This is a genomic window from Shewanella corallii (assembly GCF_023349125.1).
Lineage (GTDB): Bacteria > Pseudomonadota > Gammaproteobacteria > Enterobacterales > Shewanellaceae > Shewanella > Shewanella corallii.
Genome location: NZ_JAKIKT010000003.1, coordinates 57672 through 173014 on the forward strand (window position 1 = coordinate 57672; position 115343 = coordinate 173014).

A 115343-nucleotide genomic window follows, 5' to 3' on the forward strand; every position below is an offset into this window, starting at 1 on the left:
TAGCGCTGGGCAATTTTATCCCAGTAATAGATACCTGAACCGCCGAGTGGATCGACACCAATTTTGATACCGGCATCAGCGATAGCTTTCAAATCGATGACATTTTCCAGGGCGTCGATATAGGGACCATACAGGTCAACATGTTTAACATAGCCTGTGGTTAACGCCACCTCTATGTTGGCACGTTTTACGCCTTCAAGTTGAGCTTCGAGGTATTCATTGGCACGCTGCTCAACCCAGGATGTAATCTCACCTTCAGCCGGTCCACCGTGAGGTGGGTTGTACTTAATACCGCCGTCCCGTGGAGGGTTATGGGAGGGGGTAATAATCACCCCATCCAGCAGGCCTTTGTCAGAGCTGTGCTTACCCCGGTTGGCGGCCACCAGATACTGGCTGACCACAGGGGTAGGCACATAAGCATCGTCCAACTGCGCAATCACAGTCACCTGATTGGCAACCAATACTTCGATAGCCGTAATATAAGCCGCCTGCGACAGAGCGTGGGTATCCATGCCCAATACCAAACCACCGTCTATTCCCTTCGATTTGCGGTAATCCACCACAGCCTGAGTAATGGCCATAATGTGCGACTCATTGAAGCTTGAGTCTGCTGCACAGCCCCTGTGACCGGATGTACCAAAGCTGACCCTTTGGTCCGCCTTGGTCATGTCCGGAACCAGACGGAAATATTGACTTATCAGCTTGGGAATATTGGTTAAATCGGATTGCAGCGCAGGCTTACCCGCCCTCTTATGACTGGCCAAACTTTGACTCCACTATTAACTAAACACGTTCTGCCAGCTTGCTGGCCTGGATTTCAGATGCACCAAACTGCTCCAGTACTTCACTGAGAATATTGCGTTTTTTGGCAGTATTGTTGTTGGTGGTCACCCAGTAGCCACTGTTGCCGATCTCTTTTGGATTGGCTGATTTGCTGGCATTAAGCAGCGCGTCTTTGGACGTTGCAAAATAGAGACGATCACGCCCCTGAACCTGCAACACTTTATCGAAACCGTTACCGGATGACAGGTAAAGAGTTTCCAGAATAAACAGAAAACGGCCTACAGCACCCTTTTGAGCTTCCAATTGAGCTTCATTAACCAACTCATCAAAGGCGATAACGGTATTGGTGTTTACCTGGGCGGTTTCTGCGACTTCGTGGTTCGCTTTCAGTTCCTGGACTTCTTCAACTTCCTTGCCTGGATGACTGATATCTTCAGGCACTTCCAATGGCGCCTGTTCAACAGTCAATCCCAATAAACGACGCAGAATATCCGAGGCACTCTCGCCAATACGTTCAGTTTTGCTGGCAATGTAGCGATACAGCTCCTCATCAACCTCGATATATTTCATGAGCAGTTTTCCTATTGATAACTCTTGTCACCTGTTCCACAACGGTTGGCGGAACAATTAAAGGCGATCAGTGTATGTCAGATTTAACAGATTGATAAGCGCCATGATAATGAAAAATCGTTGGATTCTGCTCTACCGGCCAGTTTTCCCCCGTTGCAGCACAGTGTGTAATCAACAAAGCCTGCTCAGGGAGGCCAGGGATGGTGCCGCTTTTGACAGAATCTTTTTCCAACGCCTTAATTAAACTGCTCTAAAACTGTTATTCAATTCAAAAAAAAGGCAAAATCCTGACCAATTTCAAAAGCTGGAGATCGATACGTGGGACAACCGCAGATACATTATGAAGTCAGTGGTGAAGGCAGTGACATCATCCTTATTCATGGACTGTTTGGGAATCTCGATAACCTTAAAGGCCTGGGGCGTCAGCTGGAACAAAAGTATCGTGTTTGGCGTATCGATCTGCCCAACCACGGGCTAAGTGAGCACACCCATGATATGCACTATGGTGCCATGGCTGAGGCCTTGACCGGGTTTATGGATAGGAAGGGGCTGACCTGCTCCCATCTGGTTGGCCATTCAATGGGGGGAAAAGTAGCCATGGCCGTCGCTTTGACCCAAGCGGCGCGGGTCGAGAGTTTGGTGGCAGCTGATATCGCACCGGTTCCCTATCACGCCAGACACACTAAAGTATTTGAAGGCATGACCAGCCTGCCCCTCGATAGCATTAAAGATAGACGAGATGCGCTGACCCACCTGCTTGATTCAGGTATAGATGAAGGTACAGCCCAGTTCCTGCTCAAGAACTTACAACGCGGCGACGAGGGTTTTGGCTGGAAACTGAACCTCAGTGGATTGCAGGAATGCTATTCTCATCTGATCGATTGGCCGTATACAGGACTAAAATATGAGGGGCCAACCTTGTTTGTTCGTGGCGATCAATCAGACTATGTACTGAGTGACCACAGGCAGGCGATTCTGGCACAGTTTCCCAGTGTCCAGGCAAAAACCATTGTAGGGACAGGACATTGGCTCCATGCACAGAAGCCGGCTCAGTTTAACCGTATAGTTGAACACTTTATCGACAAAGCCGACAATCAGGGGCCGGAAGCCTGATGTGGAATATAGCTCTGCCACACTTGATATGATATATTCCCGCCTCTTTTGACCCCGGGCAGCACAGAAGGATGAAAATGCATGCTGAATCAGTACATGGAACAGATTGAAACCCTTGGCCTGAATCTGTTTTTTGCAGCGATATTTTTCTTTATCGGGATGGCCATCCGGGATGTACTGAAACAGGGAAATGTCCCCAAGTTCGGTCAATATATTGTTTGGTTAGTGCTCTTTCTCGGCTGTGCCGGGTTTGTGGCAAAAGGTATTATCCAGTTTACCTGGGAATCCTCGGGTATTGGTTAAACGACAACAACATGGCTAAAGAAGCAACAGACAGAACAACGATTGACCTGTTTGCCAATGAAAAGCGACGCGGACGCCCCAGGACCAATCCTCTGCCCCGCGAACAGCAACTCAAGGTCAATAAACGCAATCAAATCCAGCGGGATAAAGCGAAGGGCTTGAAGCGGATAGAGTTAAAAGTGTCACAAGAATTATATGACGCCTTGAACCGCGAAGCGCTGGCCAGTAACATCAGCCGCAGCCAGTTAATCGAATTACTCCTGCTCAAGCAAATCGACTGCTGACAGTTTTTGTACCACGATAGACGTGACAACGCGCATTAAACACATTAAGGAAAGACAATGGCAACTGTAGGTCTTTTTTTCGGTAGTGATACAGGTAACACCGAAGCTGTAGCCAAAATGATCCAGAAAAAACTGGGTAAGCAAATGGTTGATGTAAAAGACATCGCCAAGAGCACCAAAGAAGAGATCGCTGAGTTCGATCTGCTGATTTTCGGTATCCCGACCTGGTACTATGGTGAAGCACAGTGCGATTGGGATGACTTCTTCCCTGAGCTGGAGCAGATCGACTTTAACGACAAGTTGGTCGCTATTTTCGGTTGTGGCGATCAGGAAGACTATGCTGAGTACTTCCTGGATGCCATGGGCATGGTGGGTGACATCGTTCAGGCCCGTGGCGGTATCATCATCGGCCACTGGTCTACTGAAGGTTACGAGTTCGAAGCCTCCAAAGCACAGGTTGATGACAACCACTTCATCGGTCTGGGTATTGACGAAGATCGTCAGCCAGAACTGACCGAAGAGCGTGTTGACGCCTGGGTTAAACAAATTTACGAAGAGATGTGTCTGGCTGAGCTGGAAGACTAATCCAGGCTCCGGCAGCAACTCTGACAAAGGCGGCAATGCAGCCGCCTTTTCTGTATCCCGTCCTGACAAATCTATGACTACAACTTCTTCGAATCATTGGGACATCTTCTGCGCCGTCGTCGACAATTACGGTGATATCGGCGTGACCTGGCGTCTGGCCAAGCAGCTTGCCAATGAATTCAGTATCAAGGTCAACCTTTGGGTCGATGACCTTGGCAGCTTTGCTCATATACTGCCGACTCTTGACCCGGCCTCTCACAGCCAGACCATTCAGGGCGTCACCATTAAACAATGGAACCAGCCACTGGATCTCCCCTATTCACCGGGCGCAGTCCTGATTGAGGCTTTTGCCTGCGAACTGCCCGATGAAGTGAAGACCCGACTGGCCCCCGTCAAGTCGACAAACCCAGTTAAACCACCCGTATGGCTGAATCTGGAATACCTGAGCGCCGAAGATTGGGTAGAAGGCTGTCATGGGTTACCCTCGTTCCAGCCCAACGGTGTTGATAAGTTCTTTTATATGCCGGGCTTTACCGAGAAAACCGGTGGCCTTATCTGTGAGTCCGATCTGTTTGCCCAGCGGGATGCCTGGCAGGCTGACAGTGCAAACAGGCTATCACTGTTTAAAAAGCTCGGGCTGAGCGGAATAGAGCAGCACCATAAGGTGATCAGCATCTTCAGCTATGAGACTGAAGCGCTGTCAGCACTTTGCCAATATTGGGCCAAAGGAAGTGAACCTGTCCATGCCCTGATACCAAAAGGTCGCAGCTTTAACAGCCTGCAATCCCTGTTGCCCTGTGATATTGACCAACTGGTACCGGGACAACAGCTTAGCCAGGGAAATCTCACTATCCACGTGCTGCCGATGACAGACCAACAAGGGTATGACCGCCTGCTGTGGAGCTGTGACTTCAATATCGTGCGGGGGGAAGACTCTTTCCTTAGGGCCCAATGGGCCGCCAGACCTTTCATTTGGCATATATATCAACAGGAAGATGATTATCATCTGGTAAAATTAGAAGCTTTTATGCGACTTTACTGCGATAATCTGGCCTTTGAGTCTGCTGAAGGCTGGCGACAACTGAATCTGGCTTTCAACCAGCAGCGCACAGATGCTGTGGTTGAACAGTGGCAAAACATTAATTCTGTTGGTGTGGACCTGTTGGCCCATGCCAAACAATGGCCAATCGATGCTTTAAAGACGGTAGATTTAGCCTCACGGCTAGTGCAATTCGTCCAAAAATAGTTAAGATACCGCCTTATAGTAAAACGTCCAATATATAGGAAATTTAGCAATGAAAACTGCTCATGAAATCCGTCCAGGTAACGTGATCATGTTTAACGACAGCCCATGGGTTGTACAGAAGACTGAAACTACCCGTTCCGGCCGTAACGCTGCTATCGTGAAAATGAAACTGAAGCACGTTCTGATCGACTCCTCCACTGAAACCACCTTCAAAGGTGAAGACAAGATGGACGTAATCGTTCTGGAGCGTCTGGACTGCACTTACTCTTACTACGCAGATCCTATGTACGTATTCATGGATTCTGAGTACAACCAGTACGACGTTGAAGCTGACAACATGGGCGACGCTGCCAAGTACATCGTTGACGGCATGACTGAAGAGTGTCAGGTAACCTTCTACGAAGGTAAGGCTATCTCTGTTGAACTGCCTACCACCATCGTTCGTGAAGTTGGCTACACTGAGCCAGCTGCTCGTGGTGATACCTCTGGCAAGGTAATGAAGCCTGCCAAGATCGTTGGAAGCGATCTGGAAGTGATGGTTGCTGAATTCGTTAAAGAAGGCGACAAGATCGAAATCGACACCCGTACCGGTGAATTCAAGAAGCGCGTTTAATTCCGCCCTCTGAATATTGAAAACCAGCGCCAACGCGCTGGTTTTTTTGTATCCGCAGAGCCGAAACTCGCAAGTGTCTTTACCCCCCTCTCATGATTAATCGATAGACCCGCTCAATCAAAACCTTCATAGCTGCTAACAAACATTGATAATGCAATGACTGCGCCGAGCAATAAGGTGGCCAGACAAATGGCCAGCGAGATTCAGGATGGAGGGATAAATCAGGGATTGAACATGCCCATCTGAAGATGGCTGAAAGGATATATTTGAACAGGTCGCCATCCCTGGCCACCTTGGCTAATGCATTAACTCTTTGCTGAAGTCAAAACCTCAGGACCACCGACCTCAGAGGCAGATTCCACCAGTGTAGCTTTGGTTTCCAAAGCACGCTTTCTGAATGCCGCCTGAGTCATCATCAGACATACCATGAGTGCCAGCGACATAATGCCTACAGAAGCAAAATAGGCCAGCTCATAGGTACCGGTTGAGTCCACAGCGAACGCAGCAATAATAGGGCCGATAAACCCGCTGACACCCCAGGAGGTGTAAACCACGCCATAGTTGGTGCCATAGTTTTTCAGGCCATAGAAGTTGGCGGTCAAAGACGGGAAAACTGCTGGCAAAGTACCGTAACTGACACCAGCGAGCGCCGCGCCAAGCATCATCCCCATTTCACCCGCGTAATATGGGAACATCAACATATTGGCAATCTGCAGCACAAATGAGATGCCCAGGGTCGACAGCCCACCAATTTTATCGTTAAGCCACCCGGCACCGACACGGCCAAAGGTATTGAACAGGGCCAGGATAACGACCAGATGCGCGGCACCTGCCATATCTGTCTGAACAGCGGCGATGGATGTGATATTGCCGATAATCATCAGACCAGTTGATGACGCACACAGGTACATAAACCACAGGCCATAGAATTGGGGTGTACGCATCATGCCGCGCCAATTGATCTCTTCGCGGATAGGCTGTTGCTTCTGGACTGCATCGCCATTATCCGCAGCCACATAACCTTGAGGGGGATTGGTGATGGTACAGGCCAGCGGCACAGCGATTAGCAGCAGCGCAGCACCCAAGAAGATAAATGCCTTTTCAATTCCCCAACCACCAATGAGGGTGGTGATCAGAGGTGCCAGATACACACCGGCCAATCCAAAGCCTGCGGCAATCAGACCATTAACCAAACCCCGACGGGAAGGCGCAAACCACTTCATGGCTGCGGGCGCTAAACAGGCATAGGCAAAGCCAATACCACCCCCGGCGATCAGACCAAAGCTGACAATCAGCATATCCGGTGTGGTGCCAAAGCCGGATGCAATCAAACCAATACCGGAAAGCAAGGTACCGGCAATCAATACGCGACGTGGCCCAAATCTGTCCTGAATTATCCCGGCCAACAACAGTGAAATGGAGAAAGTGACAATGGCAATGGTGTATGGCATGGACGCTTCGGCGTTGCTCCAGCCAAGATCCATCACCAGTGCTTTTTTAAATACACTCCAGGTAAAAAGAATACCAATACACAAATTAATGCAGAAACCCGCAATCAGGATCTGCCTGGCTCGACTCAGCGTTTTCATATCGCCTCTTTTATATTTTCACCTCAACCCTGGCAGCACGTTAGATACAGCCAAAACAACCTGGTTACATAGTTTTTGATTAAGGCATTACTTATGAAGGCGGGGGATTCTAGCAGCAAGTGCAGAAAGGAAAGAAGCGTGATTGATACATCTTTGAACATTTAAACCCAAGTTATTTTCATCACATTGTATTACTTGGTTTTTTTATCAAAACTCAGATGATAACAGCGATAGGCACATAGAAACCAATTGCAACAGCTGTTACGCTGCAGGCGATTTTATGATCGCCAAATGATAACAACATAAAAAGCGGCGGCATCCGGCGCTGATACATTTGCGGTTTATAGCACAGAGTTGAAACATAAACTGCGAATGTCAAAGTCTCAAAACAGGAGATGACAGGTAAGATATCGAGCCTGTGATTTCCCCTTCCCTCAAATGATCTGTTTTTGGCTGAATTGATAACTGCGCTCAAGGCTAAGCACTTCCACCTGATAGTCCAGATACCACTGCGCCCTGCCCAATTGCTGTGCTTTAAGGTGCTGTGGATCACTCTTCCAATTCAGTATGTCCAGCTCTGTGCGCCAATAGGAAATCGCGACCTCCATCTCACCACTGCTGGCGGCGATAAAGTCGATACAATGGTAGCGCTCAAATGCCAGTTCTCTCAGTTGCTGCACCATGGCAGCGTATTCATCACCCTGCTCTCCCGGTCTGGCTTTGAATATCACAACGAACATCTGTTCCTCCTTACTCCGTAAGTCCCAGGCGGACATGAAAAAGCCGCCCTGGGGCGGCTTTATAAACTTATGCCAACATGATAAATCCGGCGAAGGCGACCACCGCCGCGATTAAGGCGTAGGGCAACTGCGTCACCCCATGACTCACCAGATTACAACCCGATCCCTGAGCCGCCAAAACGGTTGAGTCGGAATAGAAGCAGGCCTGAGAGCCAAATGATGATGCGGATAGCAAGGCCCCTATCACCAGCGGAATATCAGCGCCGACCGAATGGGCCAAAGGCATCACAATCGGAATAGATACCGCAAAGATGCCCCAGCTGGAGCCGGTCGCGAAAGCCAGTCCCGCCATAGCCACAAATACCACAGCCGGCAACATCTGCGCGGTCATATAGGGACTGAGGCTATTGATAACATATTGGGGAAGCTGCAGCATGTCACACACATCTTTAAAGATAAACGCGGCGGTAACGGTACCGATTGCCGGCAGCATGCTCTTAAAGCCGTCAATCATCTGATCCATCATCTCTGACAGTGGCATCAGACGCTGAACCGCATAGTAAGGCAGTGTGATAGCCAAGGTTGCCAGCAAACCCAGCCAAACATCGATATCAAAATAGATGGTAAAGGCCACCAGCAGTAAAATCGGCACAAAGAAGTTATGCAACTTGCCATGGGTATCGGCATTGGCAAACTCCTCTTCAATCGCCTTTAGGGCATACTCGTCAGATGTCTGCACCTGCTCAAGATCCACCTGTTTAAGTGCAGGAGCTCCTTGAGCGGCCATTAACTGAGCTTTTTTCATCGGGCCCATTGCCGGCACCACACCAAGGATCACCAGCACCACCATGCCCACCGCCAGCCAGGCGTAAAGCATATAAGGAATGGCCTGCATATAGACAGCAATGCCCTGTCCTTCCGCCGCAACACCATTGTCCACCAGCAAACCACCAAAGAACACCGCCCAGGTCGACAACGGAACCAACACACAAATGGGTGCCGCAGTTGAATCTACAACATAAGCAAGCATTTCCCGGGAGACTTTAAATTTATCTGTCACCCGTTTCATGGTGGAGCCCACAGTCAGGGCATTAAGGTAATCGTCGATAAAGATAATGACCCCGAGAATAAAGGTCATAAAAAGTGATGATCTCGGTCCTTTGGCAAACTTCAGCGCGAATCGACCAAAGGCCATGGCGCCGCCGGTTCGCACCAGAAGCGCAATCAACGCACCAAAACTACCACAAACCAGGATCAGCCAGCCTATGGTTTCATCACCCATGACTTTGAGAGAGATTTCGGAGAAGTTATTCAATATCGCTTTGGGATCGACCAACAACAGGCCAACCAAAGCACCGATAACCAGAGAAAGGATGGGACGACGCAGCCAAATGGCCAGGGTTAATACCACAGCAGGTGGAATAAGACTTAACGCAGTCGGCTCAGACATGCACTTAGGTCCTCTGTTTATTATTGCCTTCACAGGCTTGTTATAAGAAAAGTGCCACCGGTATAAACAGGTAACGCCGGGACACCTGTGCTGCTTTATGTTGGGGCATGCCTCCAGACGGTAAATTGCCGCTTTTGTTTTGCCTTGGTCAAAACATCGCGCAGAAAATAAATCGCATTGAATAATGAGTCAACTTTAATTTGTTAAAATGCAGGTCAAAAGATGATAAGACATGGCTAATAAAGTGGTAACCTCAAGCATGTGAAAGGATTTTCTCAGCCCATCATCCATGGAGTTGTGACTGAATAGATAACAAAGATAAACCGCAGGATATAAGGGGAAAGCGCATTTACCCTGACGCCAATGACAGCAAAACGCCATTAAGCAGTGGATTACCCTACTCAAAGGGCGTCAAACGCAAAAGATCAGCATTTTACTCTACGTGAAGTGCCTTATATTTTCGATTATTTTATTCAAGTACCCTTTCAGAACCTCCGGTTTTCCTATATCTTGCACTGAGTTAACTCTGTATTTGCGTATTTTTGAGGTAATAGTGCGCCCGGTCATCAAATCAAACAAACTGGATACTGTCTGCTATGACATTCGAGGTCCGGTTCATAAAGAAGCCCGCCGTCTGGAAGACGAAGGTCACCGGATCCTGAAACTGAATATTGGTAACCCTGCCCCCTTTGGCTTTGAAGCGCCGGAAGAGATTGTCCGCGACGTTATTTTGAATCTGCCAAGTGCACAGGGTTACTGTGAATCCAAAGGTCTGTTTTCTGCCCGTAAAGCGATTGTCCAGCATTACCAATCCCAGGGGATTCGTAGCGTCGATATCGATGACATCTATATTGGTAACGGCGTATCTGAACTGATCCTCATGGCATTGCAGGGCCTGCTCAATACAGGTGATGAAGTGCTGATCCCGGCACCTGACTATCCACTGTGGACAGCATCAGCGCACCTGGCCGGCGGTAAGGCGATTCACTATCGTTGTGACGAAGAGTCTGACTGGTTCCCGGATCTGGACGATATACGCAGCAAAATCACGCCTCGCACCCGTGCGCTGGTGATGATTAACCCGAATAACCCAACGGGTGCGGTATACAGCCGTGAGTTGATTCTGGAAATTATCGAAATCTGTCGTCAACATGATCTGATCCTGTTCGCCGATGAGATCTACGACAAGATTCTGTATGACGGTGCTCAGCACATTCCTGCTGCCAGCTTGTCTGAAGATATTCTGACCGTGACCTTTAATGGCCTGTCAAAAGCCTATCGCGCCGCCGGTTTCCGTGTCGGCTGGATGATGCTTACGGGTAACCTCAAGGATGCTCGCAGCTATATCGAAGGTCTGGATATGCTGGCGTCCATGCGTCTTTGCGCCAACGTGCCTAACCAGCATGCTATCCAAACCGCACTGGGTGGTTATCAGAGTATCAACGAACTGGTACTGCCATTGGGACGCCTCGCCCAGCAACGTGATACCTGTTACGAACTGCTGAACAGCATTCCCGGTGTCAGCTGCAAAAAGCCAAAAGGCGCTCTGTATGCCTTCCCTAAGCTGGATACCAAGAAGTTTAATATCCGGGACGATGAGAAGCTGGTATTGGATCTGCTGAATGAGAAGAAAATTCTGCTGGTTCAGGGCACCGCATTTAACTGGCCAGAGCCGGACCACCTGCGGGTAGTGTTCCTGCCCTGGAAAGAAGATCTGCAGAAAGCCATGACTGAGTTTGGTAGCTTCCTCGAAACATACCAACAGTAAATTCAGCAGCTTATTTTATAAAAGCCACCTTAGGGTGGCTTTTTTGTTGGTGATATACAGGTTAACCTTAAATCAGTACCCGCAGTTTATGGAACACCTCTATGAAAAGCAGTTTTCTTGCCTGGATCCATCGCATGCCTCTGATTAAACGCTGGGCACTCATGCATTGCGTTAAAAAAGAGAATATCGCCGAGCACTCCCATCAGGTCGCCGTCATTGCCCATATGCTGGCGGTTATCCGTAACACCTATTTCGATGGTGAACTCATCCCTGAACGTGCCGCTACTCTGGCGCTCTATCATGAGTGTTCAGAGACCAAGTTGCAGGACATCAACCATGTCACCAAATATCACAACCCTGAGTTGACCAAAGAGTTTAAAAAGCTTGAAGAGATGGCTGAGCAGGATTGCGTCAACACCCTGCCCCCTGAGCTCAGAGAGATATTCAGACCTTTGATTGTGCAAAATGAAGTAGACCCTGAATATAAGAAGCTGGTGAAAGCCGCCGACCTTATTTCGGCCTATATCAAAGCAATGGATGAGATGCGTTTCGGTAACGACGAATTTGCACATGTCAAAATTCGGCTTGGGGAGATGCTATTGTATTATCGAGAGCAGTTGCCTGAAGTGGAATACTTTCTGGAAACCTTCAGCGACAGCTGTTTTGTCTCGGTAGACAGGTTATCTGCTGAAGACCATCAGGCTTAAGGAGAGGCAGTGAACATTAATCCCCAATGGCAGGCACGCCGACTGGCTGAAGATAAATTACGAAGAAACGATGAGCGCAGCCCGTTTCAAAGAGACAGAGCGCGTATCCTGCACAGTGCAGCTTTCCGGCGGCTGCAGGCCAAAACCCAGGTGTTGGGCGTGGGGATGAATGATTTTTATCGCACCAGACTGACCCATTCACTGGAAGTGGCACAAATTGGTACCGGGATTTGTGCGCAGCTTAAACGCAAACATCCTGATTATGCCTGGCTGATGGACTCCACCAGCTTGATTGAGGCTCTGTGCCTGGCTCACGACATTGGCCACCCCCCATTTGGTCACGGCGGTGAAGTCGCGCTTAACTATATGATGCGTGATCACGGTGGATTTGAAGGCAATGGCCAGACCTTCAGAATTCTCACCCGCCTGGAGCCCTATACCCAGCATTATGGGATGAACCTGAGCAGAAGGACCTTGCTGGGCATACTCAAGTATCCTGTCACTGCCGCTCATCTTGCCCCACAAATCCCTCAGGGTGCAGTAAAGCCCAATCATCAGGTGAGGCCTCAGGACTGGCCGCCGGTCAAAGCGGTTTACAATGACGACGGCGAAATTCTGGATTGGGTGCTGGGACCCGTGACAGATGCCGATAAGCAGGCTTTTTCCCGATATCAGGCCGCCAACGGTCACCTTCCGGGCAAATCCCTTTGTAAGTCACTGGATGCCACCATCATGGAGCTGGCAGATGATATCGCCTACGCAGTGCATGACCTGGAAGATGCCATTGTGATGGGCATAGTTACCCGGGAACAATGGCAACAGGATATTACTCCATCCCTCAGAGCCAGTGAAGATGAATGGATCCGTCAGGAGCTGGCAGATATTGATGTCAGAATGTTCAACCCGGAGCACTACATCAGAAAAGACGCCATAGGCACTTTGGTTAATGGCTTCGTCACTGCAATCAACATTATCAAACAAAACACCTTTGAAGACCCGTTACTGGAGTTTCAGGCCAGGCTTGAGCCCGCCTTCCATATCGTGCTGGAAGTCCTTAAACAGTTTGTTTTAAAACGCGTTGTAAGAAAGCCCGAAGTGCAGATGCTTGAGTATAAAGGACAGCAAATGCTGATGACGCTGTTTGAAGCACTTGCGTCAGATCCCATGCGCCTGTTACCGCTCAATACCCAACAAAGGTATCTGGAGTCACAGCAAAGTGAGGGCAACAGCATGCGGGTAATCGCAGACTATCTGTCAGGCATGACAGATGACTTTGCCGCCCGCCTCTACCGCCAGTTGTTTACCCCCAGCGTCGCTGACATTAATGGCCCTCTGATCTGACGAGCTTTATACCGACATAAAAAACGCGCCATCAGGCGCGTTTGTTTCTTATGCAAGGCTTAGCCTATCAGGCTTGGAAACATGCCTTTAAAGCCAGCAGCTATCACTTCAATACCGATAGACAGCATAATCAAACCCATCAGACGGGTAATGACGTTAATCCCGGTTTTACCCAGAATCTTGTAGATCACTGACGCCATACGGAACAGCAGGAAACTCAGCAGACCAAACACCACTACGGCGGCGGACATACCGGCCAGATTAACCCAGGTATTGTTCTCTGCGGCAAATACAATCACAGATGAAATAGCACCCGGACCTGCCATCAGTGGCAGCGCCAAAGGCACAACCGCTACAGATTCCATTGCAGAGGATTCGCCCACTTCCTCTTTATTACGCTTAACTTCACCCAGCTTACCTTGCAACATCGACATGGCAATAATGGCAATCAGAGTGCCGCCGGCAATACGGAACGCCGACAAACTGATACTGAACATATTCAGAATATGCTGACCGGCAAAGATGGTAACCAGCAGAATAACCACCACAGCGATATTGGCTACTTTCGCAGTTTGGTTGCGCTCTGGCTCAGTTTGATGACTGGTCAAACTGACAAAAACAGGCAGCAGGCCTACAGGGTTGATGATGGCAACCAGACCCAGGAAAAATTTGATGTAAAGGGTAAAGTCCAAGACAGAATTCCTTGAAAATGCCGAGCGAGAAATCGGACGCTACTCTAACCTATATCCCGCCTATTTCAGTAGCGTGATTCTTTTAAGCTGGTCACAATTTCAATGAATAGCTCGGTATTTATCCACTTTTACCGAAGGTAACACGTCATTTATCAATTAAAACCTACTTCTCACCTGAATCATTCTTTAAAAAAACTAGGGCAATGCTGCAATATTCCCCGTTCAGGCTCCCTATATAAGCTTTACCCGACTTACGTGCTTTGGCTCACAGAAAGCTGTAGCCCGCCTGTGTAGTGTCAAAGACAGGGAAAGAGGATTGAGCCAATCCGGCATTTGCTGAATCTTTTTTTCAGGAGAGTGTTATGAGAATCACTTCGCCCCGGGAGCTTGACCTGTTAATGGATAAGGTCGCCAAAGCTCAGGCCGAGTTTGCCACTTTTACACAGGAGCAAACCGACACTATCTTTCGGGCCGCAGCCTTTGCCGCTGCTGGCGCCAGAATTGAGCTGGCCAAGATGGCGGCTCAGGAAACCGGCATGGGCCTGGTGGAGGACAAGGTGATCAAAAACCACTTTGCCTCTGAGTACATCTACAACAAATACAAAGACGAACTCACCTGCGGCATCATAGATGAGGACTCCACCTTCGGCACTCTCACCATTGCAGAGCCAGTGGGTATTATTTGCGGTATCGTGCCGACTACCAACCCCACATCAACAGCAATATTCAAAGCCCTTATCAGCCTGAAAACCCGTAACGGTATCGTCTTCTCTCCCCACCCCAGAGCCAAAAACGCCACAGCCTACGCAGCCAAACTGGTTCATGATGCCGCGGTCAGTGCCGGCGCACCTGAGCATATTATTGGGTGGATCGATGAGCCTTCCGTTGAGCTGTCGAACCATCTGATGACCCATGACAAGATAAACCTGATCCTGGCCACAGGTGGCCCGGGTATGGTGAAGTCAGCCTACTCATCAGGAAAGCCCGCTATTGGTGTCGGCGCGGGTAATACGCCCATCATCATTGACGAAACCGCCGACATAAAACGTGCAGTGGCTTCTATCCTGATGTCCAAGACATTTGATAATGGTGTGGTGTGTGCGTCAGAGCAGGCAGTAGTAGTCGTCGATGACATTTATGATGCAGTAAAAGAGCGATTCGCCAAACATGGCGGCTACCTGTTATCACCGGAGCAAACTGACGCGGTTCGCAGCGTTATCCTGAAAAACGGCCACCTTAACGCTGATATTGTCGGCCAGTCTGCGGTGAAAATTGCTGATATGGCCGGCATTACCGTGCCGGATATCACCAAGGTGTTGATAGGTGAAGTCAGCGCCATTGCCAATGATGAATCCTTTGCACTTGAGAAGCTGTCCCCCCTGCTGGGCATGTATCGGGCTGGCGACTTCGAACAAGCACTGGATATTGCCGAAGCCCTGGTAGCCCTTGGCGGCATAGGCCACACTTCAGGCCTGTATACAGATCAGGACTCCCAGAATGAGCGCATCAGACGTTTTGGACAGCGGATGAAAACCGCCCGTATTCTGATTAATACTCCCGCATCTCAGGGGGGAATTGGCGATCTTTATAACTTCAAGTTAGCACCATCATTGACATTGGGCTGTGGTTCCTGGGGTGGCAACTCGATCTCTGAAAACGTTGGTCCCAGCCACCTCATCAATAAGAAAACCGTCGCCAAGAGGGCCGAGAATATGCTGTGGCACAAGCTTCCCAGGTCGATTTACTTCCGTCGTGGCAGCTTGCCCGTCGCCCTTGAAGAGCTGAAAGGCAAGCAGCGGGCGCTGATCATCACCGATACCTATCTCTACAATGCCGGTTACTGCAACGAGACTCTGGCCATACTCAAATCCCTTGGCATAGATACAGATGTTTTCTACGGTGTTAAAGCGGATCCTACCCTGGACATAGTAATGGAAGGGGTTGAGATGGCGGACAGATTTCAGCCTGATGTCATCATAGCCCTGGGCGGTGGCAGCCCTATGGATGCCGCCAAAATTATCTGGCTCATGTATGAGCACAAGGATGTCGACTTTGCGGATATGTCCCTGAGGTTTATGGATATCCGCAAACGTATCTATACCTTCCCCAAGCTGGGTGTAAAAGCAAGTCTGGTAGCGATACCGACCACATCAGGCACAGGCTCTGAAGTCACGCCTTTCGCCGTAGTGACAGATCAAAACACAGGCCAGAAGTATCCGATTGCCGATTATGAGCTGACCCCCACCATGGCGATTATCGACCCCAATCTGGTCATGGACTTACCGCCGTCGCTCACCGCATTCGGAGGTATTGACGCTATCACTCACGCATTGGAAGCCTTTGTCAGCGTAATGGCCAATGAGTACAGTGATGGTCAGGCCCTGCAAGCGCTGAAGCTGCTGTTTAATCATCTGCCACAGGCTTACGAGTTGGGAGCCAAAGCACCTGAGGCGAGAGAAAAGGTCCACAACGGCGCAACCGTCGCAGGCATAGCGTTTGCCAACGCCTTCCTCGGTGTATGTCACTCCATGGCCCACAAGCTGGGCGCGGAATTCCACTTGCCCCATGGCCTGGCCAATGCCCTGCTGATCAGCAATGTAATCCGCTTTAACGCCACCGACAGCCCGACCAAACAGGCGGCCTTCAGCCAATACGACAGACCCAAGGCAAAATGTCGTTACGCAGAAATTGCCGATTACCTGCGTCTGCCGGGCAGTAACGATGATGAGAAAGTAGAAGCCCTGATTGAAGCGATAGAGGCCATCAAGACCAGACTCAATATTCCAGCATCTATCCAGGCGGCAGGAGTTGATGAAGCCAGGTTCCTTGAGCAGCTGGATGACTTGGCGGAAGGTGCATTCGACGACCAGTGTACAGGTGCCAACCCAAGGTACCCACTGATCGCCGAGCTGAAAGCCCTGCTGCTGGCCAGTTTCTATGGTGAAGCTTACCGGGACTAATGCTTACTGATAGTTAGCGTGATAAGAAAAGGGCCAACAGGCCCTTTTCATCTGTCTTGATTTGAGCGCCCCAGAACATTACTCCTGTATCTGCACCAGTAGCTGCTTTCGTAACTCATCGTGAAACCTGAATGCTCTGGGAATATCACGCCAGTGCCAGGAAGTACTCTCAAGCACCACCATACTGATATCCTCATCGGGGAAGTAGCTAAGGGTGCTGATAAACCCCGGCACATAACCTGAGTGACTGTATTCAAGTGGTATAACCCTGGAAATCTGAATACCGGCACCATAACCCAGATCGCCCCATCTGTGATTACGGGACTGCGTCGCTGAGATCATGTAACTGAAGGACTCCTCACTCAATAATTCAGAGCCATACAGGCAAGTGTTCCAGCGAGCCAGATCCTGAGCGCGGGATACCAGACCACCACTGGCTAATGGCGGACGCTCAGCGGTCCCGGGCAATGTCGTGAATTGACCTTCAGCATCTTCAACCCGCCCCTGGACCAAAGCCAACTCACCGCCAGTTTGATTTAAGCCGCATTGTTTACTGATACCGTCCAACACCTCAGACAAGGGCTGCTTATGAGCTGACTCAAGTACTTTGCCCAGCAGCTCATAGCCATAGTTGCTGTATCTGAATCCTGTCCCTGGCACAAATGCCAGGGGCTTATCCGGCGCAATCAGGCCTGAACTATGGTCAAGCAGATGACGAATAAGCACGGCTCCGGGAATGCCGGCATCTGGTAAGAGCTTTATGATCTGGCTATCCAGAGACACTTTGTCCTCATCCACCAAACGTAATATGCCAGCCGCCACAAACTGCTTGCTGATGGAACCGGCGAGATAGCCGCCGTTTTCATAACCGGCCAGATATGAGTTCGGTTTCGACTCAAACTGATAGACAGGTTTACCTCCCTGTGTAATAAGGACCTCGCCAACAAAGTCCTTATCGCTCAACAGAGAATCAAAGATGTCAGTAGGCAGTTCGCTTGCTGCAAGGTGGAATGGAATGAGCGGCAGTAAAGCCAGGCTGAAGGTTTTGGTGAAATTTGGCTTATTGGCCTCTGTGGGCATAGCAATGTCCATTATTGGCAAAGGAAGTAAACTAACGAACTACCCTATTTATTTCGATTAGTTATTATGTGACCATTGCATAAAGGTGAAAGCGATCAACACTCAGCCCTGCTTATCAAACCACTCACTGGCAAGCATGGCGTATTGATACTCGCTGCCCCACTCGCCTTTAAAGAAAATGTTGTCAACATAGTGAGCTTCCCGGCGAAATGCCAGTCGCTCCAACAGATGAACGGCTGCGGAGTTGCGGGTATCGGTAATAGAGATCACCCTGTGTTTCTTCATTCCATCGAACAGGTACTCCAGCATCAATTGCAGCGCCTCACGGGCGATCCCCTGCCCCTGCCAGTCTGACGACAGGGTAAAGCCAATTTCAGTCTGACGCCCATCGATAAAGTGCAGCGCCAGATCTCCGGTCAACTGGCCACTTTCATTGTCGATAATGGCGATTTGAAACCAATGCCCTGGCGCACCAAAAGCTCTCAGTCCCATATTACGATACAGGGATTTGGCATCTTCCAGGGTATATTCACTCCAGCTTTGATACCGTGCGATATCTGCCTGGGAGCGATAATGGGCAAAAGCAGCAAGATCCTGCTCCTGCAATAATCGTAAACTGACTCGTTCACCAATCAGTTGCATGTTTCCTCCCTGGAAAATTATTACCTTAAGGCTAAAGTCTGTTGGTTAACTCAACCTTACCGGTCACTATATTGTATGTCAGCATCAAGGCCGATGATTCAAGATCCTGTTCAAACCCCAAATGGGTATAAGCGTATACGCAGGCATTAAGACCAGTGCTGTGGGATGTGCTGACCCGCCTGGAAATAAAGTCTACCTGATCTTTGTGCGCGAGTTTATGACTGACCGTCAGTTCAGTGTCCAGTAATGCGTTCCATAGTTCACCGCACGCCTGCTCTCCCCGGCCTATATTCAGCGGTGCTGCCATTGGATTGTTTTTGTTTACTCCTAAGGGATAACCCTGAGCACTCATATCCAATTGAGGGTTACCCTCGGCATCATGAGCAAATCCTTCGAGATCATTCATTCCCCCCGGATGACCATTGAGCAACCATCGCTGATGAGCGAAATCAACAGACTGCTGCATATTGGCTTTGACCTCCTGAAGCTTGGCCACATGGGACTCTTCAGTAAGAGAAATAAACTTGGGAAGCGCAATGACCCCAACTATGGCCAGGATAATCAGAGTGATCACCAGCTCGATCAGGGTAAAACCCTTAGCTTTGATTTGTTTCATTTGTCGACTACTTAACTGACAGAAAAAACCGGCGTTAAACGCCGGTTTCGTAAGAGCTGAATATTACTGTTTTTCAGTCCAGGTATCCAACCAACCCAGCACATTGGCGTACCATTGTTCCAGATTGTCACCGGTCAAAATCCAGTGGTTCTCGGTTGGGTACATCAACAGCTTGCTGGGGATATTGTTACGCTGCATATAGGTAAAGGCAGCGAGCCCCTGACCATAAGGCACGCGGAAATCTTCCTCACCATGGATCACCAGCATAGGGGTTTGCCAGTTCTCGACATAGTTCACCGGGTTGAACTTCTCATACAGCGCCTTGTTGTCTTTATACTGGCCGCCGAACTCAAACTCAGGGAACCACAGCTCTTCAGTGACATAGTACATGGAGCGCATATCAAACAGACCGGCATGGTTCACCAGGCACTTGAAACCGTCATTCCAATTACCCTGGATCCAGTTCATCATGTAGCCACCGTAAGACCCACCCAATGCACAGGCATTATCTACATCCAGCCATTTCTGCTGCTCACCTACTGCCGCCAAACCTTTTTGAAGGTCTTCCAAAGGCTTACCACCCCAATCCTGGGTGATGGAGTCAGTAAACTCCTGGCCATAGCCTGTTGAGCCATGGAAATCCACCATGACCACGCCATAACCGGCACCAGCCCATAACTGAGGATTCCAGCGGTGGCTAAAGCTGTTACCGAATGATCCCTGAGGACCACCGTGTACCAAAAATGCCACTGGATACTTTTTGCCCGGTTCAAAGTCAGCAGGCTTCAACCAGTAGCCATAAACCGTTTCATTATTCCAACCTTTAAAGTTGAACTGCTCAAAGTCACCAAACTTGATCTTGTCCAGCTTCTCTTTGTTGGTATTGGTCAGACGCTTGAGATTGTTTCCATCTTTATCGACCGAATAAACATCACCCGGCTCAACCAAAGACTTATGGCTGAACAGTATCTTGTTATCTGTAATGGCAACCACAGAGTTGCTGCCATCGTTATAGATGGTCTTCACATCACCGAATTGGGTGTTTACCTCAAAAATGCTGACCTGACCAAGATCCTGCGCAGTCACATACAGGGTTTGACCATCTGCACCAAACTGCAGCGAATGTGGGCTTCTGTCCCATAGTGGCGCAACTTCTTTCTCCTGTCCGGTAACAGTATCGCGCAGCATAATGCCGAAACGATCAGCCTCAAAACCCGGGCGCTTCATCGCCAGATAAGCCATATAACGGCCATCAGGAGAGAAAGTCGCGTGGGCATCCCACGCCTTATTATCTTCAGTCAGGTTCCTGGCTTTGCCGCCGGTTACCGGGACTTGCCACAGATCATAATTGGTGATCCAGGCCTGATCTTTTGATGGTGCCTTGGCGGTGTAAACCAGATGCTTGCCATCAGGGGTAAAAGTCACCTCTTCCATGCCGGAGAATGGCTTGGGTGGGGTTTCGGTATCCAGACCAGAGGTCACATCAACCAGACTGCCCAGCTTATTACCTTCAATCGGCGCAACGAAGATATGGTTACGGGCATGGTCATGCCAGGTATCCCAGTGACGAACCATCAACTGGTCATATTCACGGCCACGGTTTGGATTGTCGGCCTGGTCTTCAAACTTATCGGCACTGCACTCCAGCGTGTCACACTCCGGAAACACTCTCAGCTGCAAAGCCACCTGTTGTTTGCCATCGGCAGACAGCTTGTAGCCATCAACACCAACCGGCAGATCCGACACTTGAATCGCTTCTCCGCCCTGCATCGGCATGCGATACAGCTGGCTTGAACCATTTCGGGCAGAGACAAAGTAGATAGCTGAGTCATCGGGAGCAAAAGTCACAGAGTGCTCTGTCCCCTGTACACCGGTAATCTGTACCGGCATGGCATCAGATTTAGTCAAATCCAGCTTATACAGCTCAGACTCTGAATTACCCTCTTTATCTTTAACTGACAGGCCATAAACCAGAGTCTGGCCATCATTTGATACGGCCACAGAGTGCTGTTTGTTGAGTTTTACCAGATCCTGAACGGTAAAAGGTGCTTTGTCCTGTGCCATTACAGCACCAGTGACACCGGCCAATCCCATGGCCAAAAGTAAGGCTGACTTCTTCATTATTATTTTCACTTTGGTTGATGTACCTGTAACCGGTACTTAATCGAACAAAAACTTTGCGGGGCGACCCTGGCCGCCCCGAACTGAGTTAGCGTTAACCTGTGAGCTTATTTGGCGGCGTTCTCAATGTTGATCTTCCAGATCGCCGGCCCGGTTTCGTGGGCATTGATACCGTCACTGTCTACCGCGACTGTCACCGGCATATCCTTAACATCGAATTCGTAAATCGCTTCCATACCCAGATCTTCAAAGGCCACCACACGGGCTTTCTTAATCGCCTTGGACACCAGGTAAGCGGCGCCGCCCACGGCCATCAGATAACAGGCTTTATGTTGCTTGATAGACTCAACGGTAGCTGGACCACGTTCAGCTTTACCAATCATGCCAAGCAGACCGGTCTTATCCAACATGAGATCGGTAAACTTGTCCATACGGGTTGCAGTTGTCGGACCAGCTGGACCAACCACCTCATCACCTACAGGATCAACCGGGCCCACGTAGTAGATAAACTTACCGGTAAAGTCGACGCCATCAGGCAGACCTTCCCCACTTTCAATCAGGCTCTGAATACGCTTATGGGCAGCATCACGGCCGGTCAGCATCTTGCCGGACAGCAGCAGAGTGTCGCCACTCTTCCAGCTTTCCACATCAGTCTGAGTGACGGTATCCAGATTCACTCGCTTAACATTGTCACCCAGCTCCCAGGTCACTTCCGGCCAATCATCCAGAGATGGCGGGCTAAGATCGGCGGGACCAGTGCCATCAAGGTAGAAATGTACGTGACGGGTTGCAGCACAGTTGGGGATCATCACCACAGGCTTGGAGGCGGCATGTGTTGGAGCCGACTTGATTTTAATATCCAGCACAGTCGTCAGGCCGCCAAGGCCCTGAGCACCGATACCAGTGTTGTTACAACGATCGAAAATATCCAGACGCAGCTTCTCTTCTGCTGTTTCAGCACCCTTCTCCATCAGCTCATGAATGTCGACAGGGTCCATCAATGACTCTTTGGCAAGTACCGCGGCTTTTTCAGCGGTACCACCAATGCCTATGCCCAGCATGCCAGGAGGACACCAGCCTGCGCCCATGGTAGGCAGGGTCTTTTCGACCCAGGCGGCGATATCGTCAGATGGGTTCAGCATCACCATCTTACTCTTGTTCTCAGAGCCGCCACCTTTGGCTGCGATAGCCACTTCAATTTCTGCACCTGGCACCAGATCGATATGCACTACAGCCGGCGCATTGTCCTTGGTATTCTTACGGGCACCGGCAGGATCGGCAACAATAGAGGCTCGCAGCGGGTTATCAGGATTGGTGTAAGCGCGGCGTACACCTTCATCCACCATCTGCTGCACTGTCATATCTGTTTTGTCCCACTTAACCGCCATACCCACCTTAACAAAGCAGGTCACGATACCGGTATCCTGACACAGAGGACGACGGCCTTCAGCGGACATACGGGAATTAATCAGGATCTGTGCGATGGCGTCTTTGGCCGCAGGATTTTGTTCCTTTTCATAGGCCTCAGTCATGGCATCGACAAAGTCTTTGGGGTGGTAGTAGGAGATATACTGCAGGGCATCAGCAATGCTTTCGATAAAGTCAGCCTGCTTGATTACGGGATCAGACATTGTAGGGCGCTCCATTTGCCGTGTTGGCATTATCGTTATTCATCCATTTCGCAACTCAAGCCGACAAAGATATTGCCTGCTCAAGGTTGATTGATTAACAGTCTGATTATTGCACCAAGCTGCGGAAGCTGCTGGCTAAATTCTTGTCAGACTGTTGATAAATCCTGTAAACCCTGAAGCCTGAGTGCACCAGTTATGATACTCTTTCGCACGTTTTAGAACCAGATCACTAAATACGATAGGCTTAATCAATGGATCCAGCTGCATCAGCAACGCCGGCGTTTTGCCAGCTTGATTGGACAATCGACACCGAATCCCTGTTTTCCCGGCTTGCTGCCAGGCCCTGGTCCGTGTTGCTGGACAGTGCCGGTGCGACCCATATGGACGCGCGGTATGACATTATCTGCGCGGATCCGGTTGCCACACTGACTCACAGCAATGGCATTAATAAACTGGAATTTGTCAAAGGGCAAGTTTTTGAAAGCAATAATGAAGATCCATTCCAACTGATTAATGCCACACTTAAGCAGCTGTTTGGTGAGCCTGGGGCCTGTGAGTTGCCTTTTTCCGGCGGTGCCATGGGCGCTTTCGGCTATGACCTGGGGCGCAGTATTGAAAAATTGCCTGCTACTGCGCACAGGGATATCGACTTGCCTGATCTTAATTTGGGTTTCTACGACTGGGCGCTTATCCGTGACTACCAAAAACAGGCCTGGTTTCTGGTCCATGCCAGGGGACAACAGGCACTGGAAGCCCAGCAAAGACAACTTGAGACCTTGCTCTCGCAAAGCGCACCAGCAGAAGCACCCTTTGCACTTGAGGGTGACTGGCATAGCCAGATAAGCAAACAGGCCTATCTGGACAAATTCGATGCTGTGCAGGAGTACCTGCACAGCGGGGATTGCTATCAAATCAATCTGACTCAAAGGTTCGAATGCAATTATACCGGTGATGAGTGGCAGGCTTACCTGAAACTCAGACATTCCAACAGCGCCCCCTTCTCAGCTTTTATGCGACTGCCGCAGCAAGCTGTACTGTCTATTTCGCCTGAACGCTTTATCAAGCTTGAGAGTGGCAAGATAGAAACCAAGCCCATCAAAGGAACCTTGCCGAGATATGCAGACCCGACCGAGGATCAAGCTGCCGCAAAGCAGCTGGCCAACTCTCCCAAAGACAGAGCAGAAAATCTGATGATTGTGGACCTGCTGCGAAACGATATCGGTAAGGTTGCGGCACCCGGCAGCGTGTCCGTTCCGAAATTGTTTGATGTAGAGAGCTTCCCTGCGGTGCACCATCTGGTCAGTACTGTTACCGCCACCCTGAATCAGGGTAATGAAGCCACCCACCTGTTAAGGGCAGCCTTTCCCGGCGGCTCCATTACCGGTGCACCAAAGATTCGCGCCATGGAAATCATCGAAGAGCTGGAGCCGTCCCGCCGTAATCTTTACTGTGGGTCCATGGGTTATATCAGCCAGGATGGCAAAATGGACACCAGCATTACCATACGTACTCTGGTGGCAGAAAAGGGGAAGCTCTATTGCTGGGCCGGAGGCGGTATCGTAGCGGACTCCAATGGAGACTGTGAGTATCAGGAAACCTTTGACAAAGTGAGCCGGATCCTGCCCATACTAAAGAGCCAGTAACTGAAACCGCTAACGGATTCAGTTAGTTCAATAATCCGGCTCAGATATTCAGCGAGTATATCCGGAAAGGTAATCGGGACAGGGTTACCACAAATTAAGGGAGTAAGCTGTGACCGCAGAGGAGTTCAAAACCCGCTTTTTGATCCAGCAGCCAGACAGCCTTGCCGGGGTTCCTGCAAGAGGTAATGAACGTCAGGCAGCAGTGTTGATCCCTTTATGGCAACGGCCTGACAAAGCCGATGGCGAACTTGAACTTATCCTCACCCAAAGAGCCGGTCACCTTAATGCTCATCCGGGCCAAATCAGCTTTCCCGGTGGTAAACAGGATGAGACCGATGCCTCGATGACAGCGACAGCGCTCAGAGAAGCCAGCGAAGAGATTGCACTGCCCTCTTCACAGGTCAACATTCTTGGGCAGCTGCCAGTGCATAACACCATTACCGGCTTTGCCATCACGCCAGTGGTTGGACTGGTCACAGGCCCATTTACCCCGACACTGGATCCCGGTGAAGTGGCGGATTGTTTCAGCGTGCCCTGGTCCTTTTTACTGGATCCGGTCAATCGACACCTTAAAACCTTTAAACGCCGGGGCAAATCCATGGAGATCTGTTTTATTCCCTGGCGAGACAAGTTCATTTGGGGGGCAACAGCTGCCATGATAGATCAACTTTGTAATCAACTTGGTGCTGCTCATCCCGCTCTGAAGTAATGACAAGGTCATAAATGAGAAACGACAGCACTGTGTAGGCGGCAATCACTGACGGGAAACCGGGATGACAAATACGCAAGCAAGATGGGCAGGAGTTGCAGGCATTATTGCAGCAGTTGTTTTATTTACCGGTGACATGCTGTTTTACTATGTTCCCGGACACGCCAGCCTGTTGGAAAATATGGCAAAGGTGTCTACCGATAGAATATTGCTCAGCACAGCCACGGCGATGTTGGCAGCATGGGGGTATTTTTTGGCCGCCTTTCAAGTGCGTTTTGCCTTCGCACCAGCGAACCCAATCGTGAAAAACCTGATTTTTCTCTGCTTTGCCTTTATTGGTATCGCCTATGGCGTGGTTCACGCCAATTACTCTGCAATCGCTATCAGTGCCAATCTCGCCGAGCAGCATCAATTGGAACTGCTGGATTCTGTCTCACTGGCCTATGAGGCCAATCATCTGCTGAGAGCCATGGTCTATCCGATTTTCGCCCTGCTTTCAGTACTGTTTATCTATCAGGTATGGCAGCGTAAAACGCTTTATCCGAGGTGGATTATCCTCGCCTTTCCGCTTTTAAGCTTTTTGCTTCAATATCTGCTCAAGCCATTATTGAGCGGTACAGCCTATGTAGTACTCATGGGGGGATGGCTTAACCTGATACTCGTGCTGTTTTATACCAGTTCGACCCTGGCGCTTTGGAACAAAAATGTCCCGGGAGAAGCCCTTTAGCCGAATCAATAAGCCACTTCACTGCTTTCCATTCAGAAGCCTGATGGAATCCTGCCCCCCTCCTGTCCCTGCAAGCGTTGAAAAGTTTGAGTAAATCCCAATTTTTTCTGTAATTTTTGCGAAATTTTGTATTTTCACTAATTATGTCGCCATTTAGGCTTGAACAAGGGCTATTTCAGCTTGAGAATAGCCGCCAGCGAGGTAATATAAACCTCCAAATTTTTTTGCTAAGACATTTCGTTGGAGAACTGAGCAACAATGAGCATTGCATCTGTCGCTTCTGTATTCAAAGGTGATTTCGCGGTTGGTTCGCAAGTCACTGTGCGCGGCTGGGTACGTACCCGCCGTGATTCCAAGGCGGGTATTTCCTTCCTGGCCGTTTATGACGGTTCCTGTTTTGATGCCATTCAAGGTGTTGTACCCAATAATCTGGAAAATTATCAGAACGAAGTGCTCAAGCTGACTGCCGGTTGCTCTGTTGAGATGACGGGTGATGTTGTTGAGTCCCCAGGCGCAGGTCAGGCATTTGAACTGCAGGTAACCGGCGTTAAGGTTACCGGTTGGGTTGACGATCCGGACACTTACCCAATGGCGGCCAAGCGTCACTCTATTGAGCACCTGCGTGAACTGGCTCACCTGCGTCCGCGTACCAACATCATTGGCGCCGTGGCCCGTGTACGTAACTGTCTGTCTCAGGCGATTCACCGTTTCTACCACGAGCAGGGCTTTATCTGGGTTTCTACCCCGCTGATCACTGCCTCTGACTGTGAAGGCGCCGGTGAAATGTTCCGTGTATCGACCCTGGACATGGAAAACCTGCCACGTACCGACAAAGGTACTGTGGACTATGACAAGGACTTCTTCGGCAAAGAAGCTTTCCTGACTGTATCCGGTCAGTTGAACGCTGAAACCTATGCCTGTGCCCTGTCCAAGGTTTATACCTTTGGCCCGACTTTCCGTGCCGAAAACTCCAACACCAGCCGTCACCTGGCTGAGTTTTGGATGGTTGAACCTGAAGTAGCTTTTGCTGAGCTGGACGATGTGGCCAAGCTGGCTGAAGAGATGCTGAAGTTTGCATTCAGAGCCGTTCTGGAAGAGCGTCGTGATGACCTGGAATTCTTCGCCCAGCGCGTAGACAAGACAGTGATCGAGCGTCTGGAGAACTTCGTCAACAGCGATTTCGCTCAGGTGGACTACACCGATGCCGTTGAAATCCTGAAGACCTGTGGCAAAACCTTCGAGTTCCCTGTTGAGTGGGGTATCGATCTGCAGTCTGAGCACGAGCGCTACCTGGCAGAAGAGCACTTCAAAGCCCCTGTGGTTGTGAAGAACTATCCAAAAGATATCAAAGCCTTCTACATGCGCCTCAACGAAGACGGTAAGACTGTAGCAGCAATGGACGTTCTGGCACCGGGCATTGGTGAAATCATCGGTGGCTCCCAGCGTGAAGAGCGTCTGGACGTTCTGGATGCCCGTCTGGAAGAGATGGACCTGTCTAAAGAAGACTACTGGTGGTACCGCGACCTGCGTCGTTACGGTACTGTGCCTCACTCAGGTTTCGGTCTGGGCTTCGAGCGTCTGGTATCTTACGTGACTGGCGTGAGCAACATCCGTGATGTTATCGCCTTCCCACGTGCACCACGCTCTGCCAACTTCTAATTGAAGTTAATTGAGCAAATAAAAAACGCGCCCATGAGGCGCGTTTTTTTGTTCATTAATCACTCTTTGTTCAGATCCGCTTTCTGCTTAAGCCAGAGTAATTTTGCCTGATAACTGCCCTGCTCTTTATTACTCGCTCTATGAATGGCCTCAGCCATAGAGCGCTTGGCCTGTGCAGTCTGACCAACTGCATGTTGAGCCTGAGCCAACTCAGCCCATGCCGGGTAATAGTAGGCAGATGTATTCAAAAACCGGGTCAGATAATCCAAAGCCTGATGATACTCTTGCTTTCGCAAAGCATCTCTGCCCATCAGGTAAAGGTCATAGGGTTCTTTATCGGGTAAAGACGCAATCATATCAGCCAGTTTATCGGCTTTACTCCTGTCCTGAAGATTACTCGCCAATAGCTGATAGTTGGCCAACAAGGTCAGGTCGGCCTTTCCCAGTTCAATGCCATAGTCATACCACTGAGTCGCCAGCTCAGGTTCATTGACACGCCTGTGCAGTACAGCCATAAGATTAATCAAGCTGTCAGAGTCTGCATCCAGTGAAAACCCTTCCTGGACAAGGTAAAAGGCTTTGTTGTACTCATCGAGCGCCAAAGCATCTGCAGCAAGGTTTCGATAGAACTTAGCCAAAAACTCCTGGTTATCGATCAGGCCACCATTTCGATTGAATGGATCTGGAAAGTAGTCGACTGCAACCCTATCGTAGGCCGTCATAAAACCACCAACCCCTTCGGTACCAACTGGAGCGTCATACAAAAACACTCTGACGTGATCGGAAATAAACGCCAGACCATTCCGGACATCGGTTAACACTGGCTCGGTGTAAACCATCTGAAATCGACTGTGAACATCTAATTCCTGGGCCACTGCGTAAGTCATCAGAGCAAGAGTCATACAATTACCCTGTCGCTGTGCAAGTGCTTCCGTCGCTGGCAGGTTAACCCCTTTATAGCCAAAGCCATCAACATGCTGAAGCACATAAGCTTCAACCTGACGAAAAGGTCTTAACGCTGCAATATCAGGTCTGCTGACAAAAGCGTGGATCTCTTGCCTTTGCTGCTCGGACAGGCTAACCAGTTGCGTAATGGTGGGAGGAGTGACTGACTCAGTGTGAAATTGGCTGGAAACAGCTGGAGCAGGTATCTGAACGGACTTGTGGTCCAGATTGGAGCTGCACGCTGTCAGTCCGAATAAGTACAAACTGCATAGCATCGCGGTTTTGCTCAGCTTCCTGCTGATCACTTTTGTCCTGTGTATCATGCGGCACCTCAGATTAGTGAGGCTATCAGGTATATCACTGGCTTCTGAGCAACTTCAACTTATTGTTGGAAATTCACCCACAAGTATCAAACTGCTTAAGGTTATGGGCCTTGAGATCTCCCAGAAGTTGAGTCGCATTTTCCGCGTCTCCCGCCAGCTCATACAAAACCGCGGCACACTCCAGCGTACAAAGCCCACCTTGCTTTTGATTACGGCGTCTGACGTAGAGTGTTTGTGGCGCTTGCTCCAGATGATATGTGGGCAAATTCTGTAGATAGGGACTTTGGCGATACATTTTAGCCGCCTCTTGCCAGGTAGCATCCAGCAAAATCATATACTCAGGTAGCTCATGACTTAGCGCAGTGCCACTGGTCACCTTTAAGCCCGCGCTCTCCGTTGAGGGATACACTAACCCAACCTTTCCCGACTCAATTAACTCCAGCATGGCTTGATTGGGCTCCTTTCGTTGCCACAAAACACGCTGACACAAGTGCGGAAAACGTCTTTGTACCAGAGCCCCCGTATTGGTGATCCGGTCAAATTCACGTTCATGGGTAAGCAGAATTAACTTCATAATAAGGTTGAAATCTCTGGAGAGAGAAAGGTCATCATCAATCAGGTGCGCCACTTTACCCTAAACCTGAAATTCCCCCAAGCACAGCAGTGCTCGCTTCAGATTTGCTTAGGCTTGATGCCTGTCAGTTCAGTAAAGCTGGAGCCAATGTTGTATTCAGCGCCTGGCTTGTTAAAGCGCTCCATTGCAATCCGTATCCGGGCTCATCAAACCACTACAGCGTGATATCCGGCTTATATCAATCAACGTATTCCCAATACTCTCAGTGTCTCTGCTGCAGTTAACACTGGCTGCAGGTACGTCTCTAATTCGGAAAACCAGTAGGCTTTTGCATACTTCCCACCTTGTCCCCTTTCCAATGGCGGGATCCAGTCCTTATGCCGCGCAAAAACGTCTGGAACTCTTCGGCTAAAGTCGGATAGCTGCTGTTGATCAAAGCCTTCGATAATTAATAGCTCTGTCTCAGACAAGAGTTGCTCATAATTGCAAACCAGGCCAGACAATTGTTGGTGCCGCTGAAGGTAAACAATAAGGGCTTGCAATGACCCTTTCAGCTCCTTCAGTTGCCCCAGCCTTTCCTCTATTGTGTATAAATGCCCCATTGACCTATCCAATACTTAATATGACAACTGGCCAAAAAGACCACCTGTAGCTTGCCCTCCAGTACATTTCGGGCTGCACATAAAATGTGCGAGCTATCCCAAGCCATCAATATTCCTGAGCGTGTTTTTGTAACTGAGCCAGTAACGCTTCAAGGCTACTGAACGGCTCCGACACTGGATATGGAGGGCATTCTGGCTTTCCTGACCAGGTTAGGTGAACAATAAAATACTTACTATCGCTGCTCACCAGTATGTGGTCGCAGTCTTCCCTCCTGGCCAGCAACTCAACAGGTTTATTAAACAAAGGGTGCCCTAACGCCAATTCGAGCGCCAGCTCCCGGAATAGAGCACTGATATGTGCCTCCGGATACTCGCCTATATCTGACCATGGTTCGGTGAACATACTTTTCCTTAAGAGGCATAACGTCCCAAAAAGAGGCTGATAATGCTTGGCTAAAATTAGCGATGAATAAGCGCCAGCCAAACATTTGGCGTCATGTTGATGCGTTTGTTAAGTTTCGTTGCACACTTTATTTTCTATAAATTGAAATAAAGAACTTATAGACTTTGAAGAGTTAACTCCTTCGACAATTGCATCATGTTCTATAAACTGCCACATCACATCTCCAGAATCATTTTCAGACCGCTCTATCAGCCATGTCTTTAGGGGATTCAAGTCAAAAAGTCTTAATTTGCTAAAGCCATAGTTCACTTTGATTTCCACATGGCTCCAGCAAATACCATTAACCTTTGAAATAGATTGATTTGAGGCTTTATGTTTAATGTCAAACTCCATTCTTGACCTGCCGAATAAATTATAGCCCCCCTTCAAACAGCAGTGGTCCGAAGAACATTAAATCTGTAGTGTTTAGCTCTTCAATTCTATTGAAGTACATGACACCACATTTAGACCCCAGCTAAATCACAGGAAATCTCGGCATACTCTTCATTAGAGGCTTAACGCCTTTGTAACAGGAAATTTTTGTGTATTGGAGTGTTGCGGTAAAGTGGCTAAGATACTGAAAAACGAAGCACAGCTAAAACCGTCCTGTTGACAAACTTATTATGCATTTCGACTTAGACAGTTATGAACTATGTACCAATTAAACTCATATATGTCTTTTGAGTCCCGTAAGATTTCCTTAATGCAGCTATCACTAATAGACTCTTTGTCATTTTCCGAAAGTTTAGCCAACAAGTAGAATGCGATCTCTTTTAGTTCTTGGTTAATTTCTAAACCGTTATTTAAATACATCTTCAGGATAGCGATGCTTGCCATGAACTTTGTGGCAAAGCATGGACCACGATCATCGACGTGCATTGAATCTAACCAGTATTCATCGCATGCTCGACCAAGCCCACCTTGAATCTTGCTACCCATGTTGACTGTTTCTTCTACAATAGATTTCACGTCTTCTTTAATTTCTAAATATGATTCCATTAACAAGTACTCAAGCGCGCATAACGCCTTACTGATAGGCGCATAAATGCTTGGCTAAAGTTTACGACGAAGGAGCACAAGCCAAGCGTTTTGCTTCCTTTGAGCAACTTGCTAGTTGCCGGTAAACTCGGTTATCTGCCAAAGTTCACCTGATGGCCCCCATAGAAAAATTACTTTACCCCAACGCTCTTCTTGAATTGGATTATATTTAAAATCAAAGCCCTGTAAGCTTTTTATCCGTTCATACGCTTCATGTATATCTAGAACTGACAATTGGAGAACTAGATTGTTTGCTAAGTCGTGGTTATAAAACCTTTGTAAAAAGAAGAAACAATCACCATTTTCAAATAACGAGAGGTCATCAGACACATAGTCCATTTTAAAACCGAGAGCTTTATAAAAGGATTTACTAGTTTCGTAATCCTTGCTCGGAATAAACACCCTGATATCGTCTACTTGCACAATTTCCTCCCTGGCAACTAACGCAGCGTTAAATAGTGAGCAACGCTAACCACATAACCTAAGCCATTCCACCATAAACACAAAAGCCACTTGAAACCAAAGTCGCCGAGCGTTGCGAATATGTCTTGAACGCTTTGTTATGCATTTTTGACCTCGCCGTTACTTGTAACGATAAAATCTGTTTTATAACTCTTTAGCTGCGGTTCTTTTGATGATGGATCCAACAATTTCCAGCCTGAATCCTTGATATAACCTGTTGTATCAAAAGCTTCTTTTAAGAACTCAAGCTGCGCCTCGCGAAGACAAATTCCGTTTGCGCCACCCTCGTAGTCTGGATCTCCATTTTGCACCAAATCATCTTCCCAGCCGCAAAGCTCACAAATATCATATGTACCTTTTACGGGCTCATAGAAAGTATTGTAGCCACAACAAGGGCAAGTATATTTCATCAACCTCTCCATGACAGTGTTGTGCGCAAAGCGCTAAAACCCGCTGCACGCAAAGCCAAAGTGAATAAAAAAGTTAATTGCCATGGCTACCGCACGGCCGCAATACAATGTCGTCCTGATGGTATCAGCGCATTCTTAGCAGGGTCTGTTGACCTTTGAAGAATGAAAGGTCGACAGATCCTAAGCACTGAAATAGTTACAGCAAGCAGCAATCATTGCAAACAAATCGTTAACGCAAAAGCCTGCCGCTTGTGCCAACGGTAGACTTAGTAGATGAGTAGGACGTTCAATGACTTTGTTGTTCATCGCCCCCTCCATCAAAGTCCCTTTATCGAAAGTCCCGTGATTTAACATCCAATGTGGTCACTGCATCTGAGATATCCTGCAGTTTCCCGGCCACCAAATGCACTACGCCTGACTCTATTTCAACGGTGCCACTCACCTTCAAAATATTCGCCAGTAAATACGCCTGTCGCTGTGCTCTAGCCGTCGCCAGCCATACCACCACATTGGTATTGCCGGTTTCATCTTCCAGGGTAATAAAGGTAACCCCGGAGGCAGTGCCCGGTCTTTGCCGTCCGGTTACCACGCCGGCCACAGTGACAATCTGCCCATGACGACACTCATGCAATTCCACCGCACTGCGACAACCTTTCAGCAATCCCTGCTCTCTGAGTATGGCAATGGGATGACGCCCAAGTGATAAGCCCAAACGGCCAAAGTCCGCTACCATGGATTGAATTTCGCCGGGTACAGGCATGGCTATCTCAGCCTCATGCTTGCTGCCATCCGGGCTCACATCTTCAAGCTCTTTTTCAAACAAGGGAAAAGATTGCTGCAGTCCAAGCCAGCCGGAAGACAGCGCCCAGCGCACCTGATGGCGATTCCCGCCCAGGCAAGCGAATGCATCGGCATCGGCCAGGGCTTCCAGCTCATTGGCTGGCAGCAAAGATCTGATAGCGGTTAATCCACTGAAGCCTGACTCAGGCCGGGGATCCAGCAAAGCGCTTATCCCCTTACCACTGACGCCTTTTACCTGTCTAAAGCCCAGCCGTATTGCCCAAACACCATCAAGGGCCTCAAGCGTGTGATCCCACTGACTGTGGTTGATGCACACAGGCAGCACTTTGACTCCATGACGACGGGCATCCTGCACCAACTGGGAGGGCGAATAGAAGCCCATAGGATGACTGTTCAATAAGGCACAGCAAAAAGCCGCCGGATAATGATATTTAAGGTAGGCCGACACATACGCCAGCAGTGCAAAACTGGCAGAATGGGACTCAGGAAAGCCATACTCACCAAAGCCCTTAATCTGGTTAAACACCTGCTGAGCAAACTCAGTTTTATAGCCTCGCTCGGCCATGCCATTCAGCAATTTGGATTCAAATTGCTGCAGTTGTCCGGTGCGCTTCCAGGCCGCCATGGCCCGCCTTAACTGATCCGCCTCACCACCGGTAAAGCCTGCAGCGACCATGGCGAGCTGGATCACCTGCTCCTGAAAAATAGGCACGCCCAGAGTCCGCTCCAGCACATGGCGAACTTCTTCACTGGGATAGCTCACTTCTTCTTTACCATCCCGGCGCAGCAGAAAAGGATGCACCATATCCCCCTGAATAGGTCCTGGGCGAACGATGGCAATCTGAATGACCAGATCGTAATAACATTTGGGTCTGAGCCTGGGCAGCATGGACATCTGGGCGCGGGACTCTACCTGAAAGACCCCAATACTGTCGGCGCGACTGAGCATTTCATAAACCTCAGGCTGTTCCCACACCACATCGGACAGGCTCATATTGTCTATCCGTCTGTTACCTGCTATCAGAACTTGTCCCGGTGCAGGGCCATGTTTATCCAGCAAGTGAAAACACTTGCGAATGGCGGTCAGCATACCCAATGCCAGCACATCTACCTTAAGCAGCCCCAGACTTTCCAGATCGTCCTTGTTCCACTGAATAACAGTGCGGTCCACCATGGCGGCATTTTCCACCGGCACCAGCTCAGACAAAGGCCCGGAGGAGATAATAAAGCCACCAACATGCTGAGACAGATGACGGGGAAAACCAATCAGCTCACTGACCAAAGGCAGTAAAAAGCGTCCCAATCCTTCAGTGGGTAGCATGGACTGACGGGACAGCTGAGCTACATAGGAAAACTCGGGATCACGTCTGTCGATACCGTTAATCAGCTGAGTAATTCGCCCCTGGCTCAGCCCCAGCACCTTGCCCACATCTCCCATGGCGCTTTTAAAACGGTAACTGCTCACAGTCGCAGCCAATGCCGCCCGCTCCCGGCCATATTTACGGTAGATATACTGGATCACCTCTTCCCGGCGCTCGTGCTCAAAATCCACATCAATGTCCGGTGGCTCGTCCCGCTCTTTGGAGATAAAGCGCTCAAACAACATATTGATCTTGGTGGGGTCCACCTCAGTGATCCCGAGACAGAAACAGACCACTGAGTTGGCAGCGCTACCCCTGCCCTGATGCAGTATTCCCTGAGATTTAGCGAACTGGACTATGTCGTAAATGGTCAGAAAAAAATACTCGTAGGAAAGCTCGCAGATAATCTCCAACTCACGCTCATACTGAAGCCGTACCTTTTCCGGTATGGTTTTGCCAAAACGTCTTCTGGCACCGGCTTCAACCTCACGACGCAGGTACTCTGAGGCACTTAAGCCTTCCGGGATAATTTCCGCCGGGTATTCATATCTGAGCTCATCCAGGCTGAAATCACACCGTTTACTGATGGCCAACGTATTGGCCAACCAATCGACCGGATACCGCTTCTCTAACGACTCAAGCGGCTTAAGCACTCTTTCACTGTTGGTCATCACCCGGCTGCCCGCCTGCTGCAAGCTGCAGCCATGACGGATACAGGCCAGCACATCAGACAACATTTGCCGCTGTTTGCTGTGCATCAAAATATCACCGGCCGCCACGCAGGGAAGTTGGTATTTACCAGCTAACTGCTGCCAAAGACCAAGCACAGCAGACTCTCCCGGGATCAGGTTGCGACTCATCAACCAGTAACTTCGGCCCAGCCAGTACTCCTTTATGCGCTCAAGCGTTGCCTCTATCTCCGCCTGATACTCAGCCTGACTCTTCGACCAGTCACTACCGGCAAGCAACGTAGCTTCCGGCCAGGAGGGTTTAAACAGCAGTAAAGGCTGAGTTAAGCCTTCAAGCAGATCATCCAGACTCAGTTGATAACTGCCCTTCTCGGCTCTGCGTCGGCTTTTGGTGATAAGCGCGCTGATCTCACCATAGGCTTTACGATTGGTCGCCAGCAGCACAAAGCACCCTTCCGGCAGAATAAACTCGGCGCCAACAATCAACTTGATGCCACATGCCTTCGCCGCCATATGCGCCTTGACCACACCTGCAAAGGAGCACTCATCGGTGAGGGCTATCGCCTGATATCCAAGCTTATGGGCCTGCTCAACCAACTCATGGGGATGAGATGCCCCCTTTAGAAAGCTGTAGTTGGAGCGGGCGTATAACTCGGCGTACATCAAAACCACCCCTGCAGAAACAAACCCTCAGCCGTGCGATAAACCCAGCAGTAACCGCCGCCTTGATGGCGGGCCAGATAGTAGTCCCGACTGACAGCCTTATCCTCCCACCAGGGCGAGTCGATACGCTCCGGCCCTTTCAGTAAGACCACTTCACTGGCTTCAAGCTCACAAGGCTCAGGCAACAACCAACAGGGACGACAGGCATGCAAGGACAAAGGGTTCATCTGCTGCACTGGCGGTTGAGTTGCAGGTAAAGCCAGATTGGCGCGTTCCGGCAGATGGGCATCAGCCACCGTCAATTTAAGTACGCAGGCATCCCCCAGCCGTGCCTGTAAACTTGCCTGCAGGCGACGAATATCCCCCTGTTTACCATCCCGCCCCAAGGCTCTGGATTGACTGGCACTGATATTGGCAGGCTCCACAAAGCGGAGCGCCTCCAGCACGATATCCGTTACCGGCTGAAACAGGGTTTGACGCTCAAGCTGCAGACGACACAGCGCCATCAAGCCATCGGCTCTGTGCTCGGCAAAGGGATAATTCAGGGTTAACACCAAAGGCGGCGTATCCCGATCACGGTATTTCAAATACAAGTTCAGATTAAGTACTGCCTGCTGTCTTTGGCGTAAATAGGTTTCCAGCTCAGCAAACAGACGCCCCAGGGGAAACAGTAAGCCCTGAAACTGCTCAACTTCATGCAGCAGGTTCAGCTCACGACGATATTGCTGGGGTAACTCATAGTAATCACAGGGATCCGGCATGCTGGCATCCAGCCGCCTGAGGCTGAGTAATAAGCCTGTCCCGAAACGCTTTCCCAGCTCTGCAGTTGGCAAGGCCCTGAGTTGGCCCAGGGTGGTGATCCCCATACCGGCAAGACGCAAGAGCGCATCACCCTCCAGCGGATAATGGCTCAGCGCTAATTTATCCAGGCAAGAAAGTTCATCACTCAGGCTGCGTTTTTGTTCTCTACTCACCCCTATAAACTCAGATGAAGCAGTCGTAGATGAAGCAATCTCAGATGAAATAGCCAAAGATGGACTAATCCCGGATGAACCGGAGTCAAATGAAGAGCTCAGGCGGGTTTGTAATGCCGCGCTCAAGCGTGTATGGCCCAGCGCCAATATGCACTCAAGCCCCATCTCACCAGCGCGCTGTTTGTAGGCCGTTATCAGACCATCCAGGCCACCGAACAGATTGCCCATGGAGCCCACTTCCAGCAGCAGTGTATCCGGCACTATATTTGTTCCGAACTGACTGGATACAGCGCGGGATTTAGCTTTTGTTGAGGATTTGGATGAAACCAAACTCCCGGAGACAAAGGCCTCTCCCCCAAGACTGCACACCAAAGGCACAACCCGGGCGCTGAAGTCATAGCTCCACTGACACAACCACTCCACGGCCTGAATCGAAGAATCGGCATCCTGAGAGTTGGCTGATCCCGGATTGAAGAGAAGAAGTTGCAACTCACTGCACAGAGAGCAGGCCGTCGCGACACTCTGCCCCACCTCAACACCAACAAGGGCTGCGCGCGCATCGCACAGCAGAATATCGCCCTTGTCGTTATGCAAAGCGTATGGACGCAGATCTTCAGTGAGATCCAGGCGGGATTTCAGGTACTGCAACAGATACCCGGGAAAATAGACAGCCAACCACAACATAGAGATCAGCTCTGGTGCAATCCAATAATATTGGCATTTGCAGACTCTGTATCTGCACTCTGCCAGGGGCCTTGAAGCAGCTGAGCGGAATGGGAGCTGGAATTGGTTTGAGGCTGAGTATGGGCCTTAAGCTGTGTGGTACTCACCCGGTCCTTCCCTGCCGGAGACAAACAAGCATGATGAGACTCAATGGAAACCTGTTTTGATAACGCAAGATGGGACACACTCTCAGCATAACCACCACTCAAGCCAAGACTTTGCAGTGCAAACTGTAACTGGGGGGAAAACAGATCCAGCCACAGAGGCGTAGCTGGCCAGCCACCACGACGCTTAAGCACCTTAAGCTGTTGCTCTGATGACTTTGCTGTTTGCCCGGCTTGCTGAGTTAACGACAGTTTAAGGGTGACAGGATGCGGCTCCTCCTGTTGAGACAAAGGCATCAGGAGTATTGTCAGTACGCCATGCTTTTCACAGGCCAGCTGCAGGCGACGGGCCTGACTGATAGACAGGCTGTCGGCCCAGCCGATCACCAGATGGCAGGCATCACTGCTAATTCCCTGCTCCAGCGCCCACAACTGTTCACTCTTATCCTGAGTATTGACCCACAACAGGCGCTCGATATCCACGCCCTGCTGCACCAGGTACTGGCTACCGGGCTGAAACTCTCCGCCCACCAACAGTATATGTCTGTCATCCCCAAGGTCAGCAGCTGTCAGCTGTCTCAGCAATGGCAACAACAGGCCCATTTCTCCCTGTCCGGGGTGAGAAACAAACAGCTGGCAGACACCATGTTCCGGCCAGCCACCATCGGCCAGCATAACATCCAGCTCAGCAAAACCTGTTGAATAACCAGACGCCTTATCAGCCTGTTGCCATTGTTGGCCCAGCCAGAGATCCTGACGCTCCAGCAGTTGGTTAAGCGAGTATGCAGACATAGAATGACCATTAGCACGTATACTGTATATATAAACAGTATATTCGTTTTATGGCCAGTGACAATATTTTCGGAGTCTGAACGCCCAAAGAGCAATCAAAAGGCTGAGTTGCAGACACAAAAAAACCGGGAATCTCTATCCCGGCTTTTGTTTATAACGCCTTAATTCAAAGCATTATTTAAATTTGCGTACTTTCTTCATTGCCATCTGCTGCTTCAGCGAGGACAGGTGCTCAATAAAGATTTTACCGTTCAGGTGATCGATTTCGTGCTGCAGCACAATCGCCAGGAACTCATCGGTGTCGAAGATCTGCTCTTTGCCTTCACGGTCCAGAGATACCACTTTCACACGCTGGAATCGTTTCACTTTGGCATAGTAACCGGGAACGGACAGGCAGCCCTCTTCACCTTCATACTCACCTTCCTGCTCAACGATTTCAGGATTGATAATCACCATGGGCTGATCGCGGTTTTCCGACAGATCAATCACAATAACAGCATGGGTACTGCCAACCTGAGTGGCGGCCAGACCTATGCCATCGCTGGTGCTATACATGGTATCCAGCATATCATCGATAAATCCCTGAACGGCTCCAATCTCCTCTACAGGTTGAGCCTTGCGTTTAAGACGTTCGTCAGGAATACGTAAAATATCCAATACTGCCATGCACTAATACACTCTGGTTAACAAAAAATCGCGGGCATTATTACTTAAAACCGATTTACATCCAAGTATCACAAGGCGATCGGCTTAATCGAAACAAGGAAATCAATGGAAAATCAGCAAAACTTGTCACCCAAGGCCAGGATCTGGCAAGTTGTAGGCATGATACCTCAGGGTCAGGTGTGCAGTTACGGCAAGGTGGCAGATCTCGCCGGATTGCCGGGGAGAGCCAGATATGTGTCCCGGGCATTGAAAGAAGCCCCCCAACAACTCACGCTCCCCTGGCACAGGGTGGTCAACAGTCAGGGAAAAATTTCTCTGCCCAAAGACAGTGAACCCTATCGTGAACAGATGTCCCGTTTACGAACTGAGGGTGTCGTTGTGAACCAAGGCAAAATCGATTTGTCAAAGTATGGCTGGCAGCCTGATCTGATGACACTGCTTATGGCATTACCTTTTTAGAAGTTAGAAGTTGAACAGGAGGACGCCTTTGCCCAACTATTTTTCGAGTTTAGTTTTACTGGCCACTTCCCTTGCCGTGCCACAGGCATGGGGCCAAACCCCGCTCACCCCGCATACCGCCGAGTACAAGGTGTTTTATGGTGATATCGAGCTTGGCAAAGGGCGATTTCGCCTGGAAGCTCCCACAGATACGGGGATCTACAACTACTATTTTGACAGTGCCCTGAGCCTGCTGGTGCTGTCAGATGTACGCCACCTTCGCAGCGAATTTACTCAGGACACCACTGAGCCACAAAAGTTATTACCCATTCGTTATATGCATGAAAGAGAAGGCACTGGACCCAATTTCAGAGAGCAAACGGCCTTCGCCAGGGAACAGGGGAATGTGTATACCCGCTATAAAGATGAGAAAGGCAAGTTCGAATACAGCGATACCCTGTTCGACCCTCTGATGGTTCAACTCCAGTTCCGTATGGATATCTCAGCAGGAAAACAGCCTCTGGATTACAGCATGGTCAAAAGCAACGAGATAGATGACTATGAATTTAAAATTCTGGGGAAAGAAAAGCTCAAGTTGGAGAGTGGTGTATACGACACAGTAAAAATTGAAGTAGTCAGGGATCCCAAAAAGAAACGTCAGACCTTCTTCTGGATGGCGCCGGACCTGAGTTATCTACCGGTACGCCTCACCCACTTCGAAAAGGGGGATAAGCAGCTGGATATCCAACTGCTCAATTATCACTACGCCGACGAACCAGCGGCAAAGCCAACATCAACTGCCAGCACAAACCTCACCGAGTCGGAACAGACGCCAGTCTCCGGCAGATAGGATATTCCACTCTTCATTATTGGTCAGTGGTCGCGTGGCGATCACTGTCACTATATCGTTGGGTGTGGTTTCCTTATCGAAATCTATCACTACATCCGTGTCGATCAGTTTGGCTTTGCCAAACGGCGCGCGGCGGGTGATGTAGCACAGGTTGTTAGTGCAGTAGCTCATCAGGTATTCACCATCTGTAAGCAACATATTAAACACCCCAAACTGACGCGCCTCATCTGCCAGGGTGGCCACATAGGCAAACACATCGTTCATCTGCTCAGGCGGCGTATCACCAAATCGATCCACTATCTTTTGCATTATCCAGCAAAAGGCCATTTCGCTGTCAGTATTGCCCACGCTCTGAAAGCGGGTAGAAGCGAACTTGCCTTCATAATCACTTAGCTGACCATTATGAGCGTAGGTCCAGTAACGTCCCCACAACTCGCGGGTAAAAGGATGGGTATTGACCAGATTCACCTCACCACGATTGGCCTGACGAATATGGCTGACTACCACCTCACTCTTGATAGGATAGGATTTTATCAGGGAAGCGATTTCAGACTCGCAACTGGGGCCTGAGTCTTTGAAGGTTCGGCTGCCTTTGCCTTCATAAAAAGTAATGCCCCAACCATCAACGTGAGGACCGGTTCGTCCTCCCCGCTCTGCCAGACCGGTAAAACTGAACACAATATCCGTCGGCACATTGGCGCTCATCGCCAACAACTCACACATGAATAATACCTGCCTTTACTGCTTAACCTCGCAAAATTGTAATCACTTGAAAGGTAATAAAGAAGGATAAATTTTTTAAACAATTGTTTGAAAAAACCTTGAGATCGAATGGGTGAAAGTTTAACTTACCTGAAACACAGGTCTGACCAGCAGCTATAATTAGTACAGACCCATAACATTCACACCAGTGTCCAGGTGCCAAAAACCGACACCAGGTCATCGAGATTAAGGAGAATTACCGTGACTAGCCTACTTTGGATTCTGGCTCTGCTTGTGGTACTCGGTACCAGTGCATACCTCAGGGTATCTCTGCTCACTGCCACCATAGCAGCCGCCGTCGTAATGATCGTTGGCACAGCGCTGGATATTACCGGCTTCTTCGCCTGGCTGATTTTCGCTGCCATCGCCCTGCCACTGAACCTGTCTCAGTTCCGCCAGAGCGTGATTACCCGCCCGCTGCTGAAGATGTACCGCGGCATCATGCCTGAAATGTCTTCCACTGAAAAAGAAGCCATTGAAGCCGGTACCACCTGGTGGGAAGCGGATCTTTTCTCTGGTAATCCCAACTGGAAAAAACTGCACAACTACTCTGCGCCTCGTCTGAGCGCCGAGGAGCAGGCCTTTATCGATGGACCGGTTGAAGAAGTGTGCAAGATGCTGAATCAACATCAGGTTTCCCATGAAATGGCGGATCTGCCTCAGGAAGTGTGGCAGTACCTGAAAGACAATGGCTTCTTCGCCATGATCATCAAGAAGAAGTTTGGTGGCCTGGAGTTCTCTGCCTACGCCCAGTCACGGGTGCTGCAAAAGCTGGCTGGCGTTTCCAGTGAACTGGCATCCACAGTAGGTGTTCCAAACTCTCTTGGCCCGGGTGAACTGCTGCAGCACTATGGTACTGAAGAGCAACAAAATCACTACCTGCCCCGTCTGGCACAGGGTCTGGAAATCCCCTGCTTTGCACTGACCAGCCCAGAAGCTGGCTCAGATGCCGGTGCTATCCCTGACTTTGGCGTCGTTTGTAAAGGTCAGTGGGAAGGTGAAGAAGTACTGGGGATGAAGCTGACCTGGAACAAGCGCTACATTACCCTGGCTCCGGTTGCGACCGTACTGGGTCTGGCCTTTAAACTGCAGGATCCTGATCACCTGCTGGGTGACACTGAAGACCTGGGTATCACCTGTGCCCTTATCCCGACAGACATCGCCGGAGTTGAAACCGGTCGCCGTCACTTCCCGCTGAACTGTATGTTCCAGAACGGTCCTACCCGAGGCAACGAAGTCTTTGTCCCTCTGAGCTTTATCATCGGTGGCCCGGAAATGGCCGGTCAGGGCTGGCGCATGCTGGTTGAGTGTTTGTCTGTTGGCCGCGGTATCACACTGCCATCCAACTCTGCCGGTGGCATTAAGACTGCAGCATTAGCAACAGGTGCCTATGCCCGTATCCGTCGCCAGTTCAAACTGCCTATCGGTAAGCTGGAAGGCATTGAGGAGCCAATGGCCCGCATTGGTGGCAATGCTTACCTGATGGATGCCGTGACCTCTCTGACCACCACAGGTATCGATTTGGGTGAGAAGCCATCTGTGATTTCAGCCATCGTCAAGTATCACCTGACCGACAGAATGCAGAAGTGTGTTATCGACGCCATGGATATCCACGGTGGTAAAGGTGTTTGTCTTGGCCCCAACAACTATCTGGGTCGTGGCTATCAGGCTGCACCTATCGCCATCACAGTAGAAGGGGCCAACATCCTGACCCGTTCAATGATCATCTATGGTCAGGGTGCTATCCGTTGTCATCCATATGTGCTGGCCGAAATGGAATCCGCCTTCGATCCGAATCCACATCAGGGACTGACCGACTTCGACAAAGCTCTGTTTGGTCATATAGGTTTCACTACCTCTAACCTGGTACGTAGCTTCTGGCTGGGTCTGACCGGTTCCCGTTTCTCCAATGCTCCATACAGTGACAAGACCAAGCGTTACTATCAGCATATGAACCGCTTCAGTGCCAACCTGGCTTTGCTGAGTGATCTGGCTATGGCTACTCTGGGTGGCAACCTCAAGCGTAAAGAGCGTATCTCTGCCCGTCTGGGTGATCTGCTCAGCCAGCTTTACCTGGCATCAGCTACCCTGAAGCGCTTTAACGATGAGGGTCGTCAGCATCAGGATCTGCCGCTGCTGCAATGGGCTGTTGAAGATTCACTGTATAAGCTGCAGGTTTCTTTGGATGAGTTGCTGGACAACTTCCCTATGGGCCTGGGTATTGTACTGCGTGCAGTTATTCTGCCACTGGGCCGCCCGCTTAAGCGTCCCAGCGATGTGCTGGACCACAAGGTGGCCAAAATCATGCAAACCCCTTGTGAAAGCCGTGACCGCATGGGCAAAGGCCAGTTCTGGACCAACTGTGAGAACAACATAGTGGGTATTCAGGAACAGACCCTGCTGGACATTCTGGCCAGTGAGCCACTGTACGACAAAGTCTGTAAGGCAAGTGGTAAGAAACTGCCCTTCATGTGGCTGGATAAAGTCGCTGAAGAGGGACGTGCACTGGGCGTGCTGAGTGAAGATGAAATCGCCCTGCTGCAACGCGCTGAAATCGGTCGAATGAAGTCTATCAATGTCGATGACTTTGACCCTGAAGCACTGCGCGCCAATGTGCCGGTATCCGGTAATCAACATCAGGCCGCATAAAGCAAAACGTCACTAAGACTTTAACAAAAAGCCCCTTTTATCAGGGGCTTTTCTTTTTTACCTTTCAATCACAATCCGCTCCAGAGCCTGTTCCAATAACGCTCTGTCATGAAGTCCATCATCCACCGCACCAATTAACCTTGTGCGAAATACCTTATCCATCCCCTGCTCCACCATCTCTGTGGTGTCTGCATGCACTAGAGTGATATCGGGACTGCGACCAGCCAGGATGTCAGTGATCATCGTCCTGCGCGATGTCAGCGCCAAACAATCGGCCGCCGTGCCTTCCGGTCTGAGATTATCAATCAATATCAATTGACCTTTTGAGTGCTGAATCGCTTCAGCAATTTCAGGGATCAACAGTGGCGGTACTATGCTGGTGTAAAAGCTTCCCGGCCCCAGCACAATAAGCTCTGCACAGTGCAGTTTCTCCAATGCCTCTGCAGTCGCCTTAACCTGAGGAGACAGTGCCAGCAAACCGGGAGCAGCAGCCATTTCATCCACAGCCAACTCCCCCCAAACAGCCCGGCCATCAGCCCCAAGAGCCACCATATTGGTTGGGGCCTCAGACATGGGAAACAGATTTGCCTCAACGCCCAACATGCCGGACACCAGCTTTATGGTCTCCAATGGGCGCACCGACATTTGATCCATGGCATACAACATCAAATTACCCAGCGAATGTCCCGCCAATTCATCGCGGTCACTGAATCGGTATTCAAACAGCACTGAGTTTAATGTGGGATGAGGGCAAAGCTGGGACAAACAGTTACGCAGATCGCCCCAGGCAATGCAGTCCGCCGACTGCCGCAAACGTCCTGTCGAGCCGCCATTATCTGTGGTCGTCACTATACCCGACAGCCTGTCGCCCAAAAAAGACAGTGCACTGAGTACCCTGCCCAGCCCATGACCACCGCCAATCGCCACCACAGAGCTTATCTGTTCCAATCCTGTCTTATCCGCCATCGTTTAAACCCGGTTTGGAGCCTACGTTTGCAATAAACAAAGTCTAGTTCAAGCAATTACAGATTGGGGAAGTGCAGAGATCCTGCAATGCAAATTGCAAAACAGAGGCGAGAAAAACAGCCAGAAATTATTTACTGAACTGTTTTTATTGGAAATTCCAAATGTGGCACAGAAGGCGCTTTATCCATGGCAGATGCAAAAACACCCGAATGCGAGGTAGCAAAATGGATATCAAACTGGAAACCACCAATAACCAACTGGTCACTGTTTCAATCGACGGTGATATGGATGCACTGGGCTGCCGCGATATTAAAGATGTAGTCGAGCATATCCTGAAACTGGAACAGAACAATGAGGTGGTGATGGACCTGGATAAGGTCCACTTCATGGATTCCTCTGGTATTGGCGCAATCGTCTATCTTTATAAAAGACTGAAAGAAATTAATCGCGCTATCAGTATTCACAATGTATCGGGTCAGCCCCTTGAGCTGATGGAGTTGCTGAGGATCAGCAGCGCGATACCTGTGCATACGAAACATACTTCGACATACAGGGAAAGTTTATGAGAACGACTATCTGCGGGCTAACGCTATTGCTTTGTCTGTCAGGTTGTACAACCTGGCCGGAATACGCCGGTGGAGGAATGGCTGAACTCTTCCCCGCAGATCTTTACCCTGTTGAAAGCAATGGGGATATGGGACCCGAACAGGGTCTTCGTATGGAATGGGAACTCACTGACAGAAAGCTCAACATTCTGATTCTTCAGGGTGCTGAGCTTTGTTTTCCCGCCACAGTCGTTCAGGCAGAGCTGAATCAGCGACGCATAGTCCGCCAACTTCAGGGCGGACTGCTTTATGATGCAGCCACAGATATTATTGCCCAGCGTCAGTTACTGCACCGTCTGGACAAGCGCCTTAAGGATGCCACCCGTTACGGCAAATGTGTCCTGCCAGAGAAAGACCTTGAAGGATTAATCGACTCAGGCAATGTGACCCACGAGTTAAGTCGCCTGCTGAATCAGGACAATCAGTTCGCCGTCAATTCATTCCAACTCAATCCAAAGTTTATCGGCCATCTGGCCGCCGCAGCAGCAAGACTAAAGCTGATGCCTCAATACTCGCTGCTGATTACAGGTCATGCCGATGATCAGGGCAGCCTGGATTACAACTTCCAGCTGGCCAACGCCAGAGCCGAACAGGTTAAACGTTATCTGATGATATTCGGCCTGGATGAAAGCCAGATACATCTGGACTCAGTCGGTGAGACTGACCCCCTGCTAAAAGGCACACACCCCGAAATCCGCCTGACCAATCGCAGAGTCACCATAGCTGTGATTGAAACCAAGCTGGCCCCCGCCACAGGAAAAGGTTCCACAGCCAAAGGAGAAGCACAATGAAGCCTTCTGCATACTCCTTTAGCTGCGTGAGCCTGTTGATTACGCTGCTGATGTTACTGTCACCGGTAGCTCTGGCAGAGGAGGACTACCTGACCCAGATTGGCGATGAGATAAATGTGTTCCTGCCCGGTGAGTCCGAACTGAACAAAAGCTTCCAGATTGACCGCCAGGGCCGAATCATTCTGCCCGAGGTGGGCGCAGTTGAAGTCGAAGGACTAACAGAAGAGCAGCTGCAGGAAAAAGTCAGTGCTCAACTGGCCAGCATATTCAGGGATCTGTCCAACCTGCAGGTGTATATCAACAAACGCCAGCTGTTAATCAGCATTCAGGGTTATGTTCAACAACCCGGCGAGTTCACCCTGCCCGCCAATGCCACGGTGCAAATGGCGCTCCACGCGGCCAATGGGCTGAGGCCCGGCGCACAATTGGACAAGCTTCAGCTGAAGCGCGAGGGCGAAAGCAGCATCTTTAACTACAAAGCATTTCTGGATTCAGGGGATATGGAGATGCTGCCGGCCCTGAAGTCACTGGATGTTATCTTTGTACCCGCGTCCCCCATCATAGGAAACGTTGAACAGACATTCGATCCGGCAAATCTGGCCGACGGTGGTGACGCAGCAGATGATTCAGACGCGGTAAAAGTGTTTGGCGAGGTTAATCGCCCCGGCAGCTTTTCCTACAAAGATGGCGTAACCCTGGTCGACCTGCTGATGCGCGCCGGTGGCGTGACCCGCTATGCCAGTGTCGAGCAAATCCGGGTGATTGCAGGCAGCGAACCTGCACTCTTTAACCTGAAAGGCTATCTGGACAGCGGCAATGAAAAACTTCTTCCCCCTATGGTTCCCGGCACCACCATCTTTGTGCCAAAGCAGGAAGAGGAGATTAAATCCGGTGCCAATACCGTTTATGTGATGGGTGAAGTACAAAAGCCGGGAGCTTTCGAAAGTAAACCCAATGCCAGCTTTATGGATATTCTCTCCAATGCCGGTGGCCCCACACGTTTTGCAGAGTCCCGTCAGATCCGGGTTATTAAAGCTGACGGAAAAGTGCAAAAGTTTGACCTTGCAGGATATACCGAAGGCACGATCACCCAGGAGCTGCCTGCAATCCAGCCCGGCGACGCTATCTTTGTCCCGGAAAAAACCGATATGAATGAAAAATCCTGGCTCAAGGTTGCGCCGGACAGAGCCGTTCGGGTGATGGGTGAAGTGGTCGCGCCCGGACGTATTGAATGGTCGCCTGAGATGAACCTGATGGATCTGCTGGCCCATGTAGGTGGCCCCAACCCCAAGGCAGATACCGCAAAGATTGAGATAGTGACACCGGATGGTCGCGGCGGTACCCGTAAAACCGACTTCAATCTGGATACCTTTATTAAACAAGGTATGCCGGACTCAGCCCTGCCCTTTGTACAGGCTGGCAGCACGGTCAGAGTTCACAAGTTACCCGATGACCCCAGAGATAATAAATCCCAGTGGGTTCGCCAAAGCAGCGACAGCTCTATCTATGTGTTCGGTCAGGTCGGTGCCCCCGGACGTTACCGTTTTACTGAAGAGCTGCATTTTCTCGATATTCTGGCCGCCGCCGATGGCCCTACCAAAGATGCAGATCTGAGAAATATCCGTGTCAGCCACAGAAGTCAGGGACATGCCATGGTCAGTCATTTGAACCTGGCCCGCTACTTCGAAACCGGCGATGAGCACATACTGCCTAAAGTATTGCCCGGCGATACCATCTATGTTCCCGAGAAAAACAGACAATGGCTGGAAGAACCAGCCTCAGAAACCATCAGAGTACTGGGGGCCGTCAATAAGCCCGGCCGCTACAGATTCGATGATGATATGACTCTGCTGGACCTGCTTGCTGAAGCTGGTGGAACCAGCGACAACGCATATATAGAACGTATTACCGTGGTGAACCTCACCTGCTGTGAAAGTCAGGCCAGCAGTTTCAACCTGCTGGAATTTGCCAAAACCGGGGACTACAGAGCCGTTCCGGTGATCAGGGCCGGAGACACCGTCTTTGTACCGGAAAAGAGCGAGTCTTTCTCCAACACCTTCCAGGATGCCATGCAGCTGATCCTTGGTATCGCACTATTGGGGACGCTCTGATGTTATTGCCTCCGACGAATACCGAAGTTGAGCATATCTACAGCCAGTTAAATCGACTGCATGTGCGCTCAATAGCGATAACCTCTGCCAACCCGGGCGAAGGCACAACATCTCTGGCAACCGCCATTGCTCAGCGGCACCTGCTCGCAGGCAATACTGTGCTGGTAGTAGATTTCAACCTGTTCCGGCCGGGGCTGGAAGATCATGAACTGCTCGAACAGGAGGAGTTTTTCACTCCCACTCTGGTTACCCTGACAGGAGAAAGTCTGGCGTTTAATGGCATTGTGGCTCCCCGCTGTAAGGAGTCTGTCATGGCGCTCAGACGTCCTGAATTTTTGCAAAAACTGATCACCAGATGGCAGGAGGAGTACAGCCTTATCATCTTCGACACCTCCCCCCTGCTCAGAAACAACGCCAACAACATCCCTGCCGATGTAATTGCCAGTGCCTGTGATCAAACCCTGATGGTGGTCATGGCAGGGGTTACCACCAAGGCCATGGTGACAGAAGCCTGTGAAATTCTGCAGCAGGCAGAGGCGAATATAGGCGGCTGTATCATCAATGATCTCAACAATCCCTGTCTGCGCACCGAGATGCTCAGGGAGGCTGACAGATTGGAGCCCTATTCACCCAAATGGCAACAAAAAATCAAACGCTGGCTGTTCAACAATAAGTTCATTTCTTTGGGGATCTGATTATGGAAACCTGTCTAATCAACGAACAACGCCCCTGCAACCTTGAAGAGATCAGGGATGTCAGGCTGCTGATGCAAAAAGTGCTTAAGCAGGAGCTCCCGGATCCCACCGAGATCCAGCACATGATGTTGTGTTTCTCGGAGCTGGCCACCAATATCGCCCGCCACAGTCAGCCTGCAGCAACAGAACTTGGCATAAAGCTGTCCCGTTCCCGGGAAGGCTGGAAAATCCTTATCTCAGACAATGGGGGGAGTTGGCATAGTCAGCATGTACCTGATCTGCAACCTGAAGATATGGATGCGACAGGAGGCAGGGGGCTATCTCTTATCTCTCATTACGTTGATGATCAAAGTTATCGTCCCGGCAGCCCAAACTATACAGAACTGCTTTGGCGCCACAAACAGAACACTCAACCGGCCAAATCAGTATTGTTAGTAGAGGATGATCCCAGCCAGCAACGATTGCTGCAAGCCTACCTTAAAGATGACTATCGGGTGCTGATAGCCAACGATGGTACTCACGCTCTACAGCTACTTGAACAACATCATGTTGATTTGATCCTTTCCGATGTCAATATGCCAGGCATGAATGGCCTGACGTTAAGAGACAGGCTGAATAAGCAAACCAACCATAAGCTGATCCCTTTTATTTTCATCACCCACAGGGATAGATCAGATGATACCTGCAGCCTGGGCATTGACGATCTGCTTCCAAAACCTGTGACTAAAAAGCAACTGCTTATCACCATACAGCGAGTACTGAATCGTTCTGAGCAAATATGTGCCTGTATGAGTGAACACCTGAACCAAACCATATCTGCGGCTCTTCAGCCCAGTATGCCTGGTCGAATTTCGGGCTGGCGTATTGCCTATGGTGCTCGCTCGGCAGGCAGCGGTGGTGGTGATTTTGTGCTAACGGAATATCATCCATCCGGCATGGTGTTAATGCTGGTGGACATTCTGGGGCACAGCATTGAATCCAAATTCTTTTCCTATGCCTATGCCGGCTATCTCAGAGGCATTTTAAGTCAAAGCCAGTTAGGCAACACCTCATCCGCTAAACTTCAGCATCAGATCTCAGCAGCTGCCGCCCGGGACAAGATTCTGAGCCAAACCCTGATGACATGCTGCGTATGTCAACTGACGGACAGAGGCATCACCTTAAGTTGCGCCGGTCACCCTTCTCCCTTGCGAATTACGCCATCGGAGTTAGAACCTCTGGACTGTCAGGGTCCCCTTCCAGGCCTACTGCCTGATGCTTGCTTTGAGGAGGCAACGGTGACCCTGTCCAAAGGAGAAAGGTTGGCAATTTACACAGATGGCATATTTGAATCCGGTGGCACAGCGCAACGCCGAAAGAACCTTGAAACCGTAATGCGAACTGCCCTCTCAGATACTTTGTCGCTGGACATTGAAGACGCCATAAACCAGTGCATGAATAGCTTTGACCGCCACGCAGGTTCAAAAGCAGATGATGACGCCACCCTCATACTGATTGAAAAAGCATCCTGACCGCCGGAGGTTGTCCATGAGTCTCAAGCTTAAAATCATACTCGCCGCCATATTGTTGGAAGTCGCTTTCATTACACTGGCCATTGTGCTCCCCGCCAGTGATGGCCCGCTTTCCACACTGTTTATCACCGCGCTCGCAGCTGGCCAGTTGGTATTTGTGATATTTGCAGTCACGCTTTACAGCCGCAATGTTCAATTCCGCCTTAAAGAACTCAGAGATGGGTTGGAGAAAATCTCCCAGACAGGTCCCGGACAACAGTTAACCATCACCCGACATGATGAGCTCAGCGAAGTGGAACAAGCCCTGAACCGTATGTCCAAAACCCTCGAACTGGATCAGGAAAAGCTTCAGGAAAACCTTGTAAAGCAAAAAGATACCAACAACAAATTACAGGAAGAAAGAATTAAGCAAAAAGCGATATTGGATGCTTCACTGGACGGCATTATCTCCATCAACGAGCAGGAGCACATTGTCGAGTTTAATCAGGTTGCCGAACGAATTTTTGGCTACACGAAAGAGGAAGTCCTTAATCGCCCCATGACTGATTTCATTATGCCGGACCAATATAAGGAGCCCCACAAAGCAGGCTTTGCCCGTTTTTTGGAATCCGGCAAAAGTGTGGTGCTCGACCAACGCCTGACCCTGTCCGCCAAAAGACGAAATGGTGAGACCTTTCCCATGGAGTTTTGTATTTCGGCAGTTCACACCCATGAGGGCTACATGTTTATTGCCCATGTCAGAGATGTGAGCGAACAACATAAAGCCGAAACGGAACTCAAGCTCGCTGCCCATGCGTTTTCCAGCAGTGATGCCATGTTTATCTCAGATCTGAACTACAAGGTGATTCGTTGCAACCAGGCGTTTTTGGACATGACCCAACTGGAAGAGGGAACCATCCTTGGGCAGCATGTCCGCCATGTCGCCTGCCGCAGCAACGACAAAGCGACGTTGCGAAGTATCTGGATAAAGCTCTGGGAAAAAGGACGCTGGAAAGGCGAAGTGCAGATAAAACGCGGTGATGCCAGCTTTCCGGCACTGGCAACTGTTTCAGCCGTACAGGGCCCTAACTACAAAGCAACTCACTATGTGTTCCACCTGATAGATATCTCGAAGCAAAAGCAGTATGAGGCCATCCTCGAGCAGGCAAAAATTGATGCCGAGCGTGCCAGTGTCAGCAAGAGCCGCTTCCTGGCATCAATGAGCCACGAGATCCGCACCCCCATCAATGGTGTACTGGGTCTGCTGACCATGCTTGAAGATACCGGATTAAGTGACGACCAGAGAGAGGTGGTCAATACCGCCAAGACGTCAGGTAATATGCTGCTGTCGATCATCAATGACGTACTCGACTTCTCCCGCATGGAGTCTGGTAATCTGCTGCTGGATAATCACGCATTTAACCTGCCACAAAATCTGCAGCAGACCGCTGAACTTCTAACTCCCTTTGCCAATCGCAAAGACGTCCAACTGGACATCAGACTTGCTGAAGATCTGCCTGAGTGGGTGTCAGGCGATCCGGACCGACTGGCTCAGATCCTGATGAATATCACTAACAATGCCATTAAATTCACTCAGGAAGGCGCAGTGACTCTCAGTGCCACCAGTCAGCGTGGAGAAAGTGATCGTCTGATGTTGGTTTGCCGAATTCGTGATACAGGCATTGGCATCGCACCCGAGTTATTACCTCACCTTTTCGATGAGTTCACCATGGCAGATCAAAGTTACTCCCGCAGCAAAGAGGGTACCGGCCTGGGCCTTGCCATCAGTGCCAGACTGGTGAAATTGATGGGAGGCGAAATCGAGGTGCAAAGCGAACAGGGAGTCGGCAGCTGTTTTACTATCATTATCCCGCTGACAGAATGCCAACCTGCAACTGAGCCCGGTTCCTTGATTGAACAACCCAAACCAGTGGATGCACAAGCCGGTTCAGAGCTAACTGCGCCCAAAAACTCTGATATGTCAGAGCCTGACCAGAAGACCATGGTGATGGTGGTGGAAGATAACCTGGCAAACTGTATGGTTGTTAAACATCAGCTGCTTAAAGCAGGGTTTGATTTCGTGATCGTTAACGACGGCTTTACCGCACTTGAGCTCCTTCATACCCATAAAGAGCAAGGAGACAGTGAGCAACTCCCAAGAAGGCCTGATGTGGTGTTAATGGATATCTCTATGCCGGGCATGGATGGCATGACCACGACTCAAAAGTTAAGAAAAATGCCCTCACCCTATGGAGATCTGCCGGTGATCGCCCTCACCGCCCATGCTCTTGCCGGTGATAAGGAGAAATTCCTGGACGCCGGTATGAACGACTACATAGCCAAACCCACCAACAGAGAAACCCTGGCCAAACATATTGAAGCTCTGCTCCAGGGCCAGGACAGTTCAAGCGACTCCGCAGGCATTGGCAACACTGATGACTGGATAGATACAGAAGCACTCAGACAACTTGCAGACGACATTGGTGCAGAAGTCCTGCCCGAACTGCTTACCCTCTATATTCAGGACTCTAACCAACGACTGAGAGTATTCGAAACTGCTCTGCTTGAGGGAGACTTCCAAATCCTCGAATTTGAAGGTCACACACTTGGCAGCAGTGCCGCAGCTCATGGTTGCGCCTCACTGTGCCAGGCCATGCGCAGGGTTGAGCGGGCCTGTCAGGAGAACGACCTTGACCAGGCAAGCGAACTTGCAAGCTCGGCACTTGAGATTAGCATCCACTCATTCAACGCTCTGGAACAATGGCTGACTCAGTTGCGCATTAAACTCAACGGTCCGTCCGCAGCTTCGGCGGGATGATGCGGCAGGTAAAAGCCTGCTTTACTGTCTAGACTTAACACATACTTGTTTGGTCAGGGAAAACCATGGAACGAGATTTGAATATTTTGGTGGTGGAGGATGCCGCGCCGATAGCTAATCAGTACAGGTACTTTCTCAAATATCTCAAGGGTAATATCTGTCTGGCAGCGACCGGAGCCGAAGCGGTATCCTGGGTAGAGTCTCACAAACCCGATCTGGTATTACTCGACCTGAAACTTCCGGATATCGACGGCCAGGAAGTGCTCGGACAAATCAAACAACACCACGAAGATGCTATTGTCATTATTACCACAGGCCATGGTTCCGTCGATGTCGCTGTCGATATGATGCGTATGGGCGCAGACGACTTTCTGGAAAAGCCTGTGTCTGCCGACCGATTACGTACTACGGTCAACAATCACCTGGACCGGGCCTCGCTGAAAACCCAGCTCAATACCCTGAAAGCGTCGTGCAACAGAGAGCAGTTCCATGGCTTTATTGGTAAAAGCATGGTGATGCAAACTGTCTATCGCATTATTGACTGTGCCGCAGCCAGCCAGGCCTCCATCTTTATCACAGGTGAAAGCGGTACAGGCAAGGAGGTATGTGCAGAAGCGATCCATAGTCAAAGCCCAAGGCGTGACAACCCCTTTATCGCTATCAACTGTGCGGCCATCCCTAAAGACTTAATGGAAAGCGAGATCTTTGGCCATATCAAAGGAGCGTTTACCGGAGCCTCGTCCGAGCGCAAAGGTGCCGCTCAACTGGCTGATGGCGGTACTCTGTTTCTGGACGAGGTCTGTGAAATGGACACTGAGCTTCAGAAAAAGCTGCTTCGCTTTCTGCAAACAGGCAGATTTCACCGGGTCGGTAGCAGCCAGGAACAGCAGGTTGACGTCCGTATCCTGTGCGCGACCAACCGGGAGCCACTGACCGAAGTTCAGCAGGGGCGCTTTCGCGAAGATCTCTATTACCGCCTTCATGTTGTCCCTGTGCATCTCCCACCACTGAGAGAAAGAGGCAGCGACATAGTGGCCATAGCCAGGGAACTTCTGGTCAAATACGCCCACGAAGATGGCAAGACCTTTCAGCAATTTTCAGAGGAAGTCGAAAGCATTTTACGCCGCTATCCCTGGCCGGGAAATGTAAGGGAACTGCAAAATGTCATCCGCAACATAGTTGTACTTAACAATGGTGACACCGTGTTACCGGAACACCTCCCCGCTCCCCTGAATGGCTCTGTTGACCGCCCGGCTCAGCGCTGCGCTGACATCACCCCAATTCAAACCATCAACCCGGGACAAGCTTTGGAAGAGCCTTTAATCCGTCCATTGGCCGAAGTGGAAAAAAACGTTATCGAGCAGGCAATCGCTCACTGCGAAGGCAATATCCAGAAAGCTGCCAACTTGCTCGAAGTGAGTCCATCGACCATATACAGAAAGAAGCAAAGTTGGGATGAAGCAGCAGGTTAACAACAATCAGGTCATGCTGCTGCTTGATAGTCGCAGTCATGGCGGTATAGAAACCCATGTTCTGGAGCTGGCAACAGGACTCTCCGCCAGCGGCCAGCGCGTGAGCGTCTGTTTTCTGTGCAGATACGACCAGCCTCACCCGTTACAAGATCTTCTTGAACGTCAAAAAATACCTGTGAATTATTTTGATGGAACCTTATCATCCACCCTCACCCACATCAAATCCACTAACCCAGAAGTGCTGCATACTCATGGCTACAAGGCCGGAATAATAGGACGAATCGCTGCTTTACTACTTAAAAAGCGTGTCATCAGCACTTTTCATGCCGGAGAGATTGGCAGTGGTAAATTAAGGTTCTATGACTGGCTCGACAGGTATACGGCTTTTCTGGCAGATAAGCGTTTGGCAGTCAGCCCGGACATTGCAGCACGGATCCCCTTTACCAGGGTTGAGTTGGTGCGTAACTTTATCAATACTCGGGCTCTGGTAACTTCGCAAGGTAAGCAAATAGCCTTCGTTGGACGACTGAGTGCCGAGAAAGGCCCGGACCGCATGCTGGACTACGCCAGAGCCCTTCCTCATTTGAGCTTTCATATTTATGGTGATGGCCCTGAAAGAGCCCGGCTGGAGCAATCTGCTCCTGGTAATGTGACCTTTTACGGTTTCTGTAATATGGAAGAGCATTGGTGTGATATCGGCCTGTTGGTCATGCCATCCAGATACGAAGGTATGCCTCTTGCAGCACTTGAGGCCCTTGGACGTGGTATCCCCGTGGCAGCGACCCGGGTTGGTGCCATGGAGCAGCTGATCAATAACGGCTGTAATGGTTACCTGGTTGAAGAAGCCAACCACAAACTTCTCTCCGCAGCCATCAATACCTGGCACAGTCTCACAGAGGAAAACCGGCACGAGATTTCTCAAGCAGCCATTGAAACCGTTGAACGAGGCTTCTCTGTTGATGCTGTGCTGCCTTCAATCCTCAAGGACTATCGCAAAACTGCCTGAGTCGAATCAATGTGCATTGCAAACTGCGGCCAAACGTCCGCTACAACTCACAAAATCTTACTTAATCACCAATATATCAATCACTTAAAAAACTGGCCTAAAGTTTGATCTCTTGACACTAAACAGGATGTCAAGAGAGGCCAGTATGAAACATTCAGCCAATGAAAAGCTCCCAATCTTATATATCCACTACGGTGACCCATGGTTCAGAGGCAGCGAGAACTGTCTGATAACGCTGCTGAAACTATTGGATAGGGATATCTACCAGCCCATTCTCTGGACAAACAACCCCGTGCTCGCTTCCCAGGCGCAGGCTATGGGGGTGGATACCCATGTAGAGGAGTTCTCTCTGCTGCTTGGCTGGAAAGCCCCAAAATGGAGCTTTAGCGGATGGTGGAAGCTGTATCTCAAGTGTCGTGACCTAATCCGTCACTATGGCGTTAGTCTGGTACATTGCAACAGCGCAGCACCTATTCAATGGGCATTGATAGCGGCAAAGACCATGGATGTGCCCATGCTCTGTCACCTGCATTCTCCCTATCCTGTCAGAGACAAGATTTCACTTGGCCTGTACCTGTGTCCCACCATAGTGGGAGTCAGCAAAATGACTACTCACTCGATTGAACGTGATGGCTACCCCGCATCCTGCGCCAGAGTCATCTATAACGCCATCGATTACTCAGCAATAAAAAATCAACCGTCAAAACAACTCAGGACTGAGCTGGGATTGAGCAGCTCAGATATCCTGCTCGCCAGCGTCGGCAGCCTTATTCCCCGTAAGCGCATGGACAAACTCATCAGAGTGACAGCAAATCTCAAGGCCAAAGGACATCCTGTTCATCTGATGCTCATAGGCTCGGGCCCTGAGCTAATGAAGCTGAAATCCCTGACGGCCGAGCTGAACCTCGAGAAGCAAGTGCACTTTGTTGGCGAACAGACTCAAATAGGAAGCTGTCTGAAAGGTGGAGTCGATATCTATGTGACCTGCCCGGAAGAGGAAGCTTTCGGCCTGACGATTCTGGAAGCTCTTTCCCTAAAGGTTCCTGTGGTTGCAGCGCGTGTTGGCGGCATCCCAGAACTGATTGACGCTGATGAAACTGGCGTGCTGTCCGAAGGCGACATCAACTCTTTCACCGATGCCGTAGATAAACTGATCCGGGACCCAGCCAAGCGTAAAACCATGGCCCAAACCGGCGCCCTGAGAGCATACAGCCGCTTTGGCACTGAGCATTTTTACCATGAATTCCACCGTTTATATCAATCAATGATCTACCAGTCAGGTCATTACCAAAACCCATTTATCCTGGCCAAGCTGGCGGCTATGTGTCAGGCAGCCTGTCGCAGTGTCCTCAGGGTTTTAGGTAAAAAGCTCAGCCTGACCAACCAGGTAAGAGAGGTATAGTCATGTCTTCATCCAATTCAAGAAACATACTGATTATTGATCCCATCCCTTTCAGAGGCGGGTCGAAAACTGCGACAGGAACCATGCTTTCACTGCTTGGAGAGGACTGCAGCTTTACCGTGTTTACCCAGGACCCGCAAAGTTGGCAAACGCTGAACCCAGATACTCATCCATTGTGGCTGCCAGCCTGGATAATGAACAAGGATATGGGGCTGCTCTATTTTCTTAAGTTTCTGCTGATCGCCACTCAGGTGCTGGTGCGTTGGCCCATGCTGAAAAAACCTGGCTTGATGATAGGTGCCTCCGGCCCGGGTATAGATCTGGCCGCCTACCTGGTTCGCTACATAACTGGAACGCCCATCCTGCAAATGATCCACGGACCTGTCGCAACCTCAAAAACCATAGGCAAGTGCTTGATGCAGGCTGAAGCCGTTCACTACCTGCCCGGCTGTAAGTCCAGTATCAGACTGGCATTGGACCGGGCGGGAGCACTCCATGAAGCCATGGTTGAGCCCAGATACGTCACCATGCTGAACGGCCTGGCTATCGACAACTGGCCAACGCAAGCGACTCAGGAAACGGAGTCAACGCCATCAGTATTCTGGGCAGCCTCACTGCTGAAGTGGAAAGGCCTGGATCTGCTGACCGCAGCCCTGAACAAAGTCCCCGAGATCAAAGCCAATATCTGTTATATACAGCCCAAGAATATCGCACTGGAGCATTCTGAGATTGGCCAGAGTGACGACAGAATCCACTGGTATAAAGAGCCCAAAAACCTCGATGAAATAAGGGCTGGGAGTCAGATCTTTGTTTCCACCAGCCAACATGAGCCCTTTGGACTGTCAATTCTCGAAGCGATTGCTGCAGGCCAGTGTATTGTGCTGCCGGCTGATGGCAGTTACTGGGACAAGGTGTTGGTAGATGGTGCCAACTGTGTCAAATACACGCCTGGCGACAGTCAGGATCTCGCCAATAAACTCAGAATGCTTTGCGACACTCCAGAGTTAGTCATTGAGCTTGGGCATTGCGCCGGCTTTATCAGCCGCAACTATCATGCAGAAGCCGTCTATCAGCCCCAACTTCAGGCAATCAGCTATATCCTGCTCACCAGCGCTTCCAATGCTTCCACAGCTACCCGTGGAGTATGGCAGTAATGCACAAGCTAAGGCTCTCCTCACCAATGCAGGCCATGCTGATGTATGGCCTGGGTTTGGGAGTGATGAAAGGCATGTCGCTTATTATGTTGCCCTGGTTAACCAATCTGCTGCCCCAGGCTGAATTTGGTCGATTGGAACTGATCCTGAGCATTGCGGTTTTTGCCAGCGTCGTTGCCGGGTTGGGGCTACAGGAAGCCATGTGTCGCTTTATCGGAGAAGCCGCCTCTGACAACCACAAACACCAGGTTGCATCTGAGTTTTTCGGCCTGTCTCTTGTCGCCTCCAGCTTTACCCTTCCTCTGCTACTGGGAGCAGCACTGGCAATCAGCAATTGGTTTCCGCACCTTTTCAGTTTCTACGAACTCTCTTTGGTATTAAGTCTGCTTGCGTTTGAATCCTGCATTAACCTTCCACTCACCTGGATGCGCATGAAAAATCGACCAGGCCTGTTCTTCCTCGCTACCACAGGCAGGGCCTTGTTCAATGCAGTCTTGATCATTGTTCTGGTTCGTATGGGGCGTGGAGTCACAGGTGTACTCGAAGCCGGCTTTATCTCGGCAGTCGTTCAATTGCTGCTGCTTAGCCACTATCAATATTTGAGTACAGGTGTTGCTTTGTCGCGTCGTTTGGTCAAACCCATGTTTGTGTATGCCCTGCCCCTGGTCGCAACCGGGCTAATGGGATTTGCCCTTAACGGCCTGGATCGCTGGATTCTGCAAACCTATACAGACTCTGAGACCCTGGCCCTTTATGCCGTGGGTGCCAAATTTGCCCTTGGCTTGGTACTGCTGCAGCAACCCTTCACCCTTTGGTGGTTTCCCCGTCGTTACGATGTCCTGTTTAATCAGGGGCCAGACAAAGCCGCACGCACGACCACACTGGGTATCGCTTGCCTGAGCCTGGTCGCAATCACACTCTCATTGGCAGTTCCTGTGTTTATTCACCTGCTGTTACCCAATGAGTATCAAATGGCAGCATCCATAGCCGGGCTTTTGCTTCTTGCCGCCCTGTTGAAGGAGGCTGGAGAGCTGCTGAACCTTGGCTGTATGAGTAAACATTCAAGCGAGGTTCAACTTTATATCAACCTTGGCATGGCGATCGTCGGTGTTGGTTTGATGCTGATATTGGCCGGAACGTCAGGCATATGGGGCGTGGCTCTGGGTCTTACCGCAGCTCAAATGGGCAGACTCCTGCTGCTGTACATCGCTGGTCAGCGTATGGCGGCCATCCCCTATTCTCCCACGCTGATATTCTTGCTGCTGGGAACCGCGGCCTCTGTGCTGATACTGGCAATGCTTGAGCTCTCCTGGGCCCAAAGAGTACTGGCTTTCTTTGTCGGTTACGCAGTCATTGGTATAGGCTTACTGACCTCAGGTCTTGTCAGGTTGCCTTGCAAATGGCGGGCTGCGGTATGAGGTTGGTACTGCAGGTAAAAAACCAGTTTAACAGCCTGTTTCCGGACGTACCGTCACCGACAGTGCTGCTGATGGTCGTTGTCAGTGTTTCACTGGCCTGGTATCTGGTTCCCCATCCTTTGGTGGCTATCGTCATAGGCCTGGCACCTTTGGCCCTGCTGTATGTCATTAAAGAGCCCTTTCTTATGGTGCTCCTGTTTGTGATTTTCTCCTTCTTCCGGATCCATGAAGTATTTCCGGTACTTTACCCAATGAAAGTGCCCCTGATGCTGTCCATAGCGTCCCTGCTAACCCTGTTCTGGCATCTGGCGCTATCCCAGTCTATCAAGCTCTATTGGTCACCTTGTTTAACCGTACTGTCGATTTTTGTGGGTCTGGTCATCATAGGGGTTGTGCTTGCCGAGAACCGCTCTCTGGCTATCACCTTTTTCAAGGCTACCTACTGGAAAATCATATTGATGACGTTTGCGGTCACCTACCTGACCCGTACCCCCAGAGATTTTTCCCTGTGTAACCTGCTGATAGGCATCTCGGGCATATTGGTAGCCTTGGTGGCTATCTCAAACAAGATCAATGGGATTGGCATGGTAGAAGGCACCCGTGTCACCATTGGACGCGCCTTTGGCTCTATGCTGGGCGATCCCAACGATCTGGCGCTGGTACTGATGTTTCCGGCGTCATTTGCGCTGAGTATGATGATTACGGCAGGCTTACCCAAGCTGTTTCGAATACTGGGGGCCATTGGCATGCCACTGAGTTTCTACGCCATTATTGCCACTCAAAGCCGAGGCGGCCTGCTGGGAGTGATGGCCATTGTGGGAGTGCTGGTTTACCGAAAGATGAAGTCCAAAGCCTTATTCTTCACATTGGCGACTGCGGGAGCTGCAATACTCTATGCCGTAGCCGGAATTTCTGACCGGGCCTCAGGTGGTTCGGCCGAAGAGGGAATTGATGCCTCAGCCATGGGACGACTATACGCCTGGCAAGCTGCTTACCGAATGGCATTCGAAAATCCGCTGACAGGTGTTGGTATCAATAACTTTTACGCTAATTACTATTTCTATTCAGACCACTGGGATGGTCTTAACCATGCAGTGCACAGCACCTGGTTTGGCGTGCTTGCCGAAACAGGGATTCTGGGGTTATTGGTATTTCTGGCCTTTGTCGGCTTATCCATCCATACCGCCCGGGCAACACTCGAAAAAATAGAAACCAACAGGGATAAGCTACCCGCTGTATTCTACAGCTCAGCTCAGGCTCTGCTTGCTGGTTTTGCCGGTACCATAGTGTCTGGCACCTTTCTCACCCAGGGCTTTAACTGGCCTATCTATCTGTTGGCAGGTCTGGTGGTTGCGCTGGCCCAGGCCACCAAGCTTCAACTCGACTCTGTTTCAACGTCCGGATAATTCATCGCAATTTGCATTATAAATTTGCTCCAATTTGCAAAACCAACATCAGCACCCAAGTTAAAAACCTCTCTACTTCACTGTATTTATTGATTTTTTAATAATGGCACAGGCGTTGCTCTCCACAGTGAAACAGATAAGTTTCATTGGAGCAGCATATGTGTGGAATATACGGAGCAATCAGTACGCAATCAGTCACCCCAAGCCTGCTTGAAGGCCTCAACGCACTCTCATACAGAGGTTATGATTCCAGCGGTTTGGTTGTAGGTGGTGAAACAGGTCTGCAGCTGCGCCGCAGCGAAGGCAAAATCGACAATCTGGTTAAATTGTTGGGCAATTCTCCTCTGGATGGCGGGATAGGCATTGCCCACACACGCTGGGCAACCCATGGGGACTGTTCTACCCGTAACGCCCACCCTCACATGACGGCTGATGTCGCTGTGGTTCACAACGGTATTATTGAGAACTATCAGTCACTGCGCGCCGAGATGAGCGCTGAGGGTATGACGTTTGAAAGTGATACCGACAGTGAAGTTATCCCCGTGATGATCAGCTTCTACCTTGCTCAGGGAATGGCTCCCCAGCAGGCGTTATGCCAAAGCCTTTGCCGTCTTGAAGGCAGCTATGCCATAGCCGCCATCTTCTCTTCCCAGCCCGACCGCCTGTATGCCGCACGCAAAGACAGTTCACTGATTATCGCTCAGGGCCAGGCCGGTATAATGCTGGCGTCTGATGTAGTGGCCCTGGGAAACTCTGCAGAACTTATCTGCCCATTGACGGATGGCCAGCTCGCAGTGATTGCCAGCGAAGGGGTCAGGCTCTATCAAACATCTCCACAAAACACTCAAATTCAAATTGACAATATCCCCTGGCAACCAGCACCCAAATTGGATGTTGCCGATGGCAAGCAGGGTTTTGAGCACTTTATGCTGAAAGAGATTTATGAGCAGGGAGATGTTATTGAGCGCATCCTGAATCACTATCTGGATATCAATGGCCGCCAGCTCAATACGGGCCTGCAACCGGGACAGAGCGCAGCCATAGAGGCGCTCAATATTGTGGCCTGCGGTACTTCATACTATGCCGCCTGCACCGCCCGCTACTGGTTAGAGTCCATCGCCGGTATTCCCACAGACACAGATCTGGCGTCGGAGTTTCGCTATCGCAACCGTCCAATGAGCAGCCACACCAGCAACCTGTTTATCTCACAATCGGGTGAGACGGCAGACACCCTGGCTGCCCTGAGATATGCCAAGGCAATAGGCTGTCCCTGCTTATCCATGAACAATGTCCCCACCAGCACCATGGCACTGGAAAGCGATACCATATTGCCAACACTGGCGGGACCTGAAATTGGCGTCGCCAGTACCAAAGCCTTTATGGCTCAGTTAACCGTACTCCTGTTGCTGTCCATGGATTGCGCCAGACACAATGGCAGCATGGATTTTGATCAGGAACTGTCCCTGATAAAGGCGCTGCACCAATTGCCGTCTTTGTTCCACCGCCAGCTCCTGACTCAGGAGCCTATCATTCGCCTTGCTCAGATGATGGCAACAAGCGATCACGCTTTGTTTATCGGCCGTGGCCAGGCCTGGCCTCTGGCCCAGGAAGGCGCCCTTAAGCTCAAGGAGATCAGCTATATCCATGCCGAAGCTTACGCAGCCGGCGAGCTTAAGCATGGCCCGATAGCTCTGGTTGATGAACAGATGCCAGTTGTTGTCATCGCGCCACCTGACGAGCTGCAACCCAAAACCCTTTCCAACCTCAGGGAGGTAGCCTCGAGAGGCGGCAAGATTATTCTCATCGCAGATAGCCAGGCGGTTGAAGCTTCATCCGAATTTATCACCGCAGCGATCCCTATGCCCCTGGTGGATCCTGTGCTCTTCCCTCTGCTCTACACACTGCCGCTGCAGTTGCTGGCTTACCATGTCGCCAAAGAGAAGGGACTGGATATCGATAAGCCCAGAAATCTCGCCAAGTCTGTGACTGTCGAATAAGGAGGTTCTATGTTTGCTTCACTTGCTCAAACCAAACACTGGCTGAAAACCAGTGAGCACCCTGCAGTCAAACGCCTGTATCGCGGTCTGAAAACAGTAATGGCAGCAGAGCTTCCCAACATAGGTGCGATTAATCGCCCGTTATATGCACTGGTCACTGGTGTGCAGCGCTTGCTCAGCACCTTCACCCGGATATTTATCTGGACCCCTGCATTTAAAGGTCGTCTGCATCAATGTGGTAAGAGACTCAATCTATATGGCGGAATGCCTTTTGTATCCGGCCCGGTGGAGATCAGTCTTGGCGATGATTGCCGGGTAAGCGGAGCCACTACCTTCAGTGGTCGGGTGTGTAGCACACAGGCTCCGCAACTTATTGTCGGCAGCAATATCGATATTGGTTGGCAAACCACCATAGCGGTCGGTTCTAAAATCGTGCTGGAAGACAATGTCAGGATTGCAGGTCGCGCCTTTATTTGCGGCTACCCCGGCCACCCGTTGGATGCAGAAGACAGGGCCAAACATCTGCCTGAGCAGGAACACCAGGTCGGCGATATAATTCTTCGCAAGAATGTCTGGCTGGCCACCGGCGTCAGCGTTATGCCGGGCGTTGAGATAGGTGCAGGCACCATAGTCGCAGCCGGCAGCGTGGTATGCCACAGCCTGCCCGCCGGTGTCATCGCCGCCGGCGTCCCAGCCAAAGTGGTACGGAGTATCACCCCGGATACGGAGTCGCAGTCATGAAACGGGACCTTATTGTATTCGGTGAAGACTGGGGGGGCCTGCCCTCCAGTACCCAGCACCTGATAAAAAGACTGATGCCCAACTACCGGGTTATCTGGATTAACTCCATCGGCCTGCGCCAGCCCAGAGTATGTTGGCGGGATCTCAAAAGAGCCGGTATCAAGCTGTTAAGTCTGTTTAAGTCGTCGCCAAAATCCATAGTTTCTGACGAAAATTCAAGTCCGTTGATCCTCAAGCCGATAACGATTCCGGCGCCAGCACACCCTGTGACCAGAAAGCTGGCTTGTTGGCTGCTGAAGCTGCAGTTGCAACCTGTGTTTACCCGCCTGGGTATCGACAAGCCTGTCGTCTGGACCTCTTTGCCCACTGCGGTTGATTTCTGCGGCACACTCCAGCCTGAGCATCTTATCTACTATTGCGGCGATGACTTCTCGGCGCTGGCGGGAGTAGACCATCAAACAGTGGCTCACCATGAAGCCAGGCTGATTGAGCAGGCAGATCTTATTCTCGCCGCCAGTCCAACACTGGCTTCCCGGTTTCCGCCCCACAAGACCCAGCTGCTGCCACACGGGGTCGATCTGTCTTTATTTACCTCACCAGCCCCGAGAGCCGATGACCTTCCCCATGATGGCAAACCGGTCGCGGGCTTTTATGGGAGTCTCTCCAGCTGGTTGGACTATGATCTTCTATATCGGGTCGCTTCCCATATGCCGGACTGGCACTTTGTGTTTATCGGCAAACAGGAGTGCGGTATCGGGGCTATTCGCAGCCTGCCCAACGTTCATCTGCTGGGCCCCAAGCCCCATGCTGAGCTGTCCAGATACAGTCAGCACTGGCAGGTATCGTTACTGCCGTTCAGGGATACGCCTCAGATAAGGGCATGTAACCCATTAAAATTGCTCGAGTATCTCGCCGCAGGCAAGCCTGTACTCAGCACCCACTTTCCCGCTGCCCAGGCGATGTCAGCACGGCTGTATCTGGTCAGGGATACGGGAGAGATGATCCGCACACTGCAGCTGCTGCGTCACCCTGAGCAACAGCCAAAACCGGATCTGAATCATCACAGCTGGGACGCCAGAGCCGCCCAACTGAAAGTGATGATGGAGCGATTATGAAAGGATTGGCTTATCGCGTAATGGTACTGCTGTGTGCCGCATGGAGGCAGAGGTACATCATAATTATCCCGGCGCTGGTTTTTCCTGTTATTGGGCTGCTCATAGGTGTTGTCAGCCCCAGAGTTTACACCTCTCATACCAGCATGCTGCTGCAGGAAACATCCAAGATGAATCCATTCCTCGAAGATCTGGCTGTATCAGCCATGCTCAAAGAGCGTATGGACAGCATCAAAACCCTGCTTCACAGCCGCCATATTCTTGCGCAGGTATCCAAAGATCTGGGGCTGGTAGATGAAAACTCCAGCGAAGCGGAAGCCAATACTGTAATCAATCAACTCTCAGACGGATTGAGCGTAGAAATGGCTGGTAAGGATCTTATCAGGATCCAATATATCTCACGCAATCCAATGCGGATGCAGCAAACCCTGGAGAGTGTCAGCATACATTTTATCGAACAGCTGCTGGCGCCGGAGCGTTCCTCCATGAAGGACTCCAGCCAGTTTCTTTCCGGTAATCTTGAATCACGCAGACAGGAGCTTGAACAGGCGGAGCAAAGTCTGGCGGAGTTTCGGGGCAAGTACGCTACCGATCTGCCAGAGTTACAGCTGGATAAGCTGACCCGACTGGCCAAACTGAAACAGGCTCTGGCCGAAAGACAGGCTGAACTCGCGGGAGCTGAAAAAAGCCTCGGCAGCCTGGATCAACAACTTTCACGCACCAACCCGGTTATCGGCCGATTGGAAGAGCAGATTATTTCATTGAGAAGTGAGCTGACATTACTTCAGGCCCGTTATACCAACAGCCACAGCAAAGTGCAGGCAGTAATGAGGAACCTGTCTGAGCTTGAGCAGGAGCGCAAAGTGCTGCTGGAACGGAATCAACAGGGCCTGGATACAGATCAACTCTGGGATATTGCCAGCGTCGCAGCCATGTCAAATACCGACAGCCGCCAACAACCTCTGCTGATCTCTCAACTGGAACACCTCCAGACTGAACGCTCCAAAGTTAATGCGTTAAATGAGGAAGTCAGCAGTCTGGAGACTATGATCGCCGAGTTGGAACAGGACACCAAAGGTTTTGGTGACCGTCAGCAGGAGCTGGCAAAGCTGGAGCGGGATCTGCTGATAAAGCGCCAGATGTACGATGACCTGATGCAAAGATATGAAATGGCCCGGCTCACCAGCTCATTGGGAACATTTGAACAGGACAAGCGTATCAGGATCATCGATCAGCCGTTTGTCCCCACTCACCCATCCAACCCCCATATCCTCTTATTCATTTTTGGCGGCCTGTTTGGTGGATTACTGATTGGCGCCAGCATAGGGACTTTCAATGAGATCACAGATACCAGCATACGACTCAAGCAGGAAGTTGAAGACATAACTGGTGCCGTCGTGCTTTGCCGAATCCCCAAAGTTGTCCCTCGCCAGGGAAAACATACATTTGTCGCTGATCCTGTGGGAGAAACCCCTAATGAATCCGTTGCCACTTAATACTATTCTGCTGATATTCACTTGCCTGTGTTCAACCAGTTTTGCGGCCCAGCAAATCCCCCTTTCCCGGGCGCCCTCAGTGAGCTCTGGAAAAGTCGCTATGACCTTTACTCCAGCGGATGCAGAGAAACTGACCGGGGCCGTAGACCTGATGATCACAGGCATAAATCAATCCTCTGAGCCTTCGATTGTGGTTTTACGATTGGACGACAAAGAGAAAGCGCCTTACCACGACAGAGTTAACCTCGAGCGGGTGGTTCCTCCGGGCAAATTTACCCTCAATCAACTGCTGGGCGGACTCGAGACGCCGGGAAAGCGCCCGCTGATAATCCATCAGCTCAAGCAGATTATTGTATTCGCTGCCGATCCTGACACAGTCAGGCTCACCGGTGCCAAATTGGTTCAACACCCGCCTCTGCCCGATGGCTCAGTTGGCTGGGATCTCGGCCCCAAAGGCAGTGCTCTCTGGCCCGGGTTTCAACCCCTGCCCCCCTTCAATACCATGCTCAGGGGCAAGCATATGAGAGCCATTGACAGAGGCGGTAAAATGCAAGCCAGTGAGGGCCTGACCACAGATGGCATTCAGGGTCTCGAAGGAATCAAGCTGCCTTTGGCAGCGGGCCCATGGGCCATAACACTTTGGCTCAGAGATCCCGGAGAGTGGGAATACCTTCCCCCTGTGTATCAAAGACAAATCACAGTCAACGGTACTCTTGTAAGCTCACTCAATTTGTCTGCGGATGATTGGGTTGAGCAGGTCTATATTGGACGACAGTGGCCTGAAGCCAAGCCTGCAGATTCCGGCTACATCAGATATGCCGATGGGCCCAACAGCAAGGTAACCTTTCTGGTGTACAGCCAGGGTCAGGGCATAGATATCGTTATCTCGGGCAATATGCCCCATGCCGGTTATGTCAGTGCCATCCTGGCTGAACCGGCGAAAGACAGGCAAATATTGATGACAACCCAGGTTGAAGATGCGAGTGGTCTGCCCGTTCTGGCTCAGGTTGAAAAAGGACGGGAGTTTTGGTGGAACAACAACTGGCCCCTGTCAGAGAGCTTTAAAGTGACCAAGCCCCCTGTCAACAATAAGCTGAATGGCATTGAATGGCTTGAAAAACCACCACAAAAAGTGGCTCCCGGCAGCTGGTTTAGTGCCAGCTTCAGACTGCCAGCCGAGTTGTCACTGCTTGATCTGCAAGTCACCACTCCCACCTCGGGGAAGCGTGCCCTGCCGGTACAACTCAGGTATGGACACTGGCGCTGGCAACGCAGTGCCCTCAAATCTACCCTGTTACGAGCCAGTGACACCTATCTGAAGTCCGGACTACCCCCTTCAAAAAACCATCCGGGAGGCAGAAAAATCCATCTCAGAGTCAAGGTCCCGCAGTCAGCACCGGGCGGGACTTACACAGGGAACATTGAAGTGGTTTCCAACAAGGGCAGAGTTGAACTTCCCCTGCAGGTGGATGTGATGGACTCGCCTCTTCCTGATGTCACCCAAACCATAGGCGTCTACCTTGAGCATCAGGTGCAGTATGGCTGGTTCAAACAAACTCAGGCTCTGAGCCAAGCGGCACTGGAATGTGACCTTAAGTTTCTGCGCGGTCAGGGATTAACTTCCGTCGCCCCCCCCTTGCCTACACCTTCAGATCCTCAGGGGATCATAGCCATGGTTGATGCCATCACCACACTCCGCCGTAATGGATTCGATGCCCCGGTTTTGGCTTATACTCCTCTCAAACGCCTGATTGCCGCCATGGGCGTGGATCAGGCAGCCACAGTCATCGCCAATCTGAGCAGGGAACTCTCTTCAAAGCAACTGCCAGAGCCGGTTTGGGTCAGCGCAGATGAGCCCTCCAATGCAGACAGCATCAATGACCTCGAAGCCAGCTTCAGATATGTAAAGGCGTTTTCGCCCCAATCCAGACTGGCCGGCCACCTGAACAACAGTGGTGACAGGAAGTGGCTGAGTAAATTTGATCTGCTACTGCTCAATGACGGCTTTGGAATCGACAAAGACCAACTGGCAAGCATCCCCTCATCCAATGAAGTCTGGTTGTATAACCTCAGCCCCAGACGCCACGCTGCCGGTTTCTATCTCTGGCAAACCGGCGCCGAAGGTCTGATGTTATGGCATGCGCGTATGCCAACGGCAGACCCCTTTAATCCAACCGATGGCCGCGAATCAGATATCCAGTTTCTTTACCCCAGCGTCAGTCCATGCCCACTGCAGCATGATGTCGATCAGGGGCTGTTTGAGCTGACCGATGGCATCAATGATCTGCAGTGGCTTACCTGGCTTGAACAGCGCGCCAAAAGTGACAGCCAGGCAGGGAAACTGTTACGCCAACTGAGAAAACAGGTGCCCGACAACTGGGAAGAGATGTCCCGGGTGCCTGTGTCGACCTTAAATAAATGGCGCGATCGCATTATTGCACTGAGTATTAAAAGCGAACGAAAAACAGCATCGCAAATTGCAAATATGGCACCACAACAAGAGTAATCAAAACAGGCAATCATCGTTTAATCATACGCTTACAGCATTGGCACAAGATCTGCTCTGACCTAAGCAGAATATGATTAGGTCGGAGCAGAACATGCACAAAGTATTTCAGGTCGTTCAGCATTTACGCCCGGGTGGACTGGAGAATATGGTGTTGGATATCCAACAATTCTCCCTGTTTAATGAAAATACCTGGGTCATCAGCCTGGAAGGAGACAAAGAATCAGCCCTGCGCCACTGGCCCAAATTGAAGGCAGTAGAAGACAGACTGATTTTCCTCAATAAACAAGAAGGTTTATCTATTGGTCTGTTGAGCGAGCTCAAGCAGTTTTTCGAGCGTGAGCAACCGGATGTTATTCACACTCATCATGTTGGGCCACTTCTCTATGCTGGCTTCGCTGCCCGTCTGGCCGGGGTTAAGGCCATTATCCATACTGAACACGATGCCTGGCACCTGGCCGCACGTAAGCGTCGTATGCTGCAAAAGCTGGCGTTAAAACTGGCTCGCCCAATCGTAGTCGCTGATGGCTCTGCCGTTGCACAAAGCCTGCAGCTAAATCTTGGATTGGAGCAGGTCAAAACCATTCACAACGGCATAGACACCAACAGATTCTGCCCGGGTTCTAAGGCTGAAGCACGACAAAAGCTATCCCTGCCTCAAAATGTCAGACTGGTCGGCTGCAGTGGTCGAATGGAAGCAGTAAAAAATCACGAGATGCTGATTGGCGCCATTGGCTATCTGGACGAAGATATTCATCTGGTACTGGCCGGTGATGGCAGCTGCATGCCACAACTTCAGTACCGGACTCTGGTTGAAGGACTGGGTCACAGAGTGCACTTTCTGGGACATACTGATGATATGCCGGTATTTTACCAGGCGCTGAATCTCTTCTGTCTGCCCTCTTTGTTCGAAGGTTTTCCGCTGGCACCGCTGGAAGCTCAAGCCTGCAACATACCCGCCATAGTCACAGATGTTGGCTGCTGCAAAGATACCCTTTGTCCTATCAGTGGTCGCCTGCTTGAAAATCACCATGCCAAAGACGCCGCCAACGCCATCGCTGATGTGTTGAACTCCCGACTGGAGGCCAACCCACGCCAGTTTATTACCCGGCATTTTGATGTTCGTACTATGGCCAAGGCCTATGACGATCTCTGCCATTTGGAACTGAATGGACAGGCTGCCCTGGTGGAGGATTCAAAATGAACGACATCATTGTTCTGGTCACTTTGCTCAGCGGCGCACTGGTGGTCTACCACCATCTGGTGTACCCATTGCTGCTGAAGAAACTGGCGAAAACAGATAATACCGGCGAACCCTGCACACCAGAGCAACTGCCCCATATCAGCATAGTCGTGCCAGCTTACAACGAAGAAGCCTGGATAGCCGACAAGATCCGTAATCTGGCCAGCCTGGATTACCCGGCAGACAAGTTAACTGTCCACATTGGATTTGATGGCTGCAGTGACCAAAGTGCTGCCATTGCTCGACAGACTCTTAACGAAGTCTTGTGCGCCGACCTGCAATGTCATCTGCACGAATTCACAGAGAATCGTGGCAAGGTGGCCGTGATTAACGAACTGATTCATCAGGCTGAGGGAGAGATTATCGCCCTGAGTGACACCTCAGCCCTGCTCTCCATTGATACGCTTACCCTGGCTGCCGCCCATTTTAATAATGACCGTATTGGCGTGGTCAACAGTCACTACCTGATGCTTCAGCCAGGCAATGAAGGTGAGCAGAAGTACTGGCAGTATCAAAACAAGGTCAAAGTGATGGAGGCAGCACTGGGCGCTCCCCAGGGAACCCACGGCGCCCTGTACCTGTTTCGTAAATCCCTGTTTCAGCCGCTTCCCGGCGACACCATTAACGATGACTTTATTTTGCCAATGTCCATAGTCGCCAGGGGTTATCTGGGTGTGCAGGAAAACCGGATACACGCAGTCGAGATGGAAGCCACTAATGATGACCAGAACTTCAAACGCCGGGTTCGCATCGGCGCAGGCAATCTGCAACAGGTGTTCAGGCTGAAGCACTTGCTGAATCCGGTTCAGGGCAACCTGAGTCTGATGTTTTGGTCAGGTAAAGCACTGCGGGTAGCCTGCGGTCCTCTGATGCTGATTGCACTGGCTGGCTCATTGTATCTGGCGGCCAGCTACTGGCTGTTCGCTCTGCTGGCCGGACTGCAACTTCTGGTATGGGGACTGGCCACAGTGGGATTTATCTGGCCAGCAACTCAGCAAAACAAGCTGATACAACTGGTGTGCTACTTAATTTCAGGCCACATGGCCATTATGACCGGCGGAATGCGTTATCTGCTGGGATTGGAGAAGGGTCGCTGGACCCGGGTAACAGGATCTGACAAAGCGGGGAAAACCTCATGACACATATTCATCCCTTAACGGCAATGTTAAAGCGGGGCTCAGATATATTGATGGCAAGCATAGGTATATTGATCACCCTGCCCCTTCTTCCGATTATCGCACTGGCCATCAAACTGGACAGTCCGGGACCGGTATTCTTTAAACAGATGCGAATAGGTCGCTCACTGCCCGATAGAACACTTATGTTCAATATGATTAAGTTTCGCACCATGGTGTGCAATGCCGAGAGTGTGACAGGTGCGGTATGGGCGTCAAAGCAGGACCCAAGAATTACCCGGGTCGGCCGCTTCCTGCGTAAAACCCGGCTGGATGAAATCCCCCAGTTTATCAATGTCCTTATGGGCGATATGTCCATGATAGGGCCCAGACCTGAACGTCCGGGGTTTTACCAGTCGCTTGAAGATGCCATCCCCTTCTTTGCGGACAGAACCTATGGACTGATGCCGGGCATCACCGGACTGGCGCAGGTCAAACAGGGTTACGATACCTGCATTAATGATGTGAGAAGCAAGGTGGGCTATGACCACGCGTACTGCCTGTCAATGTCATCGCTGAAGGCCTGGGTAAAAATGGACCTCTATATTATCTTTGCCACGCTGTCGGTGATGTTTAATGGCCGTGGCCAGTAACTGGCTATTTGTGGTGGTTTTGAGATGGCAATAAAAAGGCCGCTTCAAGCGGCCCTTTTATCTCAATCTTTATCATCATCCCCGGAAGCATCGCTCTCTGGCACGGGAGAAGACAGATAGATCAACTCATAGCCTGAATCAGCCAATTGAGTTTCCGACGTCATTATGTGCAGTCGGCCCTCTTTACTCCAGGCCAGAGGAATAAACCCTTCACCAACCCGGGTCATCAAATCGGCCAGGGTATAGTTCTCGGTCAGCAGCGTGCTTTTTACCATGCCGCCACGGGACATCTGACTGGCAATTTTTGCATAGGAAACACCATCAGCAAACAAGCACAAACGCTTGCGGTATGACTCGGACATCTGCAATCTGGCACTGTTGGATTCAAAATTATTCAACCCAAACACTTTGGACTCGCCGAACACATCCTGATAGTAAAAGTTCACCAGTGGATTAAGCTTTCGATAGGGAGATATCACCAGCGCACGCCCAATACCGGTAAGGTCCAGTGCATTTTCTGCATGTTCAGATGCCGGGTTACCAAAGTAAACAGGGATATTATCCATCCTCGCAAGACGAATATTGTCCCAGTTGGTATCGGCAAGCAGCACCTTATAGCCATTGTCCATCAAAATTTTTGCAAGATTACGACTGAATACAGATGCCCCGAATATCAATACGCCCTGAGGCGCATCCATCCGCACGCCCAGCCACTTTGCCCAGGCTGACGCAGTAAGGCTTTGAATCACCACTGTGCCGATAATTACTACAAACACCAAAGGGACAATCAGCTCTGCTCCCGCGAAGCCTTTCTCCTGCAGCTTAATGGCAAACAGTGAGGACACAGCCGCAGCCACAATACCCCGGGGAGCCATCCAGCTGAGGAACCATTTCTCAGCGCTGCTCAGACTGGTTCCAATACCGCAAAGCCAGATACTGACAGGACGAGCGATAAACAGCACCACAGCAAGCAAGGCCAAACTGCCCCACCCCAGTGCCATAACCGCTTCTGAGTCCAGACGCGCGGCCAGAAGAATAAACAGCGCCGAGATCATCAGTACCGTCAGGGTTTCCTTGAACTCGATAATGTCACTGATATCCAGGTCTTTGATGTTGGCCATCAAAATGCCCATCACAGTCACCGTCAGCAGGCCAGACTCTTCCTCAATAGCGTTGGAAAGCACAAATACCCCCAACATAATGGTGAGCACGGCAGTATTACGCAGATAATGGGGAATCCAGCGGCGCTTAAGTATCAGGCCAAGTAACCAACCTGTCGCCGCGCCCAGCCCCAACCCCACCAGCAGGGTCAGGCCAAATGCCTGCAGTACATGGGTAGCGGGGTCATTAGTGGCCACCACGTATTCGTAAACCAGTACCGCCAGCAAAGCACCAATGGGGTCGATAACTATGCCTTCCCATCTCAATATGCTGCCGAGTTTGGCACTGGGGCGAACACTACGAAGCATGGGAACAATCACTGTAGGTCCGGTAACCACCACCAATGCCCCGAACAGAATCGCCAGCTCCCAGGCAAAGCCCATCAGATAGTGGCAGGCAACTGAAATAATGGTCCATGTGACCAGGGCACCAATGGAGACCAGGTTAATCACCATCTTGCCGTGATCCCGGATCTCCTTAAAATTAAGGGTCAGAGCCCCTTCAAACAGGATAATAGCGACCCCAAGAGAGATCATGGGGAACAGCAGATCACCCAGTAAGGCTTCAGGTTGAATAATGCCCAGTCCGGGGCCGAGTAACAGGCCACACAGCAGCAAAGGTAAAATCGCTGGCAGGCGCATGCGCCACCCCAGCCACTGACACAGGAGCGACAAGACTCCCACTAATCCCAACATGCCGGCTATCTGCTCTGCCATGCACCATCACTCCCTGAATATTGATGAATCATTGAAATTAAAGCTTAAACTCACACATTCGATCGCCATTTAACAGCACCGAATATCAGTGGCTAAAGAGCATATCCTGACTGCAGTGAGCTATTCTTGCTTTAAAACAACACCATAGCTATTTTGCTTACCAGAATATGACACTAAGCTTAATATCCCGGACCTCAGGCCTGGCTGGACTGTGGCCGATATAAATGAACATCCTGCTGTGGGAATGGGATGGTAATACCTTCACGGTCAAACCTCAGTTTCACCTCACGGGTCACGTCCCAGTAAACATCCCAGTAATCGTCTGTTTTAACCCAGGGTCTGACGATAAAGTCCACCGATGAGGTATTCAGTACATGCACTTTGATCATAGGCTCCGGGCTGCGCAGTACTGCCGGATGATTACTGATAATGTCCCCCAACACGGCTTCAGCCTTGGTTAAATCATCCTGATAGCCAATCCCAAACACCATATCCACTCTGCGGATACGTTCATGGGTCACATTCTTAATCACATCGCCCCAAATCTTGCTGTTGGGCACTATGATGATCTGGTTGTCAAAGGTGCGAATGGTCGTATTGACCAGGCTCATATGGCTCACTTTGCCATCAACGCCACCGGCATAAACAAAGTCGCCTACATCAAAAGGTCGATAGATCAGCAACATCATCCCGGCGGCAAAGTTTGACAGCGTATCCTGCAGCGCAAAGCCAATAATCACCCCGGCAATACCAAAGCCGGTCAGTACCGGGGCCAGATCCAGGCCGATCTGAGACAGGCCCACCAGAATACCTATCACCCAGACCACCTTGCCTGCCATGGAGATAAAGAAATCCTGCATCAACTGCGACAGTTTGAAGTTCCTGGCAGCCACAGTTTTGCGGACAACAGACTGAGTGAGGTTGGCTGCGAATTTAGCGGCAAACAGGATCAGCGCCAGAATGACCAGCTGAAATATCACCTGAGGGGCATTATCCAGGGTCCAGTCCCAAACCGAATAGGACCAGTGTTTGATGATCGACAGCAGCACATCCCAATCCAAAATATCCCTGGTGATATTGCCGGTTGCGCTGAATACCTGGCGCTTATACTCGGCGGTGGGTAATCCAAGTTTATCGGCCAGGGTATAAGTGTTGATCATGCTCTGAACCACAATATCCAGCTTTTGCTGGGTCACCAATTGGCTGAGCTGGAACCCTGACTTATCTGACTCCAGACTCACAGACAGTTGGCGGCCAATAACGCTGAGCTGCTGTTGGATATAATCGATGGAGGCTGACAACAACCTGAGCCGCTGGCTGATCTGCTCGGTCAGCCTTGCCTGAGCATCGGTTTCTCCCTGCCCCAGCTTGCGCATCCACTCGATGTTTTCCCAGCTGGATTGCAGCACTGAGTTGAGGTAGCTCTGCAACTCTCCATATTGGTTGATCAAAGACAGCTTACTGTCGTCACTGGCCTTATTGATCTGGTCATTAAGCTGAGTCAGCCTTTTATTGATAAAGCTATAAGCCTGTTTGGAGTAAACCTCCTGCTGCCTGACCAGCTGCAACAACCTTTGGCTGTCCATAGCCTCATTACTGATCGCTCTGGCCAACAGCTTTCTCAGCTCCTGGTTTTTTACAAACAATTGAGTTTGCAAGGCATCTCTGTCTTCACCCGTGGCACTGTTCATACTCGAAGCCAGATCCGCATTGTTCTGCAACATCTGGTCGATTTCAGCCACCAAAGGTGACTCAGCCTGCGCCTGCATGGGCTCAGCACTACTGGGTGTTTGATTGGTCTGGCTTGCCAGCTCAAAAGAGAGCAAGCAGAAGGTGAACAGGAACAACAGGTGGGTTGAATTGAGTCTGGCCATATACATCTCCCAAATCTATTTGGTGATGAAAAAGGATTACCCAAACCTGCAACAAAACTCAGCGCGGGTACAGACGCAATTCAACCTGATAGATGTAAATCGGATAACTCATTGATTGTGAGCCTTATGACTAAATGCTCAGGGATAGAAGACTGCAAGCCACAAGGTTGGAGAGTCGGGATCTGTCCACTTAACCTTATGTTTCACCCTCTTTGGGATATTCAGATAGTCGCCATCATTAAGATGCACTTCGCGCCCATCTTCAAATTCAAGTATGCCAGCCCCTTTGAGCACCATGACCCACTCATTCCCATCCTGCTCATACCAGCCGACATCGGGAGAACTGTGCCCTTTGGAGACGATACGCTCGATTCTGAACCCCGGCAGCGACAACAGATCGCTAAACTCTTCATGTTCAAAACTGTCGGGGAGGTTTTGGTAGATATTATGTCTATCCATTATTCGTCCTGAAGTGGATAGCACTTAACCAGCGGTGAGCAATTGTGTATTGAGACAACACCTGAACAGTTGCATATAGGTAAGATTATTTAAACCCTGTGCTGCCAACTGCAAATATAAACAACACCATATATCCCCCCAGCGTCACCGGCAAAATTGACAGCATGTAGCCTAAGATAAGGACTAATACTCTGTTGATTTTTGCATCAGGCCCATTTGCAAGCGAGCGATGAAGTAAGACCAAACAGTAACAGGCAACACCGATCCAAAATAATATCGAGACCTCAAAAGGCCAATCACCAGCACGCCCCAGTACATTAAGGAAGAGCGCGGCAAGAACCAGAGCACCGACTTGTAATCCAAGTATCTTAAACAACACCATTAAGGTGTGCCTCCAGCATTGCTCTTAACTAAGGTTACGCCCATCCAGGCAAACCACAGGATCTGGCTGAGGCCAAAGATATCCTTGAACAGATCGACAGGAAATATCGTCAGCACACCTGCAGAACCAACAAACAGCCCAAGATAACTCAGTGGCCTTGAAATCGCCTTTCCCCGAAGCGCTGCCAGACTCAGCAACAAAACCCAAAGACCCCCAACAATCTCATTACCGCCGCCAATGCCATCAACAATAATGTACACCGTTTGCCAGATAGTCATGGCTTGCTGCGGATCATTGGTCGCAAGATCCAACACCACTGCCAAAGCGATATTGGAAATCATGCCGCTGGCGATAACCAGCCCGACCCAGACCACTCCGAAAACAGCAGCAATGGACGACAAGGCCGGAGACGTTAACTTCAATCGCTCGTGCAGTGCCAAAACCAACACCGCCAGCAATATGCCAAACAATACGTACATCAAGAAATAGGCGACTGAAAAGGCCAGTTGATGCTCAGCCAGATAGGCAAATTTTTCCACCGGTCCGGCATCCGCAGGATATTGCCAGAACCCGCCGAAATAGATAAAAGCGGAAATATAAATCAGTGCTTCTGACAGCGCTGCGAAACCTCCGGCTCTTTGTAATTGACTCATAGTGATTCCCTGCACAATAAAAACCCCAAGTTAACAGACCCTAGTTTCAATCAGGGGGTTAAGATGTAACAAAGGCTAACTGATGAATTAATCAAGGATGACCAAACAGCCTGAAATTCCAGTTCTCCACTTCTCCGGTTTCCAGTCTCTGAATCACTTTCGACATCCAACTCTCTGACAACGCCTCTTGCTCGCGTAACAGCTTCAGGGCATCAGTATCCAGAGGTGTACCAAAATAAAGCTCACACACCAGAGCAATCGTCATGGCGTTATCAGGCCGCTCAATCAGGATCAGGGGATGTTCAGGGCCAACCAGACCGGGTTGAATCACCCTGTAAAGCCATCCGCAGCGACTGATATCCTGCATATGGCGTGAGAACTCTTCCACCTGCCATCGACGATTGAGCTTAAAGCAAGGTGAACGGGGTTGGCTGACCTCAATGATGGCTTCCCCCCAACGATACCTGTCACCTATGCAGACATTGGTTTCAAGCATCCCTTCTGAGCTCAGGTTCTCGCCCATACCCGGTGCCATCCAGTCGGTATTGTCGGGATAACGCTGACGCCAAAATTCGTAATGCTCCAGCGGATATTGATGCAGCGCCCTTTCCGGCCCACCATGATGTCGTTTATCGGCGCATTCATCCCCCGCCAGTCCCTCTACATCCAGGTAAAGCGCTTCCCGCACCGGGTGTTTTACCATAGCGGTTTCAACACCGAAGTTTTGAGCCACTTTCCCCCGATAAACCCCTTTTAACGCATATTTGGTATTCATTCGTCGGTGTCTCGCTTATCAACCAATCAGACCTGCATTCCCGGCAAGGATCAGTCCAATCCCAACCACAACGCCTACTCCGGCAAGAATCAGGTCGCTGTACTTTTTGTCTTCTCTGGGGCCAGTGATCAGCACAGCGCTATCTGGTGACTGTGGGTCATAAAACACTTCTACCTCAGAGCTTTCGGCAAATTGCTGCTCCAGTTGCAGGACTTCATCGCCGGTCAGGGTGTACAGCGCATCTCTGCTGCCAATATATTCCTGACCATCAACCTGATAGGAGTACTTTACATAAAGCACCCTGTGATTACTGGTCGACTGGGGCTTGGAGACTTCAACAGACAGGATTTTTCCAATAACGACGGGCCAGAGAACACTGGCATTAGCCAGAGCAAGTGAGGTCAGACTTTGCTTCATCAGGTACAGACTGAACAGCAAAAATACAATTCCCGCGATAACAGGTAGATTCATAACGCTAATCCATATCGATTAAGACCAAGCACCAGCCCGGTAATGTCAGCCCTACCCACGCCAGCTTGCTGAGGGAACGTTAAATCCCTTTATGCTCCTCATAGCTCTTACTCTTAATGGCTTCAACAGAGAGCTCAGACTGGCCGCTGGGAAAATGAACCTGTCTCATACCAGCGCCCATAAAAGCTTCACGAAACGCGCGGATCTCAACGTTGGTGTAGCCACCTTCACCCATTTCCATTAAGTGGGCAATGCCTACCGGGGCCAGCTGAAATAACGACCTGGCAGTAACCTCTTTGGTCACCTCTTTAATACAGGCTTCCACCTTAACAAAATCCCCCATCAGGGATCTTGGGTGGGACAATGCCGGACAGGCTCTTACGGCACTCATCCCGGTTTCTATGTTGACCGCTTTTATGCCGTCCCGGCGAATTTGATAATAAATATTCTGGCTGTTAAACATTAACCTTCCCTGTTGTATTAAAACTCATTAGTTGCTTAACCTGCTCTGGCGCCGTTGGGCATCTCTACTTCCGGGCATGCCAGGCAAGGTTGCAATTTATCTTCATAGCCTATGTCAAACAGCATGCCTTGAGACACCTCGCCCGCCATCTTCCTTTCAGGCAAGTTCACCACAAACAGGGCTTGTTTGCCCTTAATCTCTTGCGGGTTTTCACGCTCTTGTTTTATGCCGGCCAGTATTGAGCGGGTATGATCACCAAAGTCTACAGTGAGCTTCATCAGCTTATTGGATTTAGCGACCTCGCTAACCTCGACTATCAAGCCGACACGAATATCGATTTTGGCAAAATCATCAAAGCTGATCTCATCTTTAATTGGCGCATATTGCATCCTGTTACCCTCATCTTGATTTTGGTCCAACCTGCCCGCTCCCCTTAGCCAGTTAAGCAGGCGATAGCCTACTCAGGGATCGGCAGATTATGGGCTTTAAGAAAGCTCAATTTGTCCCAATAGCCCCGCTGAAGAACAATCAAACCATTTTCGAACTGGAAGAAACCACAACCACGCAAGCCAATGGGATCTTTCCATTCCAGGATTGCCCACTGCCCATCCTGAAAAATATTCTCCACAATACAAACCATCTCGGCCGCTGAAAACTCATCAGCAAACATCTGCTTAATCGCACGCTTGCCTACTACCGGCTCATTGGCGACCTGATGGTTAATGGCATCTTCACTGTAAAATTCAGCAATTGCCTCGGCATCACCCCGGTTGAAACACTCGACCCACTTTTGAACAACCTGCTTTGGTTCCATAATCTTGCTCACTAAAAAATGACTGACTTCAAATTGTTATACATCAACACAGCAGACAGGGTAATCCATACTAGGGTCTGTTGACCTTTGAAGATGGTTTTTGCAGCACTTTGTCGTTGTTTTATACAAAGCAACGCGATTGTGGTGTAGTTGTTCTACATAAATGAGCGTTAATGCAGTAGAAAGCGACGACAAACGCTGCCCGAAGGGCTCGGCTATACGCGCTTTACTCTTTGTTGCAAGGTATTTGCTTAGGCTCCTAGGCGGCACACCCTGCGTCGCGATTAAAGCACGTCTATCTCGAGCAAAATTCAACCATGAAAGGTCAACAGACCCTAACTATCTGTGAGGCTTCTCGTGATCGAACAGTTTTTCCATTTCAAAACGTTCAAAAGACTCCTCCCCAATCTGTACCACTTGCTTTTGTGTGATGGCAAACCCCATCGCCGAGAAGGCAGGCTGCGCCATCAAACTGGCATGAACCCAAAGACGGGTGAGCCCATTTTGCAGCGACAGGGTTTCGATGGATTCATAAAGGCGGCGGAAAAGGCCCGTCCCCTGGGCTGACGGCCGGATGTAGGCGAAATCGATATACCCCTTGGCGGCAAGGCTCATAAACCCAACTACCTGATTGGCGTTTACCGCAATCATAATCTCTTGTGAGTCCAGGCGTGCAATCCAGTCGGTGCCACTGCGACGCTCAGGCACCCAGGCCTGCCTTTGTTCTTCGGTATATTCACTGTGGCCTTCTCTGACCGCGTTGAACATCACATCGGCGATTGCATCATAGTCGTCACAGTTCGCCCTGCGTATGATGATTTGAGTGGTATTTGGCATTGATGAATCTACCTCCCTGGTTGATTGGATGGTCTGCTTTAAGTCATGAGATCAGGCAAATCAGGCACAGTGAATCCACGGCAACGCCTTCGGTCAGGCTCCGATAAGCATGTCTCAGCAACATAGTTCAAACAGCAGCCGTCACTCTAACAAACTGCTGTCGCTCTGTCTGTTGGACATCTGGGTAAATCGTCAGACACCAGGGTCTTAGGCAAAACGCGACTGCAGTGCCCATTTTGCTTCAGGTATAAAAAAACCAGCTTCAATAAGCTGGTTTTGTAGGAAGGGGACGAGTTTTCAACAGGTAACGGGAGTTACGCTTCAGAGTCGCCAGAGTACTTATCAACAAAGATTGCTGACTCCAGGCGTTTCTTCTTTGCCCAGTTAAGCCGTTCCAGCTCAGGGCCGGTGTAAAACTCCTTCACATAACCCAGGCACAGATAAGCAATGAGTTTATGGCCCTTTGGTGCGTTCAATTGGGTTTTGACATACTCAGGGTCAAGAATACTCACCCAGCCTATGCCGATATCCAAAGCACGAGACATCAGCCACATATTCTGAATGGCGCATACCACACTGTACTCACCCACTTCCGGCATACTGGTCTGCCCCAGCACAGGTGAATCCGACGATTGGTAAAACACCGCAATATTGACCGGCGCTTCGAGAATTCCCTCAAGCTTAAGCCTTTGATAGGCATCACTGCGCTCGCCTTCAAACTGGGTCTTTGCCGCCTCATTCTCCTCAACAAAATTGTTATAGATAGACTTTTTGATTTCGGGATTACGTATCACCACAAATTCCCAGGGCTGGGAAAAACCCACTGAGGGAGCGTAAGCGGCCGCTTCCAGAATCTTTTGCAGTTTGTCATCGCTGATGTCGTCGCTTAAAAAGTTGTTTCCGCGAACATCACGACGATGGCGCATCACTTCTTCCAATGACGCCTGCTCTGCTTGAGTAAAAGTCTTATTCATGTTGTTCAGAATTTAAGTAGCTACAAAGCCTGATAGAAAAGTCGTTACTGAATCAAGAACCCAGGCACAAGTCAAACAAAAGGTCATCAACTTAACCCGACAGCTTGCAATTACTCCAGTCACGCCCCGTTGAAAATCATCTGATATCCCGCAGAAGGTAGATTACATGCTCCCAGTTTACAGCTACCAGCCGAGTCTATACGCAGGCTAACGCCCCCAGCACGGGCGAAATTGAAGCGCAGCGGAAATTCTGTCCCAGTGACTGCGCTTGTTACATGAATTTATGCTGCCATTTTTAAGCCCACATTAAAGAAGGCAAACATTACACCTGCAGATAAAGCAGAAGCTAGCGCATAAAAAGCACCGTGATGTTTTGTGAAATGAGTAATAAACCTAATTAGAGACACACTTCCTAAGACTATTGCAAAGACAAAAAGGAAAACCACATATACAGCTGCGATGGCACCACCATATGTTGCTAGAACCTCTTTACCTGTAAAAATTAATACTGTTGCTAAAAACGACGCCAATGCTTGATCGCTTAAAAAGCCTGATATAGTTGAAAACGTAAACCTTGAGTCCTTTTCCGGTAAATCGAGAAAAATCTTAATTTTTTCATTGGATACATTTTCCGATTTTTTAGTTAGGTAAGGAAGGGTCATTATGACCAAACACACAAGGTCAATAAATATGACCATGAACAAAATATGCTGCTCAATTGTTTCACCCGCTATAACTTTTATAAAAAACAGCCAGTTAAAATAGCAAAGAAAGCTAAATACTCCTACCGAGACAATTGCCTCGATAACGCCATATTCTCCAATTATTTTTTTACGCACGATCTCTCCTAGTTCATGTAACGCCCAAATAAGGTACGCCGTGAGCGTCACCTAGATTGGCTTACTACAAGCCGTACCTTTATCCTTAAAAATATGTTCTAAAATAGACAATCGACTTATTCAATCTGTATCTATCTATTTTTTATAACTTTAAAAACTCTCCAGAGTTGAGATATTTTTGAATACTCAACCCAGCCACCTCGTATTTTTTGTGGAGGTATGCCGCATCAAAAGCTCTTGAAACGATTGCACCTTCTGGAGTGGAATCGATTGGCCCAGGCTTCTTAATTAACAACTTTCTCACATTTTATTGTTAAATAAATGTTTTATCCATAGTATCCTTGAATTCTATTTATCTTGCGCCAATCATCTCTTTCGTTTCTTGTTCACGACCTTGTTCTTTTACAATGTAATAAGTCCCAAAATCAGATCTACCGACTATATCTCTTTTACAGCAAGGAGCAATAAAAGTTTGATCTCCTCGCATTTTTATGGTGCTCAGCTCATCCATAACAGAATCTAGATAATCAAAACTTAAATCTTTTCCACAGTTTGGACATTTTGTCATTTTTTAATCCTTTATTGATGCAGGCTTATATCGTTTTAATAATAAGACGTCTCATCTATCAGTTTTTATTGGGTAAATCGAGACATGTAAAATTTCGCCATTTCAGGCATATTGCTAACAAGATCACGATAACTTCGCGAAAGTCCGCTTTGCTCTATTATTACCTACCAGAATTCACGTTTACCTAAGAACGTTACCCATGGTTTCACGCTAGATCATATGGTTAACCACAAATTTATCGGTGAGCCGGGGCTGGGTCATTGCCGGTAACATTCAACTCAGCACAATCCAGGTACGCTACCGCCCATCGGTTTCGCTCCGGTAAGCATCATCCTTGATAGCTGTTTTGAAATCGCAAACGTAATGTAGCAAACGACAATCGGTGAGTATGTAAGATATATCTCACAACCTACTGAATTATTAGGAAAATAACCTACACCCAGCAAAAGATACTGTTGTATATGGGACGTTCAGAAAAAGCTCACTGACAATGGAATGGTTTGACGGTGTGCTGCACTGTTAATTGCGAAAATTCAGAGTATTAGTCACATTGATGAGTCGATTCTGAGTCCACTGAAAAACTACCCTGTTTAAACGCTGCGTTATGACTTCAATCTTCTGCTCTTACTTCGTGCTCTTCGTGAAGCGAGCGAAGCACGCGTTTCGTGGCAGCTTTATAGATCCTCAGCGGCGGTTCGGATGCGCACGGCCAGTGGGACTCGTGGTCCGTCATTCGACGGGGCGGCCTCCCCGAGACAAAATGCGCAGCATTTTCAGGAGCGGTAGATACAAAAAAACCATCCGAAAAAGGATGGTCTTAAAGGAATCTCAGTGGCGGTTCGGACGCGCACGGCCTGTGCTATTTCACTTTAAAGCAGTCACCAACAGAGTTGTTGCTCGAATCGCAAACCACAGACACAAAAAAACCACCAATGACAGGTGGCTGTTTAAGTATCTCAGTGGCGGAGCGGACGGGACTCGAACCCGCGACCCCCGGCGTGACAGGCCGGTATTCTAACCAACTGAACTACCGCTCCGCTGAGATGGCTGCATAATATTTCGGACAGAGATTAGCGTCAAGGGTAAAAACGATAATGCGACATCGTTTGATCGTTATTTAATCGAATGTGCAATTTGTCCCTATGTTTTAGCATCTTGGTTGCAGCATCAACGCTTTGAAGATCTGGATGACAACAGTGACCAGGCAATCAAACCTGCTGCGACAACTACAGAGAACACTCCAAACAGCAGAAAACCAAACCTGACATCAAACTCCATGACTCACCTCTCCTTCCAAAACCTGAGATGGGTCATTTTTACCGTCTGAAAATTAAAGGGATCTTAATTACCTAACTGGAATCCACAGAGAAATAGATCAACCAGTCAGACCAGGGTTCAAAAGACTCAGCTTTAAAGGAACCTCAGAGAAAGAAGGATTGGAAGCATGGTCCGTCATTCGGCGGGGCTGCCTCCAGACGAGACAAAAATGCGGAGCATTTTCAGGAGCGGCAGATACAAAAAACCACCTATCAGAGGTGGCTATTTAAGTATCTCAGTGGCGGAGCGGACGGGACTCGAACCCGCGACCCCCGGCGTGACAGGCCGGTATTCTAACCAACTGAACTACCGCTCCGCTGAGATGAGCGCATATTAAATGTGGTTGGATAACAGGTCAAGCATAAATTTAAGCAACCTGCTCAGACCGTTCAAATCTCAACCAACAGGCAGGAAGGGGTTGTTTTCATTCCCCTTCCCTGCTGTTGTTTGTGGATTATTGATTGGCTTCCGTATCCGGCAAAGCCAGATCCAGGTCATCCAAATCCAACTTGTCAGCATCATCCTTCTCATCGTCTGGGATCGCAGCCTGCTCAGCAACAACGCGTTGCTGCGCCGCTTCCATTGCCGCCTTCAGGGTTTGACGCTTGCGCCAGATAACAATGGCGATACCACCTATCAATAACAGCACCACATTGGCGACGATGACCCAGGTCATCTGTTGCTTTTGCTTAGCCGCTTCTTTCAACGCTGCCTCTTTCGCCGCCTTTTCTGCCAGTAAGCGAGGATCAGGCGGTGGCGGTGGTGGCTCGGGGTTGTTGAAAAACAGATCGTCCATCGACAGCAGAATCTCTCTGCCACCCTGAGTGGTGCTGGCGATGGTTCCGGTAATCCGATATCCGCCGTAATCCTGTACCGACAAATCAATATCGTTACTGCCACCTATCATCTGCTCAAGCAGCATAGGCACAGGAGCCGCATCTGGCCCGTGGTATTCAAGATGAATAAAGGTCTCTGATGGTAGCACCTGAGACTCGTCAACATTCACCCTCAGCTTCCAGGGCGTCACTGTTGCATCTTCGGGCCTGACCACTTCCAAGGTGACAGGTGAAGGCGACAGATAAATCGGCATATTGATCTGACGTTCAAATACCTTGTTCTCTGCAGTAACGCTGAAGGTATAACTGCCCCAGTCCTGTTTCAGATTCAGCTCAGCGGTAAATATGCCATCGTCCGGCTTTTCATCCAGATACTCGCCATTGTCTGAGTAGCTGCCGATAGGAAAGGTACCGGAAACATAGTTTTTCTCTTCTGGCTTACGCAGACTGGTGAAACGGGCGCGCCACTCAATCATATATTCCAGACCGGGCATGCGGATCAGCTGTTCATCACCCAGAAATCTGGCAGTGACCTTGACTCTCTCGCCCTGATAAAGGGGTTGAGGTAAAGGGTCCAACTCAACCGACAGATCTGAAACCCGCTCGATCATTGAACCGGGAGACAGCTTACCCAGCAGTTGATAAGGGCCTGGTTCAGGCTTTTGAATGGTGATGATATCGCCTGTCATACCGTCAACCCAGCGAATATTCTCCGGATGGCGGCTGGCATACCATTTTGAGCCGTCCGGGGTGACCACCACCACAGAGGCTGAGCCATAAGGCCGGGCCACCAGCAAGGTGACACTGTCTACCATATGGTCGATACGGAACAGGTTCTGCAGTTCCTGCGCGTTGAAAGGGGTATACCTGTCATCAGTTACAGCAGATTGGGCGGCTGTATTATCAGCCGCGGCGGGTATCGCGCTCCCTGTCAACGCCAACCAGCCAGCCAGCGTAAGACATTGCAATAGCTTCATTCGGGTTAATTATCCTCTCCAGAGGCACTTCCCTGATTTGGCAACCAGATCAAGGCGCTGCTCATGCTTACCTATTTCATCGGCCGTTGCGGTCACAACTTTAAGAGGATTTCGTCCCTGTGGCAGACGAATAATGCCCCCTGCCCCTGCACCGCCATCTTCACCGCCGAGACTTAAGTTAAATTTAGTCTGGCCGCCGGTCATCGTCAGGTAAACATCGGCAAGAATTTCAGCATCGAGCAATGCGCCGTGGAGTTCACGACGGGAGTTATCAATGTGGTATCGCTTAGCCAGGGCATCCAGGTTGTTTTTCTGGCCCGGGTGCAGGAACTTGGCTATTTCCAGCGAGTCGAGAATGCCACAGATGTCGTCCAGCTTTGGACCCGCAGGTGACAGGCGTGACAGTTCGTAATCAAGGAAGCTAACGTCGAACGTTGCGTTGTGTGCGACAATTTCAGCGCCATCCACAAACTCAATAAATTGTTGTGCGATCTCGTGGAAGCGTGGACAGTTGGCTACCTGCTCGTTGGTGATACCGTGAACCGCAATCGCCTCTTCATCAATCGCCTGATCCGGATTGATATATTCGTGGAAGTGACGCCCGGTCAGCTTACGGTTAACCACCTCAACACAGCCAATTTCAATGATTCTGTGTCCCTGAAAAACCGGGCCTGCGCCCTGGTTCATACCTGTGGTTTCGGTATCGAGAATAATCTGCCTGCTGGCACTGGAAACAATATTCATAATTCGTCGTAGCCTCACAAACGGCGATACGTAAGAAAGATGCGGCATTATACCTATATCGAAGGTACTTACTATCCGATATACTCGGCCGCATAGAAAACTATCAATCGGATGATCCAATTGAAACATATCTCAATCTTTACAGATGGCTCCTGTCTGGGCAACCCTGGTCCAGGTGGTTACGGCGTAGTCATGAAGTACAAAGACCATGTCAAAGAGCTGTCTGGCGGGTTTGTCCTGACCACCAACAACCGTATGGAGTTGCTGGCGCCCATTCTGGCACTTGAGGCACTGAAAGAGCCCTGCAAAGTCACCCTGACATCAGACAGTCAATATATGCGTCAGGGTATCACTCAATGGATCCATGGCTGGAAAGCCAAAGGCTGGGTCACCTCCAATAAAACGCCGGTAAAGAACGTGGATTTGTGGAAGCGCCTGGACGCCGCCCGCCAGATCCATGATATGGACTGGCAGTGGGTTAAAGGTCATGCCGGTCATCCGGAGAACGAGCGCTGTGATCAGATTGCCAGAGAGGCAGCTGAAGCCAATCCAACCGAAGAAGATACCGGCTACCAGCCCTGAGTCATACTCCCTCGTCAGCCTGAACTGCTTTTGTGCAGGCTGGCGATGTCCGGTATATCAACCCGACAATCAACAGTACACAAACAGTCACCAAACATACCTCTGGTGGTAAAAAGCCTGCAGCCGTACAAGCAACAGCCACTAAAAGCAGTCGCCAGCTGTGTTGTCTGGCCAGAATATACCTGTCCCGCACCAACCAAAGCGCCACCACATAAAGACCTACAGGCAGACTCACCACCATAGAAGCGTAAGCAGGCAAATGATGGGCACCTTCTGTCAGCCAGTGCAGCATAACTCCCAGGCCACTGCCAATTGCTGCGCCTGCAACATACAGCAAGAAATGACCATATCCCCAGGCGAATGCAACTTCCGACTCGTCTGAGCTCAAATGTTCCTCTTCCAGAAAATACAGCCACCAAAGCACACAGGTAATTGTCATCCCTCCAATACCCAACAGGATGAGCTTCAGTATGTGCCCATCAGAGTGGATGGCCTCAAAAGCCTCTGCAGAGCTGAGCATTAACTCGCCAAGCACAATGATGTTGAGCAAACCAAAACGCTCGATAATGTGTTCCCGGTGCCAGTTCAGTGAAAAGTTCTTATCGACCAGACGCGGGATCAGCAGCTCACCCACTATGCCCCCGGCATACACAAGATAAAAGGGAATGCTGCCTGACGGAACGATAAACACGCCCAATGCCCACCATCCCTGCATCACCACTAATCCCGCCGCCCGTAATTTAGCGGCCTTTCTGAACTCAGGGTTATCGTGTCCGGCTCGCCACCACAACAGCGCGAATGACAACCGCATCAAGCAATAACCCAGGAACGTCATTCCCATCTCTTGATGCTCAAAGAAGTCAGGCAAACTGGCAGTAATGATCAACAAACCCAGCATCATCACCATCACATTAATCCGGTAAGCGGCATCATCATTGTCAAAGCCAGATGCAAACCAGGAGAATTGGTTCCAGGGCCACCAAATCAGAAAAAACGCAGCCAGAAACTGACTCACTCCAAATAACACCTCGCCCGCCAGAATCTGCTCTTTTAACTGATCGGCAGCCATAGCGATGGCGATGACCACCACCAAGTCAAACAACAACTCCAGTTGGGTAGAGGCACGATGTTTCTCATCACTCAATCTCGCGAGCAAAGGTTTCAAGCTCATATGTATCCCTTTAATAAGCGCTATTTGGTTAATTACTCTGAATTTGAACACACAGACAACTCATAAGTCCAAAAAGCATTCACTGTGCTAAATGCTTCCTCCCTTTGAGTATTTGATGGTGGCTAAGGCACCCGCGGCAATTCCTTACAACGCTTCTCCAGGTCGCTGCCTCCGATTTCAAAGCACTTTTAAAGATATGAATACCGAAATTTGGTATCATCTTAAGTTCATATCTATCAGTTAGTTATTTGTTAACGGGTTAAAATGAAGAAAGTAATAGGCGCGTTGATCATGGTTACCGCTTTATCGGCCTGTGAAGACGCCAACAAAGCCATAGATAAAGCGCAAAGTGCAGCCAACACAGCGGTAGATTCGATTCAGGAGCAGATGGAGTCTATTGATCTGAGCAAGCTGGATCTTGAACAGTTTGGCGATGCTGCCAAGTCAGCTGAAGCGCTGGTCAAATCAGTAGAAGAAGCACTGGAGCTGGACTTCTCCAATCCCAAGGCACTGAATGAAGTTACCGAGCATATTGCTTCTGCCTATAACTGCATGGTGGATGCAACGTCGGAGTCATCAGCCGAAGCCCTGATGAACAAGATGATGGACAGAATTCAGAGCGAAGAAACCAAGTCTCTGATTGAAAGAAGTATCGAAAAAGGAAAAGCACTGGGCGAGTGCGTAATGTAACTTCCCAACGCTGGCAATAGCTGCTCGATATAATAAGGCCCTGAACACTCAGGGCCTTTTGTTTATCAGCGGCGTAATTGACTATGCCAGTTATCTGCACTCAGCATCGACAACGGTTACTGTGCAGTCAGGTTTGCCGAAAGAGTCATAAACCACATAACAACCTTCATTGGTTGGCGCGCCTGACAGGGGCAATTTGTACCCTATTTTATAGTATTGGTTGTCCAGAGAGTCCTTAAGGCCACCGGTCAGGTCGATATTCATAAAGTCGCGAAATGTCATCGCGGCGTCACCGTCGACGACTTCACCCTGAGCTTCCGGACACAGGTTTCGCCAATCTACTTCAACCTTGCCAAAGCCAAAATCAACCACATACTCTTGCAATGCAGGTCCCATACCCGGCTCCTCTGCAACAGGCACTAGGCCCTGCACTCTTGCTTTGGCTTTTACCATATCGGTAGTGGACTCGATTTGCCCCGCAATACCATGCAGTACATTGACTTTGGCATCTGATTGCAAATTGATAAATTTTGGCGCAGCAGCTGTGGCAACAATACCCAGAATAATAATGACAATAACCAGTTCAATAAGCGTGAAGCCCTGTTGCGAGCTTTTGGGTGAAAACGACCGCTGAGTTACAAACATCCTGTTTCCAGTCCTTGTGTGATCAGGTATTTAAAATCTGCCGTTACGTTAGCACAGTCACACTCGCAGGATAAGTAAATTTAACCTAAGTAATCAGTCACTTGATTAAGATCAGCATTACACTGAACAACACTACTCCCAACCTGGCACTCAGCGCTACCAAAGCGATATACAACCCCATGTACTCCCGAAGGTACAGACTCAGTTACAGTTGAATTTTGCTAATAGCAGGAAGGTTTGTGTAAGTTTGTAGAAACGATGGTTCGAACAGGATATTTCGATGAAGAAATGCAGCAATAAGATTATCGCCACCAGCATACTCTGGGCATCAGCAATACTCGCATCGGCGCTGCTGGACGCACCTCAGTTTTTAACCTTGGGGCTGCTACCCACGCTGGCCATTATGTCTGTATTTATCCTGTCTAAAAAATCTGCAGAGTGACAACCAGCCTCATACCGCTCAGTGACTAAGCTCTGAAGTTACTCAGTCTGTGAGGGTAAGCCGCTGGCTGCCAGAGCTTCGCGGCGGGTATCGAACTCTTTAATTTTGTTCTTGGCCCGCTTCCAGTCTTTATCATTGGTCGGATAATCCTGGGCCGAGTTGCCCACAGAATCATACTCCTCGTTAAGCTCCGCCAGCGTTTCGGAAAGGCCATCGATATCAATAAGGCCATCATGAAAGGCAGCAATGGCTATTTCGGAATTCTTGTTTATGGCGAGGTAGTTGTTGGCAATTTCCCTGTGCTTGGACTTGCCCACCTTGGGGTTGAATATGGTCTGCAGTGTCGATAACAGTGCCGCCACCAGCGACAACACCCCGGCGACCCACTTCACCACATCGGGAATCGTTTCCTTGAGATCTGCCATCAGTACCGAGCCCAGGCCAACTGAAATAACAGCTGTTGGAATACCCAGCCACAAATGCAAATTGGACATACGCTCAGCCGCGCCAAAATGGGCATAGGCAGACAGCTGACTGTTCCGTTTTATGCGCTCAAGTACTTTAATGGTTTCCACGTTTAAGTTCCCTCTATCCCAAAATCCAGGTGCCCAACGCCATACTACCCCATAACAGGTACATAACAACCGCTTGGAGCACACTGGTCAGCAACGAAATAAAAAGTGCCTGAACATAACCGACTTCAAGAAACAGGGAATAGAAAACAGGTGTAACAATAAAGCCTATGAGGTACTGCAGAAATACATGGTCAGTAATATCCGCAGCAATAAACAAAGATACAAAAGAGCCAAGAATACAAAGGGTGCACCTGAAAAGCGTGCTGTTCTCTGCTCCAAGCAGATCAGCAGCCACCTTTACCGGTAACACAATCACAGCAAACACCATTACCAAAGCCAGTATCAGCTTCATTTTCTCTCCCTGAAATCCGCTGGGTGTCAGATGTCAGAACTTCCGTAATCACGGCGACAATGTCCATAGCCCTAAAGTGGAGAGAAATGGGAGTAGAACTAGGATGAGGCCTGGCTTCCTGCCAGAGTAAAATCAATAAAGCTGAGCTAAAACGGAAGTATTGGCTACACGCTAGCCTTTATTCACTTGATAGCTCGCCATCAGGTCGCTGCAATATTGGGTGCGCTCAGCGTGAGGAACAGATATGAGCTTAAATGCGTCATCTAACGCAGCCTCTAAATGCCCATCAGCGAAAAAGATGAACAGGCTGTCTTCTACCACTTGCTGCAGTTCACAAGTTGGGTGAGGTATAGCCAACTCAACCATGAGTACCGTTGTTTCAATATCATTTTGCTCAAGCGCATTTGCGACATAACTTAAATCACGGACTTTCAGGTCCAGCAGCACCTGGTCAAAGAAGCTCGTCAATAACCACCCGGTTAGCAGGGCGCCGGCAGTAAAGGAAAGAAAGATAGTGGCAAGATTAGCAACAGAAAACTTATTCGACATATTCAGCGTATTCCAAAAATTTGGAATCAGGCTACTTATCACCTGACTAAAACGCCATCAATGCGGTCAAACTTCATACTCAGGTATTAAACAAAACGCCCTTCTTTAATCTCTTTTTCGCGAACACACCAGGCTTGATTAATCGCATCCAGTACTACATGCTTCCCCTGATTATCCCGCTCTGCTCTGTCGGTCATCATATCCAGAGTTTCAATACTTTTACTGCGTCTAAATTTTATCAGCCACTCCATAGTGACATCGTCAAGGTTGCTTAATTCAAAAGCACCCACTTTTACTGCTGACATCTCAGCTCCTTTTTTGGTGAATGTATGGGTCAACAAACCCATATAAATAATAGCAAGTTCCCCATGATGTGGACATGTGCAAAAGATTAATTGATTGCTACACAGCGCAAATAACTGTATTCAAATATTGCTGCTACTTAAATTTTATACGGAATACCCTACAGACCGGATTACAGAAACAATGATTGCAACCAGATTTGACAGGCTTCCCTGATAACGCAGTAACGGATAGTATCAGCAACTATCTGGTGTAACGACAAAATACCGTAAATCATGAATAAAATAGTTATGCTGATCGCAGGTTCAACCGGGCTGACAGGCCAAGAGTTGGTCAAACTGGCATTGGAAACGCCCCAAGTTGAGTGCCTGGCCACCCTCTCCCGCAGGCCCTTACCCATAGAACACAGCAAGTTAACTCAGTACATCAGTAACGAGCTTACCGCTGATGGTTTTTCTGCGGATAACAGCCATTCTCTCGTCGGTGTAATTTGCCTGGGGACGACCATCAAACAAGCCGGCTCAAAAGAGAAGCTAAAAGCCATTGATGTCGACCTGGTCGTGGCTACTGCCGCCAATATGAGACAAATGGGCGTAGAGCACATAGTCATCGTGTCCTGCCTTGGGGCAAATCCCCGCTCTTTTTCCCACTACCTTAGGTGTAAAGGTGAGATGGAGCAGGCAGTTACTGCCCTCAACTTCAAAAGAACCACCTTTTTACAGCCCGGCCCGTTAGCCGGAGATCGCCAGCAAACAAGGTCAGATGAAAAGCTGCTGCAAGCTGTCGCAAAAGTACTTAAACCGTTAGCGGTTGGTCGTTTAGCCAACTACCTGCCAATACAGGCTGAAACCGTCGCCGAGGCGATTATCCAATTGAGCCTTAACCCAACTGAAGTTGAAGTGAGCAGAGTGACATCATCGCAGATGCAAGCACTGGTCAAAGAGTCTGCCAAAAGATGAAATACGAACAGATTGAAAGCGCTGACGTGCCACTCGAGTTGCTTCTTGAGGCAGATCCTTCTGAGGAGAACATTTCTTCCTATCTGGCTGACGCCTGGTGTTATGCCGCTAAAGATGAACATAGAGTGCAGGCCGTATGCGTCGTTAAGTCCCACAGAGCTGTCCTTGCTGAGATCTGTAATATCGCCGTAAACCCTGACCTTCAAGGTCAAGGCATAGGCTCCCACTTGCTCAAATTTGTGTTGGCAGACCTGTCCAACAAAGGGATCAACAGAGTTGAACTTGGCACCGGGACATTCGGCTATCAGCTCACCTTCTACCAGCGTATTGGCTTTCGGGTTGAAGCCGTTGATAAAGACTATTTCTTAAACTATCCCGAACCTATCTTTGAAAATGGAATTCAGCACAAAGATAGATTGAGACTTTATCTGGATTTGTCGTAACCGGAATAGAATTAAGCAGCTCCCTTACCCTGGCTTTTGACTCAGAAGCTGGCAGTGATATCACGTGTAGGCCAATACATCAAATGGATAAGTTCTGCCCTCTAGTACATATCAATTTACAATTGAGCTGCTGCATATACTGTGATTCCCTCATCCACAAAATGTCGTACAAACATATTGCGCAACAGCATTAGCACTCCACCAACCCTATGATTAACAGAGAGTTTAAAATCTGTTTTGGTGTTGCCCAGTTTTTATCAAACCCGCTTTGATTGGTGGGAAGTGTTGGGCAGCAAATGGGAAGCGCTGAATTTGATTGGTCCAGGGTGTTTTTCAATTCCCGACTTGGTTAGCTTACTTGAGGTAACTCGTGATTAGTGCTGAATAGGCAGTTTTCGTCAGCCTGGTAGTCAACCTTTAAGTGACCTTAAGCCAAGGATGAAATATGAAACGCATCTCCCTGTCTACTCCCCTGTTACTCTCGACCCTTGCCCTGAGTATCAGCAGCTATGGCGATGATAAACTCCCAGCCATTGAAGACCGCTATTTTGGCGAAACCCCACCTGGTCTGACTCCCAAGCTGTTTGCTCCCGGGATGCTGTCTCCCGATGGCCTGTTTGAAGGCGGCACTTTCTCACCGGACATGAGGGAGTTTTACTTCTCCCGAAAGAACGGTAAATACCAACAGCGTACCTTTTTTGTGATTCGCTATGAAAACGGCAAGTGGGGCAAAGAGTCAGAGACTGACATCAAATGGCCTAAATATTCCAAAGACGGCAACATGATGTATGGCGGCCGGGAATACAGGGTGAAAACCGCATCCGGCTGGTCAGAACCAAAGCCCCAGGGCGAATTTTTAAAAGATCAGGCCCACGGCATCACCCTTGCCGATAATGGAACTTACTACATAGTGTTCTTCCCCAAAGAGGATAATGGCAAAGGCTTTATCGGTTATTCACCCTTGATCGACGGCAAGCAGCAAACCCCAATTAAACTGGGCAGCCATATTAATACCGGTGAATATATAGCCCATCCCCATGTTGCCCCCGACGAGTCTTACTTAATGTGGGATGTCGAGCGACAGGATGGTTACGGCCAGCCTGATATTTATATCAGTTTCAGGGAAAAAGATGGTTCCTGGGGTCCCGCGCTCAATATGGGCAACAAGATAAACACCCCAATTTATGAGCAAAGTCCGCAGCTCACCCCGGACGGCAAGTATTTGTTCTTTAAACGGGGAGAATGGACAAAAAATGAAGATGGCAGTCGCAAGTGGGTCGGCAAAAGCTACTGGGTGGATGCGCAGGTTATTGATAACCTAAAGCCGAAAAAGTAACAGGTAGATTCAATCTACAAGCTGCTTTGTCTTACGCGATATAGAGTCATACCTAAACGGCTCACATTTAAACTGAAAGTGACAGAGGTAAAGTAACACCTCTGTCACTTGAAACCGGCTATTGGATTGACGACAACAAATCTGGATTTTTTACCAGATTCCTAACCCCATGGGCGTGGTCTTCATCAAATTGGTTGTTATCGAGCCATTGTTGAACAGTTGATACGTCTACCTTTTCAACTTTAGGTCTGACGCTCCAGGTGACCTGAAACGGTGAGCCTTTCTCATTGTATTTCGGGCCCGTGGTAGAACCAGCGTATTGAACGGGCTTACCTGTATCCGTCGGGATGTTCTGGGCCTGATAGAAACCACCCTGTTTACTGACCTCAGTCAGCGTCACAAAATCCGCCGCGCTGTGGTCGTTTACCAATACGAACACCTGTGCTTCGACTCTGAGTTGGGGGTTATTAACAGCCTCATTAAGACACGATCCAAGGGTAGGCCCCGGAGCGACTTTGGCGGTTGAATAAACATAATGCACTTCTATCGTATCACCTGGCCCCACACAGCCATGCTCTGTAGTGCATTTCATCTCTTTTACTGGTTTAAGTTCAGCCTTACTCAGTTTGCCTGAGTACTTATAGCCACTGTTATATCCATGACCATCGCCGTTACCTGCGTACAGGGTAAACTCTCCGCCCTGATGCTCAGCATTCTTGTGGAAATGGATGTTACAAAGGTTCATTTGAGTTCGATCCGGAGAAGCATTGAACTGCAGATGGTTATTGCCAGCGGTTGCGTCGATATTTCTCGGTGATTGAGGCCCATACCCCTTACCGTCCGTATTGTTGGCCAGTGTCATCCGTTGCTTGGATATCACCAAATCGGCAACGGCGTCTTGATTATCGTGGGTGCTGAGTACTCCTGCCACAGAACCAGTTGATACAGCACCGCATAAGATCATAAAAACCAATGGATTTTTCATTGTATGACTCTCTTCTGTAATTATTGTTGATTGCTTTGTAATGTCAGCTCTCAATAACAACAGGAGTCGTTACCACCAAATCCAATATCGAGCGCCGTAGTGATTAGCACTGAATAATGCGTGCCAAACCAAACACATAATACATACGACATAGCAACACCGAAGAAACATAATGCAATATTAAAGGTTCACCGGACCAAAACCTCCAAGCAGCAGTGTAACCAGCTGAAATTAAATCGATATACTGCATGCTGATTGTTAAATTAGTTTAATCCCTACTCCTGTAAACCTGGATGGCGGTGAGATCATTCTGGCAAGTATCTGGCGCAAAGACCTGAGAGATACAGCTGCCAATCGAGGTGGCAGAAGCAAATGAGACTTGAGGAGGCAGTGGGTGGATGCTCAGGCGACTGAACACTCAAAGTGGGAATGGTTCCACCCATACACCAAGCAAACCTTCACTGAAGCCCGCAAATTGGACCACACCCCTAAGGTTGAGTACCTTGTAGGCTAGCGCTATGTATAAATTATGAGTATTGAGGAAGTGTCGTGACCTTAAAGGAAAAGTATCAACCTCCAAAGAAGATCCAAGAATGGATTAATGACATTCCTAATGGAGAGTTCTACGAAGTCTATATTTCATCAGACAAGAAAGTATGGTGCACTTCCGGGAGGTTCGCGCACTCGTCTGCATCCACAAGCGTCTCGTGGGATGAGTTTCTATCTGGTGAGCTAGATGAGTTAGTTTCTAGAACAATGGGGAAAGGGGTTCTGAATGAAATCACTAATTACATCAAGCAGCAAAACACATAGTAAGCAAGTCAGCATCGCCCTGCGGAATGAACGCGCTAACGCTCGCCACAGAGCCGAGCGTTATCTCCCAGCCCCAACCAACCTCCACTCTCCCCAAACTAGACCAAGCTCCCGAGGTTGGGTACCTTGTAAGCTCGTAATGTATGAATGTTATATATAATCACACATGAGCAAACTATCTACCGAACAAAAAGCCTTGTACTCAGCTATAGCAAAGATTCTCTGAGAGAAGTGGGATCCAATCGGAGTGAACGATGGGGATAATGAGTGGGACGATGAGTACGATAGTTATGTACCGCATATCTTTAGGTTGGCACTTGAAGGAAATGATGCGATTCGTATAGCCTGCTCGCTTACAAGCGTAGTTGAACAAAATATTGGTCTTGGCCCAAATAAAGAGTCTGATCTAAAGGTCGCGAAACTCATTGTTCAGGCAAGAAGGAAATCATTGGGTAATGCAATGCAGTTATAAAAAGGTCCCGTTGGACAGCTACCGCCCGTAGCTTTGAGCCATAGAGCATAATGGAATCTGCAGTGTGAATTTGCTGAACATATTGGCAGCCGCGTTTAGCGTTCGTCAGAGGGAACGTTCGTCGTGGTCAACTACACCTCCGGCCACGCCCCGATACAAACCCTCACATGCTCCCCCAACCTGACACCACGTCAAACATCATCTAAATTACTGATTTATGTCACATAGAACTCAGATACAATGCTCGCACAAATTGTGCCATAGGGTTTGTTCGCCCGTTAAGCAAGGGCGGTTGCATGAGTGGCAATGAGAGGTATTGGTTTATGGCTAACTTATACCCCAAAGTGCCTCTGAAATGACAAGGTATGAAGTCGTTTATGAACCCGGACACGAGCCTCGGTAGACCAATCTTGCAAGATTGGTCTACCTTGCAAGGTCGCAATCTATAATTGTAAGGGCTTACAGGAAACAATCGATATTGGAGTTTATCGAATGGAGTTGGTTACTCAATATAGCGCAAGTGTTTTGGTGCTTGGTTTATCAGGCGTATTATTTTTCATTCAGTTGTTAATTGCTGATGTTACGGGTATAAAGCAGGGACACACGCCGGGCACTTCAGTCAATACTGGGCATGAGAGCTTTTTATTTCGTTCTAGTCGAGCGTTTGCAAACAGCAATGAAACTGTCGGTATTTTAGTTTTATTTATGTTGTTCGCGATGTTCTCGTCAGCCAATCCAGTATGGGTAAATATCTCATCGCTAATCTATCTTTTGGGTCGTATTGGACACATGATCTTTTATTACGCCAATTTTCAATTGATGCGTAGTGTATCGTTTGTAGTAAGTGCAATTGGGCTAATAGGTGTGTTTGTTTCTGGTATAATGCGCTGGTTGTGAGTATCGCCCTAACAAGTGACAGTGGCATTCCGTCGATTATTATCTGGCTAATTCAGTTAGTTTTTCACCCTATCGAGTACACTTTGTCATCATGGTATTGACGGTGACCGAGAGCTTTCGCTCAACTACACTCGCCAGTGATTCCACCATCACGGCCACTCCACACCCGATACAAACTCCCCAGCTCTTCCCCGCACCTTACAACCAAACCAGCCTGGACAACATCGCCCACCCCGAGCGATACTTGATGAAAAATTAAGCACGCATATCATCGGTGCCTTGTGATCCGCGAGCATCCGCACTACACAAATGTTAGGTCTTAGGAGAAATATGGAAATTAAACTAGCCTCAGATGTTTTAGAAAGTATTCAATTCTTATGGAAACTAGAAGATGAAGAGCTCATTGGGTGGCCAATCGACTTTGAAACATCCAGGTCTGCTAGACCACAATTAGTCACATTGGAAAGTGAGCCCATAAAGGTCGAAATCGAGACCTTTGACGCAAGTAGTTGGTTTAAAAATAACATCGAAGAATACGACAAACACAAGTTTTACCAATTAGGTAGAGATGGCACAGGTTCGGGGTTTTGCCTCTGGTATTACCCAGACTTAAACAAGCTTCCCCCTGTCGTTTTCTGGGGTTCTGATGGTGAGTTTCATTTTGTGGCGGGTTCCATACGGGATTTCATAAAACAGATTTCATCTGGAAAACTATTTTTCAGAGGATCTTGGCTTGAGCCTGATGATGATGAAATTGACCAACTAGATTGGAATAAATTGCGTTCAACAACCGAGATTCATCTAGGGGAGTGGTCAGAAAAGCCCGAAGAACTTACTAAAAAAGGTAGATTAGAGCATCCAGATTTCGAAGGTTGGGTTAATGAAAACTGGGAGTAACCATATAAGTTACTGTGGCATTCCGTCGATTATTATCCGGCTAATTCAGGTAGTTTTTCACCCTGTCGAGTACCGTTTTTCATTATGGTATAAACGGTGACCGAGAGCTTTCGCTCAACTACACCCGCCAGTGACTCCACCATCACGGCCACTCCACACCCGATACAAATCCCGGACACTTCCACACACCTTGCAACTAAACCAGCCTGGACAACATCTTCCATCCCGAGCAATACTTGGTAAAAATTAAGCGCGCATATCATCGGTACCTAATGATCAATGCGCATGCGCACTATATAAAAGTTATATTTTACGGAGAGTCCAGTGGACAAGCAGGATAGACAAGCCCTAGATAATATTAAAAAGTTTGGCTGCCACGTATTAAAAGTCATGGAAGGTGACGGACAACCAGAGTTTACATACTCCATCGGTATCAATAGAAAGCAAAATAAACCAGACTTAATTATCATTGGATTAAATAACGACTTATCACACTCTATTGTAAATAATTACAAAGATCGCCTACTTAATGGAGAAACGTTTGAACCAGGTCAGTTTTATTCTGACTTCATAGCGGGATACGACGTTTGCTTTATTGAAGTAGATAAAACTCATTACAAAGAATACCTTGGTTGGGGGTTGTGGCTTCACAATGGAGATAATTTCAAAGTGCTTCAATTAATCTGGCCTACGACCAGCGGTTTATGGCCTTGGGATGACGAAAAATCAGAGTTTTACGTTTGGGCTCAACCAATACTCAATTCAAGTGGTGCGCTAAGTAAAATATAACAAACGCCTCTAGAACGGATAAAAAACGTTTGGCTTGCAGGCGTTATCCAAAGCAACTCCAGCCCCAACCCCCATCCACCGAACAATCACCAGTACCCTGGCCGTGACAGTCCATACTTCACGGCCAGGGTGTCGGCCCTACTCCCCTTCCCTCGCATGCTGAAGTACTCCGCCCTCAGCGCCCTATCCCGCTCTGCCCTGAATACCGCCTTACTCGGCAGCTCCAACACATCGCCCTGATAAACCGAACACAGCCGCTGTACACACTCAGTCCCCTGTAACGCAGCAATTGGTACTCGCCTGGTACTATCCATAGACAGCACTTCTAACAAAAAAAACCGGGCATGCTTTAACATGCCCGGCCTTACTACCTTTTGCATTTAGTTACAGGAAGCCCCGTAAATCTCATCTACCCACTGGGCATTGTCGATAAAGGGATTGCGGTTACCCTGCCACTCAGCGTTGCGTTCGTGACGCCTGCGCTCCCAGTCATCCACCGGGTCCTGGCTATTCCATGCCAGCAGCGTACACAGGACACCGAGTTTTGGGGTTCCGGTATTACTGGAGGTGTCATTGACCAGGTAGAGATCCGGCATATTGGCATCGTTACCTTCGTAACGGACGGCCATATAGAACATCATTCTGGCAGCATCCCCTTTCACCGCATCGCGAGGCTCGAAACTGTTGCTATCAGTCTTGTTATCCGGAGACTCAGAGACAGGACTTCCACCGTTGTCATAGTCCTTGTTACCTCTGGTGGAGTTCATCGAAGCATCTGTGGGTCTCAGGTGGTGCACATCTGTGTAGCCCCACTGACTCTTGGATGGGAACCCCAGAGACTTGGGCCAGGAGTGTTCCCGGTTCCAGGCATCGCCGTCGTTATACACGCCGGAACGATAGCCTTTGTCCTGGCTGCGGCCGGTATAAAACAGAATCACGTTGTTGGGGTTATTTGGGTCTTCGTCACTGTAGCTCAGCGCATCCCACACCTGAGAATAGGTAAGCTGCGTATGGCCACGGGCAGCAATCTCGCCAAGTTTGGCTTTCAACGCCTGTCCGGTTAACCCACTGGCATCATCATAGTAGCCATCGGGACCGCCCACTTCGCCACCCGGGTTAGTACCGCCACCATCACCACCTCCGTTGCCGCCACATGAAGTATCAGGATAATCGTAGTCACCGGGCACACCATAACCACTGTGAACTGCCCAGTCGTCAACAGAGTCAGTATCTGTAGGGCTGTTGCGGTAAATGGTTTTGTACTTTGCCGCGATATTCCAGCCGGAGACCTTATTTTCCCAGGCAACCATATCAACCGTTGAGTTGGTATCACGCAACTGAACATAATCACCACTGTTACCCAGAGCGAGCGTCAGACCACTGGCATCAGGCTGAGCGGCATACAGAGATTCAAAGCCGGAAGCAGATCTGGCTATTACATAACTTTGATTTGGTGCCAGTGTGCCGTTGAGATAGTAAGTGGCCGAGTTATCACGAATCGACCATCCAGCCAATGATTGCTCTGTGCAGCCGACGTTGGTTAACTCTATCCATTCTTCGACAGAATCATTTCCTGGTGTGTCATAAAATACTTCGGTAATCAGTACCTGTGAGGAGACTGCGAACGGCAGCAATGCCCCCGCCAATAGCAAGTTTTTCATCTTTATTCCCTAAAGTAGTGAAAGACCCGCTTAAATGAGCATATTTTGATTAACCTTTTAAGTCACAACCAACAAAACAAAACTAAGGACCGACATTAATCAATTATTCGTCAGCGCTTCAGGCTATATAAATGTAGCTACTCAATGTATTTTCAATTAACACAAGCGTTGGAACTGCAGCCGAGAATTATCGCATTCTAAATTCGGCAGCCCTCGACGGCCTGACAACATTTAACAATCAGCCCCCGCCTATTCGAACATTACTGCTTCTACCTGTTAATATACTGTACTCGTAACTTATGGCTGGGTACCTTCTTTTCTGGGGGCGCCAGATTCGAACGCTAGATGTGGATTAGCTACAAGGTCAGATGATGGAAAATCATATTGAGTTGATAAAGACGATAACGCCTGAGATCACCAAGGGCTTAAATGTACTGTCGCTAAAGAGAGATGTGGCTGTAATCCTAAAAGACGCCCATTCAAGATTGAGTCCAGCACAATTCAGCGATGTATTGATTGTCGCTCAGGAAGCTTTTAGCGAGCACTGCGGCTGCGCTGATGAACTTGAAGACTTAGAGTCCATCCTGGATGACCTTCATGCCGATGGCGTAATAGATAGCCAGATTTACCAGCGCATTATTGAGAACACGGCATGCGCCAGATGGTTATGATGTGAATGGCTCGCTAACTTTGAGGAAGTCATTTAGATGCGAGAATTAGCCTGACGTTATTAAAGCAAATCCCTTGTAGCTTTTGTCTTCCAAAGATCTCTTCTTAAAACGCAGATACAAAAAAACCAGCACTAGGCTGGTCGTTTTGTTCTTCACTCTCGATTACGAGAGAAAAGATGGTACCCGAGGACGGACTGACGGGGCTGGCCACCCAGCCGTCACGCTGTTACCAGCGAGGCAGATCTTATAAAAGCAAATCCCTTGTAACTTTTGTCTTCCAAAGATCTCTTCTTAAAACGCAGATACAAAAAAACCAGCACTAGGCTGGTCATTTTGTTCTTAACTCTCTATTACAAGAGAAAAGATGGTACCCGAGGACGGACTGACGGGGCTGGCCACCCAGCCGTCACGCTGTTACCAACGAGGCATATCTTGTAAAAACAAATCCCTTGTAGCTTTTGTCTTCCAAAGATCTCTTTTCAAAACGCAGATACAAAAAAACCAGCACTAGGCTGGTCGTTTTGTTCTTAACTCTCTATTACAAGAGAAAAGATGGTACCCGAGGACGGACTTGAACCGTCACGCTGTTACCAGCGAGGGATTTTAAATCCCTTGTGTCTACCGATTCCACCACTCGGGCATTTTCGTTGTCTGTCGCCTTACGGCCACAAACTAGAAAGAGTGGAGGCGCGACCCGGAGTCGAACCGAGATCGACGGATTTGCAATCCGCAGCATAGCCATTCTGCCATCGCGCCTTGGAGCGACATATCGGGTTCGAACCGATGACCTATACCTTGGCAAGGTATCGCTCTACCAACTGAGCTAATGTCGCATGGTGTTCTCCAAAGAACTTTTTTAAGACTTCACTCTTCGGCAGAGTTAATGTCTTGCTCAGTATTATCTGAGCCCATCAGAGCTTTTAAGGCGTTGCCTTCTCCCTGACTGCGAAACGAATTCTACTGATTTGACCTGTCCTGTCAACGTGGAAAACTGATTTATCAATGAATTCAGCACTGTTTGCCTTATTATTCAGCAATGCGAGCATAAAGAGAGCAAAACAGTCTAATTAAATGTCATCTTATCGCGAAATATTAGTCCTGGTTAGTCTGGCAACTGCATTTGCCAATAGAAGCAGCTTTAGATTATTTGTTCAAAAAGAAAACGCCCCCAACAAGTGGAGGCGTTTTATATCAGATTACTACAGGCTTATGCAGGCAGAGACAAAGGCTCCAGGCCCAGCATCTTCTGCATAACTCCCACTACCTGGCAGGAGTAACCAAACTCGTTGTCGTACCATACGTACAGAATGGCACGCTTGCCTTCAGCGATGGTCGCCTGAGAGTCAACAACACCCGCATAGCGTGAACCAACTAAATCGCTGGATACGATCTCAGTGGATTCGGTGAAATCAATCTGGTTTTGCAGTTCAGAGTGCAGAGACATGTGGCGCAGATACTCATTCATATCTTCTTTGCTGGTCTCGGCATTCAGGTTAACGCTGATAATCGCCATAGATACGTTAGGCGTAGGAACGCGGATTGCGTTACCGGTCAGTTTACCTTTCAGTACAGGCAGTGCCTTGGAAACGGCTTTGGCAGCACCGGTTTCAGTGATAACCATGTTCAGCGGCGCACTGCGACCACGACGGTCAGCCTTGTGATAGTTATCGATCAGGTTCTGGTCATTGGTGTAAGAGTGGATGGTTTCCACGTGACCATTTTCAATGCCGTACTTGTCGTTAACTGCTTTCAGTACCGGAGTAATGGCGTTGGTAGTACAGGATGCTGCAGAAACAATGATGTCAGACTCCAGAATATCGTCCTGGTTTACACCATATACGATGTTCTTGATATCACCCTTGGCAGGTGCAGTCAGCAGTACCTTTGAAGCGCCAGGGCTCTTCAGGTGCAGACCCAGACCGACTTCATCTTTCCAGATACCTGTGTTGTCTACGACCAGCGCATTATTAATGCCGTACTTGGTGTAATCCACTTCGTCCGGAGAGTTGGCGTAGATCACCTGAATGTAAGTACCGTTGGCGATGATGGCGTTATTCTCTTCATCCACCTCAACAGAACCATTGAATGGACCGTGAACAGAATCACGACGCAGCAGGCTGGCACGCTTTTCCAGGTCACCCTTACGACCACCACGAAGAACAATGGCACGCAGACGCAGGTTGTTGCTGCGACCGGTACGCTCAATCATCAGACGAGCCAACAGACGACCGATACGACCGAAACCGTACAGAACCACATCTTTAGGCTCCATCTCTTTGGCATGCTCAATGGCAGTAGCCAGTTCAGCAGTCATATAGGTTTCGATTTCAGAGGCGTCGTTATGGTTACGCCAGTAGTTAACAGCCAGCTTACCAATGTCTACACGGCACTGTTTTACAGGCAACTTGCTAAGGGCTTCAACAAACGGGAAGCTCTCACGTAAACGCAGTTTGTCACCTACATGACGGCGCACCAGACGGTGAGCCTTGATAATTTCAATCGTAGAAGCAGCCAGCAATGGCTTGCCGTATACCAGAACTTCTACGCCCTGGTTGCGATACAGCTTGCCAAGAAGAGGTTGCATGGCTTCAGCCATTTCAAAACGTTCTTGCCAGCTTTGCAGGTGTTTATCAGCGCTCATTTACAGATCCTTTATCTCACTTCCTAACTTTTCTACAGGGGTACAGAGTAGAAAGGTTTGAGTAACAATAACTTTTGACCAATACTCATTGTTATAGGCGGGGTCTGCCTCTGTTGGTCGGCAGGTATTGTAATGAAATCGCGGGCTGGAAGCCAGCAGGATATTTCTCATAAGTGTGTAATTTAATTAGAGAAAAACTATGAAAGGACGTACAAACCCGTCGAAACTTGTAATATTTACACCATTTCTACTCATCTTTGCTTTGAACGGGTGTGATTGGGGTAAAAATGGCACTCATTTATGTAAAAATAATCCTGAACTTTGTGATGACCTCCATCAGGATGCCTGGTGTTGGCAGGAAAAAAGTACTCTTATTGACAAAAGGTATGCCTCAAAACTTAAAGAGGGGCCTGAGGGCAAGCTACTTTACCAACAAATTCTGGCACTTGAGGATTACAACCGCTGCATAGAAGTTGCCTCAGGGGTGCAGCATGTAATCAATACCCAAAGAACCCACGAACGGGCAAAAGCATTTTCCGATTCCGCCAGAACGCTCACCGAACTCCAGCAACAAACCAAAAACAGTGATGATCTTTTCCTCGCCTATTATCACTGGGCTAGATTCAGCGATGACAAAGCCAGGGACAAAGTACTCAAGGCGGCTGAAAATGACAGAATTTCTGACCCTGAACTGCTGGGCTCTGTCGCCGCCTATTACGAGAAGTTTAACTTTGATAAATCGCGGGAGATGTACTTCACCGCCATGGCAAGAGCTGATGAGACCAATGTCGATCCGAACTGGTTATTGGGTCTGGCCCGCATCGCCAATGCCCACAGAGCCTACCCTGAAGCCTACCTGTTTACCCGGGCCAATGTGATTCTGGCAGACCATGAAGTCGATGAAGATGAAATGCTGAGAATGTTGCATGGTGAAGCCGATAACATTGACGAATTGGACGATATTGCTGAAGACCTCGCTGACGCCCTTGAAGATGGTGAATATGGCACCAGTTCACTGCGTTCCCGGCTGGAGAATTTCTGACATTCAGTTATGCTGGGCGATGGGAGCTGTCAAACGGCAGCAAGACTCGCCCATATCAGCCCCTACCACAGTGCTTTTCCATGCGCTGTAAAAAAATCACCTAATTCAGTAACGAATTTACACTGTAACGCTGTGTTTCGCTTGACGAACACGCTTATTTTGGTAAGTTTACTACCAGATATATTTTATAATCACCTGAGGGATATGAAATGACTATCCGCGTTGCAATCAATGGTTATGGCCGTATCGGCCGCAATGTCCTGCGTGCTCTGTATGAGAGTGAAAAAGAGTACCCTATCCAAATCGTTGCCATTAACGATTTGGGTGACGCATCAATCAATGCTCACCTGACCAAGTACGATTCTGTTCATGGCCGTTTTAATGCCAAAGTAGACCATGACGAAGAAGCCATCTATGTTAATGGCGACAAGATCCTGACCTTCCAGGAACGTGACCCGGCTAAACTGCCTTGGGCCGACCTGAATGTTGATGTTGTGTACGAATGTACCGGTATCTTCACTTCCAAAGAAGCTGTTCAGCCTCACCTGAATGCCGGCGCCAAGAAAGTTATCATTTCAGCCCCAGGCAAGAATGTTGATGCCACTGTAGTTTACGGTGTTAACACTGAAGTGCTGACCAAAGACATGACAGTGATCTCCAATGCATCCTGTACTACCAACTGTCTGGCTCCTTTCGCCAAGCCTCTGAACGATGCCATCGGTATTGAATCAGGCTTGATGACCACTATTCACGCTTACACCAACGACCAGCGTTTGTCTGACGTGTATCACAGCGATCTGCGCCGCGCCCGTGCCGCTGCCATGTCTATGATCCCAACCAAGACAGGTGCTGCTGCCGCGGTAGGTCTGGTGGTTCCTGAACTGCAGGGCAAGTTCGACGGTATGGCTGTACGTGTTCCTACTGTGAACGTATCTTTGGTTGACCTGTCATTTATCGCCGGTCGTGACACTTCTATTGAAGAAGTGAACCAAGTAATTGACGATGCTATCGCTGCCAACCCGCAGCTGGCTGAAGTACTGGCGGTGAACAAAGAGCCTCTGGTTTCTATCGACTTCAACCACAATGCCTACTCTTCTAACTTCGATGCGACCCAAACCAAGGTTTCCGGTCGTCTGGTTAAAGTAATGGCTTGGTATGACAACGAGTGGGGCTTCAGCAACCGTATGCTGGACAACACTGTTGCACTGATGAACGCCCAGTAATTCGGTGATTCATTGAAAAAGCCTGCACTTGGTGCAGGCTTTTTCGTATCTGATGGTACGCTTACATTTCGCCGTCAAAGTAATCCACTTCGTCCTGTTTGCGGCTAATGTGCCTGAAGGTGCGATTGCCCTGTTCTCCGACCATACTCAGCACTTTGCCCGAATCAGGGTATTCACACACATCAATAGGTTCGTTAGTGCTCAGGCATAGGTAAATCAGATTATCTGTCCCGGTATTAACCAACTGATGGGCCACTTCCTCACCGCCAGGCGGGCAGGCAATAATGTCCAGTGGTTTCACCGGATAGCTTTCCTTGCCGAACCTCAGAGTGCCCTCACCTTCCAGGATCAGAAACATCTCTTCGTTATGTCTGTGGTTATGGAAAGGACAAACTCTTTTATCCGGTGGTACTACGGAGACACTGTAACCCAGCTTCTTTGCACCGATTAACTCACTGACGGCATAACTGGTTTCACCGTATTTTCCATTACCAACGACGTCGCCTTCTCCCAACTCGTTCAAATTAATCAAGGGTTTCATCACTTACTCCTGACGTTTTCGGAATGTCTTTATGTATTCGGTCCCCCCGACAGGCAAACAGATGCTCAAGTTCAATTTCCAGCAGTTTTGTCTGAAGTCTGTTATTGACCAATACCCCGACAAGACCGGCCACGCCAATTGCCAGACAGATAAAAGCACCAAACGCTCACAGCAAAGGGGACGCAGATAGCAGGCTCAAAGACGATAAGGTGTAACACGCACTTCGACCTGACAGCCGCAAATCAACAAACGCTGCCGTTCTTGCCATCTCCAACAGCAACTTTTTTTGTCGCTCTGTTATATGACTAAATCCTTCAGGAGGACAAAATGGCTTAATTAGCTCCCCAGTAACTACTTGTTTGGTAGACACCGAGTATCTAACCTAATCAAATATCCACCCGGACACAAAAAAGAAAGGACACCTTATTGGTGTCCTTTCATGCTTGTTCAATCCGGTGTTAACCCACTTTGAACTTCTCAACTATGGTCTTCAAATCATCTGAGATATTAGCCAGATCGGAGGCTTGCCTTGATACAGAGCCTGCACCTTCAGAGGTATTTTTAGCCAGGCTGTTCACCTCTTCAACACTGGAGTTAATGGTATCTACCACGGAGCTTTGCTCTTCTGCCGCCACTGCGATTTGATGGTTCATATCGCGGATATTGCTGACAGACTGATTGATGGACTTGAGTGCTTCATAGGTTTTATTGGCTTTCTCAGTAGTATGAGTCGCTTCGTCTACATTCACCCTCATGGACTCTACTGAGCGCTTGGCTTCAGACTGCAATCGGCTGATAAGCGACTGGATCTCTTCTGTGCTTTGCTGCGTACGACTTGCCAGGGAGCGAACTTCGTCAGCGACCACAGCAAAACCACGGCCCTGATCACCGGCTCTCGCCGCTTCAATTGCAGCATTCAATGCCAGCAGGTTGGTTTGCTCTGCAATACCGCGAATGGTATCCAGAATGCTGCCGACATTATCTGTTTCCCGCTCAAGGTTCTCGATAATGCTGGATACATCGGTAATATTTGATACCAGTTTGGTGATGCTTTGACGGGTATCTTCCAACACTGCCTGCCCTTCATTGGCAAAGGTATCAGCCTCGCTGGCGGCATCTGACGCGTTTTGAGCGCTCTCTGCAATATCCTGCACTGTGGAAGTCATCTCGTGCATGGCTGATGCAGTGTGGGAAAGCTGATCGGCCTGCGATTCAGAGTTTCTGACCGTATCATCCGTCACTGTAACCAAGCTGCGGGATGAGGTGTTCAGGGTTGCAGAAGAGTTTGCCAACTGGCCAACAATCTGCTTGAGATTAGAGTTCATCTCAATCATGGCGGCATAGATACCCGTTACCTCACCCGTTTGATTAAAGGTTTGAGTCAGGTCACCCGATGCGATTCTGCGGGCAATCTCTTCTATATCAGATGGCTCGCCACCTATGGGTTTACGTACCGCCTTGGTGACAAAGAAGCTCAACGCGATGCCTGCCAATATCGCAATAATCGAGATGACGATAACCGAGTTAACCGCACCTTCACTGTCGCTTTGCGCCTCGGGGCCCAGAATGTCCTGTGCACTCTTAATCGAGCCATTAAAGTCATTGAGGTTGACTGTGACTTTGGGACCAATTACATCCAGACCGTTGGTAATGTATTCATTTCTGTGGGCGATGATATCTGCTGTCTCTGCAAGCGCAGATTTATAGCTTTCATAGGCCGATTCAAACTCATTGCCCAACTGTCTTTCACGACCGGCTGAAAGCGTTGGCTTCAGTCTTTCAAATGGTGCCGCTACCGCATCCAACTCGGAGTTTGCCCGGCTTAAGTCAGCATCGGAATTACTTATAAGGAATTTTGCGGCGAACAGACGACCCAGCAGCAGTTTTTCCTGCACCTGAGAAGCATAAAACAGAGACTGAAGGTCATTGGACTCACGGGAAAGCTCAATAATCTCCGTCATGTTCTGACGCATTTTAAGGCCATTGGGATCCATTCTTTCGCCGACGACTTTATTTCTGCGTTCAAAGTCTGCAATCACCTCTTTGAAGGTTGTCTGATACTCGTCGACCAGCTGTAAAGACTCTTTCAATTCAGCAATACGGGTGGAATCCTGCTCGACCTTGATCATATCGCCGATATGCTTTTCGATATCGTTGATGTAATAGTCAACTTTTTCAATCTGGGCGCTGTCCTGAGTTTTCAGGAACTTTAAAACCCCCAGTCTGGCTTGCAGTAATTCAGCCTGAATCTGGCTGGCGGAGTTGGAGCTTCGAGCCAACCCTCTGTAGTCAGTAAAATTCTGGTAGCCCTCTGACAAACCGAAGTATCCAACTCCTGATACCACCACCAATAGACCCAAGACAGCTGCGAAAGATACTGACAGCTGTTGCGCTAGCTTGAGTTTAGAAAACATGTTGTGTTCTCCTGTCCCGAACCCTATTCAATTCAGCAAGGCAAACGCCTTTATATCCCGATAATTTTGGTGTGAGCACCCAACCCGATTCCGGCAAACATCACTTAAGTACCAGAGCAATACGGAAAAAGTACTCTGATTCAGTTTGGCACATATTGGGAATTTTGAAGGTGAATGTGAGAAATCATTCAAAAATAGACAGGGACCGGTAGGCTCGGAGCTAATTGGTGGAGACAAATAATAAAAAAGCCGACATCGCTGCCGGCTTTTAAAACTTAAGGAGGTTGTTTACTTAATGCCTGCCAGCGCGTCCTGACACAGCTTGGTAATACGCTCCCAGTCACCCGCTTCCATCGCATCTACAGGTGCTATCCAGCTGCCACCGATACAATCGACGTTATCCAAAGCCAGATAATCATTGTAGTTGCCGGGGCTGATGCCACCGGTTGGACAGAAACGAATACCGGACAAAGGACCGCCAAAGGCTTTAAGGGCATTCACACCACCAGAGGCTTCCGCCGGGAAGAACTTAAAGTGGGTATATCCCTGAGCCATACCTTCCATCACTTCGGAAATACTGGCAACACCAGGGATAAGAGGCACCTTACCCTCTTTCGCCGCGCTCAGCAGCGCAGGGGTTGCACCAGGTGTAATAGCGAACTGTGCGCCCGCTTCAGCAGCCTGCTGCAGTTGTTCCACGTTAAGAATCGTTCCTGCACCTACAATCGCTTCTGGCACTTCCTGAGCGATACGTGTAATAGCTTCAAGCGCGCAAGAGGTTCTGAGTGTCACTTCCAGTACCTTGATTCCGCCAGCTACCAGCGCTTTTGCCAGAGGCACTGCGTGCTCAATCTCCTTGATGACCATCACAGGAACGATAGGACTGCAACTGAACACCTCTTGAGGCTGTAAAGACCAGTTATTATTTTGCATCTCGTTTCTTTCCTTAATGATCAATAGTATTCGTCAATCGCACCGGTACTGCGTGCACCGGTTTCAGGACTGGAGAGATTGGCGCGCAATGCACCGAACATCTCGCGGCCCATACCATAGCGAACCGGACGCAGGTCGATAGCTTCCGCCTCACGATTCAGAAGTTCTGCTTCATCCACCAGCAGACTGATTTCGCCACTCAGGGCATCAACACGCACCAAGTCGCCGTTAAGGATCTTGCCAATCAATCCACCATCCAGCGCTTCCGGCGTCAGGTGAATAGCGGCTGGAACCTTGCCCGATGCGCCAGACATACGGCCATCAGTCAGCAATGCAACTTTGAAGCCCTTGTCCTGCTGGGTACCCAGCATAGGGGTCAGCTTATGCAACTCTGGCATACCGTTGGCTTTCGGGCCCTGGCCTTTCACCACGACCACACAGTCTTTATCCAGCTCGCCGGACTTAAACAGTGCGTCCATCTTGTTCTGGTCGTCGATAACCACCGCTGGCGCTTCAACTACTCTGTGTTGCTCTGCCACGGCTGACACTTTAATTACCGCGCGGCCAAGGTTACCTTTCAGCAGCTTGAGACCACCATTAGCCTGGAATGCCTCAGACACATTGGTCAGCACCTCTTTGTCCAGGCTTTCGGACGGACCCTCTACCCAGGTCAACTCACCGTCCATCAGTTTTGGCTCTTTGGTGTAACGGTTCAGACCGAAACCGGCGACTGTGTTCACATCTTCGTGCAACAAACCGTTATTCAGCAGCTCACGAATAAGGAACGCCATACCACCGGCCGCGTGGAAGTGGTTAATGTCTGCGTGACCATTAGGGTAAACACGGGCAAGCAAAGGCACAGCATCAGACAGTTCAGAGAAATCATCCCAGTTGACGATAATCCCTGCTGCACGCGCTGCGGCAACAATATGCATGGTCAGGTTGGTTGAACCACCGGTTGCCAGCAGGGCAACAATGCCGTTAACCACTGACTTCTCGCTGACGATTTCACCGATTGGCGAGTATTGGCCGCTGGTTTCGGTTAAACGGCAAACCTGCTTGGCAGCCATCTTGTTCAGGGCTTCACGCAATGGATCATCCGGATTAACGAATGATGAACCCGGCAACTGCAGTCCCATCACTTCCAGCATCAGCTGGTTGGAGTTGGCGGTGCCATAGAAGGTACAGGTACCGGCACTGTGGTAACTCTTTGATTCGGCTTCCAGCAGTGCTTCACGGTCAACCTTGCCCTGGGCAAATTGCTGACGGATACGGGCTTTCTCTTTATTGGGAATGCCTGACTTCATTGGACCCGCAGGGACGAACAACATTGGCAGGTGGCCAAAGCTCAACGCACCGATAAGCAGACCTGGAACAATCTTGTCGCAGATCCCCAGCAGCAGTGCGCCATCAAACATATTGTGAGACAGGCCGACTGCGGTACCCATGGCAATCACTTCGCGGCTGAGCAGACTGAGCTCCATGCCGGGTTGGCCCTGAGTTACACCGTCACACATGGCAGGAACGCCACCGGCTACCTGAGCCACACTGCCAATTTCGTTGCAGGCCGCTTTCAGCATTGCCGGATAGTCACCATAGGGTTGGTGCGCAGACAACATATCGTTATAGGCAGTAATAATACCTATGTTGGCCTTGGTCAGTTGTCGCAGTGTGCCTTTATCAGCAGCATTGCAGGCAGCATATCCGTGGGCCAGGTTGCCACAACTCAGGCTGGAACGATGAACGCCATTACCGCGGGCTTCATTGAGTGCCGCAAGATACTTTTCGCGGCTCGCCTTACTGCGGGCGATGATCCTGTCAGTGACAGCTTGAACAACTGAGTGCATCTTGCCTCCTTAAGCACTCCAGTAAACGTCTACCGGAGTCTTGTGTTGGGCCAATACCGCTCTGATGGGCATGGCCTTGATATCGTCGCTCTCAAGAGCCTGACGATAGACTGCTAATTTCTGCTCCCCTACCAGATGCAGGTATATTTGGCGGCTGGCCAGAATCGCCTGACGGGTAAAGGTAATACGGGCGTGTGGTGCTGAGCCCGGGTTAACCGCTGCCAGCAAAGCATCGGTATCCAGTGCGTTATCCAGCTCAGCCGCAGGAGCACATGGGAACCAGGAACAGGTATGGCCATCATTGCCCATACCCAACACCACAACATCGAACGGACGCGGGAAGTTGGCCAGCGACTCCGTAGTCATGGCCAGACCGGCTTCCGGTGTCGCGAACATGTTCTTCAGACCGCGGAATTTGGCGTTGGCGGCCAATCCACGCAGCAGGTTGGCTCTGACCAGCGACTCGTTGGAGTCTTTGTCATAGCTCTCTACCCAGCGCTCGTCGGCCAGACTGATATAAACATCACTCCAGTCAATTGCCTTTTCGCTGAGCGCCTGGAACAGTTTCAGCGGTGTTGAACCACCAGACACCAGCAGCGAAGCCTTCCCACGGGAATCGACTGCCTGCTGCAATTGGCGAGCAATACGATCGGCCAGCTGTGCTTCCAGTGCATCGGTGCTGTCGAAAGATTTAAACACGGCTTCTTTAATCACAGAGCTTCTCCTTACTCGTCCCAGGAACGGCCATCTTTGGTGATCAGTGCGACTGACGCCACAGGGCCCCAGGTACCTGCCGGATAGGGCTTGGGTCTCTCGTTGGACATTTCCCAGGCGTTGATGATGCCATCCACCCAGGTCCATGCCTGCTCAACTTCATCGCGACGCACAAACAGCGCCTGATTACCCAGCATGGCTTCCAGCAGCAAACGCTCGTAGGCGTCGGCAATACGTTCGTTCTTGAAGGTATCGGAGAAGCTAAGGTCAAGCTTGGTGGTTTGCAGGCGAGTGCTCTGCTCCAGACCCGGTACCTTGTTCATCATCTGGATTTCAACGCCTTCATGAGGCTGCAGACGAATGGTCAGCTTGTTAGGCGGCAGATTACGGTAGCTGGAGCGATACAGGTTGTGCGGTGGATTTTTGAAGTACACCACAATCTCTGAACTCTTGAATGGCATGCGCTTACCGCTGCGCAGATAGAAAGGCACACCGGCCCAACGCCAGTTATCGATATCGACCCGCAGTGCCACAAAACTCTCAGTGGTAGAGTCGGTATTGGCACCCTCCTCTTCCAAATACCCTGGAACCGGGCTGCCACGCAGGAAACCGGCGGTGTACTGACCACGTACCGTGTTTTCAAATACGTTGTCCATGTTGATTGGACGCAGCGACTTGAGCACTTTCACTTTTTCATCGCGGATGCTGTCGGCATCCAGGTTCACCGGTGGGTCCATGGCAACCAGAGTCAACACCTGCAGCAGATGGTTCTGGATCATGTCACGCATCTGACCGGCTTTATCAAAGTAGCCCCAGCGCCCTTCAATACCCACCTCTTCGGCCACAGTAATCTGTACATGGTCGATGGTTCGGTTGTCCCACTTGGACGCGAACAGTGAGTTGGCAAAACGCAGTGCAATCAGGTTTTGTACCGTTTCTTTACCCAGATAGTGGTCAATACGGTAAACCTGACTTTCATCGAAGTAGGCAGACACCTGATCGTTAATCACTTTGGAAGACGCCAAATCCGAGCCGATTGGCTTTTCGAGTACCACGCGGGTATCAGGCTTGATCAGATTCTGTTCGTGAAGGCTGCGACAGATATCGCCGAAAATGGCTGGGGGAGTGGCGAAGTAGTTCACCATAACATGGGAGGGTTCGAGCAGTTCGTGGAAAGCGGCATATCCGTCCGCATCGGTGAAATTGGTTCCCACATAGTGACACCGCTCAAGGAAGCGAGACACAGTCTCATCACACAGGGGCTCTTTGACAAAGGTATCCAGTGCGGTCTTCACCAGCTCCTGAAATGCCTCGCGACTGAAGTCGTCCTTTGCCACCCCGACAATGCGGGTCTTGTCCTGCAGCAGTTGTGCCTTGTCCAACTGATATAAAGAAGGCAACAACTTCCTGCGGGCCAGGTCTCCTTTGGTGCCAAACAGGACAAAGTCACATGCTTTGGCGGCTGTTGAAGAAATACCCATTGCTTCAAGCTCTCCTTTTAGGGTCACCGGGTTTGTGATTGCTAAGAAACCCACTGTTTTGTCGTAATATAACAACAGAATATTGTAATTGCACCCAGAAATTTAAAAATGTCGTGACCGGGTGCTATAGTCACTGTCATCATGATTCTGTTATGCTTTTTCAGGCTGAAAGAGCGTTGCCAGTCGATTCTTTCAAGACTGGACATCCACGGATGTCCCTTACGGTGCTTGATAGAAATGTTGTTATTCTGTACATCTATCACCGTTGTCTATAAATAAAACTACACTATCGAAATTTAGCGGACGTACGCGTATGAATACCCTAGAAAAGGTTCAGAAAAGCCTCGCTCATTTCAGTAAATCTGAAAGAAAAGTGGC

Annotated in this window: 104 protein-coding genes and 5 tRNA genes (2 of these 109 cut by a window edge); 50 read left to right on the forward strand and 59 right to left on the reverse strand. The window is 49.6% G+C overall.

Annotated elements, in window-relative coordinates; all coding sequences use genetic code 11:
• Both pgm and seqA read right to left on the reverse strand, forming a co-directional pair.
• Positions 1 to 764, reverse strand: the 5' portion of a protein-coding gene (gene pgm, locus L2725_RS09330; protein WP_249248723.1) for a phosphoglucomutase (alpha-D-glucose-1,6-bisphosphate-dependent). The gene continues 904 nt to the left of window position 1, outside the view; 764 of the gene's 1668 nt are visible here — the first part of the coding sequence; the start codon lies at positions 762 to 764; its stop codon lies beyond the left edge, outside the window.
• Between the two features lie 19 nt (positions 765 to 783).
• Entirely contained in the window at positions 784 to 1353 is a 570-nt protein-coding gene (seqA, locus tag L2725_RS09335) for a replication initiation negative regulator SeqA (protein ID WP_115136867.1), read from the reverse strand.
• Between the two features lie 333 nt (positions 1354 to 1686).
• On the opposite strand from seqA, the gene L2725_RS09340 reads away from it, so the two are divergent.
• From L2725_RS09340 to efp, 6 genes are all read left to right on the forward strand, one after another.
• On the forward strand, positions 1687 to 2466 hold the full coding sequence (locus tag L2725_RS09340; protein ID WP_249249070.1) for an alpha/beta fold hydrolase: 780 nt from the start codon (positions 1687 to 1689) through the stop codon (positions 2464 to 2466).
• 81 nt (positions 2467 to 2547) lie between these two features.
• Positions 2548 to 2769: a DUF2788 domain-containing protein gene (locus L2725_RS09345; protein WP_115136868.1), complete on the forward strand. Its 222-nt coding sequence runs from the start codon at positions 2548 to 2550 to the stop codon at positions 2767 to 2769.
• A gap of 11 nt (positions 2770 to 2780) precedes the next feature.
• Positions 2781 to 3053, forward strand: a complete 273-nt coding sequence (ybfE, locus tag L2725_RS09350; protein WP_115136869.1) for a LexA regulated protein — start codon at positions 2781 to 2783, stop codon at positions 3051 to 3053.
• Positions 3054 to 3110: 57 nt separating this feature from the next.
• Positions 3111 to 3638: a flavodoxin FldA gene (gene fldA / locus L2725_RS09355; protein ID WP_115136870.1), complete on the forward strand. Its 528-nt coding sequence runs from the start codon at positions 3111 to 3113 to the stop codon at positions 3636 to 3638.
• Between the two features lie 73 nt (positions 3639 to 3711).
• Complete coding sequence (earP, locus tag L2725_RS09360; RefSeq protein WP_249248724.1) at positions 3712 to 4884, forward strand: elongation factor P maturation arginine rhamnosyltransferase EarP; 1173 nt, start codon at positions 3712 to 3714, stop codon at positions 4882 to 4884.
• A gap of 49 nt (positions 4885 to 4933) precedes the next feature.
• Complete coding sequence (gene efp / locus L2725_RS09365; RefSeq protein ID WP_115136872.1) at positions 4934 to 5497, forward strand: elongation factor P; 564 nt, start codon at positions 4934 to 4936, stop codon at positions 5495 to 5497.
• A gap of 305 nt (positions 5498 to 5802) precedes the next feature.
• On the opposite strand, the gene L2725_RS09370 is transcribed toward efp, so the two are convergent.
• The 3 genes from L2725_RS09370 to L2725_RS09380 all read right to left on the reverse strand — a co-directional run bounded on the left by L2725_RS09370 (position 5803) and on the right by L2725_RS09380 (position 9276).
• Entirely contained in the window at positions 5803 to 7086 is a 1284-nt protein-coding gene (locus L2725_RS09370) for an L-lactate MFS transporter (RefSeq protein WP_249248726.1), read from the reverse strand.
• A gap of 434 nt (positions 7087 to 7520) precedes the next feature.
• Complete coding sequence (locus tag L2725_RS09375) at positions 7521 to 7826, reverse strand: antibiotic biosynthesis monooxygenase family protein (RefSeq protein ID WP_249248727.1); 306 nt, start codon at positions 7824 to 7826, stop codon at positions 7521 to 7523.
• A 67-nt stretch (positions 7827 to 7893) separates the two neighbouring features.
• Positions 7894 to 9276, reverse strand: a complete 1383-nt coding sequence (locus L2725_RS09380; protein WP_115136877.1) for a Na+/H+ antiporter NhaC family protein — start codon at positions 9274 to 9276, stop codon at positions 7894 to 7896.
• Positions 9277 to 9829: 553 nt separating this feature from the next.
• Between L2725_RS09380 and L2725_RS09385 the strand changes: the two genes are divergently transcribed.
• The 3 genes from L2725_RS09385 to L2725_RS09395 all read left to right on the forward strand — a co-directional run bounded on the left by L2725_RS09385 (position 9830) and on the right by L2725_RS09395 (position 13092).
• Positions 9830 to 11044 carry a pyridoxal phosphate-dependent aminotransferase gene (locus L2725_RS09385; protein ID WP_249248728.1) on the forward strand — a complete coding sequence of 405 codons (1215 nt, stop codon included), beginning with the start codon at positions 9830 to 9832 and terminating at the stop codon, positions 11042 to 11044.
• A gap of 101 nt (positions 11045 to 11145) precedes the next feature.
• Positions 11146 to 11751 (forward strand): 5'-deoxynucleotidase, encoded by a 606-nt coding sequence (gene yfbR, locus L2725_RS09390; RefSeq protein ID WP_249248729.1) that lies wholly within the window; start codon positions 11146 to 11148, stop codon positions 11749 to 11751.
• A gap of 15 nt (positions 11752 to 11766) precedes the next feature.
• Positions 11767 to 13092 (forward strand): anti-phage deoxyguanosine triphosphatase, encoded by a 1326-nt coding sequence (locus tag L2725_RS09395; protein ID WP_249249071.1) that lies wholly within the window; start codon positions 11767 to 11769, stop codon positions 13090 to 13092.
• A 59-nt stretch (positions 13093 to 13151) separates the two neighbouring features.
• Here the strand turns inward: L2725_RS09395 and L2725_RS09400 are convergent, their stop codons facing one another.
• Positions 13152 to 13784, reverse strand: coding sequence for a YchE family NAAT transporter (locus tag L2725_RS09400; RefSeq protein WP_115136879.1), 633 nt, complete (start codon positions 13782 to 13784; stop codon positions 13152 to 13154).
• 362 nt (positions 13785 to 14146) lie between these two features.
• On the opposite strand from L2725_RS09400, the gene adhE reads away from it, so the two are divergent.
• On the forward strand, positions 14147 to 16744 hold the full coding sequence (adhE, locus tag L2725_RS09405; protein WP_249248730.1) for a bifunctional acetaldehyde-CoA/alcohol dehydrogenase: 2598 nt from the start codon (positions 14147 to 14149) through the stop codon (positions 16742 to 16744).
• A gap of 78 nt (positions 16745 to 16822) precedes the next feature.
• Here the strand turns inward: adhE and L2725_RS09410 are convergent, their stop codons facing one another.
• From L2725_RS09410 to L2725_RS09430, 5 genes are all read right to left on the reverse strand, one after another.
• Positions 16823 to 17824 carry a serine hydrolase domain-containing protein gene (locus tag L2725_RS09410; protein ID WP_249248731.1) on the reverse strand — a complete coding sequence of 334 codons (1002 nt, stop codon included), beginning with the start codon at positions 17822 to 17824 and terminating at the stop codon, positions 16823 to 16825.
• 102 nt (positions 17825 to 17926) lie between these two features.
• The gene (locus L2725_RS09415; RefSeq protein ID WP_249248732.1) at positions 17927 to 18466 is read right to left on the reverse strand and encodes a GNAT family N-acetyltransferase; all 540 of its coding nucleotides are present in this window, start codon (positions 18464 to 18466) and stop codon (positions 17927 to 17929) included.
• A gap of 31 nt (positions 18467 to 18497) precedes the next feature.
• Positions 18498 to 19082 carry a type IV pilin protein gene (locus L2725_RS09420; protein WP_249248733.1) on the reverse strand — a complete coding sequence of 195 codons (585 nt, stop codon included), beginning with the start codon at positions 19080 to 19082 and terminating at the stop codon, positions 18498 to 18500.
• Between the two features lie 63 nt (positions 19083 to 19145).
• Complete coding sequence (locus L2725_RS09425; protein ID WP_249248734.1) at positions 19146 to 21203, reverse strand: alpha/beta hydrolase family protein; 2058 nt, start codon at positions 21201 to 21203, stop codon at positions 19146 to 19148.
• Between the two features lie 107 nt (positions 21204 to 21310).
• The gene (locus tag L2725_RS09430; RefSeq protein WP_428985284.1) at positions 21311 to 22849 is read right to left on the reverse strand and encodes a fumarate hydratase; all 1539 of its coding nucleotides are present in this window, start codon (positions 22847 to 22849) and stop codon (positions 21311 to 21313) included.
• A 236-nt stretch (positions 22850 to 23085) separates the two neighbouring features.
• Between L2725_RS09430 and pabB the strand changes: the two genes are divergently transcribed.
• The 4 genes from pabB to asnS all read left to right on the forward strand — a co-directional run bounded on the left by pabB (position 23086) and on the right by asnS (position 27572).
• Complete coding sequence (gene pabB, locus L2725_RS09435) at positions 23086 to 24477, forward strand: aminodeoxychorismate synthase component I (RefSeq protein ID WP_249248736.1); 1392 nt, start codon at positions 23086 to 23088, stop codon at positions 24475 to 24477.
• A gap of 109 nt (positions 24478 to 24586) precedes the next feature.
• Positions 24587 to 25186: a CoA pyrophosphatase gene (locus L2725_RS09440; RefSeq protein ID WP_346429390.1), complete on the forward strand. Its 600-nt coding sequence runs from the start codon at positions 24587 to 24589 to the stop codon at positions 25184 to 25186.
• A gap of 64 nt (positions 25187 to 25250) precedes the next feature.
• The gene (locus tag L2725_RS09445) at positions 25251 to 25913 is read left to right on the forward strand and encodes a DUF6796 family protein (RefSeq protein ID WP_249248737.1); all 663 of its coding nucleotides are present in this window, start codon (positions 25251 to 25253) and stop codon (positions 25911 to 25913) included.
• A 258-nt stretch (positions 25914 to 26171) separates the two neighbouring features.
• Complete coding sequence (asnS, locus tag L2725_RS09450; protein WP_249248738.1) at positions 26172 to 27572, forward strand: asparagine--tRNA ligase; 1401 nt, start codon at positions 26172 to 26174, stop codon at positions 27570 to 27572.
• A 59-nt stretch (positions 27573 to 27631) separates the two neighbouring features.
• Here the strand turns inward: asnS and L2725_RS09455 are convergent, their stop codons facing one another.
• From L2725_RS09455 to def, 10 genes are all read right to left on the reverse strand, one after another.
• Complete coding sequence (locus tag L2725_RS09455; protein ID WP_249248739.1) at positions 27632 to 28792, reverse strand: tetratricopeptide repeat protein; 1161 nt, start codon at positions 28790 to 28792, stop codon at positions 27632 to 27634.
• A gap of 121 nt (positions 28793 to 28913) precedes the next feature.
• A complete protein-coding gene (locus L2725_RS09460) occupies positions 28914 to 29468 on the reverse strand; it encodes a DTW domain-containing protein (protein WP_249248740.1) in 555 nt (184 codons plus the stop codon).
• Between the two features lie 1059 nt (positions 29469 to 30527).
• Positions 30528 to 30812, reverse strand: coding sequence for a hypothetical protein (locus L2725_RS09465; protein WP_249248741.1), 285 nt, complete (start codon positions 30810 to 30812; stop codon positions 30528 to 30530).
• Between the two features lie 267 nt (positions 30813 to 31079).
• Positions 31080 to 31457: a hypothetical protein gene (locus L2725_RS09470; protein WP_249248742.1), complete on the reverse strand. Its 378-nt coding sequence runs from the start codon at positions 31455 to 31457 to the stop codon at positions 31080 to 31082.
• A gap of 111 nt (positions 31458 to 31568) precedes the next feature.
• Entirely contained in the window at positions 31569 to 31919 is a 351-nt protein-coding gene (locus tag L2725_RS09475) for a VOC family protein (RefSeq protein ID WP_249248744.1), read from the reverse strand.
• A gap of 137 nt (positions 31920 to 32056) precedes the next feature.
• Positions 32057 to 32368 (reverse strand): CPCC family cysteine-rich protein, encoded by a 312-nt coding sequence (locus L2725_RS09480; protein ID WP_249248746.1) that lies wholly within the window; start codon positions 32366 to 32368, stop codon positions 32057 to 32059.
• 328 nt (positions 32369 to 32696) lie between these two features.
• The gene (locus tag L2725_RS09485; RefSeq protein ID WP_249248748.1) at positions 32697 to 35882 is read right to left on the reverse strand and encodes an error-prone DNA polymerase; all 3186 of its coding nucleotides are present in this window, start codon (positions 35880 to 35882) and stop codon (positions 32697 to 32699) included.
• Positions 35882 to 37540, reverse strand: a complete 1659-nt coding sequence (locus L2725_RS09490) for a Y-family DNA polymerase (RefSeq protein WP_115136899.1) — start codon at positions 37538 to 37540, stop codon at positions 35882 to 35884. The genes L2725_RS09485 and L2725_RS09490 overlap by 1 nt, the downstream gene beginning before the upstream one ends.
• A 5-nt stretch (positions 37541 to 37545) precedes the next feature.
• Positions 37546 to 38475, reverse strand: coding sequence for a translesion DNA synthesis-associated protein ImuA (gene imuA, locus L2725_RS09495; RefSeq protein ID WP_249248750.1), 930 nt, complete (start codon positions 38473 to 38475; stop codon positions 37546 to 37548).
• Positions 38476 to 38649: 174 nt separating this feature from the next.
• Positions 38650 to 39141, reverse strand: a complete 492-nt coding sequence (def, locus tag L2725_RS09500; protein ID WP_115136901.1) for a peptide deformylase — start codon at positions 39139 to 39141, stop codon at positions 38650 to 38652.
• A gap of 105 nt (positions 39142 to 39246) precedes the next feature.
• Between def and L2725_RS09505 the strand changes: the two genes are divergently transcribed.
• Both L2725_RS09505 and L2725_RS09510 read left to right on the forward strand, forming a co-directional pair.
• Complete coding sequence (locus tag L2725_RS09505; protein ID WP_249248752.1) at positions 39247 to 39600, forward strand: MGMT family protein; 354 nt, start codon at positions 39247 to 39249, stop codon at positions 39598 to 39600.
• Between the two features lie 28 nt (positions 39601 to 39628).
• Positions 39629 to 40429 (forward strand): DUF3108 domain-containing protein, encoded by an 801-nt coding sequence (locus tag L2725_RS09510; RefSeq protein WP_428985280.1) that lies wholly within the window; start codon positions 39629 to 39631, stop codon positions 40427 to 40429.
• On the opposite strand, the gene L2725_RS09515 is transcribed toward L2725_RS09510, so the two are convergent.
• Positions 40373 to 41152 (reverse strand): class II glutamine amidotransferase, encoded by a 780-nt coding sequence (locus tag L2725_RS09515; RefSeq protein WP_115136904.1) that lies wholly within the window; start codon positions 41150 to 41152, stop codon positions 40373 to 40375. The genes L2725_RS09510 and L2725_RS09515 overlap by 57 nt on opposite strands.
• Positions 41153 to 41392: 240 nt before the next feature.
• Between L2725_RS09515 and fadE the strand changes: the two genes are divergently transcribed.
• Positions 41393 to 43840 (forward strand): acyl-CoA dehydrogenase FadE, encoded by a 2448-nt coding sequence (fadE, locus tag L2725_RS09520; RefSeq protein WP_249248753.1) that lies wholly within the window; start codon positions 41393 to 41395, stop codon positions 43838 to 43840.
• A gap of 57 nt (positions 43841 to 43897) precedes the next feature.
• Here fadE and yvcK read toward each other — a convergent pair whose 3' ends face one another.
• Positions 43898 to 44806 carry a uridine diphosphate-N-acetylglucosamine-binding protein YvcK gene (gene yvcK / locus L2725_RS09525; RefSeq protein ID WP_249248755.1) on the reverse strand — a complete coding sequence of 303 codons (909 nt, stop codon included), beginning with the start codon at positions 44804 to 44806 and terminating at the stop codon, positions 43898 to 43900.
• 224 nt (positions 44807 to 45030) lie between these two features.
• Here yvcK and L2725_RS09530 point away from each other — a divergent pair, with 224 nt between their 5' ends.
• The 20 genes from L2725_RS09530 (at position 45031) to L2725_RS09625 (ending at position 72037) form a co-directional block, all read left to right on the forward strand.
• Positions 45031 to 45372, forward strand: a complete 342-nt coding sequence (locus L2725_RS09530) for an STAS domain-containing protein (RefSeq protein WP_248936281.1) — start codon at positions 45031 to 45033, stop codon at positions 45370 to 45372.
• Entirely contained in the window at positions 45369 to 46202 is an 834-nt protein-coding gene (locus tag L2725_RS09535) for an OmpA family protein (protein ID WP_249248756.1), read from the forward strand. The genes L2725_RS09530 and L2725_RS09535 overlap by 4 nt, the downstream gene beginning before the upstream one ends.
• Positions 46199 to 48313, forward strand: coding sequence for an SLBB domain-containing protein (locus L2725_RS09540; RefSeq protein WP_249248757.1), 2115 nt, complete (start codon positions 46199 to 46201; stop codon positions 48311 to 48313). Before L2725_RS09535 ends, L2725_RS09540 begins: the two co-directional genes overlap by 4 nt.
• On the forward strand, positions 48313 to 49008 hold the full coding sequence (locus L2725_RS09545; RefSeq protein WP_249248758.1) for a P-loop NTPase family protein: 696 nt from the start codon (positions 48313 to 48315) through the stop codon (positions 49006 to 49008). Before L2725_RS09540 ends, L2725_RS09545 begins: the two co-directional genes overlap by 1 nt.
• Positions 49009 to 49010: 2 nt before the next feature.
• Entirely contained in the window at positions 49011 to 50519 is a 1509-nt protein-coding gene (locus L2725_RS09550; RefSeq protein WP_249248759.1) for a SpoIIE family protein phosphatase, read from the forward strand.
• 16 nt (positions 50520 to 50535) lie between these two features.
• The gene (locus L2725_RS09555; protein WP_249248760.1) at positions 50536 to 53316 is read left to right on the forward strand and encodes a PAS domain S-box protein; all 2781 of its coding nucleotides are present in this window, start codon (positions 50536 to 50538) and stop codon (positions 53314 to 53316) included.
• 65 nt (positions 53317 to 53381) lie between these two features.
• Positions 53382 to 54788: a sigma-54-dependent transcriptional regulator gene (locus tag L2725_RS09560; RefSeq protein WP_249248761.1), complete on the forward strand. Its 1407-nt coding sequence runs from the start codon at positions 53382 to 53384 to the stop codon at positions 54786 to 54788.
• Positions 54772 to 55794, forward strand: coding sequence for a glycosyltransferase family 4 protein (locus tag L2725_RS09565; protein WP_249248762.1), 1023 nt, complete (start codon positions 54772 to 54774; stop codon positions 55792 to 55794). The genes L2725_RS09560 and L2725_RS09565 overlap by 17 nt, the downstream gene beginning before the upstream one ends.
• A gap of 145 nt (positions 55795 to 55939) precedes the next feature.
• Positions 55940 to 57196 (forward strand): glycosyltransferase, encoded by a 1257-nt coding sequence (locus tag L2725_RS09570; RefSeq protein ID WP_249248763.1) that lies wholly within the window; start codon positions 55940 to 55942, stop codon positions 57194 to 57196.
• Between the two features lie 83 nt (positions 57197 to 57279).
• Positions 57280 to 58350 (forward strand): glycosyltransferase family 4 protein, encoded by a 1071-nt coding sequence (locus L2725_RS09575; protein ID WP_249248765.1) that lies wholly within the window; start codon positions 57280 to 57282, stop codon positions 58348 to 58350.
• The gene (locus L2725_RS09580) at positions 58350 to 59768 is read left to right on the forward strand and encodes a lipopolysaccharide biosynthesis protein (RefSeq protein WP_249248767.1); all 1419 of its coding nucleotides are present in this window, start codon (positions 58350 to 58352) and stop codon (positions 59766 to 59768) included. Before L2725_RS09575 ends, L2725_RS09580 begins: the two co-directional genes overlap by 1 nt.
• Entirely contained in the window at positions 59765 to 61174 is a 1410-nt protein-coding gene (locus tag L2725_RS09585; RefSeq protein WP_249248768.1) for an O-antigen ligase family protein, read from the forward strand. Before L2725_RS09580 ends, L2725_RS09585 begins: the two co-directional genes overlap by 4 nt.
• Before the next feature lie 158 nt (positions 61175 to 61332).
• Complete coding sequence (gene glmS, locus L2725_RS09590) at positions 61333 to 63171, forward strand: glutamine--fructose-6-phosphate transaminase (isomerizing) (RefSeq protein ID WP_249248769.1); 1839 nt, start codon at positions 61333 to 61335, stop codon at positions 63169 to 63171.
• A 9-nt stretch (positions 63172 to 63180) separates the two neighbouring features.
• The gene (locus L2725_RS09595) at positions 63181 to 63912 is read left to right on the forward strand and encodes an acyltransferase (protein ID WP_249248770.1); all 732 of its coding nucleotides are present in this window, start codon (positions 63181 to 63183) and stop codon (positions 63910 to 63912) included.
• Positions 63909 to 65027 carry a glycosyltransferase gene (locus tag L2725_RS09600; protein ID WP_249248771.1) on the forward strand — a complete coding sequence of 373 codons (1119 nt, stop codon included), beginning with the start codon at positions 63909 to 63911 and terminating at the stop codon, positions 65025 to 65027. Before L2725_RS09595 ends, L2725_RS09600 begins: the two co-directional genes overlap by 4 nt.
• Positions 65024 to 66520: a GumC family protein gene (locus L2725_RS09605; protein WP_249248772.1), complete on the forward strand. Its 1497-nt coding sequence runs from the start codon at positions 65024 to 65026 to the stop codon at positions 66518 to 66520. Before L2725_RS09600 ends, L2725_RS09605 begins: the two co-directional genes overlap by 4 nt.
• A gap of 100 nt (positions 66521 to 66620) precedes the next feature.
• Entirely contained in the window at positions 66621 to 69026 is a 2406-nt protein-coding gene (locus tag L2725_RS09610) for a hypothetical protein (protein WP_249248773.1), read from the forward strand.
• 94 nt (positions 69027 to 69120) lie between these two features.
• On the forward strand, positions 69121 to 70230 hold the full coding sequence (locus L2725_RS09615; RefSeq protein WP_249248774.1) for a glycosyltransferase: 1110 nt from the start codon (positions 69121 to 69123) through the stop codon (positions 70228 to 70230).
• Positions 70227 to 71408: a glycosyltransferase family 2 protein gene (locus tag L2725_RS09620; protein ID WP_249248775.1), complete on the forward strand. Its 1182-nt coding sequence runs from the start codon at positions 70227 to 70229 to the stop codon at positions 71406 to 71408. Before L2725_RS09615 ends, L2725_RS09620 begins: the two co-directional genes overlap by 4 nt.
• Entirely contained in the window at positions 71405 to 72037 is a 633-nt protein-coding gene (locus L2725_RS09625; RefSeq protein ID WP_249248777.1) for a sugar transferase, read from the forward strand. Before L2725_RS09620 ends, L2725_RS09625 begins: the two co-directional genes overlap by 4 nt.
• Positions 72038 to 72099: 62 nt before the next feature.
• Here the strand turns inward: L2725_RS09625 and L2725_RS09630 are convergent, their stop codons facing one another.
• From L2725_RS09630 to dnaQ, 18 genes are all read right to left on the reverse strand, one after another.
• Positions 72100 to 73914, reverse strand: coding sequence for a cation:proton antiporter (locus L2725_RS09630; RefSeq protein WP_249248780.1), 1815 nt, complete (start codon positions 73912 to 73914; stop codon positions 72100 to 72102).
• A 194-nt stretch (positions 73915 to 74108) separates the two neighbouring features.
• Positions 74109 to 75788 (reverse strand): mechanosensitive ion channel family protein, encoded by a 1680-nt coding sequence (locus L2725_RS09635; RefSeq protein WP_249248782.1) that lies wholly within the window; start codon positions 75786 to 75788, stop codon positions 74109 to 74111.
• 138 nt (positions 75789 to 75926) lie between these two features.
• Positions 75927 to 76247 (reverse strand): cupin domain-containing protein, encoded by a 321-nt coding sequence (locus tag L2725_RS09640; RefSeq protein WP_249248784.1) that lies wholly within the window; start codon positions 76245 to 76247, stop codon positions 75927 to 75929.
• An 85-nt stretch (positions 76248 to 76332) separates the two neighbouring features.
• Positions 76333 to 76629 carry a hypothetical protein gene (locus tag L2725_RS09645; protein ID WP_249248785.1) on the reverse strand — a complete coding sequence of 99 codons (297 nt, stop codon included), beginning with the start codon at positions 76627 to 76629 and terminating at the stop codon, positions 76333 to 76335.
• Positions 76629 to 77282, reverse strand: a complete 654-nt coding sequence (locus L2725_RS09650) for a DUF4386 family protein (RefSeq protein WP_249248786.1) — start codon at positions 77280 to 77282, stop codon at positions 76629 to 76631. Before L2725_RS09650 ends, L2725_RS09645 begins: the two co-directional genes overlap by 1 nt.
• A gap of 91 nt (positions 77283 to 77373) precedes the next feature.
• Complete coding sequence (locus L2725_RS09655) at positions 77374 to 78057, reverse strand: MOSC domain-containing protein (RefSeq protein WP_249248787.1); 684 nt, start codon at positions 78055 to 78057, stop codon at positions 77374 to 77376.
• Between the two features lie 18 nt (positions 78058 to 78075).
• The gene (locus tag L2725_RS09660) at positions 78076 to 78528 is read right to left on the reverse strand and encodes a DUF3592 domain-containing protein (protein ID WP_249248788.1); all 453 of its coding nucleotides are present in this window, start codon (positions 78526 to 78528) and stop codon (positions 78076 to 78078) included.
• Between the two features lie 79 nt (positions 78529 to 78607).
• A complete protein-coding gene (locus tag L2725_RS09665) occupies positions 78608 to 78991 on the reverse strand; it encodes a hypothetical protein (protein WP_249248789.1) in 384 nt (127 codons plus the stop codon).
• Positions 78992 to 79026: 35 nt separating this feature from the next.
• On the reverse strand, positions 79027 to 79380 hold the full coding sequence (locus tag L2725_RS09670) for a tRNA-binding protein (protein ID WP_115136933.1): 354 nt from the start codon (positions 79378 to 79380) through the stop codon (positions 79027 to 79029).
• A 68-nt stretch (positions 79381 to 79448) separates the two neighbouring features.
• The gene (locus tag L2725_RS09675) at positions 79449 to 79805 is read right to left on the reverse strand and encodes a nuclear transport factor 2 family protein (protein ID WP_249248790.1); all 357 of its coding nucleotides are present in this window, start codon (positions 79803 to 79805) and stop codon (positions 79449 to 79451) included.
• Positions 79806 to 80144: 339 nt separating this feature from the next.
• Complete coding sequence (locus L2725_RS09685; RefSeq protein WP_249248791.1) at positions 80145 to 80642, reverse strand: GNAT family N-acetyltransferase; 498 nt, start codon at positions 80640 to 80642, stop codon at positions 80145 to 80147.
• A gap of 314 nt (positions 80643 to 80956) precedes the next feature.
• Complete coding sequence (gene bluB, locus L2725_RS09690; RefSeq protein WP_249248792.1) at positions 80957 to 81616, reverse strand: 5,6-dimethylbenzimidazole synthase; 660 nt, start codon at positions 81614 to 81616, stop codon at positions 80957 to 80959.
• A 281-nt stretch (positions 81617 to 81897) separates the two neighbouring features.
• Entirely contained in the window at positions 81898 to 82455 is a 558-nt protein-coding gene (locus L2725_RS09695) for a hypothetical protein (RefSeq protein ID WP_249248793.1), read from the reverse strand.
• A gap of 352 nt (positions 82456 to 82807) precedes the next feature.
• Entirely contained in the window at positions 82808 to 83023 is a 216-nt protein-coding gene (locus tag L2725_RS09700) for a hypothetical protein (protein WP_249248794.1), read from the reverse strand.
• 960 nt (positions 83024 to 83983) lie between these two features.
• Positions 83984 to 84060, reverse strand: a tRNA-Asp gene (locus L2725_RS09705).
• 519 nt (positions 84061 to 84579) lie between these two features.
• Positions 84580 to 84656, reverse strand: a tRNA-Asp gene (locus L2725_RS09710).
• A gap of 138 nt (positions 84657 to 84794) precedes the next feature.
• A complete protein-coding gene (locus L2725_RS09715) occupies positions 84795 to 86153 on the reverse strand; it encodes a TIGR03503 family protein (RefSeq protein WP_249248796.1) in 1359 nt (452 codons plus the stop codon).
• Between the two features lie 9 nt (positions 86154 to 86162).
• On the reverse strand, positions 86163 to 86897 hold the full coding sequence (gene dnaQ, locus L2725_RS09720; protein ID WP_115136941.1) for a DNA polymerase III subunit epsilon: 735 nt from the start codon (positions 86895 to 86897) through the stop codon (positions 86163 to 86165).
• 111 nt (positions 86898 to 87008) lie between these two features.
• Here dnaQ and rnhA point away from each other — a divergent pair, with 111 nt between their 5' ends.
• Positions 87009 to 87479, forward strand: a complete 471-nt coding sequence (gene rnhA, locus L2725_RS09725; protein WP_249248797.1) for a ribonuclease HI — start codon at positions 87009 to 87011, stop codon at positions 87477 to 87479.
• A 1-nt stretch (position 87480) separates the two neighbouring features.
• On the opposite strand, the gene L2725_RS09730 is transcribed toward rnhA, so the two are convergent.
• Complete coding sequence (locus L2725_RS09730) at positions 87481 to 88650, reverse strand: low temperature requirement protein A (protein ID WP_249248798.1); 1170 nt, start codon at positions 88648 to 88650, stop codon at positions 87481 to 87483.
• A 264-nt stretch (positions 88651 to 88914) separates the two neighbouring features.
• On the opposite strand from L2725_RS09730, the gene L2725_RS09735 reads away from it, so the two are divergent.
• Positions 88915 to 89340: a hypothetical protein gene (locus L2725_RS09735; protein ID WP_248936319.1), complete on the forward strand. Its 426-nt coding sequence runs from the start codon at positions 88915 to 88917 to the stop codon at positions 89338 to 89340.
• A gap of 90 nt (positions 89341 to 89430) precedes the next feature.
• Here the strand turns inward: L2725_RS09735 and L2725_RS23220 are convergent, their stop codons facing one another.
• Positions 89431 to 89985 (reverse strand): prepilin-type N-terminal cleavage/methylation domain-containing protein, encoded by a 555-nt coding sequence (locus tag L2725_RS23220; RefSeq protein WP_283164264.1) that lies wholly within the window; start codon positions 89983 to 89985, stop codon positions 89431 to 89433.
• A gap of 280 nt (positions 89986 to 90265) precedes the next feature.
• On the opposite strand from L2725_RS23220, the gene L2725_RS09745 reads away from it, so the two are divergent.
• Positions 90266 to 90427 carry a hypothetical protein gene (locus tag L2725_RS09745; protein ID WP_249248799.1) on the forward strand — a complete coding sequence of 54 codons (162 nt, stop codon included), beginning with the start codon at positions 90266 to 90268 and terminating at the stop codon, positions 90425 to 90427.
• Between the two features lie 38 nt (positions 90428 to 90465).
• Here the strand turns inward: L2725_RS09745 and L2725_RS09750 are convergent, their stop codons facing one another.
• From L2725_RS09750 to L2725_RS09765, 4 genes are all read right to left on the reverse strand, one after another.
• Positions 90466 to 91002 carry an SLATT domain-containing protein gene (locus L2725_RS09750; RefSeq protein WP_249248801.1) on the reverse strand — a complete coding sequence of 179 codons (537 nt, stop codon included), beginning with the start codon at positions 91000 to 91002 and terminating at the stop codon, positions 90466 to 90468.
• 13 nt (positions 91003 to 91015) lie between these two features.
• Positions 91016 to 91354 carry a hypothetical protein gene (locus tag L2725_RS09755; protein WP_249248802.1) on the reverse strand — a complete coding sequence of 113 codons (339 nt, stop codon included), beginning with the start codon at positions 91352 to 91354 and terminating at the stop codon, positions 91016 to 91018.
• A gap of 171 nt (positions 91355 to 91525) precedes the next feature.
• Positions 91526 to 91903 carry a hypothetical protein gene (locus L2725_RS09760; RefSeq protein WP_249248803.1) on the reverse strand — a complete coding sequence of 126 codons (378 nt, stop codon included), beginning with the start codon at positions 91901 to 91903 and terminating at the stop codon, positions 91526 to 91528.
• An 86-nt stretch (positions 91904 to 91989) separates the two neighbouring features.
• Positions 91990 to 92208 carry a hypothetical protein gene (locus L2725_RS09765; RefSeq protein WP_249248804.1) on the reverse strand — a complete coding sequence of 73 codons (219 nt, stop codon included), beginning with the start codon at positions 92206 to 92208 and terminating at the stop codon, positions 91990 to 91992.
• Positions 92209 to 92481: 273 nt separating this feature from the next.
• Here L2725_RS09765 and L2725_RS09770 point away from each other — a divergent pair, with 273 nt between their 5' ends.
• The 3 genes from L2725_RS09770 (at position 92482) to L2725_RS09780 (ending at position 94944) form a co-directional block, all read left to right on the forward strand.
• On the forward strand, positions 92482 to 93165 hold the full coding sequence (locus L2725_RS09770) for an NAD(P)H-binding protein (protein WP_249248805.1): 684 nt from the start codon (positions 92482 to 92484) through the stop codon (positions 93163 to 93165).
• A complete protein-coding gene (locus L2725_RS09775; RefSeq protein WP_249248806.1) occupies positions 93162 to 93608 on the forward strand; it encodes a GNAT family N-acetyltransferase in 447 nt (148 codons plus the stop codon). The genes L2725_RS09770 and L2725_RS09775 overlap by 4 nt, the downstream gene beginning before the upstream one ends.
• A 445-nt stretch (positions 93609 to 94053) precedes the next feature.
• Positions 94054 to 94944: a TolB-like translocation protein gene (locus tag L2725_RS09780; protein ID WP_249248807.1), complete on the forward strand. Its 891-nt coding sequence runs from the start codon at positions 94054 to 94056 to the stop codon at positions 94942 to 94944.
• A 118-nt stretch (positions 94945 to 95062) separates the two neighbouring features.
• Here the strand turns inward: L2725_RS09780 and L2725_RS09785 are convergent, their stop codons facing one another.
• The gene (locus tag L2725_RS09785; RefSeq protein ID WP_249249075.1) at positions 95063 to 95908 is read right to left on the reverse strand and encodes a delta-class carbonic anhydrase; all 846 of its coding nucleotides are present in this window, start codon (positions 95906 to 95908) and stop codon (positions 95063 to 95065) included.
• 1798 nt (positions 95909 to 97706) lie between these two features.
• Between L2725_RS09785 and L2725_RS09790 the strand changes: the two genes are divergently transcribed.
• The 3 genes from L2725_RS09790 (at position 97707) to L2725_RS09800 (ending at position 99797) form a co-directional block, all read left to right on the forward strand.
• On the forward strand, positions 97707 to 98111 hold the full coding sequence (locus L2725_RS09790) for an MAPEG family protein (protein WP_249248808.1): 405 nt from the start codon (positions 97707 to 97709) through the stop codon (positions 98109 to 98111).
• A gap of 330 nt (positions 98112 to 98441) precedes the next feature.
• The gene (locus L2725_RS09795) at positions 98442 to 99008 is read left to right on the forward strand and encodes a hypothetical protein (RefSeq protein WP_249248810.1); all 567 of its coding nucleotides are present in this window, start codon (positions 98442 to 98444) and stop codon (positions 99006 to 99008) included.
• Between the two features lie 324 nt (positions 99009 to 99332).
• On the forward strand, positions 99333 to 99797 hold the full coding sequence (locus L2725_RS09800; RefSeq protein WP_249248811.1) for a DUF4262 domain-containing protein: 465 nt from the start codon (positions 99333 to 99335) through the stop codon (positions 99795 to 99797).
• 380 nt (positions 99798 to 100177) lie between these two features.
• Here L2725_RS09800 and L2725_RS09805 read toward each other — a convergent pair whose 3' ends face one another.
• Entirely contained in the window at positions 100178 to 101458 is a 1281-nt protein-coding gene (locus tag L2725_RS09805) for an endonuclease (RefSeq protein ID WP_249248812.1), read from the reverse strand.
• A gap of 371 nt (positions 101459 to 101829) precedes the next feature.
• Here L2725_RS09805 and L2725_RS09810 point away from each other — a divergent pair, with 371 nt between their 5' ends.
• Entirely contained in the window at positions 101830 to 102129 is a 300-nt protein-coding gene (locus tag L2725_RS09810; RefSeq protein ID WP_249248813.1) for a hypothetical protein, read from the forward strand.
• 553 nt (positions 102130 to 102682) lie between these two features.
• Here L2725_RS09810 and L2725_RS09815 read toward each other — a convergent pair.
• The 4 genes from L2725_RS09815 to L2725_RS09830 all read right to left on the reverse strand — a co-directional run bounded on the left by L2725_RS09815 (position 102683) and on the right by L2725_RS09830 (position 104770).
• Positions 102683 to 102769 (reverse strand) — tRNA-Leu (locus L2725_RS09815).
• A gap of 42 nt (positions 102770 to 102811) precedes the next feature.
• Positions 102812 to 102885 (reverse strand) — tRNA-Cys (locus L2725_RS09820).
• A gap of 1 nt (position 102886) precedes the next feature.
• Positions 102887 to 102962 (reverse strand) — tRNA-Gly (locus L2725_RS09825).
• Between the two features lie 374 nt (positions 102963 to 103336).
• Positions 103337 to 104770, reverse strand: a complete 1434-nt coding sequence (locus L2725_RS09830; protein WP_249248814.1) for a glyceraldehyde-3-phosphate dehydrogenase — start codon at positions 104768 to 104770, stop codon at positions 103337 to 103339.
• Between the two features lie 199 nt (positions 104771 to 104969).
• Between L2725_RS09830 and L2725_RS09835 the strand changes: the two genes are divergently transcribed.
• Both L2725_RS09835 and gap read left to right on the forward strand, forming a co-directional pair.
• Positions 104970 to 105812 (forward strand): DUF2989 domain-containing protein, encoded by an 843-nt coding sequence (locus L2725_RS09835; RefSeq protein ID WP_249248815.1) that lies wholly within the window; start codon positions 104970 to 104972, stop codon positions 105810 to 105812.
• Positions 105813 to 106021: 209 nt separating this feature from the next.
• Positions 106022 to 107035: a type I glyceraldehyde-3-phosphate dehydrogenase gene (gap, locus tag L2725_RS09840; protein WP_115136962.1), complete on the forward strand. Its 1014-nt coding sequence runs from the start codon at positions 106022 to 106024 to the stop codon at positions 107033 to 107035.
• 61 nt (positions 107036 to 107096) lie between these two features.
• Here the strand turns inward: gap and L2725_RS09845 are convergent, their stop codons facing one another.
• The 6 genes from L2725_RS09845 to zwf all read right to left on the reverse strand — a co-directional run bounded on the left by L2725_RS09845 (position 107097) and on the right by zwf (position 114965).
• Positions 107097 to 107576 (reverse strand): cupin domain-containing protein, encoded by a 480-nt coding sequence (locus L2725_RS09845; protein ID WP_115138496.1) that lies wholly within the window; start codon positions 107574 to 107576, stop codon positions 107097 to 107099.
• Positions 107577 to 108034: 458 nt separating this feature from the next.
• Entirely contained in the window at positions 108035 to 109990 is a 1956-nt protein-coding gene (locus L2725_RS09850; RefSeq protein ID WP_249248816.1) for a HAMP domain-containing methyl-accepting chemotaxis protein, read from the reverse strand.
• A 288-nt stretch (positions 109991 to 110278) separates the two neighbouring features.
• Positions 110279 to 110923 carry a bifunctional 4-hydroxy-2-oxoglutarate aldolase/2-dehydro-3-deoxy-phosphogluconate aldolase gene (locus tag L2725_RS09855; RefSeq protein WP_248936348.1) on the reverse strand — a complete coding sequence of 215 codons (645 nt, stop codon included), beginning with the start codon at positions 110921 to 110923 and terminating at the stop codon, positions 110279 to 110281.
• A gap of 20 nt (positions 110924 to 110943) precedes the next feature.
• Positions 110944 to 112770 (reverse strand): phosphogluconate dehydratase, encoded by a 1827-nt coding sequence (edd, locus tag L2725_RS09860; RefSeq protein ID WP_249248819.1) that lies wholly within the window; start codon positions 112768 to 112770, stop codon positions 110944 to 110946.
• Between the two features lie 9 nt (positions 112771 to 112779).
• Positions 112780 to 113484: a 6-phosphogluconolactonase gene (pgl, locus tag L2725_RS09865; protein ID WP_249248820.1), complete on the reverse strand. Its 705-nt coding sequence runs from the start codon at positions 113482 to 113484 to the stop codon at positions 112780 to 112782.
• A gap of 11 nt (positions 113485 to 113495) precedes the next feature.
• Complete coding sequence (zwf, locus tag L2725_RS09870; RefSeq protein WP_115138491.1) at positions 113496 to 114965, reverse strand: glucose-6-phosphate dehydrogenase; 1470 nt, start codon at positions 114963 to 114965, stop codon at positions 113496 to 113498.
• Between the two features lie 313 nt (positions 114966 to 115278).
• Here zwf and L2725_RS09875 point away from each other — a divergent pair, with 313 nt between their 5' ends.
• Positions 115279 to 115343, forward strand: the 5' end (the start) of a protein-coding gene (locus L2725_RS09875) for a MurR/RpiR family transcriptional regulator (RefSeq protein WP_115138490.1). It continues 793 nt past the right edge of the window; 65 of the gene's 858 nt are visible here — the first part of the coding sequence; the start codon lies at positions 115279 to 115281; its stop codon lies off the right edge, out of view.

Excerpts from the sequence above, each read along its gene's own strand:
- seqA (WP_115136867.1), bottom strand. The coding sequence starts at position 1,353 with ATGAAATATATCGAGGTTGATGAGGAGCTGTATCGCTACATTGCCAGC.
- L2725_RS09345 (WP_115136868.1), top strand. The coding sequence starts at position 2,548 with ATGCTGAATCAGTACATGGAACAGATTGAAACCCTTGGCCTGAATCTG.
- ybfE (WP_115136869.1), top strand. The coding sequence starts at position 2,781 with ATGGCTAAAGAAGCAACAGACAGAACAACGATTGACCTGTTTGCCAAT.
- fldA (WP_115136870.1), top strand. The coding sequence starts at position 3,111 with ATGGCAACTGTAGGTCTTTTTTTCGGTAGTGATACAGGTAACACCGAA.
- earP (WP_249248724.1), top strand. The coding sequence starts at position 3,712 with ATGACTACAACTTCTTCGAATCATTGGGACATCTTCTGCGCCGTCGTC.
- efp (WP_115136872.1), top strand. The coding sequence starts at position 4,934 with ATGAAAACTGCTCATGAAATCCGTCCAGGTAACGTGATCATGTTTAAC.
- L2725_RS09370 (WP_249248726.1), bottom strand. The coding sequence starts at position 7,086 with ATGAAAACGCTGAGTCGAGCCAGGCAGATCCTGATTGCGGGTTTCTGC.
- L2725_RS09375 (WP_249248727.1), bottom strand. The coding sequence starts at position 7,826 with ATGTTCGTTGTGATATTCAAAGCCAGACCGGGAGAGCAGGGTGATGAA.
- L2725_RS09380 (WP_115136877.1), bottom strand. The coding sequence starts at position 9,276 with ATGTCTGAGCCGACTGCGTTAAGTCTTATTCCACCTGCTGTGGTATTA.
- yfbR (WP_249248729.1), top strand. The coding sequence starts at position 11,146 with ATGAAAAGCAGTTTTCTTGCCTGGATCCATCGCATGCCTCTGATTAAA.
- adhE (WP_249248730.1), top strand. The coding sequence starts at position 14,147 with ATGAGAATCACTTCGCCCCGGGAGCTTGACCTGTTAATGGATAAGGTC.
- L2725_RS09410 (WP_249248731.1), bottom strand. The coding sequence starts at position 17,824 with ATGCCCACAGAGGCCAATAAGCCAAATTTCACCAAAACCTTCAGCCTG.
- L2725_RS09415 (WP_249248732.1), bottom strand. The coding sequence starts at position 18,466 with ATGCAACTGATTGGTGAACGAGTCAGTTTACGATTATTGCAGGAGCAG.
- L2725_RS09420 (WP_249248733.1), bottom strand. The coding sequence starts at position 19,082 with ATGAAACAAATCAAAGCTAAGGGTTTTACCCTGATCGAGCTGGTGATC.
- L2725_RS09425 (WP_249248734.1), bottom strand. The coding sequence starts at position 21,203 with ATGAAGAAGTCAGCCTTACTTTTGGCCATGGGATTGGCCGGTGTCACT.
- L2725_RS09430 (WP_428985284.1), bottom strand. The coding sequence starts at position 22,849 with ATGGAGCGCCCTACAATGTCTGATCCCGTAATCAAGCAGGCTGACTTT.
- pabB (WP_249248736.1), top strand. The coding sequence starts at position 23,086 with ATGGATCCAGCTGCATCAGCAACGCCGGCGTTTTGCCAGCTTGATTGG.
- L2725_RS09445 (WP_249248737.1), top strand. The coding sequence starts at position 25,251 with ATGACAAATACGCAAGCAAGATGGGCAGGAGTTGCAGGCATTATTGCA.
- asnS (WP_249248738.1), top strand. The coding sequence starts at position 26,172 with ATGAGCATTGCATCTGTCGCTTCTGTATTCAAAGGTGATTTCGCGGTT.
- L2725_RS09455 (WP_249248739.1), bottom strand. The coding sequence starts at position 28,792 with ATGCTATGCAGTTTGTACTTATTCGGACTGACAGCGTGCAGCTCCAAT.
- L2725_RS09465 (WP_249248741.1), bottom strand. The coding sequence starts at position 30,812 with ATGGAGTTTGACATTAAACATAAAGCCTCAAATCAATCTATTTCAAAG.
- L2725_RS09470 (WP_249248742.1), bottom strand. The coding sequence starts at position 31,457 with ATGGAATCATATTTAGAAATTAAAGAAGACGTGAAATCTATTGTAGAA.
- L2725_RS09480 (WP_249248746.1), bottom strand. The coding sequence starts at position 32,368 with ATGAAATATACTTGCCCTTGTTGTGGCTACAATACTTTCTATGAGCCC.
- L2725_RS09485 (WP_249248748.1), bottom strand. The coding sequence starts at position 35,882 with ATGTACGCCGAGTTATACGCCCGCTCCAACTACAGCTTTCTAAAGGGG.
- L2725_RS09490 (WP_115136899.1), bottom strand. The coding sequence starts at position 37,540 with ATGTTGTGGTTGGCTGTCTATTTTCCCGGGTATCTGTTGCAGTACCTG.
- imuA (WP_249248750.1), bottom strand. The coding sequence starts at position 38,475 with ATGTCTGCATACTCGCTTAACCAACTGCTGGAGCGTCAGGATCTCTGG.
- def (WP_115136901.1), bottom strand. The coding sequence starts at position 39,141 with ATGGCAGTATTGGATATTTTACGTATTCCTGACGAACGTCTTAAACGC.
- L2725_RS09505 (WP_249248752.1), top strand. The coding sequence starts at position 39,247 with ATGGAAAATCAGCAAAACTTGTCACCCAAGGCCAGGATCTGGCAAGTT.
- L2725_RS09515 (WP_115136904.1), bottom strand. The coding sequence starts at position 41,152 with ATGTGTGAGTTGTTGGCGATGAGCGCCAATGTGCCGACGGATATTGTG.
- yvcK (WP_249248755.1), bottom strand. The coding sequence starts at position 44,806 with ATGGCGGATAAGACAGGATTGGAACAGATAAGCTCTGTGGTGGCGATT.
- L2725_RS09530 (WP_248936281.1), top strand. The coding sequence starts at position 45,031 with ATGGATATCAAACTGGAAACCACCAATAACCAACTGGTCACTGTTTCA.
- L2725_RS09535 (WP_249248756.1), top strand. The coding sequence starts at position 45,369 with ATGAGAACGACTATCTGCGGGCTAACGCTATTGCTTTGTCTGTCAGGT.
- L2725_RS09540 (WP_249248757.1), top strand. The coding sequence starts at position 46,199 with ATGAAGCCTTCTGCATACTCCTTTAGCTGCGTGAGCCTGTTGATTACG.
- L2725_RS09545 (WP_249248758.1), top strand. The coding sequence starts at position 48,313 with ATGTTATTGCCTCCGACGAATACCGAAGTTGAGCATATCTACAGCCAG.
- L2725_RS09550 (WP_249248759.1), top strand. The coding sequence starts at position 49,011 with ATGGAAACCTGTCTAATCAACGAACAACGCCCCTGCAACCTTGAAGAG.
- L2725_RS09555 (WP_249248760.1), top strand. The coding sequence starts at position 50,536 with ATGAGTCTCAAGCTTAAAATCATACTCGCCGCCATATTGTTGGAAGTC.
- L2725_RS09560 (WP_249248761.1), top strand. The coding sequence starts at position 53,382 with ATGGAACGAGATTTGAATATTTTGGTGGTGGAGGATGCCGCGCCGATA.
- L2725_RS09565 (WP_249248762.1), top strand. The coding sequence starts at position 54,772 with ATGAAGCAGCAGGTTAACAACAATCAGGTCATGCTGCTGCTTGATAGT.
- L2725_RS09570 (WP_249248763.1), top strand. The coding sequence starts at position 55,940 with ATGAAACATTCAGCCAATGAAAAGCTCCCAATCTTATATATCCACTAC.
- L2725_RS09575 (WP_249248765.1), top strand. The coding sequence starts at position 57,280 with ATGCTTTCACTGCTTGGAGAGGACTGCAGCTTTACCGTGTTTACCCAG.
- L2725_RS09580 (WP_249248767.1), top strand. The coding sequence starts at position 58,350 with ATGCACAAGCTAAGGCTCTCCTCACCAATGCAGGCCATGCTGATGTAT.
- L2725_RS09585 (WP_249248768.1), top strand. The coding sequence starts at position 59,765 with ATGAGGTTGGTACTGCAGGTAAAAAACCAGTTTAACAGCCTGTTTCCG.
- glmS (WP_249248769.1), top strand. The coding sequence starts at position 61,333 with ATGTGTGGAATATACGGAGCAATCAGTACGCAATCAGTCACCCCAAGC.
- L2725_RS09595 (WP_249248770.1), top strand. The coding sequence starts at position 63,181 with ATGTTTGCTTCACTTGCTCAAACCAAACACTGGCTGAAAACCAGTGAG.
- L2725_RS09600 (WP_249248771.1), top strand. The coding sequence starts at position 63,909 with ATGAAACGGGACCTTATTGTATTCGGTGAAGACTGGGGGGGCCTGCCC.
- L2725_RS09605 (WP_249248772.1), top strand. The coding sequence starts at position 65,024 with ATGAAAGGATTGGCTTATCGCGTAATGGTACTGCTGTGTGCCGCATGG.
- L2725_RS09610 (WP_249248773.1), top strand. The coding sequence starts at position 66,621 with ATGACCTTTACTCCAGCGGATGCAGAGAAACTGACCGGGGCCGTAGAC.
- L2725_RS09615 (WP_249248774.1), top strand. The coding sequence starts at position 69,121 with ATGCACAAAGTATTTCAGGTCGTTCAGCATTTACGCCCGGGTGGACTG.
- L2725_RS09620 (WP_249248775.1), top strand. The coding sequence starts at position 70,227 with ATGAACGACATCATTGTTCTGGTCACTTTGCTCAGCGGCGCACTGGTG.
- L2725_RS09625 (WP_249248777.1), top strand. The coding sequence starts at position 71,405 with ATGACACATATTCATCCCTTAACGGCAATGTTAAAGCGGGGCTCAGAT.
- L2725_RS09630 (WP_249248780.1), bottom strand. The coding sequence starts at position 73,914 with ATGGCAGAGCAGATAGCCGGCATGTTGGGATTAGTGGGAGTCTTGTCG.
- L2725_RS09635 (WP_249248782.1), bottom strand. The coding sequence starts at position 75,788 with ATGGCCAGACTCAATTCAACCCACCTGTTGTTCCTGTTCACCTTCTGC.
- L2725_RS09640 (WP_249248784.1), bottom strand. The coding sequence starts at position 76,247 with ATGGATAGACATAATATCTACCAAAACCTCCCCGACAGTTTTGAACAT.
- L2725_RS09645 (WP_249248785.1), bottom strand. The coding sequence starts at position 76,629 with ATGGTGTTGTTTAAGATACTTGGATTACAAGTCGGTGCTCTGGTTCTT.
- L2725_RS09650 (WP_249248786.1), bottom strand. The coding sequence starts at position 77,282 with ATGAGTCAATTACAAAGAGCCGGAGGTTTCGCAGCGCTGTCAGAAGCA.
- L2725_RS09655 (WP_249248787.1), bottom strand. The coding sequence starts at position 78,057 with ATGAATACCAAATATGCGTTAAAAGGGGTTTATCGGGGGAAAGTGGCT.
- L2725_RS09660 (WP_249248788.1), bottom strand. The coding sequence starts at position 78,528 with ATGAATCTACCTGTTATCGCGGGAATTGTATTTTTGCTGTTCAGTCTG.
- L2725_RS09665 (WP_249248789.1), bottom strand. The coding sequence starts at position 78,991 with ATGTTTAACAGCCAGAATATTTATTATCAAATTCGCCGGGACGGCATA.
- L2725_RS09670 (WP_115136933.1), bottom strand. The coding sequence starts at position 79,380 with ATGCAATATGCGCCAATTAAAGATGAGATCAGCTTTGATGATTTTGCC.
- L2725_RS09675 (WP_249248790.1), bottom strand. The coding sequence starts at position 79,805 with ATGGAACCAAAGCAGGTTGTTCAAAAGTGGGTCGAGTGTTTCAACCGG.
- L2725_RS09685 (WP_249248791.1), bottom strand. The coding sequence starts at position 80,642 with ATGCCAAATACCACTCAAATCATCATACGCAGGGCGAACTGTGACGAC.
- bluB (WP_249248792.1), bottom strand. The coding sequence starts at position 81,616 with ATGAATAAGACTTTTACTCAAGCAGAGCAGGCGTCATTGGAAGAAGTG.
- L2725_RS09700 (WP_249248794.1), bottom strand. The coding sequence starts at position 83,023 with ATGACAAAATGTCCAAACTGTGGAAAAGATTTAAGTTTTGATTATCTA.
- L2725_RS09715 (WP_249248796.1), bottom strand. The coding sequence starts at position 86,153 with ATGAAGCTATTGCAATGTCTTACGCTGGCTGGCTGGTTGGCGTTGACA.
- dnaQ (WP_115136941.1), bottom strand. The coding sequence starts at position 86,897 with ATGAATATTGTTTCCAGTGCCAGCAGGCAGATTATTCTCGATACCGAA.
- rnhA (WP_249248797.1), top strand. The coding sequence starts at position 87,009 with ATGATCCAATTGAAACATATCTCAATCTTTACAGATGGCTCCTGTCTG.
- L2725_RS09730 (WP_249248798.1), bottom strand. The coding sequence starts at position 88,650 with ATGAGCTTGAAACCTTTGCTCGCGAGATTGAGTGATGAGAAACATCGT.
- L2725_RS09735 (WP_248936319.1), top strand. The coding sequence starts at position 88,915 with ATGAAGAAAGTAATAGGCGCGTTGATCATGGTTACCGCTTTATCGGCC.
- L2725_RS23220 (WP_283164264.1), bottom strand. The coding sequence starts at position 89,985 with ATGTTTGTAACTCAGCGGTCGTTTTCACCCAAAAGCTCGCAACAGGGC.
- L2725_RS09745 (WP_249248799.1), top strand. The coding sequence starts at position 90,266 with ATGAAGAAATGCAGCAATAAGATTATCGCCACCAGCATACTCTGGGCA.
- L2725_RS09755 (WP_249248802.1), bottom strand. The coding sequence starts at position 91,354 with ATGAAGCTGATACTGGCTTTGGTAATGGTGTTTGCTGTGATTGTGTTA.
- L2725_RS09760 (WP_249248803.1), bottom strand. The coding sequence starts at position 91,903 with ATGTCGAATAAGTTTTCTGTTGCTAATCTTGCCACTATCTTTCTTTCC.
- L2725_RS09765 (WP_249248804.1), bottom strand. The coding sequence starts at position 92,208 with ATGTCAGCAGTAAAAGTGGGTGCTTTTGAATTAAGCAACCTTGACGAT.
- L2725_RS09770 (WP_249248805.1), top strand. The coding sequence starts at position 92,482 with ATGAATAAAATAGTTATGCTGATCGCAGGTTCAACCGGGCTGACAGGC.
- L2725_RS09775 (WP_249248806.1), top strand. The coding sequence starts at position 93,162 with ATGAAATACGAACAGATTGAAAGCGCTGACGTGCCACTCGAGTTGCTT.
- L2725_RS09780 (WP_249248807.1), top strand. The coding sequence starts at position 94,054 with ATGAAACGCATCTCCCTGTCTACTCCCCTGTTACTCTCGACCCTTGCC.
- L2725_RS09785 (WP_249249075.1), bottom strand. The coding sequence starts at position 95,908 with ATGATCTTATGCGGTGCTGTATCAACTGGTTCTGTGGCAGGAGTACTC.
- L2725_RS09790 (WP_249248808.1), top strand. The coding sequence starts at position 97,707 with ATGGAGTTGGTTACTCAATATAGCGCAAGTGTTTTGGTGCTTGGTTTA.
- L2725_RS09795 (WP_249248810.1), top strand. The coding sequence starts at position 98,442 with ATGGAAATTAAACTAGCCTCAGATGTTTTAGAAAGTATTCAATTCTTA.
- L2725_RS09805 (WP_249248812.1), bottom strand. The coding sequence starts at position 101,458 with ATGAAAAACTTGCTATTGGCGGGGGCATTGCTGCCGTTCGCAGTCTCC.
- L2725_RS09810 (WP_249248813.1), top strand. The coding sequence starts at position 101,830 with ATGGAAAATCATATTGAGTTGATAAAGACGATAACGCCTGAGATCACC.
- L2725_RS09830 (WP_249248814.1), bottom strand. The coding sequence starts at position 104,770 with ATGAGCGCTGATAAACACCTGCAAAGCTGGCAAGAACGTTTTGAAATG.
- L2725_RS09835 (WP_249248815.1), top strand. The coding sequence starts at position 104,970 with ATGAAAGGACGTACAAACCCGTCGAAACTTGTAATATTTACACCATTT.
- gap (WP_115136962.1), top strand. The coding sequence starts at position 106,022 with ATGACTATCCGCGTTGCAATCAATGGTTATGGCCGTATCGGCCGCAAT.
- L2725_RS09845 (WP_115138496.1), bottom strand. The coding sequence starts at position 107,576 with ATGAAACCCTTGATTAATTTGAACGAGTTGGGAGAAGGCGACGTCGTT.
- L2725_RS09850 (WP_249248816.1), bottom strand. The coding sequence starts at position 109,990 with ATGTTTTCTAAACTCAAGCTAGCGCAACAGCTGTCAGTATCTTTCGCA.
- L2725_RS09855 (WP_248936348.1), bottom strand. The coding sequence starts at position 110,923 with ATGCAAAATAATAACTGGTCTTTACAGCCTCAAGAGGTGTTCAGTTGC.
- edd (WP_249248819.1), bottom strand. The coding sequence starts at position 112,770 with ATGCACTCAGTTGTTCAAGCTGTCACTGACAGGATCATCGCCCGCAGT.
- zwf (WP_115138491.1), bottom strand. The coding sequence starts at position 114,965 with ATGGGTATTTCTTCAACAGCCGCCAAAGCATGTGACTTTGTCCTGTTT.